Here is a 115343-nt window from a genome sequence, read left to right as displayed (position 1 = left end):
TGCCCGGCATCCTTGAGGCCGTGGACGCCGGCGAAATCAAAATCTCCAGCCTGCATAACTTCTGTCCGCTGCCCATGGGCGTCAATTACTCCGCGCCCAATCTCTATCAGTTCTCCGCCGAGTCCCCCCGCGAACGCGAAAACGCCCACCGCCACACCCTCAAGACTTTTGAATTCGCTGTGCGCGTGAAAGCGCCCCTCGTCGTGCTGCACCTCGGCAGCATCGATATGAAGGACTACACCGACAAACTCATCGACATGGTCGGGCGCGGCGAAAAGAAATCACCCAAATACGCGAAGCTGTGCGCGGAACTCACTCAAAAACGCGAAGCCAGAAAAGGAAAATTCGTCGAGCGAACCCACGAGATGTTGCGCCGCTTCCTGCCAGAGGCCGAAAAGCACGGACTTAAACTGGGCATCGAAAACCGGGAAGCGCTGGAAGAAATCCCGCTGGAAAGCGATTTCCAGTTGTTCTTCGACGAATTTTCCAGCCCGGCCATCGTTTATTGGCACGACTCCGGCCACGCGCAAATCAAGGATAATCTTGGCTTCATTCATCATGCGACCCATTTGGAGTCTCTGCGAGACCGGCTTTTTGGCTTTCACATTCACGATGTGCAGTTTCCCGGACGCGATCACTGCGCCCCCGGCTCCGGCACGATTGACTTCGCTGCGCTCAAACCGATGGTGAAAAGGCAGCACATCAAAGTATTTGAATTCAGCCCCGCCCTCACCGTTGAGGAACTTAAAAGCGGCGTCGCTCACGTGAAGGGGATTTGGGGCGATGAATGAGCGTGTGAATTTACGATTTACGATTTACGATTTGCGCGGCGTCTTACAGCGCACTCGTTAATCCCAAATTATGAGCGACTCCCTGCGCTCCGTCGCAATAGAAATTGTTCATCGCCTGCAAACCGCCGATTTTGTCGCCTACTGGGTCGGCGGTTGCGTGCGCGATTTCTTGCTCGGACGCGAACCGGAAGATTACGACGTCGCCACCAACGCGGTGCCGGAGCAGATTGAAAAACTCTTTTCCCGCACCATTGCTGTCGGGCGCAAGTTTGGAGTGATGCTCGTCGTTGAACAGGGTCACCAATTTCAGGTGGCCACCTTCCGCGCGGAATCGGATTATCAAGACGGGCGGCATCCGGAAATAATCAGTTTTGGCGACGCGCGCGCCGACGCCTTGCGCCGCGATTTCACCGTCAACGGTTTGTTCTACGATCCGATTCGCAAACAACTCCACGACTGGGTGGGTGGCGAAGCGGATTTGCGCGGGAAAATTCTCCGCACCATCGGCTCGCCAGCGGAACGGTTCGCTGAAGATCACTTGCGGTTGCTGCGCGCCGTTCGCCTCGCGGCGCAACTCGATTTTCAAATCGAATCCGAAACCTTCGCTGCGTTGAAGGCCAACGCGCCACAGATTCTGACCATCAGCGCGGAGCGGATTCGCGAAGAACTCATCAAACTGTTCCGCGCACCGCACGCGGCCCGTGGTTTGGAATTGTTGCGCGAGAGCGGTTTGTTGGTCCAGGTGTTGCCGGAAATCGCCGCGACAGTTTCCTGCAAACAATCACCCGATTTTCATCCCGAAGGCACGGTCTTCAATCACTTGCGGCTGATGCTCGACCAGTTGCCGGCCGATGCGCCGCCTTCCCTGCCGTGGGCGGTGCTGCTCCACGACGTGGCCAAGCCCGTCACCGCCGCTCCCGATCCGGCCAATGGCAGCATCCACTTTTACGGCCACGAAAAAGTGGGCGCGGAAATGGCGGAGGCGTTGTTGCAACGGCTGAAATTCCCGCGCAAACAAACGGATGAAATCGTCGCGTGCGTGCTGCAGCACATGCAGTTCAAGGACGTAATGAACATGCGCAAGGCAACGTTGCGACGGCTGCTCCTCCGCGAAACATTTCCGCTCGAACTGGAACTGCACCGGCTGGATTGCCTCGGCTCGCACGGGCAACTGGACCACTACGAATTTCTTGTGGAGCAGGCGGCGCAACTGGCAGCACAGCCGGCCATCCGGCCGCCGCTATTGACGGGCAATGATTTGATCAAGTTGGGCATGAAGCCCGGGCCGGCGATGGGTGAATTGCTGAGCGAGATTCGCGAAAAGCAATTGGCTGATGAATTGAAAACGGCTGACGAAGCGCGCGAGTGGGTGAAGCGCAGCTTCAAAAAGTAGGAGACGAGGTGACGAGTCTCTAATTTTAACAATCGAAGACAGTCAGCGTCTTGTCACCTCGTCTCCTACATCATTGAAGGAGCAGAAAAGCCGGTTTTCCTTTTGACGGAAGTCCCTTCCCGCGATATGAATGAAGCATGCGGAAAAAGGGCAAGCCACGTCACGACACCTGCTGGCGCAAGTCGCGCATCGCCGCGCGGATTTTATTGCGCGAGGAAGCGGGCAAGCTTACCCAGCGCGATGTCGCGCTGGCACGCAAACTGGCGGCGGATGTCGAAGTACTGCCGCGACTGATTGACCAGGCCATTCATGGAATACGCGGCAAAAAACTTAGACTGGAACGCGAGCGCTGGCCAACGGCTTGACGAACTGGCGCGTGCTCTGCCCCAACGACCGCGTCTGGAACTCACCGTTTTTGGTTCCGCGCCGTTGCAATTGCTCGTCGAGCGCACCTTCTTAAGCGAGGACATTGATATTTCGCCCCCGGAAGAGGCTTACGATCTCCTCACCAGCCTCGTGGCGGAAAAAGGATGGGCCAAAGGACAAAGCGATTTTTACATCCAGGTTTGTGACCATCTGGCCTTTCGCACGACGAAGGACTGGATGTCGCGCGCGGTGCAAGCGGAGCGACAGGGACATCTTTTTATTTTTCCGCATCCGTGGGACATTTTGGTCAGCAAACTTCAGCGGCTTGATCCAAAAGACATTCAAGCATTCAAACTGGTGATGGAGCGGACGGGCCATCCCACTGAGGAGGAATTTGGCGCCCATCTCCAAAAGGCGGTGGACTTGTATCGCCCGAAGTTCGACGAGGAAACGGCCCGCGGCGACATGATGATGAACACGCGCCTTCTCTGGCAAACGCTTTGGAATAAGGAAATTGACGTGCGCGCTGCGATCATCCGTCCCGCATTGGCACGCAGCCGTCACGATGACGGCGATCCTACGCTTAAAACCCGGTTGGCGAATTTGAAATTGCCGGGAGAAAGATAGCAGCGCCTACTGGCGGAATGGTATGACAATTAAAATGCATAATCTCTTGCTCGCGTTATTTGCCTCAACCATGGTCGCGGGATGCAGCGATCGTGGAAAAATCCACAAGCTGTTCCAACAAGCCAAACAAGCGCAAGATAGAGGTGACTACGACACGGTCATTTCCCGTATGAATGAAGTTTTGGAAATGAATCCAAGAATTGCGGCTGCCTACGATAACCGCGGACTCGCGTACGACGGTAAAGGTAAATTCGATAACGCGATTGATGACTACAAAACTGCTATTTTGCTCGATCCAAAAGATGCTGAAGCCTTTTACAATCGCGGTAACAGTTATAACCACAAAGGGGATTTGGACCAAGCAATTCGTGACTGGACCGAAACGATACGACTCAATCCAAAGGAGTTCGCAGCCTACAACAATCGTGGTTTCGCCTTCTATAAAAAACGCGATCTAAACCAAGCACTGAGCGACTTCAACGAAGCGCTCCGACTCAATGCGAAGGCAAATAGAGCATATTACAATCGTGGGCTTGTCCACTACGACAAAGGCGACTTGGAGAAGGCGATCAGGGATTTCAATGAAGCTATTTCACTTGAGCCGACATATTTCGCGGCTCATTACAGTCGGGGAATTGCTTACAACAAGAAAGGCGACTTCGACGAGGCAATCAAAGATTTCAACGAAGCGATTCGACTCAATCCAAAAAACGCCGGAGCATACGGCGGGCGTGGCCATACTTATGGGCTTAAAGGCGATTTAGACAAAGCGATCGCTGACTACAGCGCAGCCATTGGACTCGACCCCAAAAATGATTTGGCTTACGAGAGTCGCGCGCATGCTCACTATCGGAAAGGCGATATCGAAAAAGCGCTCGACGATCTTCATGACGCGATTCGAATTAATCCAACAAATAGTTTTGCCTACAATGGGCTGGCATGGCTTCGAGCTACATGTCCTACTGCTTCAATTCGAAATGGGAAAGAAGCGGTGGAGTTGGCTACGAAAGCCTGCGAATTGACGAACTGGAAGGAATGGCATTCCGTCGGCGCACTCGGAGCAGCGTATGCCGAGGTCGGCGATTTCGATCAGGCGATCCGAGTTCAAAAACAAGCCCTGAGCATGGACGGTTTGACCAACAAAGATCGCGCTGAAGCGCAAGAGCGAATCGAACTTTACGAACAAAAGAAGCCATATCGCGAATTTCCGAAGCAGGGTAGTGAGTTTCCACGTCCTAGTGATTGATCAGATTTCTCTGTTTGTTTCAGCCAGTTTGATTATTGTTCGCATGGGAAATGTTTAATGAACAAGCTCCTCCTCATCGACGACGAAGCGGACGTGCAATACTCGTTCCGGCGGATCTTTGACTCGCAGGAGATCGAACTCGCCACGGCTTCCAGCGGCGAAGAGGGGCTGAAACTGATCCCCAAACTCAAACCCGACCTCGTTATCATGGACGTGCGCATGGGCGGCATCAACGGGCTGGAGACGTTGCGTCGCCTGCGGCAGATCGATTCCAAATTGCTCGTGATTCTGATGACCGCTTATGGCACCACGCAGACGGCCATCGAGGCGATGAAGCTCGGCGCCTACGATTATCTGCTCAAACCGTTCGACGTTCCCAAGCTCAAGGAAATCGTGACCGGCGCGCTCAAGGCCGCGCGCGACATGAAACAGGTCGTTTCGTATCAACCCTTGCTGGAATCGGAAGATTACGATCTGGGCATCGTTGGGCGCAGCGACGGGATGCAGCAGGTTTTCAAATTGATCGGGCAACTGGCCGCGTCGGATGCCACTGCGCTCATCACGGGCGAAAGTGGCACCGGCAAGGAGCTTGTCGCGCGCGCCATTTACAGCCACAGCGAACGAAGTAAACAACCTTTTCTCGCGATCAATTGCGCCGCCATTCCGGACAATTTGTTGGAAAGCGAATTGTTTGGCCACGAGAAGGGCGCATTCACCGGCGCCGCGGCACAGCGCATCGGCAAATTCGAGCAATGCAATCATGGCACCATTTTCCTGGACGAAATTGGCGACATGACGCCCGCCACCCAGACCAAGATCCTGCGCGTGTTGCAATCAGGCACTTTCGAGCGGGTCGGTGGCAATCAGCCGATTCAGGTGGATGTCCGCGTCATCGCCGCCACGAACAAGCCGTTGGAGCAGGCGGTGGCGGCACGCCGATTCCGGGAGGATTTGTTTTACCGCTTGAACGTCGTGCGCGTCCAACTTCCGCCACTGCGTGAACGGCGGGATGATGTTCGTTTGCTCGTCAATTATTTCCTGCAAAAATTCTCGCGCGATCAACAGCGACCGCCCAAGTCCATATCGCCTGGCGTCATCAAGGCGCTGGAGCGGTATCATTGGCCTGGCAACGTGCGGGAATTGGAGAACGTGATTCAACGGGCGCTGGTGGTGGCCAAGGGCGATGCGATACTGCCCGGCGACTTGCCCCCGGAAATCACCGGTCAACAAATTTTGGCGGCCACGACTGCGGCGGTGTCAACCGGCGAGAACCACGACCTGGATGCACTGGCGGTTCAATTGTTCCGCTGGGCGCGCCAGGACAACAAACGCAAGGTGATTCCGGCGGTCGAGCGCGAGTTGATCATTCAAGCCCTCAAGGAAACCAGTGGCAATCAAGTGCAGGCTGCCAGACTCCTGGGCATCACTCGCGCCACACTGCGCAAGCGCGTCGAGAAATTCAAAATCCGGCGCGAGGTGTCAATAAAATGACAGTGAAGACTGTGGTAATGGAGTGCTGGAGTATTGGAGTGTTGAGCCGTCACTCCACCACTCCATTTCTCCATCGCTCCATTCCCCGTCCGCCGCAGTTGCATTTCGTTAAAACTCTGCTAATCCATTGTGCGTGACCGAGCCTAGCCTGTTGCTCCTCATTCCAGCGTACAACGAAGAACAGCGGATCGAACCGGTGTTGCGCGAGTACGCCCAGTATTTCCACGAGCATTACAAGGGTAAATTCCAACTCGTCGTCGTGCTCAACGGTTGCAAGGACAACACCCTCGGCGTCGTGCAACGGGTCGCAGCGGAATTTCCCACCGTCAGCGCTCTGGATTTTCCCGAACCAATCGGAAAAGGCGGCGCGTTGATCGAAGGGCTGAAACTGGCGCCGCTCGCGGACTTGATCGGCTACGTCGATGCCGACGGTGCCACGTCGCCCAAGGCCCTGCACACTTTGGTGCGGAAGATGGATGGGGCGGATTGCGTCATCGGCTCGCGCTGGTTGCCGGGAGCGATTCTGCACCAGAGCCAGACCCGGCTGCGTCGCTTCACCAGCCGCGCCTTTCACGCCATCGTGCAGGTCTTGCTTTGGATGAACATCAAAGACACGCAATGCCCGGCCAAGGTCATGCGCCGGGCCGCGGTCGAGAAAATTCATTCCTCGCTGCGCATCGCCGACCTGGCGTTCGATGTGAACCTGCTCTATTGCCTGAAACGGGAGAAATTTGTCGTTCGCGAAGTGCCGACTGAATGGACGGACAAAATCGGCTCCAAGGTGACGCAACGCCTGTTGCGAAGTTCGCTGGTGATGTTTCTGTCCGTGGTGCGATTGCGGCTGATTTATTCGCCGTGCTATCGTTGGCTGCTGCCATTGCGTCCGCTGGAAAACTGGGTTTACAAGAAGCTCAAGGCCCCGCCACCGCGTTCGGCGACAAAGGAAGACGGAAACAGGCAATCAAAGCGGTGACGGTGGGGCGCTGTTCACCACTTCATTCCGGTGTTTCCAGGTAAACACTGCGCAAATGACCAACAGCACAAGATTTGAAACGCCGAACGTTTGCAAAACCGTCACCAAACTGCGATTGAAATGCGTCAAAGCCAGACCATAGGCGACCGCCAATGCGACCAGCCACGGCACCAGGCCGAACTGGGAGCGCGCCAGCAAATTGCTCAGCAACACATTGGCCAGCGACAACGGCACCATCGCGCCGGCGTACCAGGGGAGCACCTCGGAAGCGATCTGCACGTAGTCCGCGCCCCAGACCAGTTTGACCACCCACGGGCCGAGAACCCACAGGCCGAGAGCGCCGCAGGCCGCCACCACACCGGTGCCCAACAGCACCATGCCCACCAGGTTCGATTTCTCCGATTTGGTTGCGCTATGAACGATGCGCGGAAACATCACCGCCGTTAACGGCCCCACCAGCCACATCAAGGCGCGCGACAAAGTGCCGGCGCTGCCGTAAAAACCTGTTTCGCCGCCGCCGAAATACGCCTTGACGAACATCGTGTCCGCCGTGAACAGGAATTGAAACGCGCCGAAACCGAGCATCGGCGGGATCATTTCCCGCAGCAGATTATGCCAGTCGAACGGAAGTGGAGGCGCCAACCAGAGCGAGCGCGTCTGCCACAATGCAATCAGCACCGCCAACACCAGCCCCAGCAATACGCCCGTCATCATGCCCGCGGCCAACCCGCCCAGCACCAGCACCGCGATAGCCGCCACGCCGACCCGCCCGACGCCGTTGAGGATCATCGTCCAGCCCAGCCAGAGAAAACTCTGCTGCCCCTGCAATACGCCGGCGAACAATGGAAACCAGAACGTGAACAACAACGCCACCAGCGTCACCCACAATCCCGCCGGATTCGTGATCTGCCACTGGCCCAGGATTTTTTCCCGCAGAGCGATCACCACAATCGATGCCACCAGCCAGAGCGCAAACGTTCCCAGCCAGACCATCCGGATTGTGCCCGACAGTTCGCGTTCCCGTTTTCGCGCCAGCGCTTGAGCGGTTTGATGCGCCATGACCATTTGCAGCGGCAAAGCCGGAATGCACATCGCCACGGACAGAAACGCGACGAACAGGCCATACTCCTCCGCGCGCACCTGCTCTGGTGCGTGCATTTGCTTGGCGAGAAAATGCACGGCCCACATCAACATGCCGCCGGCGATGGTGGCGAACATCAGCCAGCCGCTCTGGCGAAAAAAAGACGTGCGTTGTGCCGGTGACACGGCTGGCTTTTCAGATTGTCCTGAGAACATTGGCGTTGGACAATACGTCAGGCCGGCAGTTCAAGGAAGCGATTTCAGAAAACACAAAAGTAAATCTTGCACCGTGTCGAAATAGAGAGAATGCAAAATTTTGAACTTTGAACTCTAAATGGTGAACGTCATTATTTCGCCATGACTAACGCGCCCTTACTCCAACTCGACCTGCCCGGCATCAAAAAACTCCGCAGCGGCAAAGTCCGCGAAGTCTTCGACCTCGGCGACCGCTTCCTCCTGGTCGCCAGCGACCGCATCTCTGCCTTCGACGTCGTCATGCCCAACGGCATCCCGCGCAAAGGCGAAGTGCTCACGCAGATTTCGCATTTTTGGTTCGAGAAATTCTCTTCGCTTGTGCCGAATCACCTGCTCGCTGGCGCGAATGAACCGTTTAACATTCCCGCGCTCGCCGGCTTGCCCGCGGCGCAGCTCGCCGACTTGCAACGCCGCTCCATGCTTGTCAAAAAAGCCAGGCCGCTCGCCATCGAATGTATCGTGCGCGGCTACCTTTCGGGAAGCGGCTGGAAGGAATACAAAAAGTCACAGACCGTTTGCGGCATCAAACTCCCTGCTGGCCTGACCGAATCCGCCGAGTTGCCCGAACCCATCTTCACGCCATCCACCAAAGCCGAAGCCGGCCACGACGAAAACATTCCCTTCGACGAGGCCGAGAAGATCGTTGGCGAGGGAATCGCCGCCAAAGCGCGCGATTTGAGCCTGAAGATTTACAAGGCCGCCCGCGACTACGCCCGCCAGCGCGGCATCATCATCGCCGACACCAAATTCGAGTTCGGCCAGAGCGACGGCCAGCTCATCCTCATTGACGAAGTCCTGACGCCCGACTCCTCGCGCTTCTGGCCCGCCGACCAGTATCAAGCCGGGCGCGGCCAGCCGAGCTTCGATAAACAATTCGTCCGCGACTACCTCGAAACCCTCGACTGGAACAAAACGCCGCCCGGACCGCGCCTGCCCGACGATGTCATCGCCAAAACGACGGCGAAGTATTTGGAGGCTTACGAGCGGCTGACGGGACGGAAGCTCTGATGCGCTGCAAATCCGCCACACCGCTGCAAATTCCGCTTCGCGGAAAGAAGATTTTTCTCCGACCGCCAAGGACTGGCGATTACCGGGAGTACGCCCATATGATGAAGGCGAACGTCAAGGCCTATCGCAGCTTGGTCCCGCGCTTCAAGGGTAGAAAGCAGTTTGACGATTACCTCAACCGTTGCCGCCGCGACGATTTTTTCGGCTTTTTGATTTGCAGGAATGAGGATCGCACCATCGTTGGTAATATCAATTTGTTCCATATCATCCGCCGGGGATTGCAAAGCGCCTGCCTAGGCTACCTCATCGGCGCATCCTATGCCCGCCAAGGCTTCGCCACGGAAGCGCTCCGGTTGATGATTCGATTTGCGTTCACCAAAGTCAGGCTTCATCGCGTCGAAGCCGACATTCAGCCGGGCAACATTCCTTCCATCGCCCTGGTAAGACGGGCGGGATTTTCATGCGAAGGCCTCTCGCGGCGCTATGTTAAGATCGCCGGTAGATGGCGCGACCACGAACGCTGGGCGCTATTGGCGGAGGATTGGCGCGGAATTCGCCATAAGTAAGATGCAAACCCTCGTCGAAGATTTTCTGCAATACCTCCGCCACGAGCGCGGGCAGGCGGAGCACACCCAGAAAACTTACGCCGGGTTGCTCAAAAAATTCACCACATGGGCGGGCGAAAACAAAATCACCGACTGGAAACAGGTGGAGCTGAAACACCTCATGGCGTTTTTTCAACACGAGCGCTCGCGTAACCTCGCCAACGAGCCGAAGGAATCCACGCGCCGCTTGAGCAGCGAGAGTGTGTATCTGGAAATTGCCGCCTTGCGGGCGTTTTACAATTTCGCCGAGACGGAAAAACTCTTGCCCGCCAACGCCGCGGAAAATCTATCGCTGCCCAAACGCTGGAAACGCCTTCCCCAATCGCTCACGAACTCGGAGATCGAAAAACTGCTCACACCCGAAACACCTGCCACATCGCACACGCTGTGTGACCAGGCGGTGCTCGAACTCGCTTATGCCTCCGGGCTGCGTCTGTCCGAGTTGAAAAATCTGCGCCTCGAACAACTCCACCTTGACGCCGGCTTTATCAATGTTATCGGCAAAGGCAACAAGGAGCGCATCGTGCCGGTAGGCCGCAAAGCCGTGGAAGCGTTGAACCGCTTCATTGACAGTGGACGGCCCAAGCTCATCACGCCCAAGTCGCCCGCGAATGTTTTCCTGAGCAAACGCGGCACACCCTTCGCGTCCGTCACGCTCTGGTTGCGAATCAAGAATCGCGTTCGCCGCGCCGGCATTGCCCGCAACATCACGCCGCACATGCTGCGGCACAGCTTTGCCACGCACTTGCTCGAGCACGGGGCGGATTTGCGCGTCATTCAGGAGTTGCTGGGCCACGCCAGCATCAGCACCACGGAAGTTTATACCCACGTCGCCAGCCAGCGCTTGCGCGAGGTGCATCGGAAGTATCATCCGCGCGGCTGAGATTGGTTTCAAACGTGGATCGCTCAGAGTTTACGCAGACGGAAAAATCTGGCCGTATCTGGCAAGTCGTTTGTGACGGTGTTTTCCGAACCAACCACGCTGACGGTGTTGGTCATATCCATCCAATTTGCGGGGGCGAGAATTTCAGTTGACTGGGGCACAAAACCGACTGCCTGGGTGGGCCACGAGATAACGATGAAGTTATCGGAATGGGTGATTCTCAGCAGTTGGGGAAGATTGCATGCGTTGCCATAGCCGACCCAGTCGAAGTCCACGGTGGTTGCGGCGGTAAACTGCCACGAGCCGCTTCCCCACTCCATAAAGCCGTCATAGTTGGGAACCATCGGCGACAACCCGTCAAAGATCAGTTTGCCGTCCCACCAAAGCCGGATCAGACCACTCTTGTGCGCGTAAATGTATGCCGTGTGAAACTGGTCCAACAGCACTGGGCCAATATCCAGAATCTGGCTGCCGCCTGTCCCTGAGCCAAAGGTCCCTTCTGTGTAGCTCCACAGTTTGTAACGATTGGTCACGATGGTAATCGCCGGCGCGGCGCAATGGTCACCCGATCCGCCAACTTCGGCGCACAGTAAATTCTCCGCACTCGTACCGGAGAACGCAACGGTTCTGAACCGCGCGGCGGCGACAACTTCATCCGTGAAAAGTGGTCCGAGATACCATTCGGTGGAATTCGCGCCGGAGTTGATCCGCAGGGCGTGATTCGTCCCACCAATGTCCGGATCGTAAAAGTTAACGATTGACGTGCTACCTTCTGTGCCTCCTGTCTGATAGAAGAACCACGGCGATGCGGGCAGGCTCGAACCGTCGAGGAACTGATTCCACAGACAGGGCGAGGGCGGACAGCCAGACGGTGCAAAGCAGATTTCAAAATCCGAGACGCCGCCCTGGAAATACCGGGCCAAGGCCCCCGCCGACTTGTCCGTTCCCGGACCCTGCTCCAGCCCGATGACCTGCGGGTACCACGCACCACCGTTCAGGATTTTTTCCGGCGCGGACCAGTTCAGCGGGTCGGCGAGATTGGTCGAGTAACTGATATAAATGCCTTCTTGTATCCAGCCGGCTCCTTTCGCGCGGTTCAACAACATGACGTATTGTTGAAGATAGGTGTTCCAATGGACTGATGGTCCCCAAAACGCCTCGCAGTCCGCCCGCTCCCAAGCAACGGTCGCGGGGAATATCGGTGTCACAAGACCGCCGAGACCCGGTTCCTGCCAATCGCCGTTGTTCCATTTCCAAACCTTGCCCACCGGCACATCGCGGTCACTCCAAGCCATGCGGGCAATCGCAACGCCTTGTTCCGTTACGTCGCCGGCATAGGTGCTGATGAACAAGTAAAGGTACTGTTGTGCAGCGTCGAGCATGACGCTGAAATCGCCGTTGCCGCCGGCGAAATATCCATTCTGCGCATCGCAGCGCAGCGTGTTGGTACGGGCTTCCAAAACAATGCCGAGATCGATCCAGTTCGCTCCGTTGTCAGTGGATTTGGCCGCGCCGATCTTCGGCGCCGTCAAGCTCGTGCCCGGACAGAGGCCGCCCGGCTCGTTGTGATACCAGCCGTACAGAGTGCCGTTCGTATCGCGCCACGTGGCTTCCATCCAGCGTCCGCCGTTGACGGTATTGTCGAACGTCACCGCGGCGGTGTTGCCCAAAGAAAAAATGTTGCTGCCGTCACTGCGGTAGGGATGGCCGGTCGAGTTGAAGAGGTAAAACGTCGGGCCATCCCAGTGCCCGGGACTGTTGGAATCCGTGGCATGTGGAAACTGCAAATGAGAGGCAGGTCGCAGCGTGGGCGGAAGGGCGGATGCAGTCGCAGCAACGAGTGCGGTCAGCATTGATAGCGTTTCTTTGAAATTGGGCATTTTGAACATGCTGAAGAAAAAGTCACCGCCTGTTCCAGCGCAAGTCCCGCCGTGGCGGTCACCCACCCAGGTTTGCCACGCCGTTCAGATGAAGTGCACCAAGTTGCCTCGCGCATCGTTACCGGCGATACCTGATGTCGTCGATGGCCGGAAAGTCGGCGAACCCGGTGGTCGAGGTCACATCCACGCTGGTCGAAAGATTGGTCCAGCCGGTCGTCAGCATTGCGGGGGAGGCGCCAAGCACCAAGCTAGCTGACTCGCCAGCACCGTTATTGGTCAGGCTGAGCGTACCGCTTCCTGACGCGAGCAGGCTCTTGAGCAAAAATGCTCCACCGGCTCCACCTGAGATGGTGGCGGTGGTACCGCCGGCCGGATCCAGATAGGCTTGAGGGCCGAAGCCCCCGTACGCATCGCTCTCATAAAACCACGCCGCGGACCAGTCCAATCCATTATAAGGACTGGGGATATTCTCGGCTGGAGTCGGCGCGTCATCAAAAGTGACAGTGGCTTCCAAGAATGCCAGGGGTCTCGCGCTGAGGCGATAGTATTTGGCCAGGTCGGTGGTTGCGTTGGTCACCGTGTATTGCGTGCCGACCACGCTGACAGCATTGGTCACGTTGACCCAATTGGTTGATGTCAGATTGGCAGTGCATTGGAGAACGAAGCCAAGATCGTTGGTTGACCAGGAGAGCACGACACTTCCGCCGCTTGCGATGGAGAGAGTTGGGCGCGGCAGATCGCTGGCATCGCCCCAACCGACCCAATCGAAATCCACTGTGGTGCCGGCGTCCGTTTCCCAATAGGTGCCGCTGCCAAATTCCATGTAGCCACCGTAGGCCGGATTGTCGTCGGCGACCGTCCCGTCGAACACAGTCACGCCGTCCCAAATAACACGGGCTGTGTAGTCGGGGCGAATCCAGATGTAAACCGTGTGCCATTCATTGGTCACCGCCGGCCCGAGGTGAAAGATCGGCGCATCATTGATCATGCTCCACACCCAGAATTGGCCGTTCGAGACAACGATGCCGGGCGAGATCTGAGGTGTGGAAGGCGACAAGATGTTTTCCATGCCAGTGGGGGTGAATCCAGCCAATCGGAAGCGCGTGGCGCCGACCTTTTCCAAGTCGCCGCTGAAGTTGATGTAATACTCGTTATAGAAATTGCCCGACTTGTGGGGATCTTCGGCAAGCGTGTGGAACGGGGAGTCCATCTCCAACGCGAAGTTACCACCGCCGATGTCCACAACCACCGTGCTGCCTTCATTGAAAAAGTTTGTTACCCACGGAGGGCTTTCCGGCAGCGCCGAGCCATCAAGATAGGCAAACCAAGCCTGAGCCTTTGGGGTAAACGCGAGGCCAAGGCTGACGGCCATCGCAAGAATTGTCATGTTCTTCATAATAACCTTTCTGAGATTTTAGTTTGTGCAAGAGTTCAGCGCAGCATCCGTCTGTGCCAAAGCTATGGTTTGGAAGGAAAAGCTATGCGTGCTTAATCTCCAGCCCCTTGCAACCTTGTCAAGAATAATTATGATTGGATTGGACTTTCCGGAATTGGTCGGAAAGTTTCCGCGTTTGCGACAGCAACTCTGATCAACATCACCCCCATTTTCACGACGGGGCCACTGTCGGCACTACTCTTTTCGGCTCGCCTCGCTTGGGCAGAGTTTTCCGCCTTTGACGCGCAGAAAGTTACATTGCAATAATTTGCCAATACGGTTACGAAGGTTTTCGTGCCAAAGATACGCCCCCTGTTTCGGGTAACGTTGCGGCTGAGTTCCACGGCGACTCTGGTTGTCTTGTTGGGCTGCCAATCACCGACTGCCACCAAACGCGAAGCGGGAACGCTGGTGGTGAAATTGCGCGAAGCACCACCCGTCCAGTTCCGCGGCGCGAACAGCGCCAGCCCGGACAAGCCAGGCGAGTGCGACTGCAACAACCCGGCGCATTGGGACGGCGAAACGCTTTACGTCTTCAATTCCGCCGGGCACCCATGGCGCAGCTCCGGTCCCGACCTCTTCCATATTCAGACAAATTACGTGCGTTGCGAATACGACAACAAAGCCAGCGGCGGGCGCTGGATTGAGTGCACGTGGAAGGTCGAGGATGGCACGCTTTACGGCTGGTATCACTTCGAGCCGACTGGCATCTGTCCAGGCGCGCATCCGGACTCGCCCAAGATGAACCTGACGGCACCCAGAATCGGCGCGGTGAAGTCCAGCGACAACGGCGCGACGTGGCACGACCTCGGCATTGTGCTGGAAGCGCCGCCTGACATGCTCAAGTGCGACACGAAGAATTATTACTTCGCCGGCGGGAACGGCGATTTTTCCGTGATGCTCGATGCGAAGAAGGAGTTTCTCTATTTCTTCTTCAGCAATTATCCGAAGAATGTCCCCGAGCAGGGAGTGGCCGTGGCGCGGATGCGGTGGGCTGACCGTGACCAGCCCGTGGGAAAGGTTTGGAAGTGGCATGACCGCCAGTGGCGCGAGCCAGGGCTTGGCGGGCATGTGACTCCGGTTTTTCAGGTGACGACCGATTGGAATCGGGCGGATGCCGATGCGCCTTGGGGACCGTCCATTCACTGGAACACACATTTACGCCAATACGTGATTCTGTTGAACCGCGCCAAAGACAGCCGTTGGACCCAGGAAGGCATCTACGTCACATTCAACCGCGACTTGCGCAATCCGTCGGGCTGGTCACCGCCTCAAAAAATCCCGCTGGCCGAGGACAAGCTGGCCTGGTATCCGCAGGTGCTCGGTCTGGACCGATCGAAACACGAGACCGACAAACTGGCTGGGCGCGTGGCACGACTCTTCGCGCGCGGGCAATCGCGTTGGGAAATTCTCTTTTTGAAGCCGGGAGAGAAGGAGTAATTCGTTTTTGGCCAAGAATTGCTTTTCCCGTCACACCTCGCCGGTTTTCGGATTTTTCTCATCGACTAATAAAAGGATATTTGTGCTGTCGCTCACTCAAAATCGTAAACCAAGACTTTCTTAACGAACGGCTTCAGCACCTTTTCGACAAACTCGACGTGCAACGGATGCGTCTGATAATCGTCCTGCGCCTGCTTGTCGGCGAACACGAGGTTCAAAGCGACTTGATAAGATTGCTCCACCACCGGACGATGACTCGGCACCATTTTGCCGACGTGAAATGACAGCACGCCGGGAATCGGCTTCAAATACTTGTCCGCGCCGGCGAGCAATTCATCCGTGGCGTTTGGCTGCGCCGGGTCGGTCCAGAAAATTACGATGTGTGAAAACATGGGGCGCAATTGTCCCGACAGCCCGCACTTTCGCAAGTGCAGAATCCGGACCGCGGACGGTCCTTGGTGCTGAGGTAGGGATTGATCTGCGCGCGATTTGGCCTAGTTTTGTGGCATGGCAGTCGCGACGCTTACAACGAAACGCCGGTTCTGGACGGACGCGACTTTGGAGGCGATCCCGGACGACGGCTACCGACATGAGTTGCTCGATGACCAGTTAGTCAAGAGTCTGCTATGCGCCGGACACGGACTGACTTGCGGACGCCTGCGTTGGTGCGTTGGCCAGTTCGTTTCAACGCAACGGTGTGGTGAGGTGTTCGGCGGGGGCACAGGTTTTCGTTTGTCCGAGTCCGTTGTGCTGTGTCCGGACATTGCGTTTGTCAGCAAGGCCAGGTTGAAGAAAATCCTGGTCGCGCCGGACAAGTTCCTCTACGGCGTGCCGGATTTGGTTGTTGAAGTTTTGTCGCCGAGTGACCGCCTGGTGCAGATCAACCGCAAACTGGATCACTACTTCGAGCACGGCACCCGGCTTGCGTGGCTGGTCAACTGGCGCAAGGAACAGGTGCACATCTACACGCCCGATTCCATCGAAGCGCTGACCCGGCCCAACGATGTGCTGACCGGCGGCCATGTCGTGCCGGTGTTCAAATGCAAGTTGAGCCAGATTTTCAATCCGGTTGGCTGAGTTCACTGCGGGCTGGCTTGGGTGGAAGAAAAACTAAGTTCACGTCGCGCGCCTCGACATTCGCTTCCCATTTGCTAGGTTTCCTTCGTGAGTTTTGTTGCTGAGTTCAATTCGCTGCCGCTGGAATCGCCGTTGGAATGTTCACTCGCGACCAGTTCTGCCCTCGCGCGCGAAAGTCTGGCGAAATTGTCGCTGTCGCTGACCGATTTCGCGCACCTGATTTCGCCGGCGGCGGCGGATCTTTTGGAGCCGCTTTGCCGGCGTTCGCAGCAACTCACCCAGCAACGCTTCGGCAAAGTCATCCGCTTATTTGCCCCTCTCTATCTTTCCAATGAGTGTATCAACAACTGCAAATACTGCGGCTTCTCGCGCGACAATCCCATCCTGCGCGTCACTCTCACGGTTGAAGAAGTCAAACGCGAAGCGGCAGCGCTCGCCACGCAAGGTTTCCGCAACATCCTGCTCGTGGCGGGCGAGCATCCGAAATTCGTCTCAAATAATTATTTGCGCGATTGCGTCGCCGCGCTCCACGAAGAAATTCCCAGCATCTCGCTCGAAGTCGGGCCGATGGAGACGGAAGATTATCATCCGCTCGTAGCAGCGGGCGCGGATGGGTTGGTGGTGTATCAGGAAACTTACGACCGCGAGATTTATTCCGCGATGCACACCGCCGGCCCGAAACGGAATTTCGATTGGCGACTGGAAACGGCCGAACGGGCGTATGCCGCTGGCTTTCGCCGGCTGGGCATCGGAGCGTTGTTCGGTTTGGGCGATTGGCGGATGGAAGCCCTCGCGGTGGCCGCGCACGCCGAATACTTGTTGCGGAATTGTTGGAAGGCACAACTGACGATTTCGCTGCCGCGCTTGCGTCCGAGCGCAGGCGAGTTCGAGCCGCTCTCACACATCAGCGACCGCGAACTCGTGCAACTGGTCTGCGCGTTTCGCCTGATGTTTCCGGATGTAGGCCTCGTACTCTCGACGCGCGAACCGGCAAATCTGCGCGACGGCTTGATCCCGCTCGGCATCACATTGATGAGCGCGGGCAGCCACACGGAACCGGGCGGTTACACCGGTGCGGGCAAGGAACACCTGCATCAAACCGTACGCGGACGAATCGTGGAAGTTGGCGCGAGTGAATGGGCGACCAATGGCCACGCGACCAACGCGACCGGCCAATTCGACATCGCCGACGAACGCTCTGCCGGCGAAGTGGCAAAACGGATTCAACATCTCGGCTACGAACCGGTGTGGAAGGATTGGGACAAAGCGCTAATGGTTTGACTATTATGAACGAGCGTTTTCCCATTGGCTGGCTTTTGGCGCTGGCAGTATTCCTAGCTCTCTTGATTCCAACCGCTTCTTCGCTAAGAACGTTCCAAGTGGCAGCGAACCGCGCGATGGCAGTTACGGAGATGATAAGCTTTCTTGCTGCGATGACCAATTACGCGAACACGTACGGTACTTTACCGAAAGGCAACGCCGCGACAGTTTTTGCGTCTCTAAGCGGCGAGAACCCCAACAAAATTGTTTTCCTCGCAGTAGGAGCAAAACAAATCAACTCTGCCGGCCAATTCGTTGACTCATGGGGAACGCCTTTCCAAATCCTAATGACAAATCAAAACGTTGTAGTCATCAGCTCGGCTGGCCAGAACCGTGCTTTTGGCGACGCCGATGACATCACATTCGCGCAACCTTGGCAGTCAACGAACTTGCTATCAGCGCAGCCAGTATCTCCGAAGTGAACAAGTCATGCATCATCGCGAACGGTAACCCGGCAGAATCCAAGTTGCCTTGCACGATTGAGGAGTTTCTCGTCGCGCAAAATCTATTGCCGCGCAGCGTTGTAGTAGAGCACAACGGCGAGGCCGTCGCGCCGTCGGAATTCTCCAAACGTCAACTCAAGACCGGTGATCGATTGGAAATTGTGAAGATCGTCGCCGGAGGGTGATCGGTAGGAACCGACGTGAGGAGGCTCTGACTGAACATCGCGATCTCCGAATTCGATTAGAGACTCCTTACGTCGTCTCCTACACGTCGTTGGTCCGGAAATCGCGAAGATTGTTGCGGGCGGGTGATGATTGCCGCGTTCTCACGAGCGCAGCTACACAACCAAGTCAGGCGAGCATGCGTTTGAGAATATTTTCAGTAATTCGCTGGGCGCGAGGGTCAGGACCTTTCGGCGTCGTGTAAACGGACGGTCGCACGTAGCCGGGCGGCTCCGACAATCCATCCGCCCACCAGCAAGTCGAAGCGTTGAAGACAAGGTTCTTTTTCGGTCCGGGATAGATGGTGGCGGTATAAGTGCCGCCGTTGAGTTCGCCGGGTTTGGATTGCGTCGGCGCCGTGGAGACCACTTCGAGGCCAAGAATCTGCGCCGGATCGCCGTGCCATTCCCAACCGACCAGCCCGGGAATGGCGTCGCCCAGTTTCATTCCAGTGCCTTCAAAAATCCAATGGTCCGGTTTTGAACACATCCAATCCGCGCCGCCGGTCACTTGTCCGGTGCTGTGCGCGCCAACCAGTTCGTTGGCGTACGGGCGTTCGTGCGGGAGCGACTTCATCGCCACAAAATCTCTCATGCCGCCCGGCGGCCCGAAGACACCAATGCGCCCGAAAATACGGTTCGCCGCACCGCGGGCGTCCGGCCGCGGATTGATGCGACCGCAGCAGGTGTTGCCGGAGAGAAACGCGACGCTCAGACCACCGGCGATTGCGCGCTGGAGATTTTCATACATTTCGATGGAATAATATTCATCGTGCCCAACGGACAGAAATCCTTTCGCCCGCAAAAGACCTTTGGGGTCCGTGTGCGTGTCGAGATTGGAAATGTAGGTGACATCATAACCTCGCGACTCCAACCAGTACGCGATGGGAAACTCCCAGAGAAACCATTCGCCCGAACCCGTGGAGAGCGGCGCGTCGAGGATCTGGCAGTATTTTCCGTATGGCCGGTTAAAGCTGACATCCACACCCCCCCCCCAATACCATTGATCCTTCCCGTCGTCATAGAGAGCAAACTGATTCGGCCAGCGATTGTATGCCTGCCAGGTTGTGTCGGAACATTGGAAAATGAAATCCGCGCGCCGGTCGTCTCGCACGATGAAAATCACAAAGCTTTGAAGTTTCTCGCGTTCGACCGTGAGCTTGCCCACGTAAACTCCGCTGACCCAGTCCCGCGGGATCTTGAAGGTCGCACACGGTGACCACCGACAATCGCGCAAACGATTTTTTCCAATCGGCGGGTCGGGTTGAATCTGTCCCTTGAACGGCCCAAGTGTCGTGACGTGTCTCCCACCGGTGCCGCCGTAATAACCCATGCGATAAATATCCAGCGTGAACGGCGAAGCCGGATTGGTGCTGACGTGAAAGCGGATGCTCTCTCCGGCGCGAACGCTGGTCCGCGAACAGTAACCTTCGATCCAAGGACAGCGATACTTGGTCACCGGATCGATGCGGGCGTTCGTAAGCAGCCAGTCGCGCGTGCCGGGTTTTTCGTTCTCACGCTGAATCAAATCCTTGAGCGGCGGAATCGAAGTCTTGGTTTTACCGCCGGAATCCTTGGTGATGGAAGTGCAGCTCGCAAGCGCGGCAATGGCACCCAAGCCAGCCACGCCTTTGAGGAGGTCGCGCCGGGTGAGGCCGGGGTTTACTGGCGATGCCGTGGGCTGAAGATTTTTCTTTGACGGTTTCATGTGTGAATGAGTTCAGGCAGAATTTGCCAGAACCGAGCGGATTACTCCATCGGATATTTCAATCCCCATTGAGCGCGGATGGCGTCCAGAGTTTTCATGATCGAAAGTGTCTCGTCGAGCGGCATCACGCTGCTTTCCAATTTCCCGGCGCGCAGACAATTCATGACTTCAGCCGCCTCAAACTGGTAGCCGTTTCCTTTCAACGGAAACTTCGTCGTTTCATCGCGCCTGCCATCCAGCGACAGCGTCATTGCCCTCGGTCGCCACCATTCGCGATGGATGCGGATGCGCCCCGCTGTGCCCATGATGACGGCTTCCTGCGGAGTTTCCACGCGGATGGCGGTGTGCAGGACGGCCAGTTGACCTTGGCCGTGCGCGAGGATGATCGCCGCTTCTTCGTCCACGCCGGTCTTTCCCAAGTGAGCAAGACTGGTGATCCGTGTCGGTGTTCCAAAAATCATGGAGGCCAGCGACACTGGATAAACTCCCACATCCAGCAATGCCCCGCCGCCGAACGCGGGATTAAACAATCGCTCTTCTTCGTGATACTCCGCGCGAAAACCGAAATCCGCCGTCACCATCCGGACTTCACCGATGGCTTGTGCTTTGAGCAACTCGCGCAACTTGACCATCAACGGAAAGCAGCGCGTCCACATGGCTTCCATCAGGAAGAGTTTCTTCTGCCGCGCAAACGTGATGACTTCGCCGGCTTCGCGGGCATTGATGGCAAAAGGTTTCTCGCACAGCACGGCCTTGCCGGCAGCCAACGCGAGCAGCGAGTTTTCCTTGTGGCAAGAGTGCGGCGTGGCCACGTAGATCACATCGACTTCGGGATCATTCACCAACGCCTCGTAACTGGCATGTCGATGCGAAACACCAAATTCCTTCCCGAAAGCATTCGCTGGATCGGCGGTTCGCGAGCCGACAGCGACCAGTTTGGCGTCCGGCAAGACTTTCAACCCTTCCGCAAACTGCCGGGCGATTCTTCCAGTTCCTAAAATGCCCCAACGTATCTTGTCGCTCATGGCCTATTAAATTTTGCCCGCGCTCGATTGCTTCGCCTCCAGAAAAAACAAATCGTCATCGGCGATATCGGGAATGCCGACGACCAGCACCCGCACGCGGCCTTTGGCGCCGTGAACCACTCCCGGTGGAATGTGGACGAGCGAGCCTTTGCGTACGGCGTGTTCCACACCGTCAAGCGTGACCGTGCCTTCGCCCTCCAGCACGTAGTAAAGTTCGGTGCTGCGTTTGTGGTAATGCTCGCGGGCACCGTCGATGTCCACCGCGTGCGCCCACGCCGCCACGCCCTTGTCCTTGTCCTGCCGGCTGACCAGGAGATGCCGCCAACCGCACGTGCTGCGTTCCTTGGGCGAATCGCTTTCGTGACGCACCAGCACCCGTAACTTTGGTTCCGCATTGCTCATGTGAATGGATTTTGAAATGTCATTGATTGTCGTGGCCAAGCTCGAATCCAAGTCTAAATGAAGCCACTGGCGACTGCAAATCGTTCCGGTCGGTCTGGACATCGCCGACCGTTGACAATGGGCAGTGCAAGGTGCAAGGTATGACCAAATTCAGCGAAATATTTTTTATGAAACCATTGATTGCGGTGTTCCTGTTGTCAGTTCTCTGTTCGACCAATGTCATGGCCAGCGCCCAAGGCGCGATCATCAAGAAGAAAGCCAAGGATTTCTCGAACCAGAACTCCATCAATCAAGGCGTGACACCTGCACAACCAGCAAGGCCGGCGACGCCACCGGCGCAAACCCCGCAAACAGCGGCACCCGCCACACCGAAAATCAACGAGGCGCAGCAACAGAACATCAATCAACTGGTCGCCGACTTGAAATCCATCAAACTCAAATCATCGGCGACAGCGGAACAGAAACAGAAATTGAAAACAGATTTGTTGGCCGCCGCCGAGGGAGCGAAAAAGCCTTCCGAGGGATCGGTCAATAAACTGGCCAATGATTTGTCGGCAGCCTGGGCCGCTCAAAAACTCAATCCGCAGGAGCAGACGTTTCTGGCCAAGGACCTCAACGCGGTGATGAACAGCGCCAACATCTCCGCCGCGGATTCGCAAGCCGCGCTCAACAGCGCGCAGATGATTCTTAAATACAGCGGCATCTCCAAAGACGATGCCCTGAAGATCAACAATGACCTCAAGGCGATTGCCACCGAGTTGCAGAAGAAGTGATTTTCTCCAGCGGGCGCTCGTTTACCGTCGGTGTTTAAATTTTCCAAGAATCAACTGCGCGATTTCTTGCGTGTGTCCCACCTTGGCCCAAGCGGTTGCAAGCAGGTAAACCAAGCCGGCCACCGTTGCAGGCACAAAGACCGCACCGATTTTCAACGCGAGGGTTCCGTGGCCGAGTGAATTTTCCCAGAAGCGCCAGCCGTACCAGGCAATCAGTCCCGCCACCGTCCCAGCCAAAGCCAACGGCAACAGTTCCGCGCGCAGCGATGCCATTTCCAGTTTCCTGAGCTTGCGTCGCAAGGCGTACAACAGAAGTCCAACGTTGACCAGTGAGGTGACGGTGTTCGCGATACCCAGCCCGGCTTGCTTGTAGCGCCACACCAACATCACGGCCAAGAGCAAGTTCAACACAAGACAAAACACGCTCGTTTTCATCGGCGTTTTTGTATCGCCCAGCGCGTAGAATGTTCGCGCAAGTACATTTACCACGGAGAACGCCACGAGTCCCGGCGCGAGACACATCAGCGCCAATGCCGACTGGTTTGTCGAAATGGCATCGAATTTCCCGCGTTCGAACAACAAACGGATGATCGGCTCGGCCAGCACCAGGAGCAGCACGGACGCAATGAGGTTGGCGAACACCAGATAGCCCAGACCCTGGCGCAGTTCGCTGCGAAACGAGTCATAATTCTTTTCAGCAGCCAGACCGGAGAGCGTTGGCAGGAGGTAGGTCGCCAGCGAAATACCGAACAACCCTTGCGGCAATTCCATCAGGCGAACCGCGTATTGGAAGGACGCCACGATGTAATCGTCCACCCAGTAAGCCAATCCTTGCGTGAGCACGACGTTGATTTGAAACGCCGCCACGCCAATGGTGGCCGGCAGCATTTGTTTCACGACCCGGCGGACAGTTTCGTCCTTCCACGGTGCAACCCAGCGATAGGCAAAGCCTTCGCGCCGCAGTGACGGCAGTTGAAACGCAGCCTGCGCCACGCCCGCCGCCACCACGCCGATGGCCAGCGCGAGAATCTGTTCGTGCAACTCGCGTCCCATATGCGGCGCGAGCCAGAGCACGGACGCGATCATCACCACGTTGAGCGTCGCCGCGCCTAAGGCCGGAATGAAGAAATGCCCGCGCGCGTTGAGCATCCCCATGAACACAGCGGCCAGACAAACCAGCAGCAGATACGGCAACATCACTCGCACCAGTTCCAGCATGAGAAGAGTTTTGCCTGTGAAACGCGTCACTCCATGTTCGGTCTGCCCGCCGAAGACCAACGCCGCCGATACGATCACCAAGCCCACGGCCACCACAATGCAGGTAAAAATCATCAGACCGGAAATCACCGCGTTGGCGGCCTGCCACATGGCCTGGTCGCCATCGAGTTTTTCCTTCTCCTTGAAAATCGGGATGAACGCCGCAGTCAACGCGCCTTCGCCGAGCAACCGCCGGAACAAATTGGGAACTTGGAATGCCAGTATAAACGCGCTCGCCACCCAGCTCGTGCCCATGAACCGCGCATAGACCATTTCGCGCACCATGCCGAGCACGCGACTGGTCAGCGTGGCGGCGGCCATCGCGCCGGAGGACTTGAGCATTTGCGACATCGGGTCGCGAGTTTAGAGGACCAAATCCAAAGTGCAAAGTTTATAGCCGTCGCCGAAAGTAACCTCCGTTCGTTGAAACTCTGAACCGCAGCAGCCGACGTGAGTCGGCTCAAACTTCCCCTCGAAAAGGATGGAGCGGACTCACGTCCGCTGCTGCGAGGTTCTGCGGGAGCGTGGTTGAGGTTGCGGTGCGCAGGATCAAAGCGTGATCTCTTCGCCGTCATGCGCGAAGGAAAACGGAATGTCCGGCAGCGTTTTGGCGGCGAGCAGGCGCGTCTCCTCCAAATCGTTCCAATACCGCCGCCCGACATGCGTGAAAACAATGCGCTTGATGGCGCGTCCGTTCAGATAGCGAAACAAATCCTGCGGTTTGAAATGCGCCAGTTCACACACCAGCAGGTCGAGCGGTTTTTCCAGCAACGGCGACAGATCCTCCGGCTTCCCGATGTCCGCGCTGTGCCCAACGCGCAGCCGGTCCGATTCGAGCAGAAAACAAAACGATGCAAAATCCTGCGGATATGTTTTCTGAAACGAGGCGCGCAAACTGTCCAGGTGCGATGAACGAAACGGGGTGACGCGGACGTTGTGGGTGACCACCGGCCGACCGGCTTGCAACGGTTCGAACAACAGGCGAAACGCCAGCAGTTCATCAAAGAGATATACCGCATCGAGCATCTGGCGAAGTGGCTTGATACCGTCGGCGGGCAAATGCACCGGCAGATCCTTTTGGCGCTGCTCCAGCCAGAAACCCTGCATCAGCATAAAAAAACCGGCGATATGATCCGAATGCAGATGCGAAATGAAAATCCGGTCGATCGTGTCGTAGTTCAATCCGCTGGCCTTGTAACTGCAACTGACGGGTTCACCGCAATCAATCAAAATCGTTGCGTTTGCGAAGCGATAAAGGAAAGCGGCGTGCTTGCGGTCGGCGCAAGGCCAGCCGTCGCCCACGCCGAGGCACGTTAGAGAGAAATTATGCATGCAATCCGGTGGCTGACCCGATTCATAGCCGAGCCAAACCGAACAATGCAAGCCAAGAGAACGACGTTTACCGAGGCGACCTCCCGGCTGCAACAAAGGTTTGTTCCCGCGGCGGGTTTGATTTAACGTCGGGTCGCGATGGGCCTGCTCAATTCAGAAACCAACCCGCTTCAGAAGCCTTGAGCCAAAAGGATTATGTGTATGCGTTGGTGGCGAGCTTCCTGGGCTGGACCCTCGATGCGTTTGATTTCTTCATTCTGGTTTTTGTCATGCCGGGCGTGGCGAAGGAATTCAACATGGATATTCCGGCCATCGCCGCGTCGATCACCGTCACGCTCGCGTTTCGACCGGTGGGCGCATTCATCTTTGGGTTGCTGGCGGATCGTTACGGACGCCGGTTGCCGTTGATGCTGGATCTGGTTTTCTTCTCGGTGATCGAAGTGCTCTCCGGGCTAGCACCCAATTACGCGACCTTCATGGTGCTGCGCGCGCTCTTCGGCATCGGGATGGGCGCGGAATGGGGCGTCGGCGCGTCGCTGGCGATGGAGAAAGTGCCGCCCAAATGGCGGGGCGTGCTCTCCGGTGTGTTGCAGGAAGGTTACGCCGTGGGTTATCTGCTGGCCGCGTGCTGTTACTTCTTCGTGTACCCGCAATGGGGCTGGCGACCGATGTTCTTCGTCGGCGGTTTGCCGGCGCTCCTGGCGTTGTTCGTGCGATTTAAAGTCAAGGAATCCGCGGTCTGGGAACAAACTCGCGCGCGGGATTGGAGAACTCTTTTCCGCGGAATCGCGTCGCATTGGAAACTCTTTTTGTACCTCACCGCGCTCATGATGATGATGAATTTCATCTCGCACGGGACACAGGACATGTATCCGACGTTTCTGAAGGAACAACGCGGTTTCACGCCTCAGCAGGTTGCGATCATAGCAGTCATTTACAATCTTGGCGCCGTGACCGGCGGAATTCTGTTCGGGTTTTTCTCGGACCGTTTCGGTCGGCGGCGGGGAATGGTCCTGGCCTTGTCGCTTGCCGTGTTAATGATTCCGCTTTGGGCGTTTGCGCCGAACACGGTGCTGCTCGTGACTGGCGCGTTCCTCATGCAATTCATGGTGCAAGGCGCGTGGGGCGTCATCCCCGCCCACATCATGGAGCTGTCGCCGGATTCAGTGCGCGGTTTTCTGCCGGGGTTCGCCTATCAGTGCGGCGTGTTGCTGGCCGGCAGTGTGGCCTACATCGAAGCCGTGTTCGCCAGGACCATGCAGTATTCCACGGCCATGGCGGTGACGGCGTTGACCGTTTTCTTGATCGGAATCGTTGTGATCGTGCTCGGAACGGAAAAGAAAGGGACGACGTTCGGCGTGAAGCCATGAGTCAGATTTGAAAGTTGAACGAGAATTGCGAGACCAGCGATGCTCGTACAGAAGCCCGGCTTCCATATCGGAGGGAGCAGAAATAACCCGCGCATTCTCCACGCACCTAACTTCCATGCTCGCGACCTGGGCAAAGGCCGTTTGCAAACCTCCTCTCAACAAAACACCATCGACTACGCAGGTGCCCTTCGTGCGATGACGAAAGCCGACCACGGAGGGTACGTAGCTGTCGAATACGCCCGGACCGATTGGGAGCGTTACACCAGGTGGACAACCTCCCGGAGCCGATTCGACTTCAGGACTTCCTCTGCGCGAACATGCTGAAGTGGTGACGACTCAATGGCACCGCCGAAAACTTTATACTCCACACCATTTTCGAATAGCTCAAAAATGAAGTTGTCACGGAAGAGAATGGGTTCTATTCTTCATGGCATCACATGTCACCCATCGGCACCAAACACTGGTTTTTTCGAAACTGTACGTGCCATGACTGGAGGCGAAGTGCAAGCGTCCCTTGCAGAGCGAGCAGAAGATACCAAGGCAGGAGTTCAGGATTCACGCGCGCTTCAAGTGTCTCTTCGGCTACACGAGGCACTGAGAAAAGGGTTTCTTCTGCGTTACCATGGAGCGGCGGCCAACTGGTTGATCGAAGCGATTTGGGCTCTGGCCCGTTAAGGGTAGAGCGGCGCTGACAAAGCGAAGTTAAGACACGATACGACCGAAAACAAACAAAGAACAAAGAATCAAAAATCATGAATGCATCAAGCGAAGGCTCGACCCTGAAGGCAGCGACACCAAAACCCGAACGTCCATCATCACCCCTAATCCGAAAATCAGTTTTCGGAGTTTGCCAGGTGAAGAACCTGCACCGTCTTCTCATAAGCGGCACGCTGCTCGCAGGCGTGCTTGCCGCAGCATCCTCGGCCTCGGCTGCACAAAAACTGTGGAATGGCTTGGCAGGTGACACCTTTTGGTCGTCCGGTGGAAACTGGTCGCTAGCCGGCGCCCCTGGGGTGAGTGATAATGTGGCATTTACTAATGACGGCGTAGCGGCCGATTTCTACGTGAACGGCGGCGCGGTTAACAACGTGGTGGATGCAGGCTTCTTGAACAGTATCAATTCGCTGGGTTACATGAATACGAATGGTTTTCACAACTCCCAGATCATAAACAATCTCAGTGTACTCAGCACTTCGGCAACCGATGTGGCGAGCATCGCGGATGACGGACAGCCCTCAGTCTTTTTCGTCGGAAGCAACCAGTGGCAGGACGGCAAAGATGACAGCGTTTATGCGACGATCATCGGGGACTCACTGACGGTGAGCAACGAGAACGCCAACTTGGGCGTCACCCAAATCAGCACCACCTCTGGCGCCCACCGGGCCACCCTGGATCTAACACCGCTAAACACATTCAACTGCGTGGTTTCCAATGTGCTCGTAGGTCATAACTTCACCATCGTTGACCACGCGTGGCGGCCAACCGGGACGCTCTTTCTAGCAAAGACTAATTCGATAACAACCCATCTCATTACTGTGGCTAGTGTTTACCAGAACGCCGGAGGCCCCTCCTTTATTCACCTCGGACAGGCCAACACCGTTAATGCGGACAAGCTCAGAATCGGTGTGCACAAGAACAACGGCACGCTTGACATGACGCCGGGGCTCGCTACTCCGGCGCTGACTTTCCGCAACACGGTCGGAACCGGCCGGCAAATCTCGTGGGAAATCGGCGACATGTTCGAGCCGAACACAAATACCATCGGATTTTTTTCCAGCGGCAATGCGACCGGGACCATCGACCTGTCGGGCGCAAACGTGGACGCGCTGGTGGACCTAATCACTCTCGGACGCGGCCAGATTCAGGTTGCTACTAATAATCGAGCCGGCGACGGAGTCGGCTCCCTTACTTTCGGGGGCGGCACCGTTGATGCGAACAATCTCCAGATGGGCATCCAATACCCTGGCCCATACATTGGCGGCAGCGTGGGTCGCGGGACAATTAATGTGAATAACGACGCCGGTGTCGGTCCGGCGTTGCTCAACGTGCGAAGCAACATCGTTATGGCCGTGCAATATCCCATCAGCCCCGGCACATCACCGAACACTCCCGACGCCACCGGCAGCCAGGGGACGATCAATGTTAACGACGGCAGCACCGTGGCGGTCGCCGGTGACATCGTTTCTGGGGGTCCCGGGGGCGGCACCGCCATCATCAATCTCAACAACGGCGGTAAATTGGACATGAAGCCGGCGGGAGATGCAACACCGGGCAATGTGTCGATAAATATTCTAAACATCAGTGATGGCATCATCACCAATTATGGAACTCTCTCGCTGACAAACATCACTTTCCCCGCGGGCGGGACGTTGTTTACAGTTTATCCCGGCCAGGCGATCGCTGCGGCTCGCGTGGGAACCCTCGGCCCGCTGGATGTCGCTGGCGATCTCACGTTGCGCGGCACTACCCTCCTGGATATCGGCAAGAACGGCGCCACCCTGGCGAATGATGTGGTGAGCGCAACCGGAGTTGTTAATTTGGGTGGCACGTTGAAAGTGACATTCTCTGGAAGCCACGACAACCTGGTGGTAGGTGATAAATTCACTCTCTTTGCCGCAGTTCCGGTAAACTCGGCCCCGACCGTCATACTCCCGCCGCCTGGCTCCGGTCTGGCATGGAATAATAAGGTCTTTGTTGATGGTAGCATCGAAGTCGTCTCCTGCGGTTGCGGCGAACCGACGACGCCACCGACCATTACAGCAAGCAACTCTCCGACGACCATCAGTCTGTCGTGGCCCACCGCCTACACCAGCTTCGCGCTCTACGGCCAGACCAACCCTATCACGATTGGTTTGCGCACCAACTGGGGATTGGTACCGGGCGTGGTTGCAAACCAAGTGACCCTTCCAATCGATCCGGCAAATGGCAGCGTGTTCTTCCAATTGTTCCAGCAGTAAGGCGTGGCTGGAAAGGGCGGGCTGATACAATGAGGCAAGGGCTTCCATTCTATCGGCACCGCCCGCCGGAATTGGGTGCTGCCTTTACTCTGATCGAACTATTGGTGGTGATTGCAATCATTGCGATCCTGGCCGGCTTGCTCCTGCCGGCTTTAACCAAAGCCAAACAGAAAGCGCAGGGAATCTATTGCCTGAACAACAACCAGCAACTGACTCTCGCGTGGAAACTATATGCCGATGATTTCAACGACCGTTTGGTGATGAACGGTGTCTATGACGAGCCGAATTCTTGGTGCCGCGGTTGGATGACCTTCACGATCGACAATACCGATAATACCAACACCCTGCATTTGACCCAATCCAAGTTGGGGCCTTATTCCGCGCGCGCCTACAAGATTTACAAATGCCCGGCGGACACGTTGACCGCCAGGATTTTTTCAAGAAGATATCCGCGGGTCCGCAGTGTGGCCATGAATGGATATATTGAAGGAGGAGTTTATGAGAGTCCTTCCGGGGGTTCGGTCTGGTTTCCCCAGTTCTTCAGATACGACAAAATGAATGACATCATCAATCCCAACCCCAGCTCACTCTTTGTGGTAGTGGATGAACACCCTGATTCAATCAATGATACATGGATGATGTCGGTTGTAAGCGACGGTCAAGCCTTCGGTGACCTGGCTGCCAGCTACCACAACGGTGCCTGTGGTTTTGGATTCGCGGATGGGCATGCGGAAATACACAAGTGGCTGGAGGCGGAAACAAAAATACCGCCAACCGGAACCGAAGGCCCCTCTACCTGGCAAGCCTTTGCTCCAAACAGCAGGGATGTCAGGTGGTTGTTCGAACACTCCACGGCGCGCAGACCATAGCGCTATCATGAATATACAAATGAAACGAGTCTCGTTGGCGTGCGTCGCTGCTGTCTTCGCACATCTTGTTGGCTACAGTGCGGCGCAATCACTCGATAGAAAACCTGAAAACACTTTGAAAAACAAAGATGCTCCGGTTCACGTCAACACGGAAACAGGACTCGTCGGCTACTGGAAACTCCGCGGCGACTGTCGTGACTACTCCGGCCACGGCAATCATGGAGTCAATCACGGCGTCAATCTTGACAGCGGCGCGTTCGACGGCATCAGTGCGCATATCGAGGTTCCCAGTAGTGCTTCGCTCCAGCTCGGCACGGGGGACTTCGCGCTGTGCGCTTGGATCTATACTGACAAAGTGCTCGACGACGTACTGGGCGATGTCCTCGACCTCTACGACCCTTCTCTCCGAAAGGGCATTACTCTTTCCGTCTATTCGAGCGGCAGCGGATATCAAGGACAGGGAAGCGACCGCCACGTTTGCTTTGGCATCGACAACGCCCGCGTGAGCGACTGGCAGGATTGCGGCAGACCGAGCCCGACCAGTTCACACATCAGCAACTCGATGCTGGTTTACCAAGGCAAGCTGTACGCGGCCATCACGGACGCGAAAGCCGAGCAGGACTGGTGTCACGTTTTCCGCTACGAAGGAAAGCAGAAGTGGACCGACTGCGGGCGCGTAGGCACCGGTAGAACTCCCGGCGTCGGCCCGCTCATCGTTCATGACGGCGGGTTGTACGCGGTGACGTGGACTTACGATTGGACGCGGGTGAATTCCACCAACTACGACGCGGGGCGCGTCTATCGCTACGCCGGCGGCACGCGGTGGCAAGACTGCGGCCAACCCAGCGATAATCGCACGTTGAACTGCGCGGCCAGCTACAAGGGCAAACTCTACGTCGGAGGCGGGCCAAACACCTGGGGTGTCTTTGTTCAGGAAGGAGTCAACCTCTGGAAAGCGTCCAAAATTTTCCCCAATCAAGGAGCGCGCAGGCTGTTTCCGCACCCCATGAGCCGGTACAACGGAAAACTGTTCACGGCGTACCCTGCGGTGTACTCGTTCGACGGCAACGAATGGACTTACGCCGGCCTGCCCGGTCCGCTGGACACAATCCCTTCGCTCCAGACTCATTCCCTCACGGTGTATCAAGGGAAGCTCTGCGCCGGAACCTGGCCGGAGGCGAAAGTGGCCCGTTACCTCGGCGGAGAAGACTGGCAGGAGTTTGGCAGGGTTGGCGAAGACGGCACCGAGGTCAACGCGCTGGCCGTCTATAATGGGAAACTTTACGGCGGCTCGATTCCGCGGGCTGAGGTTTGCCGCTACGATGGCGCGCCCCGCTGGACCTCGCTGAAGCGCTTTTACTCGCCGGCCGGCTGGCAGCCGGCGGGGCCGGCCAAGCCGACGAGGAAGGAGGTCAACCAATGGAGCCGCTTGACCTGCCTCGCGATTCATGAGGGGAGACTTTTCGCGGGCATCGGCAGTTGCACGAGTGCCGTGGTGGACAAGCCCGCCGACCCCGCCGATGTGCTCGGCAAAGTATTCAGCATGGAGGCGGGCAAGTGCGCGTCGTACGACGACGATTTAGGTCCCGGTTGGAAACACATCGCGGCCGTCCGCGAGCGCGGCCGGCTGAAGCTCTACGTGGACGGCAAATTGGCGGCGAAATCCTCGTCCTTCGATCCGGCTGACTATAACGTCTCAACCGATCAGCCTCTGCGCATTGGTTTCGGTCAGACCGATTACTTCTCCGGCAAGATTTCTGAAGTTCGGATTTACAACCAGGCTCTTACTGCCGCGAGAATCCGAAAGCTCTGCTCACAAAAGCCCCGCTGAACTCCCGTCCGTAAACCACAGAAAAACTATCACCGGATTCGGAGCGCGGCTTTCTGCCGGGATTCGCTTATCAATGCGGCGTGTTGCTGGCGCGTAGCGTGGCCTACATCGAAGCCGTGTTCGCCAGGACCATCCAGTATTCCACGGCCATGGCGGTGAGGGCGCTGACCGTATTCCTGGTTGAATTGTTTTGCATCGTTTGCGCCGGCAGGTTTACCTGTTTCACAAGTTACCGTTGACCGCCAACACGATGAAACATTCACCGCACATTCTTTCACCGACATGACATTGGCGCCTTTGGATTGGGCAATCATCGTGGTTTACCTCGTCGGGTGCATGGTCGCGGGCATCTGGATGCGGCGCTATATCTCGCACGTGGACGATTTCACGGTGGCCGGGCGCGAGGTGGACGTGAATCTGGGCATCGCTTCGCTGGCGGCCACGGAGATGGGTCTGGTCACGATCATGTACACGGCGCAGCTCGGCTTCGAAAAAGGATTTGCCGGCGCGACCATCGGGGTGATCTGGGCGATTTGTTTATATCTGGTCGGCGCCACCGGATTTGTCATCGGCCCGTTGCGGGCGGCGGGCGTGGTGACGATTCCGGAACTGTTTGAAAAACGGTTCGGCGTCAAGGTCCGCATCCTGGCCGGTTTTTTTGTCGCGGTGGGCGGCATCCTCAACATGGGAATCTACCTTCGGCTCGGCGGCGAGTTTCTCGTCCACGTGACCGGCATGCCCGTGGCGAGTCTGCAATGGGTGATGACCGCGTTGCTGGGCCTCGTGCTCGTTTACACGGTGCTGGGCGGCATGTTGTCGGTGCTCGTGACGGATTTCCTGCAATTCATCGTGATGGGTCTGGGCATTGTCATCACTTCAATCCTCGTAGTAATGCAGGTTGGCTGGACGGATTTGGTGAACGGCCTTTGGAATCATTGGCTGGCCGCTCCGGCAAGCGTGGTCGCCGACGCAACGGTGAAAGCCGCGCATCCCTTCAATCCATTTCATGCCACTAGCTTTGGCAGCGGCTACTTGCTCTGGCAGATGATCCTCATTCTGAGTGCTGTAACAACGTGGCAGACGATGGTAACACGCGTGCTCGCTTCCAAGAACGAGGCGACGGCGAAAAAGATGTACCGGCGCACGGCGTTTTATTTTGTCGGGCGTTTTGCGCTGCCGGGATTGTGGGGCGCGGCGGCGCTGATTTATTTCACCAACCACGGCGGGTTGCCGGCGGACCTCACGAGTTTGACGGCGATGCCGGCGTATCTCAAAACGCTTTTGCCCGTCGGCCTTATCGGCATCGTGATCGCCGCGATGCTGGCCGCCGAAATGTCCACCGACAGCGGCTACATGTTGACGTGGGCCACGGTCATCTACAACGATCTGATCCTGCCCTGCGTGAAGCGTCCGCTCTCAGAAATGAACCGGTTGCTCATCACGCGCACGCTGGTGCTGTTGATAGGCGTGTTCCTGCTGTTCTTCGGCTTGTGGTATGAAATTCCCGGCAACGCGTGGGATTACCTGGGCGTGACGGCGAACATTTATCTGGCCAGCCTGTTCACGCTGCTGGTGGCGGGACTCTACTGGCCGCGCGCCAATTCGTGGGGCGGGATTGCGGCCATTATTTTGGGCGCGATCGGCCCGGTCACGTTTCTAGTCGTGAACGCCTTCGTGGCGAAAGAAAACCAGATCGCTCCGCAGGTCGCCGGCTTTTCCTCGATTGCGCTGGCGTTTTTGGGCATGGTCGTCGGCTCGTGGCTGGGGCCAAGACCGAAACCGTCCGCTTCGGAGATTTGACTATGACACAATTGTGGATCGTCTTTTGGACGGCAATAATCTTTGGCTCGATCGCCTGGTACGGCTTCCTGTTGTTTTACATCGGGATCAAAGCCTGGAAGGAAATCGGCCAATTGGCCCGCACTCTCGAATCGCGAAAGCCGCCTGCGAAAGCGAAGGAATGAAGAGCTTCTTTCAGAACCCGGCCCGTGACGTAGCGCAGGCGTCCTCGCCTGCGAGTTCACGGGGCGTCCCGCCCCGTATTCCTTCGAGCGGCGAGACGCCGCCCGAACTCGCAACCGGGACGGTTGCGCTACGAAGTTCACGGTGGAATTCTCAGCTGCGCTCCAAGCCATGAAACCCACGACGCCACTCGAAATCGCGCAGGCGCTGGTCCGGATTCCCAGCGTGAATCCGAATTACGATCCCGCAAGCCGCGCGGAAAAGGACGTCGCCGCGTGGATTCAGTCCTGGGGAGAGGAACACGATTTTGAAACGCGCACCCAACCGGTGCTCGAGGAGCGCGCGAACGTCATCCTCCGACTTCGTAACGGCGCCGACCATCCGCATCTCCTGCTCAACGGCCACACGGACACCGTCGGCGTGGCGGGCATGAGCATCCCGCCGTTTGCCGGCGACGTGCGTGCGGGACGACTCCGGGGTCGCGGGGCGGCGGACATGAAAGGGCCGCTGGCGTGCATGTTGGCGGCCGCGGGGCAGCTCCGCCAAGCGCTGGCGACGTGGAGAGGCACGCTCACGGTGGCTTGCGTCGTGGACGAGGAATTTAAGTTTCGCGGCACGCTGGCGTTGATGGAGCAGCTCGACCAGCCGGACTTCGCCGTGGTCGGTGAACCGACTTCGCTGCGCGTCGTGCGGGGCTGCAAGGGTTGCTTGCGATTTTCGATTCGCGCACACGGACGCGCCGCCCACAGTTCCAAACCGGAACAGGGACGCAGCGCCATTGTAGCCATGGCCCGCGCGATTCTGGAGTTGGAAACTTTTTTCCAAGAACGCCTGGCGCAGATTCGCCATCCGGATTTCGGTTGCAGCACCGGCTCGATTGGTTTGATTGAAGGCGGATCGGGAATCAATATTGTCCCGGAAGATTGCCACATCCAGGTGGATGTCCGACTTCTTCCCGGTCAGGACGCAAACGCAACGCATCGCGAAATCGAATCCACCCTCCGCAGTCGCTTGAACAACGTGAAGGACATCGAATGGATTTTTGAACCACCGGGCGTGATTGATGCCGGCTATGAAATGTCCGCCAACAGCGCGTTGGTTCGTCACGCGTGCGCGGTTGTGGGCATGGGCGAATCGGAAGTGGTGTTTTATTCGTGCGACGCGAGCAAGATCGCCGAGAAAGACGTCCCGTGCATCATTCTTGGGCCGGGAGACATTGCCGCCGCCCACACCGCCGACGAATCCATTGCCGTGGATGAACTGGAAGCAGGCGCTGACACGTATGTGCGGCTTGCTCAGAGACTGATGCCGCCCGGTCCGCAACCGCACTGAACGACAGATGAACTCAACATGTCAGAAACGCAACCCAAAGAGCAGATGAGATGTTTGATATTCCAGTCCCGTTGGAGTTCAAGCTTCAGCTTGCCCCCTGCTGCTGAAAGCCACTCGGACCGCAAGCTAAAGCTTGAACTCCAACCTCAGACAACCTGCTCCCAATGAAAGAGCCGATCAAGATTGCCGTCATGGGCGTGGGCGCCTTCGGAGCGTTGCACGCCAGAACGCTCAACGCACTGCCCGAAGCCCAGTTGGTGGCGCTCGGGAATCGCACGCGTTCAAAAGCCGAACACTTGGCCCGCGAACTCAGGGTCTCGCACGTCTTCGGCGCGGTCGAGGAATTGATTGAGAGAAAAGTTGCGGACGCCCTCATCATCGCGACGAACACCGAGACCCACGTGCCCATGGCGAAAGCAGCCCTGGTCGCAGGAATGCATGTTCTGATTGAGAAGCCGCTCGCCGGCAACCTCGCCGACGCGCGGAGTCTGGCCGACGTTTGCCGCAAATCCGACCGCGTCGCCATGGCGGGGCACATCTGCATGTTTCATTCGCTCGTCGCTCCGCTCATTGAGCGAGTGCAGCGTAGGGGTTTCCGCTCGGCGCATTTTGTCCGTCATCGTCCGGCCCGGATTGTGAAACTCTTTCCAGAGGAACATCCGATCACCTTGACGATGGTGCACGATCTCTACATGGCCGCGCAGATGGCCGGCGGCGCTGAACCGGAAGCTTTCGACGCCTTGGACGCGCTGAATCCCGGTGGGAAAGCGGATCACGCCTGGGCCACGTTTCGCTGGAGCGATGGCCGCGTGGCCACGTTTCATTCGCACTGGATTTTGCCGGACGGCTCACCGGGCGACGGATTCGACTGGCTGGAAGTATTTGGCGAATCTTATCATACGCGGGTGGACACCAATCCACAGAACTGGACCTGGACTGAGGACAAAGTCACGTGGCCGGTCGCGCTCGAAATCTCAACGACCCACGGTCGTCCGACTGGAATGTTGGCTGAAGAACTGCGCTCGTTCATCGCAGCCTGTCACGGCGCACCCGTTCCCGCCGGTTGCCGGCTCGAGGACGCCGTGCAGGTCCAGCGCTGGATGGAAGAGCTTTTGAAATCCGCGCAATCCAAGCGCGCTGTCAACTCATAGCCGCTGTCGTCTCAAACCGCTGAACCGTGAACCGATCTTATGTTAACTGCTGAAACTCGCGCGCGGGATTTTCCCGGCCTGGACAAACAGTCTTACTTGAACACCGCCGCCGAAAGCATTCCGCCGGCCTGCGTTGGCGAAGCGTTGCAGGATTATTGGCGCGACAAACTGCACGGCATGAAGGGGCGCGACGCGCACTTTGCGCGCTTGGAGGAGTGTCGCGAAATCGCCGCGCGCATGATTCATCGCCGGCCCTCCGAGGTTTCGTTCTGTTCCAGCAGCGCCGAAGCCTACAACCTGCTGGCCACTGCGCTGAAATTGCAGCCGCGTCACGAAGTGGTCGTGAACGACCTGGATTTTCCTTCCGGCGCGACGCCGTGGCTTTCGCGCGATTGCAAAGTGAAAGTCTGGAAGTCACGCGATGGCGCGCTCCTCGTCGAGGACTTGCTGCCGTTGCTGAATGAACGAACCCGTCTCGCGCAGACGTCGCTCGTGAGCTTTGTCAACGGCCATCGTCTCGACTGGGCCGCGTTTCGAAACGCGGTGCGAAGCCGCGCGCCGCGCGCGTTGATCTCAGTAGATGTCACGCAAGCGTTGGGGCGCGTGGTGCTGGATTGCCAGGATGCGGATTGCCTCATTTCGAGCACACACAAATGGGTGCTCGGCATCCACGGCGGTTGTATCGTCGGCATCCCCAGGAAACGTGCCGAACAACTCACTACCCGGGCCGGCGGCTGGTTTCATCTGCTGAACGCGTTTGAAGCCGACCGCTTCGAACGAGTCGCGCCCAAGCCAGGCGCGCCCAGTTTTTCGGTCGGCATGCCGAACTTCGCGGCGATTTATGCATTGAACGCCGCGCTGCGTTACGTGAATGCGGTTGGGGTTGGGAACATCGCGCGTCACGCTGATCCACTGGTGGCGCAACTTCAGCAGGGCTTGTGCGAATTGCGTGTGAGGCCGATGACCCCGCCCCAACGCGGCGGCTCTGGCATCGTGGCCTTTGTTCATCCGCAAAATGCCGCGATTCATGCCGCGTTGGAACGCGCCAATATTCACGTCATGCACCACGCGGGCCGGTTGCGAATCTCGCTGCACGGCTACAACACGGTTTACGACGTGGAGCGCTTCCTCAAAACGCTGAAGCTCTTCCTGAACCCGACCGTAGCCGCCGGCGTGCGGAGGCGGATTACCTTGGTTCCTCACCCGTCCGCCTCCTCACGTCGGCGGCGACGCAAGGTCCTCCGCTCCCGATGAAACTAGCCGATGCGCATTTGCATCTTTTTCGCCAGGGCTATGCCGGACGTTACGGTGCGGCTTGGGTGAACCCACACGAACTTCAACTTTACGAAACATTCCGCCGGGTGCATGGTATCGAGAGCGGACTGGTGATTGGATACGAGGGCCGGCCGGCGTTTCGCGGCAACAATCGTGACCTCGCGGCTTGGGCAAGAAAACATCCCTGGATCACCCCACTAGCATTTCTGCCGGTCACATCCCCACCGACGGTCAAACTTCTTGAGGCGCGGCTTGGGCAGGGTTTTGCCGGCCTCGCGCTGTACGTCCTGACCGTGGCTGATGCGGAACCGCTGAACTGCTGGTCGATCTCCGCGTTGCAATGGCTCAATGAGCATCGGCAAATCCTCAGCTTCAATGCGCGGCCCGAAGCCCTCGCACAGCTCAAGCCGTTCCTGGCGAAGCTGGATCAATGCCCGACGCTGATCAGCCATTTGGGATTGCCCGGTCGTTACACAGCGCCACCTTCCCAGCGCGAGGCGCGGAAGATTTTGCAGCCGCTTCGGTCCTTGGCGAAGTTGCGGCAAGTGGGCGTGAAACTTTCCGGTTTGTATGCCCTCAGCGAACCGTCGCACGCCTATCCGCATCGCAGCGCCCGTCCCTTTCTTTTGCAACTTTATGATGACTTTGGCCCGGAGCGATTGTATTGGGGCTCAGACTTCAGTCCCGCCTTGGAACACGTTTCGTTTCCGCAAACGATTGACGTTCTCTTTCAACTCGGGTGGCCCGCCAGCGATTTATGCCGCATCATGCACGACAACTTGACGCGCGTGCTTCGCGAGCACAGGCCGAATCGTAGGGTGAGCGTTCGTTAATAATCGGTTCAGCGGCCACGAAGGATTACCGAAACTCGTTGAGCAATTTCCAAACCCGCAAGGCTTCGGTCACGCCCCAGGCTTGCGCGTCGCAACCGCGCGGTTGATGCGGCGCATCGCCATCGAGAATCTCGGGCAGGTGTCCGAGGCAACCCTCGGCCATGAGCCGATCCAGGCTGCCGAGGTAGGCTTTGGTGGCGGCGACGGCGGCCGGTGAAAAATCCCATGCGCGCGCCAACGCCTCACAAAAAATCGGGAATGTCCACGTCCAGGCGGTGCCGTTGTGGTAAGCCGGCTTGCGCCGGGTGTCTTCGTCGCCTTCGTAACGGCCCCAATACGGCTCGATGGGATTATTCAACAACTTGCCGTCGTGACTGTGGATGGGCAGCGGTGGCGAAACCGGCAGCGGTGCCAGTGAGCGCAAGGCTCCCGGCACGACGAGGTGACGCAATGCGGCATCGACGCAACGTTGCGCCCGTTCGCCATTGACCAAGCCGAGACTCACCGCCAACAGGTAATTGCTCCGCAGTGAATTGTCCGGTGGCGAGGAGCGGGCGGGTTGCCCGGCCTTGGCAACGAGTGAATCAGCCAAGTAACCGCCATCCTCCAGCCAGTAAAGACTGTGCAGGGACGCTTCGGCACGATCGGCGATGGCACCCCACGCCTCGTCGTCGGGCTTGACACGGAGCCGTTCGAGCAGGCGCAAGAGTCGAATCCAAAGCACCTGAATTTCCACCGGATAACCTTCCCGCGGCGTGCAGGCGGGAAAATTCGTATCCATCCACGTGAAATGGCTGGGACTCCAGATCAAGCCGGAAGCGGCATCCATTCGAATACCGTTCTGGGTGCCGGTTTTGTAGTTCACGCCAATACTGCGCAGCACATCGGCGATGGTCCGTCCGCGTTTGTCCACCTTCGTCTCGTAAAATGTCGCGTTTGTGGCTGCGGCGGTCTCCTCGCAGACGATTCCAAACCACAACGGCGCGTCGGATGTGTCGCGGTTGGATGCGTTGTCGCCGTTGAGGGTGTTCGGCAGCGTGCCGTTCTCCTCGAAGCGCGCGAAGGTGACCAGCAATTGCGTGACCTCGTCAATCAGGCCGGCGGCGAGCAGGCCGCGCGCGCAGATGAGTGAATCTCGTCCCCAATCGAGAAACCACGGATAACCGGCGATCACGGTTTTGCCACCGTTGCGGCGGACGACAAAGGCGCGAGCCGCGCGCGCGAGCTGTTGGGCGAAAGCGTCGCCGGGCTGGGAGACTGGTGATTCGTGATTGGTAATCGGCAATTCGTTCGTGGCCGGTTCGTCAGTCTCAGCGGTGATCACGAGTGTCACCGATTCGCCTTTGGGGATTGGTAAATCGAACCAGCCGGGACTCCAGGCGTCGCCGCTGGCCGTCTGCCCGCGCGATTGTTCCACCGGATGGGGAATGTTTTCTGACCATTCCTCGGCAGCGTGGTAAAGACCGCCGTCACTGAACACGCGGAGTTGACGGTCGATGGCTGGCGTGAAGGCAAAACCGGTCTGGTCGTCAAGCGGATGGGTGTGTGTTGTGAAGTGATGGTCCGCACCGCCGTTGCGGTGGGTCTCCGTGTGAAAATTTCGGTCTTCAATATCGAACCGGACCGTGAGCCGGACATCGCATTGCGCCGGCAAATCCTTGCCGAGCGGTGGCGCGGATGGAGGTCGCTGGAAGCACAACACCGTGGTGTTGCGCTGAGGCACCATGCTCGCGCGAAGATGGATTTCGACACTGCGAGCGTCGCCAGCGTTGGCCACAAAACGCCAGCCAGCAGGAGGACCTGCCTCGAAGGCCACAAGATTCTCGCCATTCAACGGCGTGATGAAGCCGTCGGCGTTGACCCAGACGCGCACACGCTTCACGAAAATGTGCCGGTCAACCGGCAGCGTGGGATGAAGGTTCGCGCCCAGCACGCAATCGTATTTGGAATTCACGCAGCCAAGATCGACGCACATTCGCGCCATGCCGCCGAGGCCGTTGGTCAGCAGCACGAGGTCGTCTGAATGCGGAGTGGCCAGTGCGGTGCGCGCAACATCTGGCAGTGGCGACAGGTATCGAATAGCAGCCACAACGTGTGGCTCACCAGTTGCAAAGCGCTCAAGGACAAGTTCGGCGTGGGCGGCGGTCGGGCGCGGCGCGAAGCAAGTGACGTGGCCATCCCGGACTTGAATGGACTGGGCAGGTTGTGATTGGCCGCCGTCGTTGAAATTCAACGCGGCACGAAAGGGCGCCGCATCTTGAAGCAGCAACCAGTGTTCCGGCGGAACGAGGACGATGCGTTGGGCGTCGGGCGGTGTCCAGGTCACCACTTTCGGAAAATGTTTTTCGCCACCGGCTTTTAGCAACGCGGCGCGCAGGTCAACCCGCATCAAGGCGCGGTCCAGATGAAACAGGGAGGCCAGAAATTGTCGGGGGTTGGCATGGACGCATTGCGCCAACGAGCGCCAATCGCAAGGGCCAATCGCCTCCACCGCGAAGAGACGGCTCAAAGCAGTGAGAGCAAAGGCGGCCTGTGCTCTGGCCCTGCGGTAGGCATCGCCGCTCAAGCCCTGCGGCCCATCAGTGGCGGAGAGACAAAACGCCGCGCCGGGTTTCAGGTTGAAATGGATTGCGCCATCGTGGCTTCGCTTCAGTTCAGGTAAAGATTGACCGAGCAGATCACACTTGTAGGTAGGCCGTTCCCCCCTCACCCCGTCCCTCTCCCCCTCGTCGCCCCGTGGAATAGCCAGGGTAGCTGCCGGAGGTCGCGAAGCGTTTATTCCACGGGGCGAGGGGGAGAGGGTGACCTCTTCGCTGGATGAGAGGAGATTCGTAGCGAGAGAGAATTTTTGCTCATTCTCGAGGTCGTTGTTGACGAGCACGAGCACGCGGTCTTTGCCTTCGGCCGATTCACGCAACAGGGCGTAAACGGGCGAGTCAATGGGACTGAGCCGCGTCAGTCTCGCGCCGTCAAAGAAACATGGATGATCGGCGAGCAGTTTGTTCAGTCGGGCAAGTTCGGTGACGAGGTTATCTTGGCCGCCCCACGCGAGACCGCCACAGGAATGGACGTTGATTTTTTCGGTGGCGAGCCATTCGACGCCGCAGGTGAAGCCGTAGCCGCCGTTGACGCTGGTCAATGCGCAGAGGCGGTTTCGGAGGAGCGACCAAGCGCGGCTGCGCGCGGCGAGGCGGTCATTGTCGTGTGTTTCGCTGTAATGGACGAGGGCACCCACCCGATCGCTTTGATGAAGGCTGTGATCGAGATACTGGGCCACCTCGCGCCCGGAATGGTTTTGAAAGAGTTCGGAATAGGCCCACTGCATGCCGCCCTCGCTCAGCAGAATCTCCGTGGTCTCCCAGGCGCCGCCGAGACCTTCGAGTAAAAAAATTGTTTCCGGAAATTCCTGGCGCACGCGGGCGATGAGGTAGCGCCAGGCGTGTACCGGAACTTTGTAGCCGGCATCGCAGCGAAAACCATCCACGCCGCGCCGGCACCAGATCAAAAAAACTTCCGCGAGTTCGTCCCACAGCGCGACGTGCCGGTGTTCCAGTTCCACCAGGTCCTCCCACACCACGCCCCAGGCGCCCGGGCTGACGAAATTGCCGGCGGCATCACGCAGATACCAATCGGGGTGCTTTTCCTGCAGCGTCGCGCCCCAACCGGTGTGGTTGATGACGATGTCCAGAAACACGCGCCCACCTTTGAGATGGGCTGCGTAGGTCAACTCGCGGAATTGATCGACGCCCGTCGTGCGGCGGTCAAACACCACCAGCGCGGGATCAATGGCGGTGAGATCCAGACTGGCATAGGGACTGCCGAATCGACCGAAGCGGGCGTAAGTGGTGGGTGCGGGATTCACCGGCAACAGATGCAGAATGCGGCAGCCGAGGGTATCGACGATGTGAGGAAGTTGCTGAAGCAGGTCGCGCAGTTTTCCCGAAGGCGGAATGACGGTGTAACCTTGCCGCTCCAACTGACGGAACTGCACCTCCAGTTTTTCGTCCTGCGTGGTGACAAAGTTTTTGGTGCCGCCAAACATGCGCGAGAAGGCGCAGTAAATCGTGTTGGCCGTGCGGCAGGCGTCCGGCTGAACGGAAAGGCCGACGTCCGGACCCCCGGGCCAGTGTTGCCAGCCGCGCGGATCAACGGCGTAAGCCTTGGCCTTGAAATAACCGACCTCGGTCAGCGGCAGTTCCAGTTGCCATTCCTGTTCCTGCTGCGTCATCGGCAGGTCGCGCCAGGAGCCGCCGGCGAGCGGCAGTTTCTTCGTGTGGGCCTGGATGATTTCGCTGCGCAACACCTCGGCGCGGCCCAGATTGGTGCGCAGCCGGGCGCACCAGCCGGCGGGCAACGGTCGGCCTTCGCGGTCGCGCAGCGTGAAGCGGACGCGGTCGCCGACGAAGCGTTGGGATCGTTCGCCCGCCGCGGGAATCATGATTGGCGACAGTTCATGCATGGTTGATGCTGTGGGCCGGCTTCCCGGCCCGGTCCAAGCCGAGCCTCCTCAATCCGAACGCGAATTGCAATTCCGCAGCTCGAGCGGTTTGGAAAAGGAAGGTTGCGTTGGCAGAGACAACCCGCTATTATTGTTTCCGAGTTTGCGGCGAAAGTTCAATGGCCGTGTTCCTCGGGCGTGAGGCCGGGCGCGGCGGGATGGTTGAAAGAAATAAATTGTCATGGCCGGCACATTGACCAGCAGTGAAGAAGCCCAGTTGGGCCAGACGATTGAGATGTTTGAGGTCATCACTCAATCGCAGCCGCTGGATTATCAATCGTTGGAAATCCTGAAGGAAGCCTACTTCAAGCTGGGCCGGGAACAGGATGTGGCGAGCACTTCCAAACGGATTGCCCAGGCTTATGTGCAATTGGGCCAGCTTTCCTCGGCCATTCTGGAGTACGAAACCATCCTCCAACGTTTTCCGGGCGATCCGGATGTGCAAGCCGCCTTGAAGGAAATCGAGAACAAGGCCAACAAGCTGGCCGTCGAGACTTCGCCGGGCGGCACGACGATGCTGAACAAAGCGCCTGGGGGCACCAACCGCATCAAAAAACCTTCCGCCAAACCGGCGTCCTTGGAGGTCGAAGATGGCCGCCAGGAGATGTACAAGATTTTTGTGGAGAGCAAGCTCATCTCCGCGGGCGATTTCGATCTGTGCTGGGCCAAAGCGGATTTATCAAGTCCGCCGAACGGAGTGATCGAGCCCTTCATCCAGGTGTTGGAAACCAAGGGGATCATGGCCGCCAACAAATGTGTGAAAATTCTGGCGGACAAACTGCGGCTGGCCTTTCTGCCGCTGGACAAGTACGAGATCGACATGGAATTGGCGCACAGTTTTCCGGCGGAGACCTGCCAGCGCTGGTGTGTGCTGCCCTTTGATCGCATGAGCAAGTCCGTGCTGGTGGCCACGGCCAACCCGTTCAATCGCCAGGCCGCCAAGGAACTCCAGGAGGCGACCCACAACCGGCTGTTATGGTACTTGACCCCGCCCTTTGACCTCGTGCACACCCTGCAACGAATCTTCCGTTAGAATTTTTTTTTGAACCATGCCACCGCTTAAATCTTTTGGAGAACGAATCGCCGACGCCCTGGTGGAAGACGGTTTGCTCTCGCCCAAGCAGGTGGAAGAGTTGTTGCAACAACAAAAGAAAGAAGGCACCCGCCTGCTCAAACTCGTCGTCGAAAAAGCGTACGTCAGCGAGGTGGACCTGGCCGTCTCCATGGGGCGGGTGTTGCATACGCCGCCCGTCAACCTCGCGCGCATGGGCATTGCCCAGGACGTGGCGGACCTGCTGCCCCGCGACGTGGCCCACAGCCACAAAGTCCTGCCCGTCTCGCGGCTGGACAATAAATTGTATCTGGCGATGGCCGACCCGTTGAACGTGCTGGCCATCGACGACGTCCGGCGGATCACCAAACTGGAAATCACACCGCTGATCGCCTCGGAAAAGGCGATCCTCGACAAGCTGACCAACCTGGAAAGCGTCAAGGGCGGCAGCATGGAGGACATCATCCAGGACGCCCAGAAGAAGGCGGACGTGGACGCCGAGGCCGATAATCTGGAAGTGGCCCGGGAAACGATCGAGGAAGTCAACCTCGACCAACTGGCCGCCTCCAGCGAGGAAGCGCCGGTCATCAAACTGGCCAACCTCATTCTGGTGCAAGCCATCAAAGACCGCGCCAGCGATATCCACATCGAACCGTTCGAAAAAATGGTCCGCTTGCGCTACCGCATCGACGGTTCACTGGTGGACATGACGCCCCCGCCTTCAAAAATGGCCGTCGCCCTCACCTCCCGTCTCAAAATCATGAGCAACCTTGACATTGCTGAGCGCCGTCTGCCCCAGGACGGTCGCATGCGCGTGCGCGTGGCGGGCAAGGATTTTGACTTGCGTGTTTCCTTTCTGCCCACCGTGCACGGCGAGAAATGCGTGCTCCGCGTGCTCGACAAGACCAGTCTTTCCGCCAGCATCGACAAGCTGGGTTTGGACCCCGACACCTTTCAACAGTTCAAGACTGCCGTGAATGCGCCGCATGGACTGATCCTGGTGACGGGTCCGACCGGCTCCGGCAAGACCACCACCCTTTACTCGGCGCTCAATGAACTCAACAACCCGGAATACAACATCGTCACCGTCGAAGACCCGGTGGAATATCAAATTCCCGGCATCAACCAGGTGCCCGTCCGAAAAGAAATCGGATTGACCTTCGCCAATGCCCTCCGCTCCATTCTGCGACAGGACCCGGACATCGTGATGATCGGCGAGATTCGTGATACCGAGACGGCTGAAATCGCCGTCGAAGCGGCGCTCACCGGCCACCAGGTCTTGAGCACCATGCACTGCAACGACGCCGCCGGCGCCATCGCCCGTCTGGATGACATGGGCATTGCGCCATTTCTTATATCCTCCTCCGTAATCCTGGCCGCCGCGCAACGCTTGATGCGGCGCATCTGTTCGCACTGCAAAGAACCGGTCACTTACCCTTCCAAAATGTACGAAGACCTCAGCATTGATCCGAGTCTCTTCGATGGAGTTGTCCTGTTCCGCGGACGGGGGTGCGAGCGTTGCAAGAATTCCGGCTATGCGGGACGGCTGGCCATCATCGAAGCGATGACGGTGACCGATCAAATCCGCAAGCTCATCATCGCGCACGCCAATTCGTCGGACCTGGCCAAGGTCGCCATCGGCGAAGGTATGAGGACCTTGCGCATGGTGGCGTTGGAACGGGCACGCGATGGCATTTCGACTTTGGAGCAAGTGCTGGTCTTGACCGCCGCCGCGCATTGAACCAAGCCACTTCGCCCTGTGGAATAAATGCGAACTCACGCCCGGCAGCTACCGCCACTATTCCACAGGGCGAGCTCCACCGGCTACTCCCAACTTCAGCCCCATCGTCGTTATGCTCGAACTTGAAAATGCTTTGACGCGAATTCTCTCCGCCCTCCCGGCACCGGAGCCGGAAAAAATTCCATTGGCGCAGGCGCACGGGCGCGTGTTGGCCGAACAAATCCTTTCGCCGCTTGATCTCCCGGTCTTCGACAACTCAGCGATGGATGGCTACGCTGTCCGCGCCAGCGATGTCGCCGCCGCCCACAGCGATTGCCCCGTCCGGTTACGACTTTGCGGTAGAGTCGCGGCGGGCACGGTGTTTGACGGTGAAGTTCAACCCGGAATGTGTGTGCGTCTGTTCACCGGTTCGCGGCTGCCGCTTGGCACGGACGCCGTGATGATGCAGGAGGACACTCGCACCGAGGCCAACGATCCGGAAGGGGTTTTGTTTCTTGACCAGGTGAAGCCGTGGGAAAACGTTCGCTTGCGGGGCGAGGATGTGCAGCGCGGCGCCATGCTCGGCCAGCCGGGAGATTGTTTGACGGCTGGGCGCGTGAGTCTGCTGGCGGCAGTGGGGTTGACGCAAGTGAAGGTCGGTCGCCGACCGGACGTTGGCTTGCTGGCCAGCGGTTCGGAATTGCGGGAAGCGCGGCAAACCCTGTCGCCCGGCCAGATTTACGAGAGCAATCGTGTTGGTCTGGCGACACTCCTATCGAGGGCAGGCGGAATTTCGAAAATGTTTCCGCTTGTCCCGGACACTTTGACCGCCACGCGCAGCGCGCTGGAAATGGCGTTCAACCAATGCGATGCCGTGGTCACGTCGGGCGGTGTTTCGGTGGGGGAGATGGATTTTATCAAACGCGCCTTTGAGCAGATGGGCGGCGAGCTGCAATTCTGGAAGGTTGCGATCCGGCCGGGCCGGCCATTTGTTTTTGGCCGCTGTCAGGAGAAGCTTTTGTTCGGTCTGCCCGGCAATCCGGTTTCTGCGTTCGTCACTTTCCTGTTGTTAGTGCGACCGGCCTTGTTGCGCTGGCAGGGCGCCCGCGATGTGAATCTGCCCGCGCATCCCGGAGTGTTGGCTGAAACATTGACCAACCGCGGTGAGCGCCGGCATTTCATGCGGGTCGTGGTCGATGACGCGGGAAACATCCGGTCTGCCGGCACGCAGGCTTCGCACTGCCTCGGTTCGCTGGCGGCCGCCAACGGCCTGGTGGACGTGCCACCCAGCACCACTCTGGCTCCGGGAACGACGGTGAGCGTGATGCGCTGGGAATGACGGCCGCGCACGCCGACTAGAACTTGCGCGTCGGGAACGTGAAGTTTGGCTGCGGCGGTTGCACCTTCGGGGTCGGGCTGGGCTGCAACGCAGGCGTCAGACTTGATTGTCCAAACGGTCTTGCACTGAAATCCTGCAGTAAACCCGGCTGAAAGACAGTGCTCGGATTGAACCCGCTCTGGATCGGATTGAAGGGATCCTGCTGGGTTGGCGCCGTCAACCCTTCCAAACTTCTTGCAGGGTTGGGCAAGGCCCGTGCGGCATCGACCTGCTGATTCAACGGATCCAATGAACCCAAAATGGGGGAAGAAACGGTGTGCGGCTCCAACAATTGTTTGAACTCCTCCATCCGCGCCTCGCGGGCGGTGTCCCGGCTGGTTTGAAAGCTGTCCTTCAGCAGGCTTGGAAAAGGAGTGCCCGTGAGCGTCGTCGAAGGAATCTCAGTTTTATCGCTCAAATCCGAAGGAAGAAAACCTTGCGATAACTTTTCGGGGTTGTTGAGGTCACCTTGCAACGTTTCGGGACGGTCATGGGAGCGCGACGAGTTGAACTTGTCCTTCTCCTTGTCGGCGACGGAGTCGCCTTTGTCTTTCTTTTTGTCGCCACCTTGCGTGCGATCAGGATTCTGATTATACCTTTCGAACGCGGACAGAGGTTTCTTTTCCTGGCCATTCTTCTCATACTCTTTGACTTTGAAAATCTCCTCGGGCGTCGGCCCCTTGGTCAAATCGTCCGGGTTCATGAACACCCAGTTCTTGAGCAATTCCTCGCGGTCCTTGGCGCGTTTGCTCCGCACTGCCGGGCGCGGGGGCGGTCGAAACGGGGTGGTGATGACCGGGCCAAGCGAGCTGTCGGGATTAAGCGATTCGAACGGCTTGGACGTCTCCTCCTCCAACTGTCGCAAATTGGCGGGTTGCGGCCTCAGTTGGTTCAAATTGGAACTCACCGTGACATCTTGCGGTGCGGAAAACTCAATCGGCTGGCCGCGCTGGGCCAGAACCGTGGCCGCGGCGAGGCAACCCAGGGCAACCCCCACCCCCATCAGGTGAATCCGCGGAGACGATTGTTTGGCGCTGTAACACATTTGATTGGCTAACGATACTTTGACCACGTTTGTTAGTCAAAGTTCAAATCAGAATAGACGCTTCACTGTTCGTCCTCGTTATTCGAATCTCGAAGGCCGCCCACGTCGGAACAAATGCCGCGTTTGGAGGACGCGATGAATTCCAGCAGGACCTTCGCCGGTGCGCTGGCAAATTCTTTTTCCGCCGCTGCCAGCGCCTCGCGCAAATTCCGCCCGCTCCGAAACAAGGCGTTGTAAAGCTGCTTCAATTCCTGCCGCTCCTCCGCGGTAAAACCTGCCCGGCGCAGACCCACGGTGTTCAGCCCGCACATGTCGTTGGAACGGCTCGCGACGGTGAACGGCGGCAAATCCATGCTGATGGCCGACCCGCCCTGCATGAAGGCCAGTTCTCCGACACGGCAGAACTGGTGCACCAGACAATTGCCTGAAATGAACGCCCGGTCGCCCACGGTCACATGCCCGGCCAGCAACGCGCCATTCGCCAGCACGATGTTGTCCCCCAGACAAACGTTGTGACCCACGTGACTGTTCGCCATCAGAAAATTGTGCGAACCGATGAGGGTTTCCTCCTTCAACTTGTTGGAGCGGTTCACCGTCGCGTGCTCGCGAAAGACATTGTGATCGCCAATGCGCAACCGCGTCGGTTCGCCGTTGTATTTCAAGTCCTGCGGCGCATCGCCGATGACGCAGCCGGTGTGAAACTGATTGTGCGCGCCGATGGTGGTGTGGCCGGTCAAGTGCACATGCGGCCCGACAACGCAATGGCCGCCCAGCACGACGTGTTCATCAATGACGGCATAAGGCCCCGCGCTTGCGGTCGGGTCGAGCGTCGCCTTCGGGTGAATGATTGCTGTGGCGTGAATCATGCGCGGAGTTAAATCTAAAGGGCCAAGCGGGAGAATCCAAGTATCCAATTACCCAAACACCCAAATACCCGGCATCACGCGATCTCGTCTTGGGTATTTGGGTATTTGAGTGTTTGGGTATTTGTGTCCTTGGGTATTTTCCTTGTCACGAATAAAAATATCCCAGCTCCCGCAACGAGGCGTAATCCTTGGATCGCTCCTCAGTGCGGCGACCGAGGATGACGTGATCCAGCACGTCAATCTTCAACAATTGCCCGGCGCGAATCAAATCGCGCGTCACTTTGATGTCCGCCTCGCTCGGTGTCGGGTCGCCACTGGGATGATTGTGCACGAGCACGACGGCGGCGGCGTTGGCGGCGATGGCCAGCTTAAAAACTTCTCTGGGATGCACCAGAATTGTGTCGAGCGTTCCTTGGGAAATTTTTTCCATGCGGATCAATTTCCGCCGCGTATTGAGCAGGAGCACCTGGAAGTTTTCCACCTGATAGGAACGGTTCTCCTCGCGCAGCAGGTCGGCGATCCGTTCCGGGTTGTCCAAAACGGGTGATTCGCCGCGCAATTCCTTCGCCATGCGCTGCGCGAGTGTGAACGCGGCCACCAGTGTCACGGCCTTATCGCGGCCGATACCTTTGATGCGCTGCAAATCCTCGAGCGAAGCCTGGGCCAGCGCCGCCAGGGTCTCGTACTTGGTCATGAGCTGTTTCCCGATTTCCACGGCGTTGGTGCCTTTCAGCCCGGTCCGAATCAGGATGGCGACCAACTCCGCGGGACTCAGCGCGTTGGGGCCGTGTTCGACCAGACGTTCGCGCGGTCGCTCGCTGGCAGGTTGGTCTTTGATCCGCTGGCCGGCGCTCATGTTGGCTGGCTTCTTACAACCTCCACCCGCGGATTGCACGGAGAAAACTACTCGAGTGCCACAATCGAGCCGTTGACCTCGGACACGATGTAGGGCGCGAATTCTTCGCGCAAATGCGGCGGAATGCGCGCCTTGAATCGCGCGGTGTCACCTTCATACTCGCGCTCCACGACCTGCGCCACGGCGTGCAACCTCGCGATGACCGCCGACGCCTCATGTGGCACGGCCAACTCCACAAACTCGCGCGCCGGCCGCAACTGGCTGCCCAATTCCGCCAACAGTGAAGGAACCGCCTCACCGGTTTTGGCTGAGACGCCCGCGGCGCTGGGAAAACGTTCGAGGAATTTATTCAAACGTTCAGCAGTCGGTAGTTTGTCGATTTTGTTGAACACCATCAGCGTCGGTTTGCCGGTTGCGCCGATCTCTTCCAGCACGGCGTTTACCGCCGCGATTTGTTCCTCCGCCTGTGGATGGCTAATGTCCACCACGTGCAACAACAGATCGGCCTGGACAACTTCTTCAAGCGTTGCTTTGAATGCTTCCACCAGATCGTGCGGCAATTTGCGGATGAAACCAACCGTGTCGGTCAACAAGACGTTCTGGTTCGTCGGCAGGCGCAAACGTCGTGTCGTCGGATCAAGCGTGGCGAACAGTTTGTCCTCCACCAAAACCGCCGCGCCGGTGAGCGCCTTGAGCAACGTCGATTTGCCGGCGTTCGTGTAGCCAACAATCGAAGCCAGGGGCCAATGATTGCGCTGGCGTCCATGCCGCTGCGTCGCGCGCTGGCGGCGCACCACTTCGAGTTCGCGCGCGATTTTTGAAATGCGATCCTGCACACGGCGACGGTCGGTTTCCAACTGGGTTTCGCCGTCACCGCGCATCCCAATGCCGCCCTTCTGCCGCGAGAGGTGACCCCAGAATCGGGTGAGTCGGGGCAACAGATGCTGGAGTTGCGCCAGTTCGATCTGCAACTTGCCTTCCCGCGTGCGCGCGCGCTGCGCAAAAATGTCGAGGATGAGCGAGGTGCGATCGAGCACTTTGCAGTTGAACACACGTTCCAGGTTGCGGCCCTGGGCCGGCGAAAGCTCGTCATCAAAAATCACCGTGTCCACGTCATGCCGGCGGCAATGTTGCGCGAACTCGTCCGCCTTGCCGCTGCCGATGAACGTGGCCGCAAACGGCGACTCCAGTTTTTGCGTGCCATCGCCGACGACTTCGCCGCCGGCGGTGGAGGCGAGTTCGGAAAGTTCGTCCAGTGAATCGCGCGTGTCCCAAGTGGTGCGCGTCTTAAGTTCCACGCCGACGAGAAAGACTCGTTCGGTTCGTTTTGTTGCTGTCTCGATCAGTGCTTTCAAATCAATGTCGGCTGTCTTTGGCTGGTGTCACGATAACACATTTTAACTCGGATGAAAGAAAAGTCGTTTGGCCGAAAGAAAGGGGCAGATGCATCGTGGCGGCGAAGCGTTAATTCTTGGCTGCTTCTTTGCGGTAGGTTTCGATTTCCTCCGGCAGTGCGGGTGAAGGCCAGACAAAATCCTTCCGCGCCCAGAGGGATCGCGTGTTCTTCCTGCCGTCCATCAACGCTAAATCTCCGCCGTCGTCCCGTCCGTCTTCGCCAACAGAGTAGAGAGTGAATGTACCGTCCGGTTTGAACCGATATTTCACCGGTTTGCCATCCATGTAGTCAACGGGCACGGACGAGATGAATTCCGGCACGAGCACGTCGAGCGTCGTGGGCAATTTGCCGTGGCGGAGCGAATAGCGTTTGAGCACGACCGCGCAGACGGTGAGCGAGCGGTCCGTCTCGGTTTGCATCGCCTTCAAGATCGTTCTGGAAAGCGTCCTAACACTGTCAGGCCCGGGATAACGCAACTGTTCGTAAAAGTTCTTTGCTTCGGTATTGGAGGACAGTTGGTCCAAAGCATTCTCGATGGCCTTGTAGGATTTGTTCTTCGCACAGATTCGCCCCAGTTCAAGCAGCGCTTGTAGGTTTTTCGTGCTCCGAAGTTGCTCCTGGTGCGACCACGAGAAACGCCAGACCCGACAATAGATTTGTTTGCGAGCGAAGTCGGCGATTTGCTCGCCGTAGGGCAAACTCTCCAGAAACTTCTCCCATGAAGAATCTTCAAAGCCAGCTCCCAAAAAGAGCGCTGCCAGTTTTGAATCACCACTGAATAGGAGATTGAAAGTGTCATCATTGGACGCACGCAACAATTCGGAGGTCGCGTCGGAAAAAATTCGTTCACCTTCCAAACTGCGGGCCATACTTCCCGCGAAGTCATGGCTCTCCCATGCTTTCTGCAGTGGGACCAAATCCTCATCCGTCCAGCCGTCCGCCTGCAATGCTTCCCACGTGTCGGTCTTGGCAACGGCTGCGATGGCGATTCGCACCAACTCGCTGATCGCCGTGTGATCCTCCGCCATGAGTCGGGGCAGGCTGATCTCGGAAACCAATTCACGGGACGCATCGTGCAACCGGTCTTCGTGCAACGCCAGTTGTGCGCCGCTGGCAAACCAGTAGGTGAGCGTCTTACCACGCCACAAATGAGGGAATTGCAGCTTCATCCCTTGTGCGAGATCAAGATGGTTGTTGAGAACCGGCTTTGCCAACGCGCTTCGGATTTCCGCCAGCGTCGCCTCGTTCGTTTTCAGATCGGAAGCGAGCTGATCCCAATGGTTGGTTACTTTGTCCTCCACCCAATCGCTTTCACGATAACCGATGATGGCGCGCCCGGACACCGTCAATTTCATCCGGGGCGGATAATGCTTGGGGAGAACTGGACCATCCTTGAACCGCTCAATCCATTCCGCGACCGCTGGCGCGCCGTTGTCAGTCTCGGAGTAAGAGGATTGAAAATCCCTGGCCGTCAATTTCTCGCCGATTGCAGCCAGTTCGCGTCTGTAACCTGCTAGAGAAATCTGACCCCGCAGCCTCTCGAATAGCATGAAAACAAAAATAAGAGCGAACAGTGTCAGCAGAACTTTAAGCAGTACTTTGATCCGCCGCTTGAGCATGACGCCAGACTAGCCTGTTGACCGAACTTTCACAAGCCCGGCGACGCGGGCGGGTGAATCGTCTGCTTCCAATTCAATCCACTCCAAATTCAACTGTCGCCGAAACCACGTCATCTGGCGTTTGGCGAATTGGCGCGTGCGAACTTTGACGAGTTCGACGGTTGCAGCCAGCGACCGCACTCCGCGTAGGTGTTCGACCGCTTGCCGGTAGCCAAGCGACTGCATGGCGGTTTCGTTTTCAGCCAGACCGAGATCCAACAGCCGTCGGGTTTCCTCGATCAGCCCCTCCCGGAACATCGTGTCCACGCGAGCGTCGATGCGCGCACGAAGATTGGCGCTTTCGCGGGCAAGGCAGAAGGAGTTGGCTGCGTGATGCGTGATGCGTGATGTGTGACTCCACTCAGCGCGTTGCGTGGAAAAGGGTTTGCCAGTCAAGCGAATCACCTCGATGGCGCGAATGACGCGGCGCGGATTCTGGCGATCAATTTTTTCAAAAGTCGCCGGGTCGCGCGCTTCCAATTCCCGCAACAAATCCGACAGCGGAGTCGCTTGCAACTCTGCGCGCAATGTTTCATCGGCCGGCGGCGCATCGCCCAAACCCTCGATAAAGGCTTTGAAATAAAGGCCGCTGCCGCCGCACAAGATGGGCACACGACGACGCGCTTGAATGTCCTCCACGGCCTGATGAGCAAGCCGCGCAAATTGGGCGGCGTCGAACGATTCGGTCAGATCGACGACATCAATCAAATGGTGCGGCACGCGCTGACGTTCTTCCAGCGACGGCTTCGCGGTGCCGATGTCAAGGCCGCGATAAACCTGCATGGAATCGACACTGATGATTTCGCCACCGAGCTGATCGGCCAGCCGCAGCGCGACTTCCGATTTGCCGACGGCTGTCGGACCGGCGAGGAGGAGGGGGCGAGGAAGTCGGAGGTCGGAGGTCTGCGGCCGGAGAGCCGTCTCCTGGCTTCTGACATCTGGCCTCTGACTTCTGACTTCTGGCTGCATCCTCCGCTATCCTCGTTTTTCCTGGCGACGGGGCAGTTTCCAGAACAGCAACAAACCCACCGCTAAAATGCCGAGGCTGACCAATTGGGCGGGCGTCACCATCCCGCCGAGATAGTAAACGGGATAATCGCCGCGAAACGATTCGACGAGCGTGCGCAACAAGGCGTAGCAGACCAGATAGGTTGCAAAAACCTGGCCGTTGAATTTCTTGCGGCGATAAAGCCACGCCAGCGCCGCATAGAGCGCAAAGTTCAACAACGATTCGTAAATCTGTGTTGGATGTACTCGGTGGGGATAAGTCTCGTGGCCTTTCGGGAAATGGATCGCCCACGGGAGATCGCAAGCGCGGCCGTAACAGCAGCCGTTCATCAAACAACCGATGCGACCGATAGCGTGGCCCAACGCGATGCTCGGTGCCAGAATGTCGGCCAGTTTCCATAGCGGAAGTTCTTTTGCGCGAACGTAGATAATGCCAGCCAGGGACGCGCCGATCAGCCCGCCGTAAAAAACCAGACCACCACGTTGCACCATGAAAATTTCCGTCCACGGCGCGCGCGGAAACAACGGGTCCACGAACAGCGTGTCCCAATACGAAATCACATAGAGCGTGCGCGCCCCTACGATGGTGCCGAGCATGAGCCAGGGACCGAGGTCGATGATTTTTTCCGCCGCCACGCCATCGCGCAATCCGCGTCGGCTCGCCGTCCAAAGCCCGGCCAGAAAGCCCAACGCCACGAGGACCCCGTACCAGTGGATGGAAAGCCCGCCGAGTTGAAGCGCGATTTTATGCACGTTGCCGCAACTTAAAGAGTGCCGGGGAGAGTGACAAGGTCGAATCAGCGCACGCTGTTCGTGGCCAAGGGCACACTGTCGGGGACGCCAGGTGCGGCCAGGTGCGGATCCAGCCGCAAGCCCGGGGGCAAGGGATCCAATCCCTGCGGCATCGGCGGCGTGTCGGCAAGGTAATGAACGAGTCGTTTCCAGGCATCGCGTTCACCGGGTGACATTTCCCGCCAACGTTCGGCGTTCTTCAAAAACCGTTGCTGCTCGTAGGCGCTCATGCGGGCGAACCGACCAAACGATTGCAGACAAAGTTCGCGGGTGGCCTTGGGCAGTTGCTGAAAGGACTGGAGGGTTTTTTCCATTTGCGCCCGCTCGGGTTCGGAAAGCGAACTGAGTGTTTTCTCCTTTTCGGCCGGAGTGAGTTCAAAGAAATGATTGAACTGATCCCTCATCCGCCGCTGATCGTCCGGAGGCAAAGCATTCCAGTGGGCCAGTCTCGCTTCCACTTCCCGGCGTTCGTTCTCCGGGAGCGGTGGCGAAACTTTTGAAGTCTTGGCAATGGTATCCGGGGACAAACCGAAGTAACGGCTGGTGGATTCGTATTCGAGAATCTCCGTTTGCAACGGCGGCGGCAGAATGACCCATTGATTCATCCGGTGTTCAACCAAAGCGCGATCGACCTTGGGAACAGAGGCGAGGATCGCAGGCCAGTTGGTCGCGGGCGTCTTCATGAACCGTAACATGTACCACTGGAGTTGCGTGGTGCTCAGCCGCAATTCGCGCTCTTCGGGCGCGAGCGATTCATATTCCTGCAATTTTGCCAGGATGGCCTGCCGGTCTGCCGGGTCGCGTCCCGCCAACCGCGCCTCGCGTTCGTCCACGTCCATCGCGAGCAGTTCGCGAAATGAATCGACGGGCGATTTGATGAGCGAAGCGGCCGCGTTAGTGTTGGCGGCGACATTTGGCGCAGCCGGACGGACGGGCGCGATGAGAGTCGTGGCAGGCTGACCAGTAAGCTGCGTGAGCGCCAACAGGCAGCAGCCCAAACCGAGGAATAGGGCTGCAGAATCGCGAAGGACGAAAATGGACTGGCCTCGCTTCATTTCAATAACGCAACGCCAGCAATTCACGATCCGCCTGCGGTGGGGTCTGACTCAACCGGTTGATGTCGTCAAAATGTTCCCAAATCTCCAGACTGGTGAAAGAGATAATGTTGGAAACCGGGGCCAGGCTTTTCGCCATTTGTTTCCGGACGGTGACCCGATGATGATGGTAGCCGAACACGCCAATGCACAGAACAACTGCGACGACAGCCGCTCTTGGCAACCAGCCCACCGCTGGCCACCACAGTTTCCTCATAAACTTCGCCGCGCGAGCTTGTTGGCCTGCCTCCCGTTCCACGGCTTGCAGGACACGAGCGGTGAAATTCGACGCCACTGGCACGTCCGGCAAATGTTCCAAAAGCCGGTTCAAACCGACTTCTCTCTCCCAGTCGGTTTGCGCTTCCGGATGCGCCGCCAGAAACGCCCGTATTTGCGCCTCCTCGGCGTCGGTCAGCTTGCGCCGCCAGCTTAGTTCACGCAGTTGATGGTAGAGCGGATCATTCATATCAGTTGCCTTTCTTTTAATAACCGTCACTACGGTAAAGTTGCTTTCATTCTGGAGTCTCCCGCCAGACGCCGGTGCGCAGGTAGGGTTTGAGTTTTTGTTTCAAGGTTTCCCGGCCACGGTGAATCAACGACTTGGTCGCGGACAACGAGCAGCCCAGCACCTCAGCGATTTCTTCGTAGCTCAATTCATCCCCGCGACAGAGCAAAATGGCGGTGCGCTGGTGTTCCGGCAATTCGGCCAGCGCCTCGGTGATCTTGTGTTCGAGTTCGCCGTGCAACAGGGCATCGGGCGGAGAAAAGGTTTTTTCATCCTTGAACTGGCGCAATGGCTGGTCGTCCTGATCGGCGTGCGTGGCATACAGCGAATCCGTCGGGTGCCGCGAACGACGACGAATTTCATTCAGGCAAAGATTTCGAGCGATGGTGAACAGCCAGGTGGAAAACTTGGCGGAGACTTCATAGCGGTGAGCAGACTTGTAAACCTGGAGGAAAACATTTTGCGCCACGTCTTCAGCTTCCGTCACGTCGTTCAACATCCGACCGACGAGATTGGTTACCGGCTGTTTGTACTTGTCCACCAACCCGGCGAAAGCGTCCATGTCACCCCGCTTAACGCGGAGCATCAGGGAAGCATCAGGATCAACATTGACGGACATTACGATGGCAAAGTAACAAAAACCGCAGCGGTCACAAGGTTGCAGTGGCGTTTGACGATGCAAAAGACGTACTCAATATAAATCTTGGAGAACGCTTACGGCAGGCATAAAAAGCTTCCCGCCCGAACACATGGTAACCGAATTGCGTTGTCGAGTGGTGAGAAGGTTGTTGACCTCGCGGCAGACTTCCGGAATAAACCGGGGCCACATAGCTGGGACAGTCGCATCCATGACCGAAGGCGATCCGGGCATTGCGAGTGAAAAATCCTCCCACAACGCCCTTGGTTGACCGGGACAGCGCCACGAGGCGGGCATGGCGTTTGGATGTTCAGTTTGATGTACGGGAGCTTTGCTTCATTCCGAGAAGTGTTCGTAGCCGAGAAGCTGTTCCAGTGTTCAAAATCTATTGGCAACAAGGGTGCTATGGTTGGCGTGTCGAGTTCAAATAAGTCCAGGTGGTGGTCTGGTTCTTGCCGTCTGTCAGCGTAAGTCGGTCGCCGGCAGCGTTGTAAGTGAACTGCGTGAGTTCGCTATTGGCGTTAGTAGCGTAGATGTTTGACTCATCCCTCCCGATCACTTTGAAGGATTATTTTCAGCAGGAGCCATATTTTCGGGATGAGTCATTTCTTTTTCTTGATCAAGTAAGCGACGCAACCTGATCGGGGCATTTGCCCGTTGCAACTCCCAAATGATTATGGACATGAAGATCCAGCCGACTGCAAAAATGAACAGCAGTTCTGGATACACAGATAGTCTTAATCTCCTTCTGAGAGTTTGAAATCTCGCAAGAAAAAAGAATCCAGCCAGTGGGATGATTAGGGCGCACCACTGAAATCTTAAGTAATATGCGGTTATCTGATTCAAAACCTCTGTTTCTTTGTCGGTTCGTAAAATACCGATTTGATTATAAAAGTATACATAGATACAGGCGAGCACACCTGCGATGGAACCGAGAAAAAGTCTATTTTTTGAAAAGCGATTCATATTCAACATAAGAGGTGACATCTACCAACAGATCCCATTTGGATAGTAATTCTTAATAGATTTATCACCTTCCCACCACTGCTCCATGCCTTTCTTGAAATGCTTCTTATACTTTGGATCTCGTTTGATAATCTTCCGAGTCTTGGAATCGAATTCAAAATAGAAGGTACTGAGTAGCTTCAACTCCTTGCATTTATCGCGACAAATCGCCACAGCAGTAAATTCAAAAACATACCCCCCACCTTCAGGAGAATCTTGGTATGAATTGGGAACGCCTGGTTTGTCCGGTGTCATTTGCGGCGGTAGCGGGCATTTAACCCCTTTCGGATGGCGCCCATATGGATCGGTTGGGGCGTCAACAGTAGGTGATTGTCCGAACAAGCTCTTTTGACTTACAATCTGGTAAAGTATGATCTTGCCCTCAGAGCACTCACCATCATCCGGTTTATAAACAACGGAGAATCCGGCTGGTTCTTTAGCACGCGGGTTAATTCCAGGCCGGTTCAAATCAAGATCATCGTTGTAAATCTCCCACGTTCCAAAACCGAAAAGATCGATAAACGACGTTGGCGAGTTCAACAGAAAGGCGTACAAGTTGACACCGCCATTCTCGGCAATTGGATCCCTATTTAGCCAGCGATGCAGTTCAGGAATGTAAATGCGGAACTTGTAATGCAAGAAGCCCGTGTCCCAATCGTAGATTTGGCTCGAAAACCAAATGGGATTCACAAAGGTCTTTGTTCCGCTCGCGGACAACGGATTGCCGAAAGGATCGTAGAGATATTTCCCAACCTGAAATTGATTCGTGTTTATCAGCATCGTCACGTTTCCGTTCCCGTCCGCGTGATAGTAACTATGCTCCGGGTTCAGAACGGAATTCTCCGTCATCGCCAGCAACCCGCCGATGCCGCCCGCTCCCTGCAAACTGCCACTTAAATCCAGTCCGCGTGTGAGGGTCAGCCTGGGCAGATTGTTAGCGTCCCGCTCCTGAATGACGACATCGAGGTCCCAAACAAAATGGATCTCATTAGTTTGCGCCCAGGCGCCGCCCTGCCACGTAAATTCCTTGCGAACGCGCAGCCGCATCTTCCCGTCGTAGAGGTATTCCTTCTTGAAAGCGTTGGTCACTGTGACGCGCATCAACTGATTCTCATCGTCGTACTCGAGGCCGCGTTTGCCATCGGAAAGAAGATTTCCGTTGAGATCGTAAGTGTAGCTATTTGTCGCGGGTAGATTGACTGTGATACTGTTGGTGTCTTTGCGGTTGTAGGTGTCCTGCGCTATGGCGGTGTAGGTGTTGTTGCCATTCGTCACCGTAAATCCCGCCTTCGCAAACGTGTTGTCCAGATAGAGCGTCGCCGTCTGGCTGTTCACGGTGACATTCGTAGCCGCACTGGTGGTCGTGCCGGCTACCGTAAGCGTGCCGCTGTTTGTGGCAGTGGTAAGTTCGTTTAGGTTGTTCACGTTGAACGCTTGCACCAGCGCGTTGTTCGTGCGGCAGTTCAGGTTATGCGCCGCATCGTAGGCGTAGCCAAGCTGTTCCTGCAACCGATTCGTGGTGCCACCGGACTCTTTTCCAAAGGCAGTTTTCAACTGCCCGATACCATCGTATGTATAATCCACGTAATTACTCGCCGTGAATGTTTGCTTTGTCCTTTGATTGCCCGAGTTGTTCAGGTACTCATGCGAGTTGAGAACGCTGTTGCCGCTGTTCTTTAAATACGTGCCGGTGAGTCGGGCGACGCTGTCGAAGGTGTTGGTGATGTAAGCGCCATTGGGAAGCGTAAGTCTTTTAATTAGGGAACTCGCAGAGCTCGTCCCTCCGAGCGTGTAACCAAAGGCTCCGGCTGGTGAGGTGATGTTCGTCATCCGATTAGCACTGTCGTAACCATAACTCTGGGTCCACGCTGAAGCGTTGGGTGCAAGTATTGTCAACCCGCTACGCCGCCGTCCGCTGTCGTAACTGTAGCTCACGGTGTCATTGGCCCAGGGGCCGTCCTCGCTCAACAACTGGCCGATGGTGTTATACGTATAAACGCTCGTCCCCACCGCGTCCACCATATTCGTCAGCCGATTCAGGGCGTCGTATTGGAGCGTGATGTCCGGGCTTACGTTGTAATCGATATTCGTCAGGCTCCCGACTGCGTCGTATTTGTAAACCGTGTTGCCTTTGGCAATGCTCCAACGATTGGTCAAACGGTTGCCCGGATCGTAGGAATAAACGAACAGGATGTTGCTTGCGGCGTCCACCTTGTTGCTCATGCGTCCGTAGATGTCATAAGTCCAAGTGGTGGTCTGACTCTTGCCATCCGTCAGCGCCAGCCGATCACCCGCGGCGTTGTAAGCAAATTGGGTCACTTCGCTGTTGGCGTTGGTCTCATAAGTTTTTCTCCCCGCAACGTCATAGACATACCGTGTTACCTGATTCAACTGGTTGGTGTAGGCAACCAGCCCGTTAGTCGTGTAGCCAAACTTCTCCACGCCGCCGTCTGGATACGTGCGGGTCAATGTGCGACCCAAAGCATCATAGGTCGTGTCGATACTGACACCGTTGGCATCGATCGAGTTGGTTGCGCGATCCTCAAGATCAAGACTGAGTTTGGTCGTCTGGCCGAATGCGTTGCTGACGCTGAATTGCAAACCTTGATTGTTAAACCAGTTGGTGACGCTGACTCCGGCGCTGTCGATCACGTTGGTCACCTGACCGATCAAATTGTAACGATTGGTCACGGCGTAACCGTCAGGATAAACCGTTGCCGATTGCCGCCCGATATTATCGTAGTAGAAGTACGTGTAATTGCCCGCAGCATCCCGCACCGAATCCAGCGAGCCGCAGGTGCAATAACTGTAAAGTGTGTAATTGCCCAGGGCGTTGGTCTCCGCAGTTTTGCGCCGCATGGAATCGTAGCCAAAAGAATTGGTGAAACCCATGCGATCAACTACCCGAACGAGATCGAGATTGTTATAGATGTTCGTTATGAACGTGCCGTCGGGATAAGTGACTTTGATCAGCCGTTGCAAATTGTCCCAGGTGTTGGTGATCGTCAGGCCGCGCTCATCGGTCTGCGAATAGACGAGGCCGTTCGCGTATGTGAACGAGTTGGTCCGGTTGATTTCCAGATCGATGGTTTTGGCCAAAGTTCCGTCGCTGTTGTAGAGGTTCGTCGTCGTCAGGCCGCTGGGGCGTTTGATGCTGGTGACGCGGTTGCTGCTGTCGTAAGTATAGATCGTCATTTCGTTGAGCGCGTTGAGGTTCGTCAACACCTGGTGATTGGCGTTGAAATAATTGCTGGAAACCTGGGTGCCGTCCGCGCTGATATGCGTGAGTACATCGATATTGTTACTCGCATAAGTGAACGTGTTCGTGCGCTGGCCGACCGTTCCGTCCGGTTTGGTGTAGGTGTCCACTTGACTCGTGACAGCGCCCCAGTCATTGCGCTCGGTACGCGCAAAGGAAGTAGTTCCATCCGGCAATACACGCGCGACAAACAATGGAAGGATTTGTGTACCTTGGTAGGCACTGTTGGTCTTGCCTGCATGGTCGTACCAGGTTTTCTGCCCTTCAGTCGTGCCGGCACTATCAGGGCTTGGCTCTCGCGTCAGCGAGAGCGTTGGCCCCATTGAATTCGTGGTGGCCTTCAACCAATGTTGCATCCGCGCTTTGAAGAAATCGTTGCTGGTGAAGCCCGAGATGTTCGTGGTGGACAAAGCCGCGTACTGCCTGGCGTCCCAGTGAAAGCTGTTGCGCAGATTCAAATCGGCGTTATCGAATGTGTTTGTAAACGGGGAGGTGACGGGCACGTCATTGGTCGCGTAGGAAACCGGCAGCGCGGCGGAATTGGTGTAGAGGTAGAGTTGTTTGGCGCCATTGGGCTCAGTCACCAGGACGGACCGGCCAATCGGAGCGGCATCAGTGGCATCGGTGATCTGAAAACTCGTTGTGCCATAGGGCGTGGTCAGGTTCGTGACCCAGCCATTGGCATCGTAAGAGAAAGAAGAGGAAATTCCGACGACATCGGTGATGTTCGTCAAAAATCCGTTGGTGTCGTATGCATAAGAGTTGGTGCGGCCAAAGGCGTCCACGACCTGGCTGATCAGGTTGGTGCTGTAGCTGTTGGTGGAAACGTAATAAATCGAATTGGTCCGGCCATCGCCATCCACAACGTTCTGAAGGCGGATGACCGGATCGCCGCCCGGCGTGTAACTGTAATAGTTTAATTTGGTTTTTTGTGACTGGGCGTTCCATCGCTCGGACAGGAATGCCCGGACAAAACCGCCACCGCCGTTTGTGACTACGAATCCATATACGTCTTTGCTGCCGTCCTGATAGGCGAGGCTAAAACCATTGGTTGTATCGCCCGTGAGCCGCGTGTTGGTAAGGTAATCATTCGTGCCTTGGAAGGTTATCTGCCGGCCGTTTGGAAAATGAACCACGTTATTGCCATAGACGTCTTGAATGACAAACGAAAACCAGGGGAAATTCCACTTTCGCCCGACACTGAACTTGGATGGATTTTGCCCGGTAACATCCTCGTGTTGTTTGTACCCAAGGTCGAGCGCAACTCGCGGTCCACTGGCTGGTTGGTAACCCAGCGGCTCGTCCTTCAGCCAGAAGGTAATATAAGGCTCAGTAACACCCCAGCGCGGCATTCCCGAACAGGTTTCGCAGTTTTCGCAAGGTGGCGGTGGGCCAGGAGCCGGAGGCGTTGGTGCATTCGTGGAACACGCATCGAAATTCACGGCGTAGCTCCCGCCCCCGTTGTCGCCCATTTCAGCGGACTGCTGCGTTAGCACATACTGAGAGCCGTCCCATTGGTAAAAGGATGCAGTGTAGGAAGCCTTGAACACGTCATCAACGGGATAGATTTTGCAGCCTGCTGGTGATGAAAAAATAAGGGCGGTCGTTGAATGACCATTTGTGGTTGTTCCATAATCATAACCTGACCAAAATAAATGGTTTGTCTGGCCACCGTTACAATAGCCATTAAGGTGTTGCCAGGTCTGGTAAACCTCCCAGTGGTAACGACAGCCGTTTCCTTGGAAACTGATGGTAACGTAGACGTCCGTCGCCAGGATATTCGCGGCGAAGAGAAGGCCGCAAAAAATTGTTAAGAGCCGTTTCATTAAGCAGGAATCAGGAAAAGCGCGACGGGTGCCACATTTGTTTGTTAAGAACAGTAAGAGAGCGATCATGGTTTTCATGAGTGGTAAAGTTTAGTTTAAGGGATGGTGCTGCCATTCCGTGGCCGGGTAATAAGGACCTTGAGACCTAAATCTGTGGCGCTTTGCCAGTCGGTTTCGCCGGAATTGACGGTGCCGTTGCCGTTGGCGTCTTCCAGATAATCGGGCATACCGTCGCTATCGGTGTCGATGGGCACGCCGTTCGTCACTGCCACATAATGAAAACCAATATCGACGGTGGAACTGGCCTCCTTCACTTGATTGGTCGTGACAGTGTAATGGTAGAGGCCCACCCAGCCGGCGTTGGTCACGCTGCCGGCGTTGATGAGCGATGAATTGGTTGGTTGATAAAAATCGCCCAAAGGCCCCGATTGGTAACCCAGAGCGTTGGTCAATACGATGTCGTTTACATTCGTCGGACTGATCCGGTTCGTGGAATTGATGTAGGCGTTGTAGCCGTTGGTGCAGGTAGCGGCAGGTCCAATCCAGCATGTATCGAAGACGTTGTTAAACGCATTCCAGACGCAACCGGCGGGCTGAACCAGGATTATTTTCGACGGCAATCCGACGAAGAGGTTATTGGAGAGGCTCAAACTCGAATTGGTAAAGGAACCCGAGGCACTGAACGATGAACGATAAAACAGATTGTTGTTAACAATTACGGTGGTTGAATTGCCACCGCTGAAAGTGTTGGCGCCACCCCAAATCTGACAATCCTGGACAAACAAGTTGCTATAGAGCCAGTTCGGAGCACCGTCGTATAACTGCGTGCCGCCATTGGCGGGCGCTGAAAAATTGGAGAACCTGAACGAAGCGGCTTGATGAACGGCTCCCGTATGGTACGGGTTTACGGTCACGGCGGAAGATGGGGTGTAAGCACCCAGCGCCACGGGCTGTTCTTGCACCAACTGATAGCGCACAAACCAATTGGGGAGAAGCGGCGTTCCCACCGAGATGATCGCGCTGCCGTCCTGCAGCCAGATACCATTGTCATTGTAACAGGCGATGGCAGCCCCGTTGCTTATAGTCAACGTGGCGTTGGTGACGGTGTATACCCAAGTGATGAAATCAATGGGGTCGAAATGAAAACCCAAATCTGGCGTGTCCGTGTCCCGCTGTGCTTGAGGAACGAGCGTGGTATCCACTGAAACCGTGTTCGTCAGCAGAATCGGCGGATAAGTGGTCTTTTTCTTCAACTCAGCCAGCAGACTGGCCGTGATGTTGGTCGTCCCGGCGTTGCGATACGGGCTGTTGTCGGCCAGATAGTGACTGCCCGCGCCGACGGTTTGGAAAATGTTACCGGGGTCCGTTGCAAAGTACGCCGTGTTGTTAGTGCCGTAGTACATGTTACCCCAATTGGTCACGCCTACCAGCAGGCCATTGGTCCAGTATCCATAGCTGCCGTCGCCCGCCTGGACCGAACCGAGCGTGTTGCATCCGTGGACCGTTACATTCCGGCTTTTGAGGTAGATATACTGGCCTGAAATAAAAGTGTCACACGCATAACCAAGCACATTATTGAGATTTACGTTGCTCTCGTAATCCATACAGAAGACGTCGGTCCCTTCGGCATAGAGCGGATACCGACATTTGACGAATTGGACATTGGTCAAGTTGAGCCAGCCACTGCAGCGGTGGTAAAAATAAAGGGCGTAGGAAGCATACGCCAGGCGCACATTACTTAACGAGTTGGAACTGCTGGTGATATACAATCCATTACCATAGTAATTGGTCGGGCTGCCGGTGCTGCCCGTGATGGTTTCGCCAACCGTATTATCATCCTTGGCGGTGAAGATTGCGGGCCGGTAGGCACTGGTCTGGCATTGGATCGCGCCGTTAATGGTGATTTTAGCCACTGACGTGTTCGTGAATTTCACCACGGCGCCTCCTTCAATTTTCGTCGTGCCACTCAACGTGACGGCCCCGCTGACGTAATACGTCGTATCGCCTTGGAAAACTTGATTCGTGGCGCTGCTGACGATGGTATAATCCAAAATAAAACCTGGCTGTTTGCTGACATCGACTTTGGCCAATTGAATGGTGTTGGTCGTGGGTTGAGATAACCGTGACGGCGGAAGCAGACGGCGCGTAGAGGCACGGCGCGTGTTGGCGTCGGTCGAAGCGAAATTCTTGACTCGCGGACTTGCGGCGACCGCCAGCAACTTCAACTGCGGTTCAATTTTCTGCCAGGGCACCTCCTCGACCAAAAACGAGCGGTTCTCCAAGACTTGCCAGTTCTTAAAAACTGGGAGCGCTGGTTGTTCCGCCGCTGGATTACCGACCAAAAAACCTTTGCCCGCAATCATCCGCATGGTTCCAAACCGCAACACGGAATCGGACAATCTATCGTTGGGACTGATGCTTTCCGATTCCTTTTCCGGCGCGACGGTGTCAAAGAACTCCGTGAGCAACTGGATTCTGCAGGACTCAGGTCGAAGGCCGAACTGTTCGGGGGTCACCGGCAAGGGCTTGCGAAACACCAGATCAGCTTCAAATCCAGACTTCGTAAACGTCAGGATCACGTCGGCATGGATGCCATCGGTAAACGTGTCCGGAAAGATTATCTGATTCTTCGACGGCAAGAGATAACCCATGGAGTCCTTCAGTTCACCAATAAGAACGCTCTTTTGACCGTCAAAAAAACTCAGCATCGTCGGGCGGCTGCGCAGGATCGTTCCTTCGGGCGTGGTCAAAGTAATCACTCCATTGTAAAGGCTGGGCGGGAAAAAAACCGTGTGTTGCGCCTTGCGCGCCACCGCGCCGGTGCCGCCCGGCAGCAGTTCCACGGTCTCCTCTGAGGGCAGCCACTCGCCGGAATTGGGGTCCTGATAATTTAAACCGGTTTCAATCTGGGTCACGACATTGGTCGTGGCGCTGACTTCGTGATCATCGTTGGTTGACCACGTGACCCGCTGGAGCAGTTGCGAGTTCGCTTCGCGTGCAGCAATAGTGAAGCTCGCTGGTTGGTCAAAAGCCGCGTCACTCGATGGCACTGGTTGGGCAGCCAACCGCAAAAGTGACAGCAGAAGCAACAGTGTAGCGAAGGGAGGGGAAGTTTTCATAAGTTTGTTTTCATTCGTGGCGAGTCCAGCCGTTGCAAACCAGAAGCGCTGTGAAGCGCCACTTTGAAGATGAATCCGAGCAAAAGTTTACCTGTGGGAACCTCGGCGAGAAAAGCGATGGAGGTCATCGCAACGCAGGCATATTCATCCTATGCCAGAACAATGCAAGAGAAAAATGATACCTATTAGAATCTGTTCACTCCCGGCCCGCCTTGCTTCGCTTTTCCGAAATCGTGGTTACGCAAAAAGACCGAAAGCTCCTGGGTGAGGGGATTCGCAAGCACCGCAAACTGGAAGGTTTGACTCAAGAAAAGTTGGCCGAACGAGTTGATCTCAATCCCGTTTATGTCGGTCAGATTGAGCGAGGTTATAAAGTGCCCACAGTGGACGTGCTCTTGAGAATCGCCAGAGCTTTGAAGGTACGATTGCGTGACCTTGTGGCTGATATTTGAGCGCACTTTCCTGCAGGCTAACGGCCGCATCGGGTGATGGGAAAACGCCCTATTTAGAAAACGAACTGCGCTGATGAGATAAATTGATGCGAGGACATTGGATTTTTCAGATTGCGACTGCAATTTGCGAAAATAAAAGCAGAGTTCGCCACTGGCGTTCCTGGGTGGCGGGTTCAAAACAAAAAGACAAACGATCAACCAAAGGATGAATCATGGCACACACCTTCACTGAAACCACGGGCATCATGCAAGCGGTCGTCGCCTACATGCAGGACGCCAATAACACTGCTGCGTTGGCGGCAAAGAACTTTGATGTCGGCCCGCACCTGACTCGCTTGCAGACCAAGCTCGCCTCGATGAGCCAGCTCAATACGGAACAAGAGCAACTCAAAGTGAATTTGGGAAATAAGACAAAGGCATTGGACGCTGCGTCCACCGACGGCTACACCGATACCAGTGGCGTGATTGATGCCATGATGGGAATGCTCGGAAAAAGCAGCATTGAGGCGAAGAATCTCCAGACCATCCGCAGCCGGATTCGGCAAGGCGGTGGTCCAACACCTCCCGGCCCAACTCCCCCGTAATCCGGGGTGAAAAAGCGACAGTCGAAATTCGTAAATAGCTCATTTTGAGCATAATACATAATTTCTCTGCCGGAAGCCCCACTTTCTACGCTTAGAAACTGTTCTTCCAAGCGTAGAAACTCAATTTCCACGCCGGGAGAGCTTCTTCCAACGTTTGAAGTGCGACTTCTACGGTGCGAAGCCCTTCCTCTGGCCTCAGAAACCCGGCTTCCAAGCCGGGAAAACCTTCCTCCCGACTTGGAAACCGGTCTTCCACGCTTGGAAGCGCGCCTCCCGCATTTGAAGCCGAAGTTCCAAGCTTAGAAGAACGGCCTTCTGGAGGTGTTAAAGGCGCCGCGAAGCAAAGCAACAAGGCAGTATCTTCTCGCCGAAATTGCCTGACGCTTGCGTTCAAAGAAACTTCCCCACAAACTTAGATTCGGATGCAAACGTTACTCGCCAAAATTGAATCGGATGCAGCGGTGCGGCTGCCATTGCCCGCCGGTCGTCAACCGGCGCAGGAACTGGCGCGCTACAAGACTTTTCTCAAGGTGGAAACCCACCGCCTGAAGATGCTGCATCGCGCCGGCACCAAAGGGCGTGACATCTGTCGAGCGCGCGCGGAGATCATCGACGTGCTGATCCGTTATTTGTGGAACGCCGCCAAGAGCAGCCTCTCGGCGCAGGCGCAGAAGGAGTTTCCGCCGCTGGCAATCGTGGCCATTGGCGGTTATGGCCGCGCGGAATTGAATCCGCAGAGCGACATCGATTTCATGTTTCTCCAGGATGGCCAGGTCGTCGCGGGCAGCAAACCACTGCCTCACCTCGCAAAAATAATCGATGGCATTCTCTATCCGTTGTGGGACATCGGCCTGAAGGTCGGTCATTCCGTCCGGAGCATTGAGGATTGCGTCAAGGTCGCCAACAGCGACATGCAATCCAAGACCTCGCTCATCGAAGCACGGCTCATCACCGGCGACGAAGCCCTCTTCAACAAATTTCAGAAAACGGTGTTCGCGAAATGCGTGGAGGGCCAGGAAGACAAATACATCACCGAGCGGTTGGATGACCAGGCCGGTCGCCACGCCAAGTTCGGCAACTCCGCCTGCATGCAGGAGCCGAACATCAAGAACGGCTGCGGTGGGCTGCGCGATCATCAAAACCTGCTTTGGATGGCGTATTTCAAATACCGCACCCGCTCATTGAAGGAATTGCAGCAACGGGAACTCATCAGCGACGGCGAACGGAAACAGCTCGAAGCGGCCTACGATTTTTTGCTGCGCGTCCGCACTGAACTTCATTATCACGTCGAACGTCCGGCTGATGTGCTCACCAAGAATTTGCAACCCGCCATTGCCCACAACCTCGGATACACGGACCGCGCGCCCAGCAAACGGCTGGAGAAATTCATGCGGGACGTTTACACGCACGCCCGGAACATTTACCTCATCAACCGCACCCTGGAGCAGCGCCTGGCGTTGTTGCCGCCGCCCAAGCGCCTCCAGTTTCTGCGCGGGTTTATCCCCGGACGCCCCGCGAGCCAGCCGGTGGTGGATGGGTTCAAGTTCCTCGACGGTTACATCCATCCGGGTTCGCTGCGCATTTTTCGCGACCAACCCCGCCGGCTCATGCGGGTTTTTCTTCACGCGCAACAACGCAACATCAGGTTGCATCCCGACATGGCGCAGCTCATCCGCAATCAGCTTTCGCTGGTCGATAAAACGTTTTTGACCGACGAACATGTGCGCGAAACCTTCCTCGCCATCCTCAATCAGCGTGGCAACGTGGCGCCCGTTCTGCGCGCCATGCACGATGTCGGGTTGCTCGGAAAATACATTCCTGAGTTCGGCAAATTGACCTGCCTGGTCCAGCACGAGTTCTACCACCAATACACCGCCGACGAGCACACGCTGGTTTGCCTGGAAAAACTCGACCGAATCTGGGAAGCGAAAGATCCACCCTACAAGAACTACGCGCCGATGTTCCAAAGCCTGGAACGCCCGTTCGTGCTCTATCTGGCGCTGCTGCTGCACGACACCGGCAAGGCCGACGGCCACGGCAAACACTCCGAAGTCGGCGGCAAACTCGCGGTTCGCGTGGCCAAACGGCTCGGCCTGGACACGGCCACCACGGAAACTTTGCGACGGGTCATTGAACACCATTTGTTGATGACCATGATCTCCCAGCGACGCGACCTGGAAGACCGGACAGTGATTCGCCAATTCGCCAAGCAGGTGCAAACCCCCGAAACGCTGACGTTGCTCACGCTCCATACCTTCGTTGATTCCCTGGCCACGAGCGACAAGCTCTGGAATGGCTTCAAGGATTCGCTGCTGTGGACGCTGCACTTGAAAACGATGCCGCTGCTGCTGGGCGGCACCGAGTTTCTGCGCGCCGAGGAAAAACAGCGCGAGCGGCTGGCCGAAGAAGTGCGCCAGTGGTTGCCACCGCATTTGAGCGATGAGGAATTGCAGGCGCACTTCGCCAATCTGCCGCCGCGCTACTTTCAAATTCATACCGTCAAGGAAATCGTGGACGACCTCCTGCTGGCGCATCGCTTCATGCGTCTGCAAATTGGCGAGGAGGAGAGCGCGCTCGAGCCGGTCGTCAACTGGCACAACGAGCCGGACCGCGGGTACAGCGCGGTGAAACTCTGCACTTGGGACCGCGCGGGCCTGTTCAGCAACATCGCCGGCTCGTTCAGCGCCTGCGGCCTGAACATCCTCAGCGCCCAGATTTTCACGCGCGACGACGGCATCGTGCTGGATACTTTTTACGTCACCAATGCGCGGACGGGTTTGCTGGCCGAAGAACCGGAACGGACAAACTTTGAAAGCCTGCTCTTGAAAGTGCTGACCGGCGGCGAAGTTGATTTTCACGCGCTCATCGAGCGACATCGCATCAGCCGGCCGCTCTACGAATCGCTGGAAGGGGAACACATCCCCACGCGGATCCACATCGACAACGACGCTTCCGAAAGCAGCACCGTGATCGAAATCGAAACCGAAGACCGCCTTGGACTGCTTTTTGTCATCTCGCAAACGGTGACGGAACTCGACCTGGACATTTCCGTCGCCAAGATCTGCACCGAAAAAGGCGCGGCGATTGACACGTTTTACGTGGCCGAGAGCGACGGGCAAAAAATTCATGGGGCCGAACGGCAGAAAGTTGTAGAACGAAAGCTCCGCGCTGCCATCGCGGGTCTTGGCGTTTAGATCAAGGTTCAGTGCCGCCGTTGCCGGCGTGCCGGAAACTTTGCCCTTTTACCTTTGGCCGCCGATCCCTAAAGTAAACGCATGAAGCACTCGGGCAAAGCCATTCGTGCCGGTCTCAAGCTGATCTTTTGGACGCTCGTGCTGTTGGGCGCGATCATCGCCGCCGGATTCCTGGCCATCATCGTCGGCGGATTCATTGTGACGATTGCCACGAGCCTGATCACGGTCTGGGTCCTCTTTGCGTTGTTCACCCTTTATTTCTTCCGCGACCCGAATCCCCTCGTGCCCACGGCGCCCAACGTGGTGGTCGCCCCGGCTCACGGCAAGGTGGATGTGATTGACGAAGTGACCGAACTGGAATTCATGGGCGGCAACTGCCGGCGCATCTCCATGTTCCTCTCGGTGGTGAATGTTCATGTGCAGAATGCGCCCGTGGGCGGAAAAATCGCTTACCTCCGCCATCATCCTGGCGAATTCCTGAATGCCATCAAAACCGAATCTGCGGCGCACAACGAAAACTTGCTGCTGGGCATCGAATCACATGAACGCCCCGGTGAAAAAGTCGGCGTGCGCTTGATCGCAGGGATGATCGCGCGCCGCATCGTGCCCTGGGTGGCGGTGGGCGACGAACTGGCGCGTGGTGAGCGGATCAGCCTGATCCAGTTTGGTTCGCGCGTTGATCTTTATCTGCCGCCGGCGGCCATCATAAAAGTACAACTGGGCGACAAGGTGGTCGGCGGAGAAACCGTTGTGGCCACTTTTGATTGAGATGGGTGTCATGGCTCTGCCCAATTCCAATCCACTGCCGCAAGAATCCTCCGAAACGCGGTTGAAAATCTATTTCCTGCCCAATCTGCTGACGGCGGGCAACCTGTTCTGCGGCTTTGTGGCGCTGACCAAGATTGTGGAGGCCGACATCTCCGAGGGAAACTTCGCCCAAATCAAACTGGCGCTCGCGTTCATTTTGCTGGCCTGCATTTTTGACCTGTTCGATGGACGGGTGGCGCGACTCGGCGGAGTCGAAAGCCCGTTTGGGCGCGAGTTTGATTCGCTGGCGGATTTGATTTCGTTTGGCGCGGCGCCGGCCTTCCTGGTGCATCGCGTGGTGCTCAAGGATGTTTTTGTGCGGCATCCAGAGTGGGGCTGGTTCATCGCCTCCATTTATCTGATTTGCGGCGCCTTCCGGCTGGCGCGTTTCAACTGTCTGACGGCGCAGGGAGGTGCCGGCGCTGGGAAGGAATTTCTTGGGTTTCCCATTCCTTCTGCGGCGGCGCTGGTCGCGTCGCTCACGTTGTTCATGATCTGGTGGGATGAGAAGGAATTCGCACATGGAAACTGGCGATACATCCTGCCCGTTCTCCTGCTGTTCCTGTCGGCCATGATGGTGAGCAATGTGAAATATCCCAGCTTCAAGAACCTGGACCTTCGGGCGACCCGTACGTTCACGAAAACCCTGGTGGCCATCCTGTTCATCGGCAGCGTGGTAATTTTGCGGGAAAGAATCCTGGTCTTTGTGCTGCCGGTATTTTTCACTGCCTATCTGATCTACGGATTTGTTCGCCCGCGCATATCCCGGAAAATCCTCCACGAAATTGAGGAGGAAGACGCGGAAGACGACCAGCCGGTGCGCCCATAACTCTGCATGTTCGAACTGCCACCCAGCTTGCTCGCCGCGCTGACGGGGTTCATCAGCGGTCTGTTTCTTTCCGTCCCCGTCGGCCCGGTCAACCTTAGCATCATCAACGAAGGCGCACGCCGTGGTTTTCAATGGGCGATCCTCATCGGCTTGGGCGCCGTGGTGATGGAAGTGATTTACTGCGCGCTCGCGTTCACGGGATTCGCTTCGTTTTTCAGCCAGGGCTACGTGAAGGCGGCGATGGAACTGTTCAGTTTTGTGTTCATGCTCTACTTGGGATTCAAATTTTTGCTGGCCCGGCACATAGAGGTCTCGAACAAGATTGAAGAGCGGATCGAAGAACGATTGCGTCCGCATTCCGCCTTCATGACCGGCTTTGTGCGGGTGATGGGCAATCCCGGCGTGTTGTTGTGCTGGATTGTTCTGGCGGCAAATTTCATCTCGCGTGAATGGGTCGAGCCGAACGGTGCCGGCAAGCTGGCCTGTATCATCGGTGTGGCAATCGGCACCGGGCTCTGGTTCTTCGGCCTCAGTTACGCGGTTTCGCTAGGCCACAAAAAGTTCAGCGAGAAAACCCTGCTGCGGATGGAACACTTCTCTGGCATGGGCTTGTTGGGGCTTGCGGTGGCCCACGGGGTTCACATCGTCTGGCAGATGGCGCGGCATAAAATGTAGCTCACGCTCCGATTGAGTGCAGGTCGTGGCTGCGGAATGTTCCTCGCGAAAAAATATGCGTTACCCTGGCAAAGCGCGTGTTAAAACCAATCAAGAAAGGACCCTGCTGACGGAACGATGCATTCCCCGCTCCGCATTGACCAAACCCGGTCCAATTAGCACGCGCGCTCCTGCGGCAGAGAATTATCCGGATGAAAGGTCCGCGCATTGCACCCGAACCCCGACTCCGAGTCGGGCTGGCTAGAGCAGCCGACGTGAGTCGGCTCTGACTTTCATCGAATTCAGACAGAGCGGACTTATCTCCGCGGCGAAATGGTTGAAGGGAAGCCGCCACGATTTCGAAATTCCGCATCAGAGCCCTGAACCTGACCGTACAAGGTTTTGCTTCACCTGAAGCAAAAGGTTGTACCGCGCTCGCAAGGGTTCATGGAAAGGGCGGCGGTGACGGCGAATGTACATTCTGACTTCATTCGTACGACTACTGGGCAGCGGGTCCAATGTGGGGGGCGCTTTCAACTGAATCGTTACGACCTAGCCGCACCGATCTTGCCGTTTGACTCTGTTTCACCCTAAACTTTCTCTAGTGAAACTGATTTCGTGGAACGTCAACGGCCTGCGCGCCGTGCTCAAGAAAAACTTTCTCGACTATCTCGACGCCGAAAAACCCGACGTGCTTTGTCTGCAGGAAACCAAGTGCACGCCCGACCAGGTTGAGCAACTCTGGCCTGCCCAATACACCACCTACTGGAATTGCGCCGAGCGGAAGGGCTATTCCGGCACGGCCATGTTCGCGAAGACGCGTCCGTTGAACGTCACGCCTCACATTGGCATCACCGGGCACGACCGTGAAGGCCGCGTGCTCACCGCCGAATTTGCGGACTTTTTTCTCGTGAATGTGTATGTGCCCAACTCCAAGCGCGAACTCACCCGCCTCGCCTACCGCCAGCGATGGGATCGCGACTTTCTTCGCTACTTGAAAAAGCTCGAGCAGAAAAAGCCGGTGATGTTCTGCGGCGATCTCAATGTGGCGCACACGGAGATTGACCTCACGAATCCGAAAGCCAACGTGAGCAATCACGGATTCACCCCGGAAGAACGCGCCGGCTTCAGCGCCTTCGTGCGGGCCGGATTCCTCGACACCTTCCGCGAATTCGAGACGGGCGGCGGTCATTACACGTGGTGGAGCCCGATGAGCAACGCCCGCGCGCGAAACGTCGGCTGGCGCATCGATTATTTTCTCGCCAGTGCCGTGCTGCGCCCCCGACTTAAACGCGCCTTCATCCGCCCTGAGGTGAGCGGCTCGGACCATTGTCCCGTGGGGATTGAAATCGAATGAGCCGGAGAGGGCGCGCGCCTGGAGAAGATTATTTTACCTCGTGCTTCCGTTGCGCTTTGTTAGCCTCCTCGAAATTCGTTTTGTACAATGACAGAATTGAAAAAGGTTTCGCGCTCGCGGATCATAACGCTCTCCTTGTTGCTCACGGCATTGCTCGTCAACTTCGCGGCATCAACTGCTCACGCGGCAACACTCCTCGCCCAGGCCGTTGCCGGATTTGAACTGCCTCCCGCGTTGCAAATCTCCCTCTTCGCGGCGGAACCAGACGTTGTGGATCCTGTCGGCATGACGTTTGATGAGGACGGGCGGATTTACGTGGTGGAGATGCGCGATTACCCGCTCGGCATCGGCCCGGACCACCAACCCGGCGGCACCGTACGGCTTTTGGAAGATCGCGACGGCGATGGCAAAATTGATCGCAGCACGGTCTTCGCGGAAGGATTGAGTTTCCCAACGTCCGTCGCGCCTTGGAACGGCGGCATTCTCGTGACTGCGCCGCCGGAAATCATTTTTCTCAAGGACACCAACGGCGACGGCAAAGCAGATGTGCGTGAAGTCGTGCTGCGCGGCTTCGTCAAGGGCGTCACGGACAGCAACGTCAACGGCTTGCGCTGGGGATTGGACAATCGCGTTCACGGCGCCAATGGCGGTAACGGCGGAAGCGTCAGTTCGCCGCTCCATCCCGACCGACAGATTGCTTTGGGGCGGTCGGATTTCAGCTTCAATCCCGCGACCGGCGACGTGACCACCACCTTCCACACCGGCGGCGGCTTCGGGTTGGTGTTCGATGACTGGGGGCGCAGCTTCACGACTTACAACATCAATCACATTCAGCAACGGGTGATGCCGATGCGTTACCTCAGCCGCTTCCCCGGTTTGCCACCCGTCAAACTCACCCAGAGCATTTCCGATCACGAGGAGATGAGCCGCATCTTTCCGATCTCCGTTCCTGAAACGCGCGTGAATCATCCGGAGCAGGCAGGACATTTTTCGGCCGCCGGCGGCATGGGCTACATCGCAGCGCCGGGCTATCCCGGTGATTTGGCCGGCAGCATTCTGGTCTGTGATGTGGTCGGCAACCTCGTTCACCGCGATGTGTTGACGGAAGACGGTCCGAGTTTCATTGCGCATCGTTCGCGCGACGAACAAAACCGGGAATTCATCGCCAGCCGCGACAATGCCTGCCGACCCGTCGGTCTTGAACTCGGACCGGACGGTGCGCTCTACCTCATCGACATGCAACGTGATGTCATCGAACATCCCGATTACATCCCGCAAAAGGTCAAGGAGAAATTGAATTTGCGCGGAGGTGAAGTTCGCGGTCGCATTTTTCGCGTGACACCGAAAGGCGGTTTGCCGCCAGCGCAAATCAAACTCGGTCGGGCGTCCACCCCGGATTTGGTGCGTGAACTTTCCAGCGCGAATCAGTGGCGACGCGTCACCGCCCAGCGACTGTTGGTCGAGCGAAAGGACCAAGCCGCGGTGCCGCTACTGAACAACCTTGCCAGCAGTGGCAAGGAACCTTTGGGCCGGCTGCACGCGCTCTGGACGTTGCAGGGACTGGGCGCGCTGGTTGAACCGCTCGTGCTCAAAGCGCTAGCGGATCCGCGTCCGGGCAATCGCGAAAACGCGTTGCTCCTGTCCGAATATTTCGAATTACCCAAGTCGGCGTCGCTGCCACCCATGATTCTGGCCCTGGCCGACGACGTTTCGCCACGGGTCCGCTTCCAGGCCGCGTTGACGATTGGCGAGTTCGAAAAGCCCGCCAATCGGATCGCGCTGATGAAAATCCTGCGACGTGATTATCCATACCGCTGGTCACGCCTGGCGGTCTTCAGCTCGCTGCGGAGCGGCGCGTCGGAGATATTTCGCTCGCTGCTCGGCGACCGGAACTTTTGCGAACCGCCGGACGAGAACAAACTCGCTTTGCTGCGCGAGCTGGCCGACTTGATCGGCGCGCGCGCCGACAATGGCGAAACCAACGGAACAGCTACCGTGCTCCAGGCGCTGGCCGAATCCAATTTGAGTGAGTCCTGGTCGATGGCGGCGTTGGAAGGATTACGAACTGGCCTGGCCCGGCAAACGACCACCATCGCGCCCACTTCACAAATCACTGAGGCCATTCAAAAGCTGGAGTCGCGCAAGTCTTCCGCGCTGCTGACCGCTTCCTGGAAACTCTGCCGGACGCTCGGCCTGCCGGAAACCGAAAGCCAGAAAGTCGCGCTGCAACAGGCGCTCAGCCGCGCCGGAGAAAGTTCGCTTCCCGTCGAGGAGCGCGCGACTGCCATCCGATTGCTCGCACTCGGTGATTTCCAAACGATCAAGCCGCGCCTCTTTTCTCTATTGGAAGGCACGCAACCGGCAGCGGCGCAATCAGCGGTGATCGAGACGCTGCGCGCATTCAACGAACCGGAAATCGGCCAGACGCTCGTGGCGCGATGGCGCGCCCTTTCGCCCGCCCTCAAGACTCCGGTGATTCAATTGTTGTTGCAGCGACGCAGCTACCAGGAATCGTTGCTCGGCGCCGTTGAAAAAGGTGACATCAAAGTCGGCGAACTGAATCTCGATCTGGAACAGCGGCGACGTTTGCTCTGGTACGGCGCGCCCGAAATCAAGACCCGCGCCGCCAAGTTTTGGAGCGACGAGGAATATAGCAATCGCAAGTCCACCGTCACGGACTGGCTGGCGAAGCTCCCGGCCGCCGGCGATACGCAACGCGGGCGCGAGGTGTTCGAGAAGACCTGCGCGCAATGTCATCTGCTTGAGGGTCTCGGTCACGCGGTCGGGCCGGACTTGAGCGACGCCGGACATCGCAGTGTGGAGGATTTGTTGTCGAACATTCTCGACCCCAACATGGCCATTAATCCGAACTACATCAGTTACTCTGTGGAATGGTCGCCGGATGAAAACGCCACGGGCATCTTGCAATCGGAAACGCCGGAGTCGATCACACTGTTGCAGGCGCAGGGAATCAAAGTCGTCGTGCCGCGCGCGAAACTCAAGCGGATGGAATCGACCGGTCTTTCGCTCATGCCGGAGGGTTTGGAAGCCGGCCTGACACCGCAACAATTGCGGGACCTGATCGCCTTCCTGCAAAAGCGTCGCTGAAGTGTTTTCCCGAAAAGGGAAACCGCAGATGGACGCGGATCAACGCAGATTCGGAAGGGCAATCTCAGGTTACCTGGCAGGCGACGCGCGCCCTTCCCACGCGCTTTGTTTTATTTCAGAAGATCGAGGCACAGAAGTTCACCGGTGGATTTGACTCCCTCGCGCAGATAAAGCTTTCCGTCGGCGTACGCCGGATTGCACCAGTTCAATCCGCAAACCTGAACGCGACTGATCTCCTTGCATTCGCTCGGGTCCGCGGTGATGAGCACCAGCTCGCCGCCGTCCGTCGAAATCAGGATGTTCTTTCCCATGACCAGAAAAGCCGCATGCGCCATGTCCGCTGACGTTTTGATGTAGCCTTGCTTCGACCACATCAATTTGCCCGTCGGTATCTCGACACAAAAGATGTTTTTGGCCGGGCCGAGGCCGTAAAGATATTTCCCGACCGCAACGGGCGACGCAAAATTCATGGCCGCCTCCTTGTTCACCCAGACTTGTTCCGCATTTAAGGTGTCGTCCTTCCGCGAAATTTTGATGCCGATCAACCCGGCTTGGTGCGATGCCACAACGACCATGTCATCGTAAATCACCGGTGTGGTGGCATGTCGGGCATAAGCGGTTTTGACCGGAGTGCGCCAAAGGAAACGACCATCGTCCCTGGCGACACTCAATACCCCTTCGACAGTAAAGCAAACAACCTGTTTGACCCCGGCAATGGGCGCGATCATCGGCGCAGCGTAACCGGCCTGATCATTCTGCGATTTCCAGATCACTTTGCCCGTCCGCTTGTCGAAGCAAACCACGCTGGCGCCGTTCGTGCCGCCCGCGCAGGCGATGAGCTGCTCGCCGTCCACGATTGGCGAAGCGTTATTGCCATGTCGCGCGGCGCCAGGGGCATTTCCCTTCTCGCCGATAAAGATCGCGCCGAGGTCTTTGGGATAGTTGACGCGCCAGATCAGTTTGCCATCGGCCACGCTCAGACATTGCAGCTCACCCCGGCAGGACTGCGCATAAACACGGTCGCCATCGACCATCGGCGTGCAACGCGGCGCGGGCGGACCTTGGGTGTCCTGGTGCACGTCATCAATCGCGGCGTTCCAAAGTTCCTTCGCATTTGCGCCATCAACCGCATGAAGTGTTTCCTTCCCGCCGACGTTGTCGGAATAAAACACCTTCCCGCCGGAAACGACCGGCGACGCAAAGCTCTCACCGGTTTTGATTCGCCAGACGACTTTGGGCTGGGCGGGCAGATGATCGGGCACCGTCCAACTGTCGGGCACATGGCCGTTGCGCATCGGCCCGCGCCATTGCGCCCAATCTTCCGAGCGAAGGTCGCCAACGAAGAACAAAACTCCGAGAAAAAGAATGATGGATGGGCAACGTGCAGAAATCATGCGCGCAATTCAGCGGCAAAATGAACCCCAGTCAAGCGTGAAGGTTTCTTTAGCTGGCGTCGTGTTAGGATTGTATGCCGCCGGAGGCGGTTTCGGCTTGCGGAAGCTTATGCTGCCCATTCGGCACAGAGTAACTTCGCTTGTTCCAAAACGGTCTGCGTCGCTTTTTCCTGCTTGTCCGGCGGGTAGCCGTATTTGCGGAGGATGCGGCGGACAAGGACGCGGATTTGAGCCTGAGCGCTTTCGCGCAGAGTCCAGTCAATCGTCACGCTCTTGCGAACATGGGCAACCAATTCGCGGGCGATGTCTTTCAATGTCGGTTCGCCGAGAACTTTCACGGCGCTGTCGTTCACTTCCAGCGCATCATAAAAAGCCACTTCGTCGTCGGTCAGTCCGAGATCAACGCCGCGCTTGTGACCTTCGCGCATCTTCTTCGCAAGTTCGATCAACTCAGCGATCACCTGCGCGGCTTCGATGGTGCGGTTTTGGTATTTTCGGATTGTAGCCTCCAGCATTTCGGCGAACGAGCGGGATTGGACGAGATATTTCTTGGAGCGGACTTTCAGTTCGTTGTTGAGCAGCTTTTGCAACAACTCCACCGCAAGATTGCGCTGGGGTAAATGTTTCACTTCAGCCAGAAACTCGTCGGACAAAATGGAGATGTCCGGCTTCTTCAATCCGGCGGCGTCAAAGATGTCTATGACCTTGTCGGAAGAGATGGCGCGCGAAACGATTTGCCGGACGGCCAGATCTAATTCTTCCGGCGATTTCCCGCCGCCTTCGGTGATGCTCTTGGCCAGCACTGCCCGGACTTCCTGGAAGAATCCGACTTCATCGCGAATCTCCAGTGCTTCGTCATTCGGCACGGCGAGTGCGAAGGCTTTGGACAATTCCATGACCGCGAGTAGATAGCGCGGTTTGCCGTCTTTCTGTTGCAAGACATGCTCGGCGGCTTGTGCGATTAACGGCAAACGCTTCGCCGCAGTTGCCTCAGCCGCGCCCTGGTAATCAAATCCGTGCATAATGGCACAGACCTGCTCGTATTTTTCCAGCATCACCGCCACGGCTTCTTCCTGATCCAGCGTGATGTCGCCTTTGCCTTTGCTGTTCGTGTAATCGGCCAGCGCCTGCTTCAATTCCTCTGCCAGCCCGAGATAATCCACCACCAAGCCGCCCGGCTTGTCTTTGAAAACCCGATTCACCCGCGCGATGGCCTGCATCAATCCGTGACCGCGCATCGGCTTGTCCGCATACATCGTGTGCAGGCTCGGCGCATCAAAGCCGGTCAGCCACATGTCGCGCACGATGACGATCCTGAACGTCTTCTTCGGATTTTTGAACGCCTTCGCCAGTTCTTCACGGCGCTTCTTGCTGCGAATGTGTTTCTGCCAGTCCAACGTGTCGGAAGCCGAGCCGGACATGACAATCTTCATCACGCCCTTGTCATCGTCGTCGTGATGCCATTCCGGGCGCAGTTTCTGGATCGCCTTGTAAAGCTCCACGCAGATGCGGCGGCTCATGCAGACGACCATCGCCTTGCCCTCCATTGCGGCGTAACGCGCTTCCCAGTGCTTCACCAAATCCTCGGCCACGAGCGCGATGCGCTTGTCCGTCCCAACCATCGCTTCCAGTTGCGCCCACTTTCGGCGCAGACTTTTCTTCGTGGCCTCCTCCGCGTCTTCCGTCACTTCTTCAAAGTTCGGGTCAATCTTCGGGCGTTCCTCCGGCTTCAAATCAATCTTCGCCAGCCGCGCGTTGGCACGCACTTTTGACTTTTCATGGGTTTCGATTTGAACGAGATTCTGATAGCGTGACTGCGGTTATCAAGCAAGCAACGAAACGCTCGAATGCCATACCGTGAATACAAAGGAAACCTGTTCGCGTCGCAGGCTCAGTGCCTAGTGAACACGGTGAATTGCGTCGGGGTCATGGGCAAGGGCGTTGCGTTGGAATTTCGTCGCCGTTTCCCGACGATGTTCGAAGAATACCGGCAAATCTGCGAATCGGGGAGACTTCGTCCTGGGCAGATTTTGCCTTACCGGAAGGGGCAACCGTGGGTTTTGAACTTTGCCGTCAAGGACGATTGGAAACACCCATCGCGAATTGAGTGGGTCGAAAGTTGTCTCACCAAATTCGTGGCGAATTACCGGAAACTCGACATTCGTAGCGTGGCCATGCCGTGGCTCGGTGCGATGAATGGCCGTTTGGAATGGGATGAAGTCCACTCATTGATTCGTTCATATCTCAGCGAATTACCGGACATCTCAATTGAGCTGGTGGAGTTTGACCCGCACGCACGCGATCCGCTGTTCGACGAGTTGCTTTCTGAAGCAGAGCGCAGCACCAGCGAGGACTTTCGTCGCCACGCTGATCTGACAGAATCGGCAGCCAATTTGATCCTTTCTGCTGTGAAAAACCGACGTGTTAATAGTCTGGCAGAGATTTGCACCTTGGAAGGTTTGGGAAAGAAAACGATTGAAAACCTGTATTCATTCCTTGTCGGCAGCAAAACCGCGTTCCAAGAAACCTCCCTCAGCCAGGCTGTTCTGCTGTGAGGCACTTCGATGAGTGCCCAACTCCTCCTCGAGACGCTAAGGGGATTCGCTGACGCGGCGGCGGGACTGAGAGCAGTTCTGACTCCCGCAGCGGACCAACTTTTCGTGTATTACATTTGCCCTTTGACAAATTTGCGAGGGATAGCGGGCGATGGAATTCTCCCAAACGTCGCTGCACCGGAACATCGAGCAGATTTATCAGGGCAAAGTGTCCAAGCGAAACGAAACGTCCCGGTGGTTCTTCCGGGCGGCAAGGAGGTGAACGTTCACGAGTGCATCAATCTGTTCTGGAATCCGCTCAACCTGACCATGCGAGCTTTTCAACGCAACGGCTTGTTGCGCGAAGCTTCTTCAAAGATTCTCGATGATGCGGTCGTCTGTGTATTGGAAATTAACCTGGAGCGACTGGTCTTCGATGCCAGGTGCAGATGGACGATTGCACCGCAGAATTTTGCGGGAACAGGTTTCGCCACTTTTTCTAGGGAGCAATTCACGGGCGCTGCGATGTGGGATGATGGAACGCCAAGGTGCGACTGGCGAAGCATCCTTTCCGTGCCATCTCATGCTGATCGTGCTTTGGACCGGAAAAAGCAGGTTCAACTGAACAGCAAAAGATCCGCGGAACTTATCGTCCATCTGGGGGACAATCCAGCCGGGACAAGTTCCGTAGCGCTTCCGTTCGACATGGTCGATCGAATAATCGTTCCGGCAAATGAGGTTCGCGCTTTGACTGACGAGCAAAACGCCTTTTTGAATTCCACTGGGAAAATCATCACTCGCTTATCCAGCGTCAACGGCGTGCCCGTGTATTTTCCCAAAGACGAGTTGCTCAAAGCAGAACGGGGATTTTTGAAGAGCCTCGCGAACCGGTCCAAGAGCGACTCCAACGTTTTGGCGAAAATGAACGCAGCGCTGAAGCTCGTGGAGCAGTTTGAGACAGACCATCCAGAACTTTGTCCGAGCCGTGAGAAATTTCTGCGCCCTGATTTGGCGGATGACCACCACGGCTCAATGCACGCTGCGAGGGTGATGTTTTGGAGTGCGTTCCTGGCTGAACACCTTGACGAGGCAACCAAGCAAGAACTCCTGCCCGTGGTGCTCGTAGCGGCTTCGTTGCATGATACTTATCGCGAGAAAGACGACGAGACGCACGGACAACTGGCCTCGGAAGCGCATCAAGCAAGAATAGCAGGAGTTCTTGCAGAGCCGCGATTGCGTTCCTGTCTCAATGCGATCCAATACCACTGTATTCCAGACGCCCAGTGCTCCAACCCCGACTTGGCACTACACATTCTGAAAGACGCTGACGCACTCGATCGTGGTAGATTCGGCGCTCCGAATAAGCAGGGAGGTTGTGATACGAAGTTTTTCCGAACAGATGTATTAAGGTTGCGTGACGCCTACGGAAACATCGCCTGGATGGCATATTGGGCTGCGCAGAGCACGCGTTACAGTCCACTTGGTTCAAGGCCGTGTGCGGACTTCAGTCGTTCGCTTTGTGACGCAGTAAATAGTCTATCAACTAAGCGAGCGACCTAGCGCAGAAACTTGCCAAACCTCGGGTTCAATGGCCGCCCCGGCGAGGCTGCTCAGGCAATGGCTATTCGGAAAAGCGATCCGTTTGTCCGATAGCCCTTGTCCAATTCCATTTCTGGGAGCTGTTCGAACCGGAGGTTCTGATGCTTGCTTTCGACCTGGTCGTGAAACGCGTTCGTGCACCACATCTCACTCGCCGTGAGCCCCCGCTGCTCAAGAAAACGCTTCATCGGTTGGTCTATTCGCTCGACTTCCACTACCGCATCGCCCGTGTAATCCCGATCGTCTCCTGTTTGGATGCAGGTCAGATTTCCGTATCCGAATACAAAGCGAAAACCACCAATTGAACACGGATTGGCCAGCTTGAACGAGTTAAGGGCGCTCGCCAAATCAGTGGCGACGCCAATCAACTTAACGGCATCCGAGAAAACAACGAGAAATCCATCTCCAGCGGTTTTCACCATGTTGCATCCCACTCTTTGTCGAATTTCGGCCTGTTGCTTGGCAACGAATTGCTGAATCAGAGTCTCAACTCGTTTGTCCGCTTGGATCGCTTTTGAGTAGTCCCCCAAATCTGCCCTCAAAACGAATTGCTGTGTTTCATGTTGTGGAAATTCCGCAGGAAGCAAGAGTTTTGGCGGCTCTAGCTTTGCCTCAACCAACCGCCGCAGGAAAGCGGCGTGCTCCTCCGACTGCTCAAGAAGGGCCTGAGTCAAGGAGAGCTTGGTTTTCAAAGAGTCGAGTTGCCGCTCGTATTCCAACAGAAACAACTTTTGTTCGAGTGGACTGCTCTGCTCGCAGAACGAGATATTCAGGCGTAACTCGGCGAAATCTCTGCCCGTATTCTGGCGATACTCCTCAAAAGACGACTTGACTGCTTCAAGGTCGGCCTCCGTGTTGGCGAGGAATTCAACTCGCATCTTTGTCCCTTCGAGCCGAGTTCTGATCTCAAGGGGTATCCCCTGCGTCACCCGCATGAAATCGGTGAAGAACTGGAGGTAATTCGCAACGGCGGTTCGGAAGATTGCGGGGACATTGAGAGCGAGATTCCACCGCAAAGGCTCTCTCAGATAATCCGCCATCGTGAAATTCCGATGCTCGCCCTGGCCAAAGAATCCATCTGCCGGCACGCGGCTTTCCAGAACAGGGGAATACCGACGCACCTTTCCCTGGAACTCTGAAGGCACTTCCTCCACACGGTAGTCTGTGTAGATATACTTGGTATTCGCGACGGTTCTCCAATCCGGTTTCAAGCCAAGCGTCAGCACGGCTTTGAACACCGCACCAGTGAAATCACAGTCAATCAACTGCTTGTCCGCAAGGTTCACCGAAATCAAGAACGCGTTACGGAATGAATAGTTTTCGAGCGTTTGGTTTTCCCAGACTTGGGCGGTGTGCAGAACCGCACCTTCCATATTGGCGCGGCGGCAATCGAGCTTTTTCAGAAACGCAATGTGCGTGTTGGAGAACGTGACTTCTTCATGAAGTCGTGCCCCTTCAAAATCGACGCGATGCCAGAACAGCGTCTTTCCGAAATCAACGCCACGATAGAAGAGCGCCATCCGAAAATCAGCGTCGTGACTAAAGGTGTTCGATTGAAAAATTGCGTGCGCATCAAACCGAGAGCCTTGCCACGCAGCAAAATCGTGAAACTTGCAGCCATGAAACCTTGCGCCGCGATGAAATCGGCTTCCGGAAAAGGTCGTCCGCCCCCTGAAAATGCAGCCAATAAAGTGGGCCGCCCCGTTGAATTGAACGCTGTGAAATCCGGCAGGCCCGTTGAAAACGGCGCTGTGAAAATCCGCACCGGCCAAAAAATCCGTGCTGCGAAAGTCAACGCCTCCATGAAACTCCGCCTTTCGGAAGTCGCAGTTCTTGTTAAAACATGTCCGTTTGAAATCCTGCTGCGGGAAGATGAACCCCCTGAAGTCGTAAATCTGAGATTCTGCCGCGCTCGCGATTCTTGAAATCAGCTTCTTCAGCGCATCTTTGAAATCCACATCCTTTTTTGAAACGGCGCGGCCATGGAAGACACAACGATCCTCTTGTTTGTAGCGCGGGTGCGGGCAAGGCGATTTCCCGCCGTTCGTGTGGTCGAAATATACGTAACTACAGTTCATTTCGTCGGATTTCGCTTCTCATGAAATGTTGAATCCAGGCGTAGTTGGCGTGGTTCACCGGCGGCATCCCGAATTTCCAGCGCACGTCCTGCCGCAGATTTTCGCCGCCCCAATCGCTCATGTTGAACGGCGGGTTGGCGAGAATGAAATCGGCCTTGAGGTCGGGATGCAAATCCGCTCGGAAGCTGTCGGCGTTGCGCGGGCCGAGATTGGCGTCAATGCCGCGAATGGCGAGATTCATCCGCGCCAGTTTCCAGGTGGTGTAGTTGGATTCCTGCCCGTAAACCGCGATGTCGCCCACGCGTCCGCCGTGTTCTTCCACGAATTTTTCCGAGGACACGAACATGCCGCCCGAACCGCAGCACGGGTCGAACACGCGGCCTTTGTAGGGTTCAAGCATGGCGACGAGCACCTGCACGACGCATTGCGGGGTGTAGAACTCGCCGCCGCCCTTGCCTTCCGCGCTGGCGAATTTACCGAGAAAGTATTCATAGACGCGCCCGAGCACGTCCTTGGACTTCGCCGCCGATTCGTTGAAGCCGATGTTGCTGATGATGTCCACGAGTCCGCCGAGCCGGACTTTGTCGAGGCTGGGCCGGGCGTAATCGCGCGGCAGCACGCCTTTGAGCGCGGGATTCTCGCGCTCAATCGCGCCCATCGCGTCGTCAATGACCTTGCCAATCTCCGGCGATTTGGCTTTGGCCTTGATGGTGTGCCAGCGGGCTTCGGGCGGCAGCCAGAAGACATTTGCGGCCAGGTATTCGTCGCGATTCTCGGCGGCGTCGGCGCGTTGCGGTTCGTCCTTGATGAACCATTCGCTCTTGGGATCGGAGAAGCCGAACAGCAGTTGCTCGCGTTTTTCCTCGAACGCGTCGGAAATGTATTTCAGGAAGATGAGGCCGAGGCAGACGTGCTTGTATTCCGAGGCGTCCATGTGCCCGCGCATCTTGTCGGCGGCGGCCCAAAGCTGGGCTTCGAAGTTGAGCGTAGAGCCGTTGCTGTTGGATTTCATTTGATTGGTTTCTTTAGCGATGTGGATTGTCAGTTCGCGTAAAAGTCATCCAGTCTTACGCGGCAAGCATCGTAGTCCGCACATGGTTTTAGGCAAGTTAGAAGCAAAGGCGAAAGACGGCGAGGGTTATCGGGGCCGGTCGATTTCCTCGAATCGGCCAGGGGCTAAAGCGACCGACTATTTCTGATCTGGAAAATCCCGTTGATACTGTTTCAACAGCTTTGCCGGGTCGTTCTTCATGAGATAAATCTTGCCGCGCAATTTCTTGGTTTCATGCCGTTTCAATCCGCCGACATGCGGATCGGAATGGATGCAGACGATCACGCCTTGAAACAAATGCTGCGTCTGGTCCCATGCCGTCGCCAGCAGATATTGGTTGTCGGCGGAGAAGCAGCCGATGAGGCCGTTGGCGGGCGTGACGGGGCTGATGGGACGCGGGTTCACGTCGTCGTGGTTGATGCCTTTGGGCACATAGACCTGCCCTCCGCGATAAAGCGCCTCTTCGTTGCGTGGCAGTTGGTCGAGCGTCGTCAGGCCGCGCTCGGTGAAAATGAAACAGCGCTCGATGTAGTTGGTCTGGTTGCGTCCGGTGAAGCGATCAACATGGATGCACGGCTCGAACCATTCCAGGTCCGCGGGTTCGTCACCGGAATTCTTCAACTCGACCATGATCTCGACGCCGTCGGTCACGACGCGCAAATCCTGGAGCACTTCCACTGACGGTTGCACTTTGCTGCGGAGGCGCAACCACTGGCCGTGCTGGTCAGCGGAGAGCAACTCGGTGGTGTGCGGGATCGTGGTTTCGTTCCACGGTCGTTTGGTGGAGCCGCGACGGCAAAAGGCTTCGAGCCACCAGATGTCGACCGTGCCGCCGGGGAGGTTGTCACCGCTGATTTTAAGGACGTTGGTCTGCCAGGCGAGCCGGAGGTTTTCCACTGATCCGGCGATTGCACAGTTTGAAAACAGAATCAACCCGGCAGCAACCAACCGACCCATGAACGAGTAAGGCGAAGTCTGTTCCAACGGATGCCTGACGACTTGCGGTTCTCTCATTTCACCGAGTTCACGGCGACGCCACGCGGTAAAAGCGAATTGGAGCATTGGTCGCGGACGTGTCGAGATACTGAAACGTGGCCTGGGTGTTGGTGTGACTCAGCAAGTCGGCCCACGTCAGCAGGTCGGGGCTGAACTGGAGCCGGTAGGGTTTGCCGATGTCCGCAGTGATGGTCAGTTGAAAACCATTGGTGCTGTAGTTGTCGGCGGTCAAAGTGGGTGGCGACGGGGTGCCGGAATACAAAATCTGACCGGCCAGCCCGACCGTGACGAACCGGCCGTCGCCGTACGCGACGCTGAAGAAATTGTTCGTGACACCGGAATTGCGCGGCGACCAGTCCACGGCATTGGTGGAGGACAAAATGGTGCCGGCGGCGCCCACGGCCACAAAGTTCGTGCTGCCATGGCCGACACCGAACAGAAAATTGGTCGTGCCCGAGGAGGAACTACTCCAGTCGCTGCCGTTGGTCGAACTGAGGATGGTACCGTCGTGCCCGACCGCGACAAAGACGCCGTCGCCGTACGCCACGCTGCGCAGAAAATTGGTGACGCCGGAGGCGCGGTTGGTCCAGTTGAGGCCGTCGGCGGAAGTGACGATGGTGCCGTTGGCGCCGACGACCACGAAGCTGCCGCCGCCATACGCCACGCCGTACAAGTCGTTGGTTGTTCCGGAAACATGGTTTGTCCAATCGACACCTACGTCGGAGGTTTGGATTCTGCCGGTGTCGCCGACGGTCACGAACAATCCGGCGGCGTAAGTGATGGCTAGGAAATAATTGGCGGGCGAGGAAATCTCATGCTTCCATTTGTTGAGGTTGGTGGACGTGTAAATGGTGCGGTTGTTCACATCATAGCCAGCGACCGCATAAGTATCGTTCCCAAATGTGATTCCCCTAAATGTGCTCGAGACACCGGTATGATGATTGGTCCAGTTGATGCCGTTGGTGGAGACCGTGATGGCGCCGTTGGCGCCGCACACTAGAAAAAGGCCGTTGGTGTTGATGATGCTGTAAAGCGTGTTCAACTGGGGAGGCGGGTTGACCTTGGTCCAGGTGTCGAGCATGTCGGCGCGCGCGGACGAGGCGTGCAGCAGCACCGCACAAAGTCCCGTCCAAAGGTAAAGGCGACCAGCTCGTTTCATCGGCAAAGATTAAAGGCGCGATTCTTGATCCGGCAAGCTCAATCCCCGCCCGCCCATTTCGGCGGATGGGTGAGGCGGAAGAGCATTTCGCCGGCTTTGGGCACGAGCAACACACCTTCCGCTTCGCGATCGGCAAAGTCTTCGACGCGGACGGTTTTCGGATCGCGATAGCCGAGGTTGATGCGCTGGCAGATTTCCGGCGGAATGCTGGTCGCCAAGGTCACACGCGCGCGCGGCGTTTCGACGCCATTTTCAAACGTTCCCTGACCGTAAACGTGGCAACTGTGCGCCAGCACGCCCCACGGGTGATGCTTGAATCGTTCCCATTGTTTCAAAAAGTAATCGCGACAATGATAGCCGACTTCCAACAATGTCTTTCCATGCGCGACGCAGATCTCGGAAATATGCGGTGCGTAGATGATCAGTTCGCCGCCGTCGGCCAGCACCGGTTCAAGTTTATACATGCACTTGCCGCCGGTCCAAAGCTCGTCGTACATCGTCGGAGCACAGGAGAGGATCGAGTGAAAGGGCTTTTCCTTGTAGGTGATGTGCACCTTTCGGGAAAGTTCGCTCGCCGCGTCCCACGCGCTTTCCGGTGAGCCGGCAAAAAGACCCGCGAGATTTTTTGACGAATCGACCACCATGCAGAAACAGAGTTTGTCCACGTTGACCATTGAACCGGCGCGATCAACCACTTTGCGGACGGGCGTCCGTTTGTTGCCGATGATCATTGGGTTCGTGACCACTGCGCCGAGCCAGTGGAAGAAATTCAAAATCTGCGGACCGCTTACGCCGGGAAACAGGTATTTGTTCCCGCCGGAAAACCCGACGACTTCGTGCGGGAACACCGGACCGATAATGATGATCTGATCGAAATCAAAAACCATCCGGTTGATCTCTACCGGCACCTCCAGCGCGAACAGGCCGCCGGTCATCGCCTTGATTTCGTCGCTGGGAATGGTGCCAATCTGTTTGAGCGCCGCGGGTTGGTTCCAGGCATGATTGAAGAATGCGACCCTTCGATACTTTTCCTTGCGCTCCGCTTCCGTGATATCCAGCCGCCGGCAGATGGCCGCCTCACTCATCGGCTGATGTGTTCCCAAAGCGACCAGCACATCAAACGCTTTGGTCACCTCTGCGATTTGCCGGTGCAGTGTTTGAAACAAGAGTCCCACCGGCGCCGTGCGCGTGCCGTCGGGAACGATGAGGAGCACGCGCTTACCGCGATAAGAATCAGCCGGACACGTCCTGGCGATCACTTCGGCCACTTGCTCCGCGGTGACGAGATTCCCTGCGCCCGCGATTTCGGATAAGACCGGCTTGATTTGCACAGGGATAATCTAGCTCAAATTGTTTGTGACAGAAAGCCGCCATCGACCCGGATGTCCGCGCCGGTGACGAAGCTGCTGGCCTTTTCACTCGCCAGAAAAATTGCTGCGCCAACCAGTTCCTCCGGTTTGCCGAAGCGACCCATCGGCGTGTGGCCGAAAATCGCCTGGGCGCGCGGTGTTGGTGTGGCGTCCTCGTTGAAGAGCAGGCGACGATTCTGTTCGCCGGGGAAAAAGCCCGGCGTGATGGAATTCACGCGTACGCCTTTCGGTGCCCATTCGCGCGCCAGAAACTGCGTCAGGCTCAACACCGCCGCCTTCGCCGCCGAATACGCCACCACGCGCGACAGCGGAAGATGCCCAGAAACACTGGCGATATTGATGATGCTGCCCTTGCTGCGCTTCACCATCGCCGGTCCGAACTCCTGACACGGCAACAACACCCCGCCGACCAGATTGAGGTCAAAGTTGGCGCGCCAATCTTCCAGAGCGATTTGTTCAATGGCGCGATCCGCAGTCACCGTCACCTTCGGATCAGTGCCGCCGGCGGCGTTTACCAAAATTGTGGGCGCCCCCAGGGATTTCTCAATGGCCTGATGCGCGGTGTGCAAACTGTCACGGCTGATCACATCGGCGGAGAAAAATGCGGCGTGACCACCACTGGTTTTGATGGCGTTGACGCGGGCCGCCCCGCGTTCAGCATTGCGCCCCAGCACCGCCACTTTCGTGCCGGCCTGCGCCAGACCTTCGGCGAGCGCCCCACCCAACACACCCGTCCCACCGATGACGACAGCGATTTCGCCGGCCAGATCAAATCGATTCATAAAGTTCGATCAAGTGTAGGATGCCCCACCAACCGATAAAGGAAAAACTAGCAACAACGACCGCGCGCAAAAACACCACTCGCCACTGCGCTGAAATTAAGTTAATCTTTTCGCCAGATGACTAATTTTCAAAAACCGGAGGTGATCCTGACCCACGAGAGCGATCTTGATGGGCTGGTGGCCGGTGTGCTCTTGCAGCGGCTGGCAAAAAAATTGCACGGCGACGACGTCCCATTGGAAGCCTATCATTACAACACCTGGCGCCAACGCGAGCCACGGGAAGCCACCGCGTGGGTCTGCGATCTGAGTTTTGAAGGGCGACTGGACAAGCCGGGATGGGTCGTCATCGACCATCACGCCACCGAGGCCTTGCCCAAATACGCCCATCTCATTCACGACCTGAACAAGTCCGCCGGGCTGCTCTGTTACGAACTGTGCCAGAAGCAAGGGCTGGGTTCACCGGCGCTGGATCGGCTCGTTCACTTGAATAACGTGGCGGATTTGTTTTTGGAGGACGATCCGGATTTCGTCATCGCCAATGACTACGCCAACCTCGTCAAGACCTATCAATTTTGGAATCTGCTCGCGGTTATCGACGGCGAACTCGAACGGCTGCTCGACCATCCGCTGCTGGAAGTCATGGCCATCAAACGCCGGATTGAAGACCCGTTGGGCTTTGCGTGGAGCAAGGCCAACGTCGCGGAAATCAGTCCCTCGGTCGGCTATGTCGATACCGTCGTCGGCAACAACAATCTGATCGTGCACCAGTTGCTCGAACAAAAGGCGACACCTTATCCCGTTCTCATCACCTTGTTCCGCAAGGCGAACAACACCGTCATCGTCAGCCTGCGCAGCAAGAACGGCGAGGCCTTGAAAGTTGCCGAGAAACTGCAAGGCGGCGGCCACGCCAACGCTTCCGGAGCCACGCTCCCGCGGTCGATCAGAAACATTCCAGATGCAATTGATTACCTTCGCCACCTGCTCAGCCCGACGTCGCCAAGAAACGTGCCGCTCAATAACCTAGAAAGTTTGTTCGCCGCGATTGAAGTGGGCAAAAAGTAGTCGTCTGCCGTCGTCTCGCTCACAAACTTTTTCACGATTGCCGGGCGCGGAGCGCGTCGTTACCATGCGCGCAATTTATGAGCGATGCACCCGCCAACTCCACGCCCAGGGCCGACGGCCGACGGCCCAACCAACTCCGGCCCGTGCGTTTCCAAAACCACATCGCGCCTTATGCCACCGGCTCAACGTTGATCGAATGGGGCAACACGCGCGTGATCTGCGGCGTGACGGTGGAGGAGACCGTGCCCCGTTGGATGAAGGAACAGAATGTGAGCGGGGGCTGGATCACGGCGGAATACTCGATGTTGCCCTATTCCACTTTGCAACGGAAGCAACGCGACATCACCAAAGGGAAAATCGATGGGCGCTCCCAGGAAATCCAGCGGCTCATCGGTCGGGCATTGCGCGCCGCCATCAACCTGGAACTGCTGGGCGCGCGCACCATCTGGGCGGATTGCGATGTGTTGCAGGCGGATGGCGGAACGCGAACCGCCGCCATCACCGGCGTCTATGTCGCGTTGTCGCTGGCGGTGAAAAAGTTATTAGCGGATGGCAAACTAGCCAAAGACCCGCTCCTGCATCCGGTGGCGGCCGTGAGTGTCGGCATTGTCAACGGGCAACCGTTGCTCGATCTCTGTTACACCGAGGATGTCGCCGCGGCGGTGGATCTGAATCTGGTCGTCAATGCCGCCGGTGAATTCATCGAACTGCAAGGCACCGGTGAGGAGGCCGCCTTCAGCGAAGCGCAGCTCGCCGCCATGCTGGCACTCGGCAAGACTGGCATTCGGGAATTGCTGGCGGCGCAACAAGCAGCCGTGGCTTAGCCCAACCGCCACGCTCAACGCTCAACCTTGAATCCTCCCACCCGACTGTTCCTGTTACGCCACGGCGAAGTGGAATCACGCTATCATCGGGTGTTTGGCGGACGCATCGACATGGAGCTTTCCGACCACGGCCATCACCAAGCGCGGCTGCTGGCGAACTATTTGCGTTCGACGGTTTTGGACGCCATTTACGTCAGCCCGATGAAGCGGGCGCAACAAACACTCAAGCCGCTGACGGCGCACAGCCGGCGCGCGCCCGCCGTTTTGCATGGTTTGCGCGAAGTGGATTTTGGTGACTGGACCGGACTGGGCTGGCAACAAGTACGGGAGCAATTCCAGGTCGAACCCTTTGAATGGCTGGACAAATTGGAGCAAGCGACCATCCCAAATGCCGAGTCGGTCCAAGGATTTCGCGACCGCGTCGAACCTTGTCTGCAACAAATCCTGCGCGAAAACCCCGGCCAGACCGTGGCAGTAGTCTGTCACGGCGGCGTCATCCGGATGATACTGGCGATTCTGCTGGGATTGCCGTTGCGCAAAACCGCCGGGTTCGAAATCGAGTATGCCAGCCTCACGGAAGTGCATCATCACGCGCACAAGACCGAAATCCAACGGCTCAATTTCACACCGTGGCGCGATCTCGCATGAAGCCGGGTACGATGCGGCAAATTTCCGTGGCCGTTTCGGTTGAAGCGGAAGAGGCCGTGGCCGCGCTGCTGGAGCATTTGTCCGGTCAACCGGCTTCGGTTTACACGGACGCTGAAACCAACGCTCCAGTGGCGAGTGTCTTTTGCCAAAAGCGTTCCGACTGGTCGCCGGCAAAGCGCGCCAGGTTGTTGGCGGGTTTGAAGGCAATCCAAGTTCACGGGCTGGAGATTGGTCCTGGAACAATCACGGTGCGAACAGTGCGACGGAAGGATTGGGCGGAATCGTGGAAGCGGCACTTCAAACCCATCGAAATCGGAGCGTCGTTGCTGATCAAACCAAGCTGGAGCAAACGCCGTCCGCGAAAATACCAGGCGGTGGTCGTGCTCGATCCCGGACTGAGCTTCGGCACGGGCCAGCATCCGACAACGAAATTTTGTCTGGAGCAGCTCGTGGCATTTCGGCGAAGCGGCGAAGCACAATCGTTTTTGGACATCGGCAGCGGGTCGGGCATTCTGGCGATTGCGGCGGCGAAACTCGGATACTCACCCGTGCACGCAATCGACCTTGATCCAGAAGCGATTCGGGTGGCGCGGGCAAACGCCGTGAGAAACGGTGTGTTGGAACAGATTCGCTTTGATCGCCGGGACCTGACCAAATCCCCACCCCGGTCGCGGCAGAAGTATAACCTGATTTGCGCCAACTTGATTGCCAATCTGCTCCTGGCTGAACGGAATCGTATTCTGAATCGTTTGAGCCCGGCCGGCACGCTGGTCGTGGCCGGCATTTTGAAAACCGAATTCCCGCAAGTTCGAGCTGCTTACAGTCGGGCTGGGTGCGCACTCCTGGCGGAACGGATTGAAGCTGAGTGGCAAGCGGGCGCGTTTGGTCTCCAGGTCCGCCGGGCCAGGCTCAGAGAGGAATGATCGACTGACTGGTTCACCAAAAAGAATTTCGAGATTTTGAACTTTTTAATTTGTGTCCGGTCAAATTATGCAGTAACATCCAGCCGTCGGTGCGTTCGCCCCGGCTGGCGAGCGCCGGAAGCTGGTTTCAATGACGCTCGAGTCAGTTGGTTCGAGAAAGGAAAGTGAGATATGACGAAAACGTTGGAAGTAATCACGGAAGCCATATTGAACAATAAACATCCCTTCCGCAAAGTGGAGAATCGCCCCAAGAAAGCCCAGAAACATCGTTACGAACGTAGAAAAATCAACGAATACATCCGATTGGGAAATGCATTGACGGAAAACCCGTCCTGAAGCTTTCCCCCGGTTCAGAATAAAATCCGCGCCAAAGGATGCGCGGGTCAACGCCGAAAAATCTTCGGCGGGTGGGTGGTGCTCTCGAATTCGCCGTGAGTCATTCGCCGTTTCTCCTCTCCAACACGGAAAAAATCACCCGGAGTGAGCCCCAACGATGTGGTTGGACGCGCGACAGGAGTTCGGAACTCCGCGCGGTGTGTCGAACTTGCCGCCGGAAACAACGAGCGTGAACATCCTCTGAGTTGGGTCGTTGACTTCGCAAAGCCAGTCGGCGAACTGCCAAGCGATGCCCGTATGCGACCTTGATCGCGTTTCGATTCATCCCCGTGGTTCGCAAGCACGATCCCCGCGATGATACTTACACACGCTGATCACGATCTCGGCCTCCGCACCAGTAATACCGGTTCCAACGGCGAAAGCGTGAACGGAACTTCCATTTCCTTGCCGTCCATGAGATTGAGTGCATTTTTGGCCGGAGGCTTCGTTACGAGACGCACCTGCTGGCGCTCCCGCGACAGGTTGAGCAGGTTGATCAGCAGCCGTCCGTTTTCTTCCACGGCGCGCACATTCACGCCCCAGATTGGTTCGCCGTGGGCGCCTTCGATCCGGACGAGTCGCGCCATCTTCGTCTCGTCAAGGAGCCGGTCGAGAATATCCCGGTACGCATGCGCCGTCAGCAGGGCCGGGTAAGTGACCAGCCGGCCGCGGCCAGACTGAACAAGGGCCTTCTGCCGAACGCGCCCATACTCGTCGTGCGTGAAGCAGCGGCCCACAGTCATCACGGTGCCGCCATCCCGGATGTATTCGTTGAATGCCTTTACGACCGGATCGGGCGCGTGGGACGCACGCGGCACCACCACCAGTTTATACCGCGCCAGCTTGCCCGATTCGATGTGACGTTCAGTGACGAAATCGCTGGTGACGTCAGCAAAATACGCCCCTTCAAATGCCGCCCGCGCCTCGTCAACGTAATCCTTGGAGGGCAACAGGCTCGAATACGAAAACAAGATGGCCAGTTGGGCCGGGGCCTGGCTCAGCGCATGGACCTCGGGGGCGAGCCGTTGCAGGTCAAGCGCTACACGACCAAACGCGCGCACGCAATTCGCCCGCGTCAAGATGTTCTCCGCCAGGTCTCCTCCCTGTCCGCGCTCCCACACCCAGGTCGTTGTCGCGCCCTGACCATGCAGCGCCTCCTGCCAGAACACCGTCCGGATGTAGCTTTCCGGAATGTAGCGCGTGTCGCCATCGCCGATCAGGTGGTTTTCGGAATTAAAAATCGGGCTGTCCGGCGCCGCCGAATGTTGCAGTGTGTAATTCATCGCCATGGTCTGCCAGTCGCACGCGTATTCGCTCCGGTGTTCGCCGGTAAACTCCACGACGCAATCATTGCCCGCGATGCGATCAAGCTGGGCGAAGCGTTCGTAATCAATCCCCACCTCGAACCGGCCCGGATCCTCGAAAGCGTGCGACATCACCTTCGCATGAACGGGCAAGTCCGGAGCGTATCGGCGGATGCGCTCGCGCAGCATTTCATGAAACACCACGAAGCGGTCCTGGTTGAAACGCCACCGATCAAAATACAAACCGTAGTGCGACGCGTCCTGCGGCAGGTCAATATCCTCAAATCGCCGAAACTGCGTGCCGTAAACTTTGTTGGCTTTGCGGATGGAACCCCATTTGGCTTTCAGCCACTTTTGAAAGGCTGCCCGCTCATACGCGCACCGCCCCTGGTACTGCGGTTCGTTCGAGAGGCAGATACTGTGCAGCGCCGGATGATGCGCGATCAGCGGCATCAGCGCGTCCAGCCATTTCTCCATCACCACCCGCGTGTTCGGCGCTTCGATGCAAAACTTCACGAAGCCGTGCCCGCACTGCTGATGCGCGGGGTCCGCATCGAACGCCCACTTGGGGAAATAATGCGGCGAAATCAACAGGTTCACCGCCACGTTGTGAGCCGCCGCCTGATCCAGCCACTGAACAACATTCTGGCGAATGGCTTCCACATCAACCGTGTCGGGCGTCGGCAGGCCATTTGCCGGCCCCATCTCGATCTGGATGATGTTCAAACCGTAGTCGTTCAGGATGGGAATGTCCTCGCGCACTTGGCCGAAGTGGCCGACGCCTGTGAAGTACACCGGGCGATCGTTTTGCCAGAATGCTCCGACGCGGATTTTGGAGGGCCCTGTTCGGTACTGCGGTACTGGTGCGTCCCTGACCAGAACTTCTTTCAGCGCCTCCAGGCAAAGCCGGTCGATGTACGCCGCGCCTTTGAGTCCACGGAGTTTGTGTCCCGAATGGATTTCCGCCAGATCATCACGCACGTAGCGCAAAAAACCTTCCACGACGCGCGCATCGGCGGCGGGATATGCCATTTGCGCGCCCGCCGCGCGTTCCTGTCGGATCTTTCCTTTCAATGTCTCTAGGTTTTCAGCAGTCTTCTTCAAGCGTTCCCCCACCGTGGCGCGATCTGACAACAGGATTGCCCGCGCCTTTTCAACAGAAGCCAGAAAAGTGTCGCGGTTGGAGGATCGGTACGCCGCAAGGTCCAGGGTTTGGAGCGATTCATTCACCAGCTTCTGCCAATGAGCCGTCTCCGCCGCGGGCACGTATTCCCCATCCTCCAAGGCCGCGGTGAGGTCCTTCACCAATCCGCGCAAGCCGTCCACCAACGTCTCGCCGGGACCGTTCACCAGCGAGGCTTCCAACAAGCTGCCGGACCCCGGCCGGTTAACGGCATGAAGCGCCACCGTAATGATCTGGCCGGGTTGCGCCTTGTCCGTCAGGATAAAATCGCCTTTCGACCATTCAAACTCTTGTTTCAGCGCGCCGTTCACATACGCTTTGGCGCCGTTATCCACGCCGGCTTTCATGCGAATGGTCCCGCCCTTGATGGGAATTCCGTTGATCGTTTCTGGAACGGTAATGCGGGTGCGGAACCAGCCGGTGGAATCGTGCGGCCACCACTTGAAACCCAAATCAACGAGTTCCCATGTTGTATCCTTAAACTCAGGTCGCTCGGCGCCGGGCACTTCGCCCAGATGCCAGCGCCAGTCATGCACGTTTGAATCCAGCCAGAGGTCCAACTGCTGCCGCGTCACCTCGCCCCGTGGAATAAACACTTTGCGGACCTCCGAGGTAGCGGATCCTGCTATACCACGGGGCGAAAACGTCCCGTCGGGCAGCAACCACAAGCACAATGAACCGAGGCAAAGCCAGCTACGAATTTTCATCTCACTCTCCTTTCCTCCCCAAGGCACGACAGTCCTCGCGACTCTGTTGCGCCGGCAGCCGATGAACAACAGTGGCCTGACCGGCGCGTCTGCCGGAGTGAGTCGCTAGAAAACATATTATGTCTTCGGTTCTTGAGCAGTCGCAAGTCAACCTGAGGCGATTCAGGAGCAAACAACAGATTGTTCCCACTCGCAAGCAACAACGTCCGCGTCAATATCTCGACGCCTTCAAAGCCCGGCGGGAAAGTGACCTCCGGGCGGGCGCGGGAAATCTCGTGTTCACGGAATTGAGGATTGTCCGCCCACCAAAGCTGTCCGGAAAGCAACCTGGAATTCCGCTCGACACGCAGCGCATCCGGTCTCTAAATCAGGCTGGCCGCGATAATCTTCACGACGATGAGCACGCAATTCTGCAGGGGCTTCTTTCTGGCAATCCTCACCGCCATCGCTGCCAGCGGCGCCGAGACCGTCGTCAATGATTCTGACGGCGCACTGAGCAAAACCCACGCGCCGGTTGCGGCTACTGTCAAGTTGAGCAAGAGCGAACAGGTCGCGGCTGTCGAAGGACGGTTGGGGCTTCGCGAGCTTGGGCCGGCGTCATCATTAGCCGGGTCGGTCGTGCCGGTGCAACTTCTTGTCGCGGGCGAAGTCCGCGCGTCGGCGCGCCTCTGCTGGCTCATGCCGCCCGGACCGAAAGGCAAACGTCATTTCCAGTTTCAGGAAAGTCGTCGGGCAACCAACCCGGACATGCGCGCGAAACAGGACGCGGCCAGTGGTGAGTTCGACATCACCGAGGCAGGCCAGCCAGTTCTTCGCTACAACTACGCGACGATTGAACCCGGCGACTTGATGACTAATGTCGCTTCGGCCAGCCGCATTTACGCCCGCGCCCGTAGCGATTATATCCATCCGCTCTTCGGTCTCGACGGCGAAACGCTCACCAAGGACTGGTCCGTGGACCATCCTCATCATCGTGGCGTTTACTGGGCCTGGCCGGAGGTGGACTGGCGCGGGCAGCGCGGTGATCTGCACGCGCTGCAAAAGGTCTTCGCCAAACCCACCGGCAAATGCAGCGGGACCAGCGGTCCGGTCTTCGCGCAGATCGAAGCCGAGAACGTTTGGAAATGGGAGAGCGGCGAATCGATTGTTCACGAGCGCGCCATAATCCGCGCGTACCGCGCCACTGCGGATGAGCGGGTCGTTGATCTCGAATTCCAGTTCACCGCGCTGAACGAGCCCGTGTCGCTCGCTCGTCGCGGGACGCTCCACTACGGCGGGCTAAACATCCGTCTGGCGATGGTCGCTGAGCAGGAAATCATCTTTCATACCGATCCGACGAATGCCACGCCACGCACGGCGTGGGCCGAACTTTCCGGCAAGTTCGGTGGTGCAGCGCGGCCTTCAGCAATCGTGGTTCTGCAACACAACGCGAACCCCGATTACCCAGGGGACTGGGTGAAGTTCCCGGAGTTGAACTGGTTTCAGCCCACGTTCCCAGCGAGTGGAACGCGCTATGAATTGAAGAAAGGCGAACCACTGGTCCTGCGTTTCCGTTTGTGGCTGCATCGCGGCGCGCAAGCCAGCGAAGAAAACTGCGCGGCGCATTGGCGCGCTTACCACGCTTCGCTCGCGCCAACTTATTTTCCAAACCGCTGAACACTCAAAACTCCAAAGGTCATTATGAAAATCGAACCAACCATCGCCACCACGCGTCGCGAATTCATTCAAAAGGCTGCGACGATTACCGTCATGGGTTTCGCGTTGCCGCACCTGGCGTTCGCTGCCAAACGAAAATCGGCACGCAAGCCGTCGCCCAACAGCCGCATTCACCTGGGCATCATCGGTTGCGGCGGCATGGGCCGCGCCAACCTCGGCATCTGCGCTCGCGAGCCGGATGTCGTGGTCACGGCGGCATGTGACGTGTTCGATGCCCGGCTCGAAGCCACGGTGGAGACTTACAAACCGACATGCAAAGGCTACGTAGATTTTCGCGAAATGCTCCAGCAGCCCGACCTCGACGCCGTCATCATCGCCACCCCGCCACACTGGCATTGCCTGCACGCCATCGCCGCGTGCGAAGCGGGAAAGGACATTTACCTCCAAAAGCCGATGACACTCCATCTAGGGGAAAGTCTCGCCGTGCGAAACGCGGTCAAGCACCACGACATCATCTGCCAGATCGGGACGCAAATTCACGCCACGGAAAATTATCGCAGTGTCGTGGAATATATCCGCAGCGGAAACCTGGGCGCCATTGGCACGGTGCGCACGTTCAACGTGATGAACCAGACGCCCGCCGGCATTGGCATCTCCAGGGCAAACCCACTACCCCCGGGAATGAATTGGGACCTCTGGTGCGGGCCGGCCCCGCTGATTCCGTATAACCGCTCCTTGGCGAGCAGCGCCTATGAGCACGGTTCGTGGATGGCTTACAGCGGCGGTTGGACGCCCGGCATGGCGCCGCACATCATTGATCTGCCCGTCTGGGCGCTGGAGCTGGGGTATCCCCTCATCACCAGCTCCGCGGGCGGCCGGTTCATCGTCAAGGACGACGGCGACGCTTACGATCACCACGAAGTCCTCTGGCAATACCCGAAGTGCACGATGACGTGGATGTCGTCGCTCACCAACAGTTACGGGTTCGACTTGGAAGGCGACCCCAAACCGGACCGCCGTCTCGGCATTTACTTCCACGGCGTCAACGGGACGATGTATGCGAACTACGGCATGTTCAAGATCGTGCCCGAAGGTGACGCGATGAAAGACATGCAACCGCCGCCGCACTCGATTCCGGCGTCGCCCGGCCACGAGCGGGAGTGGCTCAATTGCATCAAGTCGCGCCAGCAACCCAGCGCCAGCGTTTTCTACCACACGCATGTGGACGTACCGATTGTGCTCAGCCTGCTCTCGCTCAAGCTGGGCCGCTCGATTCGCTTTGATCCCGCCACGGAGAAAATTATCGGCGACTCTGAAGCCGCGAAGCTCTCCGTGCCGAAGTACCGCGTGCCGTGGAAGTTTCCGACGAAGTATTTGTCGTGACGAATTGAAGGCTCAATTCATGGCGCTGTCGCAGGTTGTCCAGGTTGCTTCGTCCATTTAAGTCCGGGTGTTTTTCCGGCGGCGATGGCTTTCCAGTATTCGTCCTTGACCGTTTCGTAAATGCCAAACAGCCCGCGCGCATCTCGGTCGCGATCCACAGAAATCCAGTAATCCGGTTTCGTGCCGGTCTTGCGAGCCTTGAGGAATGTTCCGCCTTCGTCGCGGATGATTCGTGTCACCGGCCGGTCAGTGCCGTCGGGGTTGATGATGCCGAAATCGCTGCGTTCGTTCAGCCGGTAGCCGCCCGGATACCACCAGAAGAAAATCCCGTCCGCGCCGGACTCGGTCATCATCCGGTAAAAATCGTGGAAGTAGCGTGCTTGAAAATCCAGTTGCTCGACCGACGGCGACATCGTCTGGTTGTTCCAAACCGAGTGGCCCATCTCCGCCCAGACAATTGGCTTTCTGGCATCACACAGCCGCGCGTAGTCGGCGGTGAAGCGACCGGGCTTCACCCGCTCCCAATCGCCGATGCGCCCGTAGGCTTCCGACTCCCAGATGTCCACCGCGTCGGCCAGTCCGTAAAAATCGTAGGGCAGAAAAGCGTCCCAGTTGAAAGTCGGGTCGCCCGCGTGCTGCATGCGAAAGCTGACGGCGTGATTCGGGTCAATGGACTTCACCAGTCGCCGCGCCTCGGCGTATTTTTCGCGCAGCAAGTCGTCGAGGAACAACCGGTAATCCGCCACGAGCTTTCGCCACGGACCGTCCTGCGTAAACCATTTCATCGGCGGCGATGGAAGTGATTTCAAATCTGACATTTCAAATTTGAATTCCTCGCCCACGCCCCAAGCCTTTCGCGCCGCATCCACGCTGCCGAGGCGTTTTTGCACCCATTCCGACCAAGGTTTCACGTAATCCGATTTCAACGCCGACGGTTCATGCCGCGGCTCCCAAGCGAGATCGTAAGCAAACACGGTGTCATTCTGGGCAAGTCGGTAATGCTCGATCAACTCCCGGATTTCGTTCCACCGAAAATCCAGCGGCGTGCCAGGGCGAAGCGAAAGATTGACGCGCACGCCGTGCGCTTGGCAACGGCGCAGGAAATCCAGCATGTGTTGGGCGCCGAGCGACTCGTGGTGGATGAACACGCTCACCGCATTAAGATTCATCGCCTGCATCCGGCGCAAATCGCGCTCGATGATTTCAGGATCGTACGCGCCGCGGCCAACCCAGTGTTCGAAGTGCTGCCAGTTCGCTAATCCGATGCCGCTCGACGGCATGTAATTCACGCCATTGATCTCCCAAGGCTTTCCGCGCAGCCAGAAGCCACCGTCGCGCGCCTCGATAAATTCCGGCTTCGGCTTCGGTTGCCAGATGCCAATCTCGTGGCTCAACGAATCAACCACAACATCACCCGCGCGCAGCGTAACGTGCACATGGTTTTCCTCGTTGTTCTGAAGTTGCGTTATCTCTTCGACCGTATGCTGCGCCCCGGGAGCGAGCGCGAACTTCGCTTGCTTCACCGCTCGATTGCTCTTCTCGTGCTCATCGCAGAATTCCACCGAAACGGAAAGATTCGTCGCGGCCTCGCGTCCGAAGTTCGCCGCGCGCGCCCCGACGCTGAAGCGCTGATCTGGAAATGTCGTGAAAAATTCCGCGCCGCCTTCGGCCAGAAAAACTCCACGTCTCATGCGGGCGAGCGTTTGCCGCAGACAATTCGTTACAAGCGGTTGCCGATAAAAGCCCGCCTCAGACGGGGTAAACGTTGCCCAAACCCCGCCGCGAAATGGTGGCTGCACGTGAACCAAAAGCGCCGCGACCGCTCCGCGGTAATCATCGGTCGCGGCATCGTGGGCTTCCAGCAATGGTTCCCAGCGATATTGCCGGTATTGATTGAACCCCACTCCGCGCGGACGTGGATGCAGGCCAGGCGATGCGGTTGTTCCGGCCGTGGCGGATTCCCAATGCGCGCGGAAAGCCGACGTCCCGTTCGCTTCACAAATCACAACGTTCGTGGCGATTGGAAAAAACAAATAGCCTGGCGACACCGATTCTAGGTGCGGCGATTTGATTTCGTCCGGGAGACTGGCCTCGCCAAACGGACTCCGCGCGGTACCAAGACCGGCGAACCAGTAATCATTTTGCTCGCCCACCTGCGGCGTGTGCGAATGTGCCAGACCCACGACAAAGCGCGCGGCATTCCTGGGTTGAAAACGTTCCTGTTTGCCGCGCCGGCTTGGCGGCGGCTCCCACGCCTTGAATGCCTCGGGTGTCAGCGCGTAGTTTTTCCATTCCGTCGTCAATTCCACGGTCGCAATCCAGCGCGAGCTGTCGGACTCCGTCCATTCAAGAGCAAGTTGCTTTGTCCGCAGTCCGCCCTTGGCGCGAAAACAGGTGAGCGTGTGGCCCGGGGGAAAGGCGTTCGTCAACGGCGGACTCATGAACGTGTCCCAACCCGTAAGTTTCGCGATCACGACATGCAAAGTGTTGCCACCCTCGCTCGCGACGATTTCGTGACTTGTGTGTGTGCCAGGATTGTCGCTCGCGCGCCGCCACTGGCCTAGGTCGGCCTTCGCAAAATCGAACAGGATTTGCTCGGGCTTTTGCGCCGCAATACCGGCCTCAAAGTTCGCGCGCGAAAGCCATCTCGCATTCAACTCGAACAGTGCGTCCTCCCACGCCGGCAGACCCAGCGCGAGCAAATCACCGCCTTGATGGAGATAATTCTCGACGGCGGGCGCGGCGACGGCCGGCAGCGATCGCGCGCCGGGCAACACGAGCAGGTCGAGCTTCTGCGTGGAGAGCGCGGAGCTGTTGGTGAGCGTCGCGACGCCTATGAATTGGACGCGGTATCCCGCCCCGGCAACCTGCGTGGCAATCTCGCGGCTCAGAGTTGCGTCGTGCCCCGGCAGTTGATCGGTGAAGACCGCGGCAAGCGGGCTTTCGGCGGCGCGAGGGGTGATCGAACCCAGGACCGAGAAAAGCGCCGTGAAAATGGCTGTGCGGCGAATCCGCATCCATAGGAGCGCGGAGCTCCAGCTCCGCGTGAACCAAGAAGAAACTGAGGAGGCCGCTCGATGGACGACAGCACCTGGAGTTGGGCGAGAGGTTCTCCCTCTCCCCCGTGGAGGGGGAGATGGCCGGGGTGAGAGGGAACAGTCGTGCGGCCATGAGCCAACTCTTTGTCCAGCAACTTTGCTTAACCCCTCACCCTGACCCTCTCCCCTTGCGAGGGGGAGAGGGAACACCAGCAGAGCATCGCGCCGATTCCTCATTACTTCGCCGCCGGCAGTGGATGGAGTTCGATGCGGCGGAAGAAAATCTCCGCGCCCTCGGATTGGAAAATCAACTGGCCCGATTTGTGGCTGAGCTGTGTGGCTTGGTTCACCCGCTTGCCGTTCACAAAATAATCGAGTGTGTCGCCGGCACAAATGGCTTCGATGTGTGTCCACTCTCCCCCCGGACTTTCCACATCCTGCCGGCCGCGGTAGCCAAGTTTGTCGGCCCAATCCGGGTCGCGACCCCACCAATTGACGCGGCCGGTTTCAAACGCTTTGGCGACACCCTTCGCGTCCCAGCAAGGCTCGCCGTCGCGGTCCTTTGTCACCGTGGCGGTGGCGAAGTATTTCTGCACCGTGCCGTCCGGTTCGTAGCCACCGAGCACGAGCAGGTCGCCGACGCCGCCCTCGATGATTTGAAATTCGTATGAGCGCATCCAAGGGCCGTTGAAAGTTTTGGATAAATAATTCCCGTCGCGGCCCGAGCAATGTAGAAGCACCCCGCTGTCCTTGGTGGCGTTGGTGCGGGCACCCCAGGTGGCCAGGCCCCACCGGAATTCGGCCACCAGCCGGTAGTTCGCGAACCGCTGCTTCGTGTAAAGACCGCCGTAATGCTGTCCGCTGATGCGGATGGCCGGCGCGCCATCCACCTGGTCCACGACCGAGAAAACCCGGTGCGGATCCTCGCGATGAGAATCCACCAGCCAGGTGTAGAACGACGAAAGATCGCGCCCGTTGAAGAGCTGGATGACTTCGTGCGGGACGATCAGCTCGCGCTCGGAGTTGGCGACTGAGGAGGGCGGATCCACTGCGAAGGTCGCGACGGTGGTTGAAACAATGACAATCAGGATGGCAAAAAGATTTCGCATATATGTTTTACTTAATTGGTTTGACTGTTTCAAAAGGCGACCGAACACCAAGGCGATGCCACGCTCCAGCCGCTCGGGCACGTGATCGCCGTGCTTGCCGGTCGGTTCGTAAAAAGTACAACGCGGCGGTCTGGCCCGCAACACTTCGTAAAACTACCACGTCACAACGTAGCGGCCCGCGCCGCGCGTGGCGAAGGTAAATAACAGCCGTCCGCTTTCCAGTTTGAAATCAACCGGACCGAGATCGCGCTGGGTTTCGGCAGCGAGCGCGTGGACCTGGACCTTCGTCCGTTTGGCGGCGGGGGCAAGGGCTTTGAGATCGAGGGAGGCGCGAAATGATTTGTCGCGCGGATAGGGAAAAACGACGAGGCGGTTCGCTTCGCGGTTGATCTTGAGCGAACCGTCCGTGGCGACTTTGCCGAAATCCAGCCAGGTGCCGGGCGGATTCGTGTGGGCCGTGAAGTCCTCGTCGCTGCCGGACGGCGCGCGGGTGACTGAGTCGGCAGTAATCGCCGTCACCTGGCCGTTCTGTTTCTGAAGGCGCAGCTTTGCGATCTGGACGCGACCGTGGCGGTCAGCCACTCCTTGCAGACGGAGGACCGGGGATCCGGGTTTGTAAAGGCCGACGACGAGATCGTAGTCATCAAACTTGTCACTGACGGTGAACTCATACGGCCCATCCACGATCACGTCGCCTTTGCGCCACTGGCTCGTCGGGCGGGGCAGGGCGTGATCCTGCTGGAAAACGATGTGTTGTGCCGCCGGTGCGCGCTCGTTCACAGCGTGGACATAGCAGATAAAATCGTCGTCGAGCGAATCTTTGACGATCCATTCGTAGGTGACTTGAGCACGGTTGCTATCGAGATGTCGAAACTCGCGGAGGCGCGGCTCAATCATCTTCCGCTGGCCGGCATCCACTGGGTCGAAGTGCGTGCGGGCGTCGGCGAAAATGAATTCAGGACACTCGGCGTAATCCCCGAGCAAGCCATCATGCAACGCGGTGGCGACTTCGGTGCCCCGGCCAAGGGCGAGAAAGCCCCACTGGGGAAGAACAAAGTGTCGCGGGGATTTCGCTTCCACCCGCCACGGCTCTTTCCGCCAATTGACCCACAGCGTCAGACCGCTGGCGTAGCGAATGCGCTGGCGCGAAGTATCGCCGGCCACGAGCGCGGCGCTGCCGGTCACGTAGCGCTCCTGCACTTGGTAGCGAATCTCGACCGGGCGCGCGGTGCCGTAGAGGCGTTGGACCGGGTGCATGAGATTGTGTTCCCGCCAGACGTATTGGACGCGGTCGGGGAGCGGGTTGCCAATGAAGCCCGCGTGGCCGTAGGCGAGTTCCTGCGCGCGATATTGGTCGAGGCTGCGCGGGCTGCCGGCATCCACGCCCCACGCGATCCCGTAGCCGCGACGATACCAGCGTTCGTAATAACCCATGCCGTGATTCACCATCTGCGGATGGAGTTTCAGCAGATCCAGATCGAGGAACGGCGTGTGGTCGTCGCCGCCGATCACCTGCGCCTCAACGCCGTCGCAGCGGCCCGCCCAATAAAAATGATTTGCGCCTTCGCCAAACAGCGGGCCGCCGTGTGTGTCGCGCTCGAACTGAAACAATTCCGGCTCGCGTTGCACGCGCAACGACATCATCGCCGCCTGCGGTTGCGTGGCATCGTGATCGAGCTGATGCCACGGCGGGACGCAGGAATGCACGTCGAGATAGGCGGCGGTGGTGCCGTAGCGGGCGTGGGCTTCGGGCGAGTTTTGCTTTGCGAATCCGATCATGCGCCCGGCCTTGATCCCGAAGGCCTGGACTTTCGTGGCCTCGTTGAGCCAGCCGAGCGACGGCGAACCATCGGCCTGCAACACCCGCGCCGTGGCGTCATAGCTTGGGGCGTCTGGGTAGAGATCGAGATAATTTTCGTGCAGCGCCCAGAGGTAGCCGCACTCATTGGCGGCCTGCCCGAAAAGTTTCATCGCCTCATCGCCGCCGAGCGCCGGGTTGGCGGGAATATGATCCGGCAACTTCACGTCGTATCCGTAGTGCTGCCAGGCGTGCTGGATGATGGCGAGGTGATCCACGCCATGATCTTTCAGTTCACGCAACTTCCGCGCGTCACCGGCAAAAGTACCTTCGCTGTGACCCCAGATGTCGAGCATTATGCGCGGGCCGAGCACGCCGAGAAATGGCGACGGCGGATGCGGAATATTCGGCAGCACTTCGCCCACGTCCGGCGAGATGGCAATGTAGCCGGTTTCGACGAGCGCGTTGCGATTGCTGGCCGTCGTGAGCTGGTAGGTGACTTCGCCTTGTGGACATTCTGAGGCGTGGGATTGCGTCCAATCCAAGTAACGGCAGACGAAGGTTCCCTCCACCGCCAAGTAGTTCACCACGCCCGGCAGATAGGGCACGGTCAGAGTTCGGCGCAGTGGTGCGGCTGCGTTGCCGAGACTGAAGCGGCTAATCACCGGCTTGTCGCAGCGCGCCGAAACCACCAGCGCCTTGCCTTGCATCCGGTAACTCCACGCGACGCGCAGCGGCTGACCCGGCAAATCGTATTCCCAAACCACGTTCAGCGTGTCGCCCTCACGACGAACTTCTGCCGCCCGGCCACCGCGGGCCGGAATCTCCTCCGTCTTGTTCTCTCGTTTTTGTGCAATAGTTGCCCCGCCGCCGGTTGCGGGCAGGAACGGACGTCCCTTGCCGAGTTGCGCTGTGAAATCGTCCAGCGTGCCGGTGGCTGGAGTGAAGGTGAACGTCACCGGACCGTCCGCGCCCACGTAACTGAAGCGCCAGCCGTCGGCGGTGCGTTCGAGTTTGTTTGAGAACGGCAGCAGGTTCGACGGGACGACGCCATTGTTGGCCGAGTTGCTCAACGCCAGCAGGCTCGCCTTTGACGTGGCGGTGTAGGCGCGGGTAGCGGTGAAGCGCTTCAGCAATTCGTCCCGCGAATCCTGTCCCGTGCCGACGCTGAGCTTCGCGTCGCCGAAAAAGGACCAGTCCCAGGACGGATTGTTTTTCGGCCCCGGCTCGACTTGCAGGCGAAGCTTGACCGTCTTGCCCGCGTGCGGCGAAAGATCGAAGTCGAATTGCTTCCATTTGTCCGTGGCCTGATGTTCGCGCATCAACTCGCGCTCCACGCCGTCGGCGGTCAGGTAGCAGGAGAAAGCCACACCGTCGCTTTTCTCCTGCACGCCGGCGTCCGGCCCCATGACAATGCCGAACGAGAGCTTGATGGGCGTGAGGCGCGGCAACGCGAGTTGATATTCCGCCCACGTGCGGCCCGGCGGAACGCGCCACGGCGAGTGGATCAGCAACGCCTCGCGGCCAAAGACGCGGCCCCATGGCTTGTAGGAAATGCCGGTGCGCTCATCGGCATGCCCCGTCCACGACACCGGCATCCGCACCGGCTCGCCGCCGTAAGACTGCCACCAGACCTGGTAAAGCCCGATGTCGGTGAGGGCGGTTTCTCCGGCGGGCAGCGGCACCAACAGATTTGCAGCCCCGGCGGCCAGCGCCGCTCCGCACGGAGTCAGGCAAAGCCAACCGGTCGTCATCGCTCCGAGAGCGCCGCGCGAAACCAAAGTTCGAAGCCAGATCATGGAATTCACCTGTCGGCCGTTGAAATCATTACGCGGCGTTCGGCTGGGGGACAAGACATCTCTGCTCCCTTGACATTTTCAGTGACGCCGAAGGTGGCAAGTGTTTCGCAGGCTCTCCCTCACCCCGGCCCTCCCGCTGGGAGAGGGAGCATTATTCACCGGTTCGTGGCGGCTCGTGCGGTTGGATTGGCGCGGCAGCCATCCGCAAATCGAAGGGCGTGCGCTCGCCGTCCCCTCTCCCAGCGGGAGAGGGTTCGGGTGAGGGAGAACGGCGCAAACTGAATCTGAGTCGGAGTTCGTCTCAGCACTGGGCAAAAAAATGAGAGGCGCGCGCCACAGCTCAATTTTTTTGTTCGGTTTGCCCCTTCAGCGGGTCTTTACTGCTGAGTGAACATGACGGACAGCCAACAGTTGCTTGCCGACTACCGCCAGCACGGCTCGGACGCGGCCTTCCGCGAACTGGTCAACCGCTTCGTGGGGTTGGTTTATTCGACGGCCCTCCGGTTGGTCGGCGGCGACACGCATCAGGCGGAGGACGTGACGCAAACCGTCTTTGTGGACCTGGCCCGCGCGGCGCGGACGCTGCCCACCGACGTGCGGCTGGGCGGCTGGCTGCACCGGCACACGTGCTTTGTGGCCGCCAACACCTTGCGCGGCGAACGCCGTCGCCAAGCCCGCGAAAGGCAGGCCGTGGAAATGAATACGCTGCAAAACCACTCCGAGGCGGACTTCTCCCAGGTCGCGCCGCTGCTCGACGAAGCCATCAATGAACTGGGGGAAGCGGATCGCACCGCCATCCTGCTCCGATTTTTTGAGCAGCAGGATTTTCGCGCGGTCGGTCAGGCGCTGGGCAGCAACGAAGACGCCGCGCGCATGAGAGTGACGCGCGCCTTGGAGAAACTGGAGGAATTCCTGAAGCGCCGGGGTGTGACGACGAGCGCCGCCAGCCTCGGCGTGGTGCTCACGGCCAACGCCATCCACGCGGCGCCGGCCGGATTGGCCGTCACGATTTCAACCGCCGCCGCCCTTGCCGGAACAACCCTCGCCGCCACCGCAACTGCAACCGCCATCAAAACCATCGCTATGACTACACTGCAAAAGACCATCATTGGAACCGCCCTGACCGTCGCCCTTGTAATATACGAAACGCATCGGGTCTCACGTTTGCGCGAGCAAATCCAGACGCTTCAGCAACAGCAAGCGCCATTGGCCGAACAAATCCAGCAGTTGCAACGCGAGCGCGACGAAGCCAGGAACCAACTCGCCTCGATTCGAGGAGAAAAGGAACGATTGCCCGAGAATACCGCCGAATTGATGCGGCTACGCGGCATGGCCGGGGTGGCCCGGCGGGCAATTGGAGAGGCAGAGCAATTACGATCCCAACTTGCACAACAGGCCAGCGAGGCCACCAACAACCCGGTCAGCGGCGCGATGGCTGACGCCATGAAACAGAGGGCGGAGCAACAGATGGAAGGCCGCTTGTCGCGAATGGCTGCCAGCCTGCATCTGACTCCAGAGCAAACCCAAGCAGTTCGTGAAATCCTGATGCGACAAACGCAGGCAATGGTGGCGGGGATGCAGCAGGGCGTTTCCGGAAAATTTAACAAGGAAGAGCTGGCCAGATTGGCCAAGGAAACAGGCAATACGGAGGAGCTAATCAAGGGGCTGTTGACGCCCGACCAGCAAGCGTCTTATCCCGCCTACCAACGGGAAGAAGCCGCACACAATGCAAGTCTGGTGGCGAACCAAGAACTGCTGCAAATGCAGTCCACCCTCGGCTTGACCGCGGAACAATTGGACCGGGTTTATGCCGCGTTATATGAGGCGAACTACAACCAATTCATCGGCAGCACAAGGCCACCCTCGACCAATCCACAAGCCCCCGGCGACCCCGTAGCGGCAGAGGCTGAATCCATGCAGTGGGCTATGGACCAGAAAGCCAAGGCACTGGAGCCTCTCTTGACAGAAACCCAGTTAAAAAACTACCGCCAGCAGCAAGCTCTTCAGGCCAAAGTTGTGAAGGACATCATGAACAAGATGCAAGGCGCTGGCGGCCCGAAGTAATCCAAAGAACCAAGATTCGCGTGGTTCGCGGTCAAACAATTTGAGCCTCGTCACTTCAACTCGTCAAAAGCTTTGGCCGCGATGTCGCGGCGGAAGTGCGCGCCGTCGAAATGGATTTTCTCCTTTCCCTGTCGGATTTGAGCGGTGGCGGGTACTATTCAATGAGTGAACAGGCTGACCGACCAACAACTATTGCGCGATTACGCCGGGCGCCGGTCGGAGGCGGCGTTTGCGGAACTCGTGCGGCGGCATATTGACCTCGTCTATTCCGCCGCGTTGCGCTTGGTTCGCGACGCGCCCCTGGCCGAGGACGTCACCCAAGGCGTGTTCGTGGCGCTGGCGCAGAAAGCCCGGCAACTCACGGATCATCCGGTCTTGACCGGCTGGCTGCATCGCACCGCACAAAACCTCGCGACCAAGGTTGTCCGCAGCGAGGTGCGCCGTTGCGCCCGCGAACAGGAGGCCGCCACCATGAACGAGTTGCTTTCCGCCGAACCCGATGCCGTCTGGGAACACATCGCCCCACACCTTGATGCCGCCCTGGGCGAGTTGGTCGAAGCCGACCGCGACGCGCTGTTGCTGCGCTTCTTCAAGAATCAGGAGTTCCGCACAATTGGCCTGTCTCTCGGTGTGAGTGACGATACCGCGCAGAAACGGGTCAGTCGCGCGCTGGAACGGCTGCGCGGCCTCTTCGCCAAACGCGGCGTGACGCTGACGGGCGCGGCCATCGCGGGCGCGGTTTCCGCCAACGCCGTCCAAGCCGCGCCGGTTGGACTTGTTGCCTCGATTTCAACCGCCGCCGTTCTTGCGGGCACGGTTTCTGCCACAACTGTTGCAACCATCTCCACCATGAACTGGATCAATGCCAAAGCCGTCGCCGCCATTGTCAGCGCGGCGGTCCTCGCCGGAACTGGGACATATTTTGTTCAGCAATCACAAACCAACAACCTGCGCGCTGACAACCAAAGACTGGTTGCGCAGAAGCAAACATTGACGACCGATCTCGAAGCAGCCGTGGCGGCGGCACAAGCCAACAAGGACGAACTCGAACGTTTGCAGAAAAACACCACCGAACTATTACGTTTGCGAAACGAGGTCGGTCAGTTGCGCCGCCAGCGTGACGCCGAGAAGCAGCGTGTCAGCCAGCAATCCGCGAGTACACCGAACGCTGCCCAACCCGAAGGCAATGTCGGCGCTTATATTTCAAAAGAGCAATTGGCTTTTGTAGGTTACGCCACGCCGGAAGCTGCCCTTCAGTCAGTGACTTGGGTTGCGATTAACGGCACGTTTGAAGCAGCCCAAGCGTCCGCCAGTCCAACCAGTCCAGAAGACTTAGGGGATCCAAAGAAACAACGCGAAGACTTTGAACATGACAAGAAAACGAAGTGGGCCTCTCTCAAGGGGATGCAAATCGTGGCAAAGAAAGTGTTGGCCGATGACAAGGCGGAACTGAAGGTGAGGCTGGATGTCGATTCCCTGCAGGACGGCCGGGGCGGAACGCCGCTATTTATTGTCCAGCCCATGGTCAAAGTTGGAAGCGAATGGAAAGCAGGCTCCTCCGGCCTGAAATACCAGGAGGACTGGGAACGCGATGGCCAGATTCAGACCTACGGACCGTGATCACGGCGCTGGCGGCCCGAAATAATCCACACGCCACTATGAAACAGAACATTGACATCGCTGGCCTTCGTAGCTTCAAGTCACCCCTCGCTCCGAGGGTCGCCCCCATTGCCCTTCTGGGGGTTCTCGGCTTTTTCGGCGCGCTCGGCTTCATTCCTGGTTGGCAGCGTCTGTTCGGATTCACTGGTTTCTTTGGCTTCTTTGGTTTCGTGGGGGTCGCCCACATCATTGAGATTGTTTATCGCCATAGGAATCGAGACGCCTAACTGGTCAGGCGGCGCTGTTGCGCGAAAGTTTCTAAGAAACGTCTGCGTTAGGTGTCAGGTCTATATGAAAACGATATTCAAAATCTCAGTCTTGGCTGTTCTCCTCGCAGTCGCCACCAGCCCGTGCTTCGCCATGATGGAGATTGCGCAGGTTTCCAAGGCGCGGGCAAAAGAACTGGGCATGGAAATCCGATCAAAGGCAAACGGCCCGAACGAGGTCTGGGTGGAGCTTGAGTTCAAGCCCGAGGGCAAGTTGAAGGACTTCATTCACGTGAGCCTGGAAATCAGACAGGGAAAGAAGTTCCTGTTGGGTTACGCGCCATTGCGGGAGAAGCCGTCAGGTTCAGGGAGCGTCGTCGTCAGTTTTTTGGCTAACCGTGCCTACTTGGATAAGATCACCCTGAGCGTGGTTGTAGGCCGCCCTATGGACATGACCGGCTACGAACTCCGGGTGAAGGATTTTGTTGAGCTGGAGAAATCCCGTTGACATGCCGCCGAATTCTGACGTTAGGCCACTTGCACCGCCACAAACAAACAACGAGAAACCCAAAATCATGAAAAACAAACTCCACATCCTTGGGTGTATTACGGCGCTGTCGGTCCTCCCACTCTGGGCCGGCGACAGCGAGAGCAAAACCGTGAGCGTTGAGCAGCGCTTTCGGGGAACTGATTTGTCCCTTGCTCTCCGGCAGTATGAGCGGGTGCAGATGGACGCATTTGACGCCAGCCTGAAGCTCACCCTCTTGGATGCCGAGGCCGAGAAGAAAGCAGAGTTGCTTGCCAAGAGGGTCGCCATCCTCAAGCACCGTGCAGAGGAACTTCGAGACACTGCTTACAGGCTCGGAGAGGAGATTGCCGTCGCATCGAGCCGAGGACATCGGCATTGAGGTTCGCACCTCAAAGACTGTGGTAAGCCTCGCGCAGCAGTTCGATGTTTTTGATATTCGTCGGAACCTTGTCGGTAGGCAACGTCGTCTGCGCGTCGGCCTTGGCGAAGCCGTAGAGGCCGAACACCTGCGCGTCAATCTGGCGCCAGAGGTTGGCGTCGTGGCGTTCCCAGCCGCACAGGTTCTGGACGATCAGCGTTTCGGGTCCGACGCGCGCCCGCAGCCAGTCGAGCCAAGCAGCCTCCGGACTTTCGTTCAGCACCCAGTCCGTGTGGGAAGATGAACGAATCTCAATTCTTTCCGGCCGTGGTTTCGCGGCACTTGCGGACGATGTAGCTGGTCAGCGCCCGGCGCAACCACGCCAGACGCTGCACGGCGGTCGCGTGCTCGATTTCGCGGCGCATCTCGTCGAGGCCGGGAATGACTCGGCCCGCGGTGCGCGCGCCGTCCAGGTCGCGCAAGGCTTGGCGGGCGTCCGCCAACAGGGCGGCGGCAATGGCCGGCGGCGGTTTCGGCGTGAACCCCGTGATGCAAACGTCGTGGGCGACCGCGAACGAACGCAGTTCATACGGGGCCAGCGTGATTTCCCAGTGGCGCGGGGCGTGCAAGTTTTCGCCCGTGGCCAGGTCCTGCAACTTCCCGGGCGAGCGGTCGAAGGAGATTTCCACGTGCACCGGATAGTAATCGCGATTGACCAGGTAGAAGTAGCGTTTGCCATCCTGGACCAGCGTGCGGACCGCGACGGGATCAGTCGTGCCGCCGACGGTTTCAAATTTCTTCCGTGGCAGCGCGCGATAGGCGGCGGCGAAGCGCCGGAGTTCCTCGCTGTGCGCCTTGTCGAGGAACAGGCCGCCGCGCGTGACGCGCAGGGCGTCGAGTTCGGCGACGGCGTGGGCGTAGGGTTCGAGGAAATGCACGCCGCCGGGAAACGCGGGCGTGATGCGCAACTGCGAATCCCACCAGAAGCCGTCCGGCGGATAGAGCGAGTTGATGCGGAAAATGCCCTCGGCGGGTTTGCCGTCCATGACCGCCAGTGCCTTCGCCTGCGCGTCGTCCGGGTCGGCGGCGAACCACTTGTGCTCGCCCCACGATTCGACCCAGCAGTTGAAGATGAACGCGCCGGGCCGCGCCTGCGCTGAGATCGCGCCCAGCGTCTCCGCGTCCAGAAAATCGTGGTCGCGATACATGCAACCGGACTCGATGGGCGTGTTGATCCCGTCTGCCGAGTGGGGCGGATGGCCGCCGCGGTCGCGTGGGTTCCCGCAACCCAGGTCCAGCTCGATGCCCGGTTCGTTTTCGTAGAGCCGGAAGTCCAGGCCGCCCTCGCGATAAATCTCCGCCGTGCTCGGCCGGGCGTGGAGTTGGGTCGCCGCGCTCGCAAAGCCGCGCAACTGCGGAATCGTCGTCTCGTCCCACAAGGTGAGCGTCACGCGCAGGTCCGGACGCGCGGCCACCACCACGTCGCGGATGCGGCGGATCAGGTCGCGGATTTTCTGGCAGCGCCACTCGATCCAGGCAGGCTGACAGTAAAAGTTGAGGAACTCATAGCGTTTGGCGAATCGCTCCGGCGATTTCGCGTCCACATGCACGGCGATACCGGTTTCCTTTTGGAAAAGGGCCACCGTGTAATCGTCGTAACCGGAGTGGAGTGAGGCGTACCACAGGATGGTGGCGTGCCAGAAGTTGAACGAGATGCCTTTGAACGCGGGAAAGCGCGCGTAGCGTTCGGCGATTTCCTTCGCCAGCCCGATGACCGCCTCCTGCACCGTGGGGTGCAGCGGATTGAACATTGGCCCCGCGTGATAAGGGCCGCCGGGCTTCTCGCCGTAAGCCCAGCCGGTGGACTTGAGCGTGCCCGCGATCTTCGACGAAAAGTTCCGCACGTTGTATTCCAGCGTCCAGTCTTGTGGACTGGCCTGGACCTGATTGTTCCAAAGCATGTTGTTGAACGTGTCCGCGCCGGATTTGATCGCGTCGAGGTCCACGTTCATCTTTTTCAAGAGACTGCCCAGTCGCAGCAGCGTGAGTGAACCCTGGAAGGCCAGGCCTTCCCGACCGAAGCGCTCCAGCAGTTGCGCATACCAGTCCGCCGGTTGCGTGGTCCAGCGGATGTATTGTTTGCGGTCGGCGCCGACGATCACATCGAAGCCATCGGCCGGCTCGCGAGCGGAGGGAAATTGCGGCCCGTGATACCAGGCGAGCGGATAGACGAGCAGGTTTTGGCCGGAGTGCCGCGCGTAGCTGACGAGATGCTCGATCCACTCGGACCGGTTCATCGCGCCTTCGCTCGCGCCCGTGCCGCACGGGTCTTCGTATTGAATGCCCAGCTCACGACGCGAGCCATCGCCCGGATCGCCGGGCACGCGTAGCGGCGACAGTTCGTCCAGCTCGTAAATCTCGATGCCCGCGACGGCGGCGGGTTCGC

At 57.7% G+C, this 115343-nt stretch carries 89 protein-coding genes (2 of these 89 cut by a window edge); 51 read left to right on the top strand and 38 right to left on the bottom strand.

Annotated elements, in window-relative coordinates; genetic code table 11:
• From HY298_17205 to HY298_17175, 7 genes are all read left to right on the top strand, one after another.
• Window positions 1-791, top strand: partial view of a sugar phosphate isomerase/epimerase gene (locus HY298_17205; GenBank protein ID MBI3851998.1) — the 3' portion only. It extends 124 nt beyond the left edge of the window; 791 of the gene's 915 nt are visible here — the last part of the coding sequence; the start codon falls outside the window, past its left edge; the stop codon is at window positions 789-791.
• Window positions 792-861: 70 nt separating this feature from the next.
• Window positions 862-2184 carry a CCA tRNA nucleotidyltransferase gene (locus HY298_17200; protein MBI3851997.1) on the top strand — a complete coding sequence of 441 codons (1323 nt, stop codon included), beginning with the start codon at window positions 862-864 and terminating at the stop codon, window positions 2182-2184.
• 137 nt (window positions 2185-2321) lie between these two features.
• Window positions 2322-2549: a hypothetical protein gene (locus tag HY298_17195; GenBank protein ID MBI3851996.1), complete on the top strand. Its 228-nt coding sequence runs from the start codon at window positions 2322-2324 to the stop codon at window positions 2547-2549.
• Complete coding sequence (locus HY298_17190; protein ID MBI3851995.1) at window positions 2494-3177, top strand: hypothetical protein; 684 nt, start codon at window positions 2494-2496, stop codon at window positions 3175-3177. The genes HY298_17195 and HY298_17190 overlap by 56 nt, the downstream gene beginning before the upstream one ends.
• 22 nt (window positions 3178-3199) lie before the next feature.
• The gene (locus HY298_17185; GenBank protein ID MBI3851994.1) at window positions 3200-4423 is read left to right on the top strand and encodes a tetratricopeptide repeat protein; all 1224 of its coding nucleotides are present in this window, start codon (window positions 3200-3202) and stop codon (window positions 4421-4423) included.
• A 57-nt stretch (window positions 4424-4480) separates the two neighbouring features.
• A complete protein-coding gene (locus tag HY298_17180; GenBank protein ID MBI3851993.1) occupies window positions 4481-5914 on the top strand; it encodes a sigma-54-dependent Fis family transcriptional regulator in 1434 nt (477 codons plus the stop codon).
• Between the two features lie 133 nt (window positions 5915-6047).
• Window positions 6048-6887: a glycosyltransferase gene (locus HY298_17175; GenBank protein MBI3851992.1), complete on the top strand. Its 840-nt coding sequence runs from the start codon at window positions 6048-6050 to the stop codon at window positions 6885-6887.
• Here HY298_17175 and HY298_17170 read toward each other — a convergent pair.
• Window positions 6876-8153, bottom strand: coding sequence for a hypothetical protein (locus tag HY298_17170; protein MBI3851991.1), 1278 nt, complete (start codon window positions 8151-8153; stop codon window positions 6876-6878). The genes HY298_17175 and HY298_17170 overlap by 12 nt on opposite strands.
• 171 nt (window positions 8154-8324) lie before the next feature.
• Here HY298_17170 and HY298_17165 point away from each other — a divergent pair, with 171 nt between their 5' ends.
• From HY298_17165 to HY298_17155, 3 genes are read left to right on the top strand one after another with little or no spacing between them, the layout of a single operon-like run.
• On the top strand, window positions 8325-9230 hold the full coding sequence (locus tag HY298_17165; protein MBI3851990.1) for a phosphoribosylaminoimidazolesuccinocarboxamide synthase: 906 nt from the start codon (window positions 8325-8327) through the stop codon (window positions 9228-9230).
• Entirely contained in the window at window positions 9230-9796 is a 567-nt protein-coding gene (locus tag HY298_17160; protein MBI3851989.1) for a GNAT family N-acetyltransferase, read from the top strand. Before HY298_17165 ends, HY298_17160 begins: the two co-directional genes overlap by 1 nt.
• Window position 9797: 1 nt before the next feature.
• Window positions 9798-10718 (top strand): tyrosine recombinase, encoded by a 921-nt coding sequence (locus HY298_17155; protein ID MBI3851988.1) that lies wholly within the window; start codon window positions 9798-9800, stop codon window positions 10716-10718.
• Between the two features lie 23 nt (window positions 10719-10741).
• On the opposite strand, the gene HY298_17150 is transcribed toward HY298_17155, so the two are convergent.
• Together HY298_17150 and HY298_17145 are read right to left on the bottom strand one after the other, a co-directional pair.
• Complete coding sequence (locus HY298_17150; protein ID MBI3851987.1) at window positions 10742-12598, bottom strand: hypothetical protein; 1857 nt, start codon at window positions 12596-12598, stop codon at window positions 10742-10744.
• A 118-nt stretch (window positions 12599-12716) separates the two neighbouring features.
• Window positions 12717-13994 (bottom strand): hypothetical protein, encoded by a 1278-nt coding sequence (locus HY298_17145; protein ID MBI3851986.1) that lies wholly within the window; start codon window positions 13992-13994, stop codon window positions 12717-12719.
• Between the two features lie 333 nt (window positions 13995-14327).
• Here HY298_17145 and HY298_17140 point away from each other — a divergent pair, with 333 nt between their 5' ends.
• Window positions 14328-15473 (top strand): hypothetical protein, encoded by a 1146-nt coding sequence (locus HY298_17140; GenBank protein MBI3851985.1) that lies wholly within the window; start codon window positions 14328-14330, stop codon window positions 15471-15473.
• Between the two features lie 92 nt (window positions 15474-15565).
• Here HY298_17140 and HY298_17135 read toward each other — a convergent pair whose 3' ends face one another.
• Window positions 15566-15865, bottom strand: a complete 300-nt coding sequence (locus HY298_17135; protein MBI3851984.1) for a Dabb family protein — start codon at window positions 15863-15865, stop codon at window positions 15566-15568.
• A gap of 115 nt (window positions 15866-15980) precedes the next feature.
• On the opposite strand from HY298_17135, the gene HY298_17130 reads away from it, so the two are divergent.
• From HY298_17130 to thiS, 4 genes are all read left to right on the top strand, one after another.
• Window positions 15981-16550 carry a Uma2 family endonuclease gene (locus HY298_17130; protein ID MBI3851983.1) on the top strand — a complete coding sequence of 190 codons (570 nt, stop codon included), beginning with the start codon at window positions 15981-15983 and terminating at the stop codon, window positions 16548-16550.
• Window positions 16551-16637: 87 nt separating this feature from the next.
• Window positions 16638-17831, top strand: a complete 1194-nt coding sequence (gene thiH, locus HY298_17125) for a 2-iminoacetate synthase ThiH (GenBank protein MBI3851982.1) — start codon at window positions 16638-16640, stop codon at window positions 17829-17831.
• Window positions 17832-17836: 5 nt separating this feature from the next.
• A complete protein-coding gene (locus tag HY298_17120) occupies window positions 17837-18292 on the top strand; it encodes a hypothetical protein (GenBank protein ID MBI3851981.1) in 456 nt (151 codons plus the stop codon).
• Window positions 18280-18498: a sulfur carrier protein ThiS gene (gene thiS, locus HY298_17115; protein MBI3851980.1), complete on the top strand. Its 219-nt coding sequence runs from the start codon at window positions 18280-18282 to the stop codon at window positions 18496-18498. Before HY298_17120 ends, thiS begins: the two co-directional genes overlap by 13 nt.
• 166 nt (window positions 18499-18664) lie before the next feature.
• On the opposite strand, the gene HY298_17110 is transcribed toward thiS, so the two are convergent.
• The 3 genes from HY298_17110 to HY298_17100 are packed head-to-tail and all read right to left on the bottom strand — an operon-like array spanning window position 18665 to window position 21669.
• The gene (locus HY298_17110) at window positions 18665-20242 is read right to left on the bottom strand and encodes a hypothetical protein (protein MBI3851979.1); all 1578 of its coding nucleotides are present in this window, start codon (window positions 20240-20242) and stop codon (window positions 18665-18667) included.
• Between the two features lie 41 nt (window positions 20243-20283).
• Window positions 20284-21267 (bottom strand): Gfo/Idh/MocA family oxidoreductase, encoded by a 984-nt coding sequence (locus tag HY298_17105; protein ID MBI3851978.1) that lies wholly within the window; start codon window positions 21265-21267, stop codon window positions 20284-20286.
• Between the two features lie 6 nt (window positions 21268-21273).
• Window positions 21274-21669, bottom strand: coding sequence for a cupin domain-containing protein (locus HY298_17100; protein ID MBI3851977.1), 396 nt, complete (start codon window positions 21667-21669; stop codon window positions 21274-21276).
• A gap of 167 nt (window positions 21670-21836) precedes the next feature.
• Here HY298_17100 and HY298_17095 point away from each other — a divergent pair, with 167 nt between their 5' ends.
• On the top strand, window positions 21837-22442 hold the full coding sequence (locus HY298_17095) for a hypothetical protein (protein ID MBI3851976.1): 606 nt from the start codon (window positions 21837-21839) through the stop codon (window positions 22440-22442).
• 21 nt (window positions 22443-22463) lie between these two features.
• Here the strand turns inward: HY298_17095 and murJ are convergent, their stop codons facing one another.
• Complete coding sequence (murJ, locus tag HY298_17090) at window positions 22464-24050, bottom strand: murein biosynthesis integral membrane protein MurJ (protein MBI3851975.1); 1587 nt, start codon at window positions 24048-24050, stop codon at window positions 22464-22466.
• Window positions 24051-24248: 198 nt separating this feature from the next.
• A complete protein-coding gene (locus HY298_17085; GenBank protein MBI3851974.1) occupies window positions 24249-25031 on the bottom strand; it encodes an MBL fold metallo-hydrolase in 783 nt (260 codons plus the stop codon).
• Window positions 25032-25210: 179 nt separating this feature from the next.
• On the opposite strand from HY298_17085, the gene HY298_17080 reads away from it, so the two are divergent.
• From HY298_17080 to HY298_17035, 10 genes are all read left to right on the top strand, one after another.
• Entirely contained in the window at window positions 25211-26401 is a 1191-nt protein-coding gene (locus HY298_17080) for an MFS transporter (protein ID MBI3851973.1), read from the top strand.
• A 752-nt stretch (window positions 26402-27153) separates the two neighbouring features.
• On the top strand, window positions 27154-29358 hold the full coding sequence (locus tag HY298_17075; protein ID MBI3851972.1) for a hypothetical protein: 2205 nt from the start codon (window positions 27154-27156) through the stop codon (window positions 29356-29358).
• Window positions 29359-29387: 29 nt separating this feature from the next.
• Entirely contained in the window at window positions 29388-30227 is an 840-nt protein-coding gene (locus HY298_17070) for a type II secretion system protein (GenBank protein MBI3851971.1), read from the top strand.
• A 115-nt stretch (window positions 30228-30342) separates the two neighbouring features.
• Window positions 30343-32058: a LamG domain-containing protein gene (locus HY298_17065; protein MBI3851970.1), complete on the top strand. Its 1716-nt coding sequence runs from the start codon at window positions 30343-30345 to the stop codon at window positions 32056-32058.
• Window positions 32059-32340: 282 nt separating this feature from the next.
• A complete protein-coding gene (locus HY298_17060; protein ID MBI3851969.1) occupies window positions 32341-33858 on the top strand; it encodes a sodium:solute symporter family protein in 1518 nt (505 codons plus the stop codon).
• A gap of 2 nt (window positions 33859-33860) precedes the next feature.
• The gene (locus HY298_17055) at window positions 33861-34022 is read left to right on the top strand and encodes a hypothetical protein (protein ID MBI3851968.1); all 162 of its coding nucleotides are present in this window, start codon (window positions 33861-33863) and stop codon (window positions 34020-34022) included.
• Between the two features lie 169 nt (window positions 34023-34191).
• A complete protein-coding gene (locus HY298_17050) occupies window positions 34192-35352 on the top strand; it encodes a M20 family metallopeptidase (GenBank protein ID MBI3851967.1) in 1161 nt (386 codons plus the stop codon).
• Window positions 35353-35516: 164 nt separating this feature from the next.
• On the top strand, window positions 35517-36503 hold the full coding sequence (locus HY298_17045) for a Gfo/Idh/MocA family oxidoreductase (GenBank protein ID MBI3851966.1): 987 nt from the start codon (window positions 35517-35519) through the stop codon (window positions 36501-36503).
• Window positions 36504-36542: 39 nt separating this feature from the next.
• Complete coding sequence (locus HY298_17040) at window positions 36543-37757, top strand: aminotransferase class V-fold PLP-dependent enzyme (GenBank protein ID MBI3851965.1); 1215 nt, start codon at window positions 36543-36545, stop codon at window positions 37755-37757.
• Window positions 37754-38611, top strand: coding sequence for an amidohydrolase family protein (locus tag HY298_17035; GenBank protein ID MBI3851964.1), 858 nt, complete (start codon window positions 37754-37756; stop codon window positions 38609-38611). The genes HY298_17040 and HY298_17035 overlap by 4 nt, the downstream gene beginning before the upstream one ends.
• Window positions 38612-38636: 25 nt before the next feature.
• Here the strand turns inward: HY298_17035 and HY298_17030 are convergent, their stop codons facing one another.
• Window positions 38637-41570, bottom strand: a complete 2934-nt coding sequence (locus HY298_17030; protein ID MBI3851963.1) for a glycogen debranching enzyme family protein — start codon at window positions 41568-41570, stop codon at window positions 38637-38639.
• A gap of 1720 nt (window positions 41571-43290) precedes the next feature.
• Here HY298_17030 and HY298_17025 point away from each other — a divergent pair.
• The 3 genes from HY298_17025 (at window position 43291) to HY298_17015 (ending at window position 47219) form a co-directional block, all read left to right on the top strand.
• Window positions 43291-44142, top strand: a complete 852-nt coding sequence (locus HY298_17025; protein ID MBI3851962.1) for a hypothetical protein — start codon at window positions 43291-43293, stop codon at window positions 44140-44142.
• A gap of 16 nt (window positions 44143-44158) precedes the next feature.
• A complete protein-coding gene (tadA, locus tag HY298_17020) occupies window positions 44159-45901 on the top strand; it encodes a Flp pilus assembly complex ATPase component TadA (GenBank protein ID MBI3851961.1) in 1743 nt (580 codons plus the stop codon).
• 112 nt (window positions 45902-46013) lie between these two features.
• The gene (locus HY298_17015; GenBank protein ID MBI3851960.1) at window positions 46014-47219 is read left to right on the top strand and encodes a molybdopterin molybdotransferase MoeA; all 1206 of its coding nucleotides are present in this window, start codon (window positions 46014-46016) and stop codon (window positions 47217-47219) included.
• Window positions 47220-47235: 16 nt separating this feature from the next.
• On the opposite strand, the gene HY298_17010 is transcribed toward HY298_17015, so the two are convergent.
• From HY298_17010 to HY298_16945, 14 genes are all read right to left on the bottom strand, one after another.
• Window positions 47236-48303, bottom strand: a complete 1068-nt coding sequence (locus HY298_17010) for a hypothetical protein (GenBank protein ID MBI3851959.1) — start codon at window positions 48301-48303, stop codon at window positions 47236-47238.
• Between the two features lie 62 nt (window positions 48304-48365).
• Window positions 48366-49169, bottom strand: coding sequence for an acyl-ACP--UDP-N-acetylglucosamine O-acyltransferase (gene lpxA, locus HY298_17005; protein MBI3851958.1), 804 nt, complete (start codon window positions 49167-49169; stop codon window positions 48366-48368).
• Window positions 49170-49314: 145 nt separating this feature from the next.
• Entirely contained in the window at window positions 49315-50025 is a 711-nt protein-coding gene (radC, locus tag HY298_17000) for a DNA repair protein RadC (protein ID MBI3851957.1), read from the bottom strand.
• Window positions 50026-50072: 47 nt separating this feature from the next.
• Window positions 50073-51368, bottom strand: a complete 1296-nt coding sequence (hflX, locus tag HY298_16995) for a GTPase HflX (GenBank protein ID MBI3851956.1) — start codon at window positions 51366-51368, stop codon at window positions 50073-50075.
• Window positions 51369-51489: 121 nt separating this feature from the next.
• Window positions 51490-53040, bottom strand: a complete 1551-nt coding sequence (locus tag HY298_16990; protein ID MBI3851955.1) for a hypothetical protein — start codon at window positions 53038-53040, stop codon at window positions 51490-51492.
• A 9-nt stretch (window positions 53041-53049) separates the two neighbouring features.
• Window positions 53050-54048, bottom strand: a complete 999-nt coding sequence (miaA, locus tag HY298_16985; protein ID MBI3851954.1) for a tRNA (adenosine(37)-N6)-dimethylallyltransferase MiaA — start codon at window positions 54046-54048, stop codon at window positions 53050-53052.
• 6 nt (window positions 54049-54054) lie between these two features.
• The gene (lgt, locus tag HY298_16980; GenBank protein ID MBI3851953.1) at window positions 54055-54840 is read right to left on the bottom strand and encodes a prolipoprotein diacylglyceryl transferase; all 786 of its coding nucleotides are present in this window, start codon (window positions 54838-54840) and stop codon (window positions 54055-54057) included.
• A 44-nt stretch (window positions 54841-54884) separates the two neighbouring features.
• Window positions 54885-55934, bottom strand: coding sequence for a DUF3106 domain-containing protein (locus tag HY298_16975; protein ID MBI3851952.1), 1050 nt, complete (start codon window positions 55932-55934; stop codon window positions 54885-54887).
• 1 nt (window position 55935) lies between these two features.
• Window positions 55936-56439: a hypothetical protein gene (locus HY298_16970; protein ID MBI3851951.1), complete on the bottom strand. Its 504-nt coding sequence runs from the start codon at window positions 56437-56439 to the stop codon at window positions 55936-55938.
• 46 nt (window positions 56440-56485) lie between these two features.
• A complete protein-coding gene (locus HY298_16965) occupies window positions 56486-57097 on the bottom strand; it encodes a sigma-70 family RNA polymerase sigma factor (GenBank protein ID MBI3851950.1) in 612 nt (203 codons plus the stop codon).
• Window positions 57098-57518: 421 nt separating this feature from the next.
• On the bottom strand, window positions 57519-57674 hold the full coding sequence (locus HY298_16960; GenBank protein MBI3851949.1) for a hypothetical protein: 156 nt from the start codon (window positions 57672-57674) through the stop codon (window positions 57519-57521).
• A complete protein-coding gene (locus HY298_16955) occupies window positions 57671-58081 on the bottom strand; it encodes a hypothetical protein (protein MBI3851948.1) in 411 nt (136 codons plus the stop codon). The genes HY298_16960 and HY298_16955 overlap by 4 nt, the downstream gene beginning before the upstream one ends.
• A 21-nt stretch (window positions 58082-58102) precedes the next feature.
• On the bottom strand, window positions 58103-63205 hold the full coding sequence (locus HY298_16950) for an RHS repeat-associated core domain-containing protein (GenBank protein MBI3851947.1): 5103 nt from the start codon (window positions 63203-63205) through the stop codon (window positions 58103-58105).
• 95 nt (window positions 63206-63300) lie between these two features.
• Complete coding sequence (locus tag HY298_16945; protein MBI3851946.1) at window positions 63301-66324, bottom strand: hypothetical protein; 3024 nt, start codon at window positions 66322-66324, stop codon at window positions 63301-63303.
• Window positions 66325-66554: 230 nt separating this feature from the next.
• Between HY298_16945 and HY298_16940 the strand changes: the two genes are divergently transcribed.
• The 8 genes from HY298_16940 to HY298_16905 all read left to right on the top strand — a co-directional run bounded on the left by HY298_16940 (window position 66555) and on the right by HY298_16905 (window position 77309).
• On the top strand, window positions 66555-66776 hold the full coding sequence (locus HY298_16940) for a helix-turn-helix transcriptional regulator (protein MBI3851945.1): 222 nt from the start codon (window positions 66555-66557) through the stop codon (window positions 66774-66776).
• 212 nt (window positions 66777-66988) lie between these two features.
• Entirely contained in the window at window positions 66989-67360 is a 372-nt protein-coding gene (locus HY298_16935) for a hypothetical protein (GenBank protein ID MBI3851944.1), read from the top strand.
• 422 nt (window positions 67361-67782) lie between these two features.
• The gene (gene glnD / locus HY298_16930) at window positions 67783-70554 is read left to right on the top strand and encodes a [protein-PII] uridylyltransferase (GenBank protein ID MBI3851943.1); all 2772 of its coding nucleotides are present in this window, start codon (window positions 67783-67785) and stop codon (window positions 70552-70554) included.
• A gap of 81 nt (window positions 70555-70635) precedes the next feature.
• Complete coding sequence (locus HY298_16925; GenBank protein MBI3851942.1) at window positions 70636-71322, top strand: phosphatidylserine decarboxylase family protein; 687 nt, start codon at window positions 70636-70638, stop codon at window positions 71320-71322.
• Between the two features lie 10 nt (window positions 71323-71332).
• Entirely contained in the window at window positions 71333-72190 is an 858-nt protein-coding gene (pssA, locus tag HY298_16920) for a CDP-diacylglycerol--serine O-phosphatidyltransferase (GenBank protein MBI3851941.1), read from the top strand.
• A gap of 6 nt (window positions 72191-72196) precedes the next feature.
• Complete coding sequence (locus HY298_16915; GenBank protein MBI3851940.1) at window positions 72197-72865, top strand: LysE family transporter; 669 nt, start codon at window positions 72197-72199, stop codon at window positions 72863-72865.
• Between the two features lie 583 nt (window positions 72866-73448).
• Window positions 73449-74201, top strand: coding sequence for an exodeoxyribonuclease III (gene xth / locus HY298_16910; protein ID MBI3851939.1), 753 nt, complete (start codon window positions 73449-73451; stop codon window positions 74199-74201).
• 87 nt (window positions 74202-74288) lie between these two features.
• Complete coding sequence (locus HY298_16905; protein MBI3851938.1) at window positions 74289-77309, top strand: c-type cytochrome; 3021 nt, start codon at window positions 74289-74291, stop codon at window positions 77307-77309.
• Window positions 77310-77419: 110 nt separating this feature from the next.
• Here HY298_16905 and HY298_16900 read toward each other — a convergent pair whose 3' ends face one another.
• Window positions 77420-78703: a PQQ-like beta-propeller repeat protein gene (locus HY298_16900; protein MBI3851937.1), complete on the bottom strand. Its 1284-nt coding sequence runs from the start codon at window positions 78701-78703 to the stop codon at window positions 77420-77422.
• A 107-nt stretch (window positions 78704-78810) separates the two neighbouring features.
• Entirely contained in the window at window positions 78811-80493 is a 1683-nt protein-coding gene (locus HY298_16895; protein MBI3851936.1) for a DUF3387 domain-containing protein, read from the bottom strand.
• 57 nt (window positions 80494-80550) lie between these two features.
• Between HY298_16895 and HY298_16890 the strand changes: the two genes are divergently transcribed.
• Together HY298_16890 and HY298_16885 are read left to right on the top strand one after the other, a co-directional pair.
• Window positions 80551-81258, top strand: coding sequence for a macro domain-containing protein (locus HY298_16890; GenBank protein MBI3851935.1), 708 nt, complete (start codon window positions 80551-80553; stop codon window positions 81256-81258).
• Window positions 81259-81381: 123 nt separating this feature from the next.
• Complete coding sequence (locus HY298_16885) at window positions 81382-82797, top strand: DUF4433 domain-containing protein (GenBank protein ID MBI3851934.1); 1416 nt, start codon at window positions 81382-81384, stop codon at window positions 82795-82797.
• 50 nt (window positions 82798-82847) lie between these two features.
• Here HY298_16885 and HY298_16880 read toward each other — a convergent pair whose 3' ends face one another.
• The 6 genes from HY298_16880 to HY298_16855 all read right to left on the bottom strand — a co-directional run bounded on the left by HY298_16880 (window position 82848) and on the right by HY298_16855 (window position 90272).
• On the bottom strand, window positions 82848-84914 hold the full coding sequence (locus HY298_16880; protein MBI3851933.1) for a pentapeptide repeat-containing protein: 2067 nt from the start codon (window positions 84912-84914) through the stop codon (window positions 82848-82850).
• Window positions 84904-85926 carry an SAM-dependent DNA methyltransferase gene (locus tag HY298_16875; protein MBI3851932.1) on the bottom strand — a complete coding sequence of 341 codons (1023 nt, stop codon included), beginning with the start codon at window positions 85924-85926 and terminating at the stop codon, window positions 84904-84906. Before HY298_16875 ends, HY298_16880 begins: the two co-directional genes overlap by 11 nt.
• Before the next feature lie 177 nt (window positions 85927-86103).
• Complete coding sequence (locus HY298_16870) at window positions 86104-86979, bottom strand: hypothetical protein (protein ID MBI3851931.1); 876 nt, start codon at window positions 86977-86979, stop codon at window positions 86104-86106.
• A 10-nt stretch (window positions 86980-86989) separates the two neighbouring features.
• Window positions 86990-88120: a hypothetical protein gene (locus HY298_16865; protein MBI3851930.1), complete on the bottom strand. Its 1131-nt coding sequence runs from the start codon at window positions 88118-88120 to the stop codon at window positions 86990-86992.
• Between the two features lie 38 nt (window positions 88121-88158).
• Window positions 88159-89334, bottom strand: a complete 1176-nt coding sequence (locus HY298_16860) for a DUF2088 domain-containing protein (protein ID MBI3851929.1) — start codon at window positions 89332-89334, stop codon at window positions 88159-88161.
• A gap of 131 nt (window positions 89335-89465) precedes the next feature.
• Window positions 89466-90272, bottom strand: a complete 807-nt coding sequence (locus tag HY298_16855; protein MBI3851928.1) for an SDR family oxidoreductase — start codon at window positions 90270-90272, stop codon at window positions 89466-89468.
• Window positions 90273-90389: 117 nt separating this feature from the next.
• On the opposite strand from HY298_16855, the gene HY298_16850 reads away from it, so the two are divergent.
• The 5 genes from HY298_16850 (at window position 90390) to HY298_16830 (ending at window position 94065) form a co-directional block, all read left to right on the top strand.
• Window positions 90390-91334 carry a DHH family phosphoesterase gene (locus HY298_16850; GenBank protein MBI3851927.1) on the top strand — a complete coding sequence of 315 codons (945 nt, stop codon included), beginning with the start codon at window positions 90390-90392 and terminating at the stop codon, window positions 91332-91334.
• Between the two features lie 77 nt (window positions 91335-91411).
• The gene (rph, locus tag HY298_16845; protein MBI3851926.1) at window positions 91412-92158 is read left to right on the top strand and encodes a ribonuclease PH; all 747 of its coding nucleotides are present in this window, start codon (window positions 91412-91414) and stop codon (window positions 92156-92158) included.
• 27 nt (window positions 92159-92185) lie between these two features.
• A complete protein-coding gene (locus HY298_16840) occupies window positions 92186-92806 on the top strand; it encodes a histidine phosphatase family protein (protein ID MBI3851925.1) in 621 nt (206 codons plus the stop codon).
• On the top strand, window positions 92788-93729 hold the full coding sequence (locus tag HY298_16835) for a 50S ribosomal protein L11 methyltransferase (GenBank protein ID MBI3851924.1): 942 nt from the start codon (window positions 92788-92790) through the stop codon (window positions 93727-93729). The genes HY298_16840 and HY298_16835 overlap by 19 nt, the downstream gene beginning before the upstream one ends.
• 171 nt (window positions 93730-93900) lie before the next feature.
• On the top strand, window positions 93901-94065 hold the full coding sequence (locus tag HY298_16830; protein ID MBI3851923.1) for a hypothetical protein: 165 nt from the start codon (window positions 93901-93903) through the stop codon (window positions 94063-94065).
• A 374-nt stretch (window positions 94066-94439) separates the two neighbouring features.
• Here the strand turns inward: HY298_16830 and HY298_16825 are convergent, their stop codons facing one another.
• Window positions 94440-97187, bottom strand: coding sequence for a beta-galactosidase (locus HY298_16825; GenBank protein ID MBI3851922.1), 2748 nt, complete (start codon window positions 97185-97187; stop codon window positions 94440-94442).
• A 507-nt stretch (window positions 97188-97694) separates the two neighbouring features.
• Between HY298_16825 and HY298_16820 the strand changes: the two genes are divergently transcribed.
• Both HY298_16820 and HY298_16815 read left to right on the top strand, forming a co-directional pair.
• Window positions 97695-98954, top strand: a complete 1260-nt coding sequence (locus tag HY298_16820) for a PmoA family protein (GenBank protein ID MBI3851921.1) — start codon at window positions 97695-97697, stop codon at window positions 98952-98954.
• 24 nt (window positions 98955-98978) lie between these two features.
• A complete protein-coding gene (locus HY298_16815; GenBank protein ID MBI3851920.1) occupies window positions 98979-100337 on the top strand; it encodes a Gfo/Idh/MocA family oxidoreductase in 1359 nt (452 codons plus the stop codon).
• 17 nt (window positions 100338-100354) lie between these two features.
• Here the strand turns inward: HY298_16815 and HY298_16810 are convergent, their stop codons facing one another.
• From HY298_16810 to HY298_16800, 3 genes are all read right to left on the bottom strand, one after another.
• Window positions 100355-103354: a beta-galactosidase gene (locus HY298_16810; protein ID MBI3851919.1), complete on the bottom strand. Its 3000-nt coding sequence runs from the start codon at window positions 103352-103354 to the stop codon at window positions 100355-100357.
• A 257-nt stretch (window positions 103355-103611) separates the two neighbouring features.
• Window positions 103612-104484: a DUF1080 domain-containing protein gene (locus HY298_16805; protein MBI3851918.1), complete on the bottom strand. Its 873-nt coding sequence runs from the start codon at window positions 104482-104484 to the stop codon at window positions 103612-103614.
• Between the two features lie 153 nt (window positions 104485-104637).
• A complete protein-coding gene (locus HY298_16800; protein ID MBI3851917.1) occupies window positions 104638-108081 on the bottom strand; it encodes a hypothetical protein in 3444 nt (1147 codons plus the stop codon).
• A gap of 393 nt (window positions 108082-108474) precedes the next feature.
• Here HY298_16800 and HY298_16795 point away from each other — a divergent pair, with 393 nt between their 5' ends.
• The 5 genes from HY298_16795 (at window position 108475) to HY298_16775 (ending at window position 112918) form a co-directional block, all read left to right on the top strand.
• Window positions 108475-110145 (top strand): sigma-70 family RNA polymerase sigma factor, encoded by a 1671-nt coding sequence (locus HY298_16795; GenBank protein MBI3851916.1) that lies wholly within the window; start codon window positions 108475-108477, stop codon window positions 110143-110145.
• Between the two features lie 165 nt (window positions 110146-110310).
• Entirely contained in the window at window positions 110311-111765 is a 1455-nt protein-coding gene (locus tag HY298_16790; GenBank protein MBI3851915.1) for a sigma-70 family RNA polymerase sigma factor, read from the top strand.
• On the top strand, window positions 111762-112031 hold the full coding sequence (locus HY298_16785; GenBank protein MBI3851914.1) for a hypothetical protein: 270 nt from the start codon (window positions 111762-111764) through the stop codon (window positions 112029-112031). Before HY298_16790 ends, HY298_16785 begins: the two co-directional genes overlap by 4 nt.
• 64 nt (window positions 112032-112095) lie before the next feature.
• Entirely contained in the window at window positions 112096-112518 is a 423-nt protein-coding gene (locus tag HY298_16780; GenBank protein MBI3851913.1) for a hypothetical protein, read from the top strand.
• Between the two features lie 67 nt (window positions 112519-112585).
• Window positions 112586-112918, top strand: coding sequence for a hypothetical protein (locus HY298_16775; protein MBI3851912.1), 333 nt, complete (start codon window positions 112586-112588; stop codon window positions 112916-112918).
• Window positions 112919-112928: 10 nt separating this feature from the next.
• On the opposite strand, the gene HY298_16770 is transcribed toward HY298_16775, so the two are convergent.
• Complete coding sequence (locus HY298_16770) at window positions 112929-113180, bottom strand: hypothetical protein (protein ID MBI3851911.1); 252 nt, start codon at window positions 113178-113180, stop codon at window positions 112929-112931.
• 28 nt (window positions 113181-113208) lie between these two features.
• A protein-coding gene (locus HY298_16765) for a family 10 glycosylhydrolase (protein MBI3851910.1) crosses the window boundary here: on the bottom strand, window positions 113209-115343 show its 3' portion. 481 nt of this gene lie beyond the right edge of the window; only the last 2135 of its 2616 coding nucleotides appear in the window; the start codon falls outside the window, past its right edge; the stop codon is at window positions 113209-113211.

Source organism: Verrucomicrobiota bacterium (genome assembly GCA_016200005.1).
Classification (GTDB): domain Bacteria; phylum Verrucomicrobiota; class Verrucomicrobiia; order Limisphaerales; family PALSA-1396; genus PALSA-1396.
Note: the sequence above shows the minus strand (reverse complement) of the source record. Positions and strands in the feature narration are given on the sequence as shown.

Excerpts from the sequence above, each read along its gene's own strand:
- HY298_17040 (MBI3851965.1), top strand. The coding sequence starts at position 36,543 with ATGTTAACTGCTGAAACTCGCGCGCGGGATTTTCCCGGCCTGGACAAA.
- HY298_17050 (MBI3851967.1), top strand. The coding sequence starts at position 34,192 with ATGAAACCCACGACGCCACTCGAAATCGCGCAGGCGCTGGTCCGGATT.
- HY298_16780 (MBI3851913.1), top strand. The coding sequence starts at position 112,096 with ATGAAAACGATATTCAAAATCTCAGTCTTGGCTGTTCTCCTCGCAGTC.
- radC (MBI3851957.1), bottom strand. The coding sequence starts at position 50,025 with ATGAGCGCCGGCCAGCGGATCAAAGACCAACCTGCCAGCGAGCGACCG.
- tadA (MBI3851961.1), top strand. The coding sequence starts at position 44,159 with ATGCCACCGCTTAAATCTTTTGGAGAACGAATCGCCGACGCCCTGGTG.
- HY298_17025 (MBI3851962.1), top strand. The coding sequence starts at position 43,291 with ATGGCCGGCACATTGACCAGCAGTGAAGAAGCCCAGTTGGGCCAGACG.
- HY298_17135 (MBI3851984.1), bottom strand. The coding sequence starts at position 15,865 with ATGTTTTCACACATCGTAATTTTCTGGACCGACCCGGCGCAGCCAAAC.
- miaA (MBI3851954.1), bottom strand. The coding sequence starts at position 54,048 with ATGCAGCCAGAAGTCAGAAGTCAGAGGCCAGATGTCAGAAGCCAGGAG.
- HY298_17075 (MBI3851972.1), top strand. The coding sequence starts at position 27,154 with ATGAATGCATCAAGCGAAGGCTCGACCCTGAAGGCAGCGACACCAAAA.
- rph (MBI3851926.1), top strand. The coding sequence starts at position 91,412 with ATGAGCGATGCACCCGCCAACTCCACGCCCAGGGCCGACGGCCGACGG.
- HY298_16775 (MBI3851912.1), top strand. The coding sequence starts at position 112,586 with ATGAAAAACAAACTCCACATCCTTGGGTGTATTACGGCGCTGTCGGTC.
- HY298_16965 (MBI3851950.1), bottom strand. The coding sequence starts at position 57,097 with ATGTCCGTCAATGTTGATCCTGATGCTTCCCTGATGCTCCGCGTTAAG.
- HY298_16915 (MBI3851940.1), top strand. The coding sequence starts at position 72,197 with ATGTTCGAACTGCCACCCAGCTTGCTCGCCGCGCTGACGGGGTTCATC.
- HY298_17195 (MBI3851996.1), top strand. The coding sequence starts at position 2,322 with ATGCGGAAAAAGGGCAAGCCACGTCACGACACCTGCTGGCGCAAGTCG.
- HY298_16795 (MBI3851916.1), top strand. The coding sequence starts at position 108,475 with ATGACGGACAGCCAACAGTTGCTTGCCGACTACCGCCAGCACGGCTCG.
- HY298_17110 (MBI3851979.1), bottom strand. The coding sequence starts at position 20,242 with ATGAAACCGTCAAAGAAAAATCTTCAGCCCACGGCATCGCCAGTAAAC.
- HY298_16880 (MBI3851933.1), bottom strand. The coding sequence starts at position 84,914 with ATGAACTGTAGTTACGTATATTTCGACCACACGAACGGCGGGAAATCG.
- HY298_16830 (MBI3851923.1), top strand. The coding sequence starts at position 93,901 with ATGACGAAAACGTTGGAAGTAATCACGGAAGCCATATTGAACAATAAA.
- HY298_16950 (MBI3851947.1), bottom strand. The coding sequence starts at position 63,205 with ATGAAACGGCTCTTAACAATTTTTTGCGGCCTTCTCTTCGCCGCGAAT.
- HY298_16900 (MBI3851937.1), bottom strand. The coding sequence starts at position 78,703 with ATGATTTCTGCACGTTGCCCATCCATCATTCTTTTTCTCGGAGTTTTG.
- lpxA (MBI3851958.1), bottom strand. The coding sequence starts at position 49,169 with ATGATTCACGCCACAGCAATCATTCACCCGAAGGCGACGCTCGACCCG.
- HY298_17130 (MBI3851983.1), top strand. The coding sequence starts at position 15,981 with ATGGCAGTCGCGACGCTTACAACGAAACGCCGGTTCTGGACGGACGCG.
- HY298_17085 (MBI3851974.1), bottom strand. The coding sequence starts at position 25,031 with ATGCATAATTTCTCTCTAACGTGCCTCGGCGTGGGCGACGGCTGGCCT.
- HY298_16855 (MBI3851928.1), bottom strand. The coding sequence starts at position 90,272 with ATGAATCGATTTGATCTGGCCGGCGAAATCGCTGTCGTCATCGGTGGG.
- HY298_17045 (MBI3851966.1), top strand. The coding sequence starts at position 35,517 with ATGAAAGAGCCGATCAAGATTGCCGTCATGGGCGTGGGCGCCTTCGGA.
- HY298_17200 (MBI3851997.1), top strand. The coding sequence starts at position 862 with ATGAGCGACTCCCTGCGCTCCGTCGCAATAGAAATTGTTCATCGCCTG.
- HY298_17095 (MBI3851976.1), top strand. The coding sequence starts at position 21,837 with ATGAAACCATTGATTGCGGTGTTCCTGTTGTCAGTTCTCTGTTCGACC.
- HY298_16905 (MBI3851938.1), top strand. The coding sequence starts at position 74,289 with ATGACAGAATTGAAAAAGGTTTCGCGCTCGCGGATCATAACGCTCTCC.
- HY298_16990 (MBI3851955.1), bottom strand. The coding sequence starts at position 53,040 with ATGCTCAAGCGGCGGATCAAAGTACTGCTTAAAGTTCTGCTGACACTG.
- HY298_17100 (MBI3851977.1), bottom strand. The coding sequence starts at position 21,669 with ATGAGCAATGCGGAACCAAAGTTACGGGTGCTGGTGCGTCACGAAAGC.
- HY298_16955 (MBI3851948.1), bottom strand. The coding sequence starts at position 58,081 with ATGAATCGCTTTTCAAAAAATAGACTTTTTCTCGGTTCCATCGCAGGT.
- HY298_17165 (MBI3851990.1), top strand. The coding sequence starts at position 8,325 with ATGACTAACGCGCCCTTACTCCAACTCGACCTGCCCGGCATCAAAAAA.
- HY298_16800 (MBI3851917.1), bottom strand. The coding sequence starts at position 108,081 with ATGATCTGGCTTCGAACTTTGGTTTCGCGCGGCGCTCTCGGAGCGATG.
- HY298_17185 (MBI3851994.1), top strand. The coding sequence starts at position 3,200 with ATGACAATTAAAATGCATAATCTCTTGCTCGCGTTATTTGCCTCAACC.
- pssA (MBI3851941.1), top strand. The coding sequence starts at position 71,333 with ATGGCTCTGCCCAATTCCAATCCACTGCCGCAAGAATCCTCCGAAACG.
- HY298_17120 (MBI3851981.1), top strand. The coding sequence starts at position 17,837 with ATGAACGAGCGTTTTCCCATTGGCTGGCTTTTGGCGCTGGCAGTATTC.
- HY298_16810 (MBI3851919.1), bottom strand. The coding sequence starts at position 103,354 with ATGCGGATTCGCCGCACAGCCATTTTCACGGCGCTTTTCTCGGTCCTG.
- HY298_17155 (MBI3851988.1), top strand. The coding sequence starts at position 9,798 with ATGCAAACCCTCGTCGAAGATTTTCTGCAATACCTCCGCCACGAGCGC.
- HY298_16815 (MBI3851920.1), top strand. The coding sequence starts at position 98,979 with ATGAAAATCGAACCAACCATCGCCACCACGCGTCGCGAATTCATTCAA.
- HY298_16925 (MBI3851942.1), top strand. The coding sequence starts at position 70,636 with ATGAAGCACTCGGGCAAAGCCATTCGTGCCGGTCTCAAGCTGATCTTT.
- HY298_16875 (MBI3851932.1), bottom strand. The coding sequence starts at position 85,926 with ATGAAATCCAACAGCAACGGCTCTACGCTCAACTTCGAAGCCCAGCTT.
- HY298_16975 (MBI3851952.1), bottom strand. The coding sequence starts at position 55,934 with ATGAAGCGAGGCCAGTCCATTTTCGTCCTTCGCGATTCTGCAGCCCTA.
- HY298_16890 (MBI3851935.1), top strand. The coding sequence starts at position 80,551 with ATGCCATACCGTGAATACAAAGGAAACCTGTTCGCGTCGCAGGCTCAG.
- HY298_17150 (MBI3851987.1), bottom strand. The coding sequence starts at position 12,598 with ATGCCCAATTTCAAAGAAACGCTATCAATGCTGACCGCACTCGTTGCT.
- HY298_17015 (MBI3851960.1), top strand. The coding sequence starts at position 46,014 with ATGCTCGAACTTGAAAATGCTTTGACGCGAATTCTCTCCGCCCTCCCG.
- HY298_17055 (MBI3851968.1), top strand. The coding sequence starts at position 33,861 with ATGACACAATTGTGGATCGTCTTTTGGACGGCAATAATCTTTGGCTCG.
- murJ (MBI3851975.1), bottom strand. The coding sequence starts at position 24,050 with ATGTCGCAAATGCTCAAGTCCTCCGGCGCGATGGCCGCCGCCACGCTG.
- HY298_17160 (MBI3851989.1), top strand. The coding sequence starts at position 9,230 with ATGCGCTGCAAATCCGCCACACCGCTGCAAATTCCGCTTCGCGGAAAG.
- HY298_17060 (MBI3851969.1), top strand. The coding sequence starts at position 32,341 with ATGACATTGGCGCCTTTGGATTGGGCAATCATCGTGGTTTACCTCGTC.
- HY298_17070 (MBI3851971.1), top strand. The coding sequence starts at position 29,388 with ATGAGGCAAGGGCTTCCATTCTATCGGCACCGCCCGCCGGAATTGGGT.
- HY298_16850 (MBI3851927.1), top strand. The coding sequence starts at position 90,390 with ATGACTAATTTTCAAAAACCGGAGGTGATCCTGACCCACGAGAGCGAT.
- HY298_16945 (MBI3851946.1), bottom strand. The coding sequence starts at position 66,324 with ATGAAAACTTCCCCTCCCTTCGCTACACTGTTGCTTCTGCTGTCACTT.
- HY298_17180 (MBI3851993.1), top strand. The coding sequence starts at position 4,481 with ATGAACAAGCTCCTCCTCATCGACGACGAAGCGGACGTGCAATACTCG.
- glnD (MBI3851943.1), top strand. The coding sequence starts at position 67,783 with ATGCAAACGTTACTCGCCAAAATTGAATCGGATGCAGCGGTGCGGCTG.
- HY298_17190 (MBI3851995.1), top strand. The coding sequence starts at position 2,494 with ATGGAATACGCGGCAAAAAACTTAGACTGGAACGCGAGCGCTGGCCAA.
- HY298_16820 (MBI3851921.1), top strand. The coding sequence starts at position 97,695 with ATGAGCACGCAATTCTGCAGGGGCTTCTTTCTGGCAATCCTCACCGCC.
- HY298_16865 (MBI3851930.1), bottom strand. The coding sequence starts at position 88,120 with ATGAAACGAGCTGGTCGCCTTTACCTTTGGACGGGACTTTGTGCGGTG.
- HY298_17010 (MBI3851959.1), bottom strand. The coding sequence starts at position 48,303 with ATGTGTTACAGCGCCAAACAATCGTCTCCGCGGATTCACCTGATGGGG.
- HY298_17105 (MBI3851978.1), bottom strand. The coding sequence starts at position 21,267 with ATGAGCGACAAGATACGTTGGGGCATTTTAGGAACTGGAAGAATCGCC.
- HY298_17035 (MBI3851964.1), top strand. The coding sequence starts at position 37,754 with ATGAAACTAGCCGATGCGCATTTGCATCTTTTTCGCCAGGGCTATGCC.
- HY298_17145 (MBI3851986.1), bottom strand. The coding sequence starts at position 13,994 with ATGAAGAACATGACAATTCTTGCGATGGCCGTCAGCCTTGGCCTCGCG.
- HY298_16805 (MBI3851918.1), bottom strand. The coding sequence starts at position 104,484 with ATGCGAAATCTTTTTGCCATCCTGATTGTCATTGTTTCAACCACCGTC.
- HY298_16870 (MBI3851931.1), bottom strand. The coding sequence starts at position 86,979 with ATGAGAGAACCGCAAGTCGTCAGGCATCCGTTGGAACAGACTTCGCCT.
- HY298_16935 (MBI3851944.1), top strand. The coding sequence starts at position 66,989 with ATGGCACACACCTTCACTGAAACCACGGGCATCATGCAAGCGGTCGTC.
- HY298_16970 (MBI3851951.1), bottom strand. The coding sequence starts at position 56,439 with ATGAATGATCCGCTCTACCATCAACTGCGTGAACTAAGCTGGCGGCGC.